The 91,665-nt window shown below is 67.1% G+C and carries 82 protein-coding genes, 3 tRNA genes and 1 pseudogene (1 of these 86 cut by a window edge); 40 read left to right on the top strand and 46 right to left on the bottom strand.

From position 1 onward, the window contains the following. Both A5688_RS02790 and A5688_RS02795 read left to right on the top strand, forming a co-directional pair. Nucleotides 1–59, top strand: partial view of an aldo/keto reductase gene (locus tag A5688_RS02790; RefSeq protein ID WP_067912422.1) — the final stretch only. It extends 868 nt beyond the left edge of the window; the window shows 59 of its 927 coding nt (coding positions 869–927); its start codon lies beyond the left edge, outside the window; the stop codon is at nucleotides 57–59. After that, the gene (locus tag A5688_RS02795) at nucleotides 56–1,759 is read left to right on the top strand and encodes an FAD-dependent oxidoreductase (RefSeq protein WP_067912357.1); all 1,704 of its coding nucleotides are present in this window, start codon (nucleotides 56–58) and stop codon (nucleotides 1,757–1,759) included. Before A5688_RS02790 ends, A5688_RS02795 begins: the two co-directional genes overlap by 4 nt. A 5-nt stretch (nucleotides 1,760–1,764) precedes the next feature. Here A5688_RS02795 and A5688_RS02800 read toward each other — a convergent pair whose 3' ends face one another. Further along, complete coding sequence (locus tag A5688_RS02800; protein ID WP_067834202.1) at nucleotides 1,765–2,808, bottom strand: glycosyltransferase family 4 protein; 1,044 nt, start codon at nucleotides 2,806–2,808, stop codon at nucleotides 1,765–1,767. Nucleotides 2,809–2,819: 11 nt separating this feature from the next. Continuing rightward, complete coding sequence (locus A5688_RS02805; RefSeq protein WP_067912358.1) at nucleotides 2,820–3,641, bottom strand: class I SAM-dependent methyltransferase; 822 nt, start codon at nucleotides 3,639–3,641, stop codon at nucleotides 2,820–2,822. A gap of 454 nt (nucleotides 3,642–4,095) precedes the next feature. Here A5688_RS02805 and A5688_RS02810 point away from each other — a divergent pair, with 454 nt between their 5' ends. After that, entirely contained in the window at nucleotides 4,096–4,845 is a 750-nt protein-coding gene (locus A5688_RS02810; RefSeq protein WP_242660330.1) for a hypothetical protein, read from the top strand. A gap of 35 nt (nucleotides 4,846–4,880) precedes the next feature. Here the strand turns inward: A5688_RS02810 and A5688_RS02815 are convergent, their stop codons facing one another. Genes A5688_RS02815 through A5688_RS02835 form a run of 5 tightly spaced genes read right to left on the bottom strand, consistent with a single transcriptional unit; the run spans nucleotide 4,881 to nucleotide 11,722 of the window. Continuing rightward, the gene (locus tag A5688_RS02815; RefSeq protein ID WP_067912364.1) at nucleotides 4,881–6,839 is read right to left on the bottom strand and encodes a glycosyltransferase; all 1,959 of its coding nucleotides are present in this window, start codon (nucleotides 6,837–6,839) and stop codon (nucleotides 4,881–4,883) included. Further along, a complete protein-coding gene (locus A5688_RS02820) occupies nucleotides 6,836–8,299 on the bottom strand; it encodes an oligosaccharide flippase family protein (protein WP_067912367.1) in 1,464 nt (487 codons plus the stop codon). The genes A5688_RS02815 and A5688_RS02820 overlap by 4 nt, the downstream gene beginning before the upstream one ends. An 11-nt stretch (nucleotides 8,300–8,310) precedes the next feature. After that, nucleotides 8,311–9,894 carry a sugar transferase gene (locus A5688_RS02825; protein WP_067834191.1) on the bottom strand — a complete coding sequence of 528 codons (1,584 nt, stop codon included), beginning with the start codon at nucleotides 9,892–9,894 and terminating at the stop codon, nucleotides 8,311–8,313. Then, nucleotides 9,879–10,451, bottom strand: coding sequence for a dTDP-4-dehydrorhamnose 3,5-epimerase family protein (locus A5688_RS02830; protein ID WP_067834190.1), 573 nt, complete (start codon nucleotides 10,449–10,451; stop codon nucleotides 9,879–9,881). The genes A5688_RS02825 and A5688_RS02830 overlap by 16 nt, the downstream gene beginning before the upstream one ends. Nucleotides 10,452–10,507: 56 nt before the next feature. Next, nucleotides 10,508–11,722: a PPE family protein gene (locus A5688_RS02835; protein ID WP_067834189.1), complete on the bottom strand. Its 1,215-nt coding sequence runs from the start codon at nucleotides 11,720–11,722 to the stop codon at nucleotides 10,508–10,510. A gap of 502 nt (nucleotides 11,723–12,224) precedes the next feature. Here A5688_RS02835 and A5688_RS02840 point away from each other — a divergent pair. From A5688_RS02840 to A5688_RS02855, 4 genes are all read left to right on the top strand, one after another. Then, a complete protein-coding gene (locus A5688_RS02840; protein ID WP_067834188.1) occupies nucleotides 12,225–12,896 on the top strand; it encodes a TetR/AcrR family transcriptional regulator in 672 nt (223 codons plus the stop codon). Between the two features lie 70 nt (nucleotides 12,897–12,966). Continuing rightward, complete coding sequence (locus tag A5688_RS02845) at nucleotides 12,967–13,677, top strand: TetR/AcrR family transcriptional regulator (protein ID WP_067834183.1); 711 nt, start codon at nucleotides 12,967–12,969, stop codon at nucleotides 13,675–13,677. A 151-nt stretch (nucleotides 13,678–13,828) separates the two neighbouring features. Then, on the top strand, nucleotides 13,829–15,865 hold the full coding sequence (locus tag A5688_RS02850) for a hypothetical protein (protein ID WP_067912369.1): 2,037 nt from the start codon (nucleotides 13,829–13,831) through the stop codon (nucleotides 15,863–15,865). A 13-nt stretch (nucleotides 15,866–15,878) separates the two neighbouring features. Continuing rightward, on the top strand, nucleotides 15,879–16,931 hold the full coding sequence (locus A5688_RS02855; RefSeq protein WP_067912373.1) for a polysaccharide deacetylase family protein: 1,053 nt from the start codon (nucleotides 15,879–15,881) through the stop codon (nucleotides 16,929–16,931). 15 nt (nucleotides 16,932–16,946) lie between these two features. Here the strand turns inward: A5688_RS02855 and A5688_RS02860 are convergent, their stop codons facing one another. Both A5688_RS02860 and metG read right to left on the bottom strand, forming a co-directional pair. After that, nucleotides 16,947–17,309 carry a PAS domain S-box protein gene (locus tag A5688_RS02860; RefSeq protein WP_067834179.1) on the bottom strand — a complete coding sequence of 121 codons (363 nt, stop codon included), beginning with the start codon at nucleotides 17,307–17,309 and terminating at the stop codon, nucleotides 16,947–16,949. Nucleotides 17,310–17,474: 165 nt separating this feature from the next. Then, entirely contained in the window at nucleotides 17,475–19,028 is a 1,554-nt protein-coding gene (metG, locus tag A5688_RS02865; protein ID WP_067834178.1) for a methionine--tRNA ligase, read from the bottom strand. A 32-nt stretch (nucleotides 19,029–19,060) separates the two neighbouring features. Here metG and A5688_RS02870 point away from each other — a divergent pair, with 32 nt between their 5' ends. From A5688_RS02870 to A5688_RS02890, 5 genes are all read left to right on the top strand, one after another. Next, the gene (locus A5688_RS02870; protein ID WP_068268043.1) at nucleotides 19,061–19,903 is read left to right on the top strand and encodes a TatD family hydrolase; all 843 of its coding nucleotides are present in this window, start codon (nucleotides 19,061–19,063) and stop codon (nucleotides 19,901–19,903) included. A 157-nt stretch (nucleotides 19,904–20,060) separates the two neighbouring features. After that, nucleotides 20,061–21,188, top strand: a complete 1,128-nt coding sequence (locus A5688_RS02875; protein ID WP_207546585.1) for a resuscitation-promoting factor — start codon at nucleotides 20,061–20,063, stop codon at nucleotides 21,186–21,188. Beyond that, a complete protein-coding gene (gene rsmA, locus A5688_RS02880; RefSeq protein ID WP_067912378.1) occupies nucleotides 21,152–22,105 on the top strand; it encodes a 16S rRNA (adenine(1518)-N(6)/adenine(1519)-N(6))-dimethyltransferase RsmA in 954 nt (317 codons plus the stop codon). The genes A5688_RS02875 and rsmA overlap by 37 nt, the downstream gene beginning before the upstream one ends. A gap of 60 nt (nucleotides 22,106–22,165) precedes the next feature. Next, a complete protein-coding gene (locus A5688_RS02885; protein WP_067834162.1) occupies nucleotides 22,166–23,122 on the top strand; it encodes a 4-(cytidine 5'-diphospho)-2-C-methyl-D-erythritol kinase in 957 nt (318 codons plus the stop codon). Between the two features lie 345 nt (nucleotides 23,123–23,467). After that, entirely contained in the window at nucleotides 23,468–25,102 is a 1,635-nt protein-coding gene (locus A5688_RS02890; protein ID WP_067834160.1) for a fatty acyl-AMP ligase, read from the top strand. A 6-nt stretch (nucleotides 25,103–25,108) separates the two neighbouring features. On the opposite strand, the gene pth is transcribed toward A5688_RS02890, so the two are convergent. The 8 genes from pth to A5688_RS02930 all read right to left on the bottom strand — a co-directional run bounded on the left by pth (nucleotide 25,109) and on the right by A5688_RS02930 (nucleotide 31,459). Continuing rightward, entirely contained in the window at nucleotides 25,109–25,684 is a 576-nt protein-coding gene (gene pth, locus A5688_RS02895; RefSeq protein WP_067834158.1) for an aminoacyl-tRNA hydrolase, read from the bottom strand. A 12-nt stretch (nucleotides 25,685–25,696) separates the two neighbouring features. Then, nucleotides 25,697–26,365: a 50S ribosomal protein L25/general stress protein Ctc gene (locus tag A5688_RS02900; protein ID WP_067834156.1), complete on the bottom strand. Its 669-nt coding sequence runs from the start codon at nucleotides 26,363–26,365 to the stop codon at nucleotides 25,697–25,699. Between the two features lie 375 nt (nucleotides 26,366–26,740). Further along, the gene (locus A5688_RS02905; RefSeq protein ID WP_067912380.1) at nucleotides 26,741–27,610 is read right to left on the bottom strand and encodes an oxidoreductase; all 870 of its coding nucleotides are present in this window, start codon (nucleotides 27,608–27,610) and stop codon (nucleotides 26,741–26,743) included. A 54-nt stretch (nucleotides 27,611–27,664) separates the two neighbouring features. Continuing rightward, the gene (locus A5688_RS02910; RefSeq protein WP_207546587.1) at nucleotides 27,665–28,288 is read right to left on the bottom strand and encodes an LpqN/LpqT family lipoprotein; all 624 of its coding nucleotides are present in this window, start codon (nucleotides 28,286–28,288) and stop codon (nucleotides 27,665–27,667) included. A gap of 38 nt (nucleotides 28,289–28,326) precedes the next feature. Then, nucleotides 28,327–28,683 carry an arsenate reductase (glutaredoxin) gene (gene arsC / locus A5688_RS02915; RefSeq protein ID WP_067912383.1) on the bottom strand — a complete coding sequence of 119 codons (357 nt, stop codon included), beginning with the start codon at nucleotides 28,681–28,683 and terminating at the stop codon, nucleotides 28,327–28,329. After that, nucleotides 28,684–29,664: a ribose-phosphate diphosphokinase gene (locus A5688_RS02920; RefSeq protein ID WP_067834148.1), complete on the bottom strand. Its 981-nt coding sequence runs from the start codon at nucleotides 29,662–29,664 to the stop codon at nucleotides 28,684–28,686. A 103-nt stretch (nucleotides 29,665–29,767) separates the two neighbouring features. Continuing rightward, nucleotides 29,768–31,264 (bottom strand): bifunctional UDP-N-acetylglucosamine diphosphorylase/glucosamine-1-phosphate N-acetyltransferase GlmU, encoded by a 1,497-nt coding sequence (glmU, locus tag A5688_RS02925; protein ID WP_067912387.1) that lies wholly within the window; start codon nucleotides 31,262–31,264, stop codon nucleotides 29,768–29,770. Between the two features lie 123 nt (nucleotides 31,265–31,387). After that, nucleotides 31,388–31,459, bottom strand: a tRNA-Gln gene (locus tag A5688_RS02930). Nucleotides 31,460–31,621: 162 nt separating this feature from the next. Between A5688_RS02930 and A5688_RS02935 the strand changes: the two genes are divergently transcribed. Further along, nucleotides 31,622–32,215, top strand: a complete 594-nt coding sequence (locus A5688_RS02935; protein WP_007776775.1) for a TetR/AcrR family transcriptional regulator — start codon at nucleotides 31,622–31,624, stop codon at nucleotides 32,213–32,215. Nucleotides 32,216–32,328: 113 nt separating this feature from the next. Here A5688_RS02935 and lysA read toward each other — a convergent pair whose 3' ends face one another. Further along, nucleotides 32,329–33,669, bottom strand: a complete 1,341-nt coding sequence (gene lysA, locus A5688_RS02940) for a diaminopimelate decarboxylase (protein ID WP_068268045.1) — start codon at nucleotides 33,667–33,669, stop codon at nucleotides 32,329–32,331. A 120-nt stretch (nucleotides 33,670–33,789) separates the two neighbouring features. Between lysA and mfd the strand changes: the two genes are divergently transcribed. The 8 genes from mfd (at nucleotide 33,790) to A5688_RS02980 (ending at nucleotide 43,438) form a co-directional block, all read left to right on the top strand. Next, nucleotides 33,790–37,452 carry a transcription-repair coupling factor gene (mfd, locus tag A5688_RS02945; RefSeq protein WP_165607445.1) on the top strand — a complete coding sequence of 1,221 codons (3,663 nt, stop codon included), beginning with the start codon at nucleotides 33,790–33,792 and terminating at the stop codon, nucleotides 37,450–37,452. Next, nucleotides 37,449–38,498 (top strand): nucleoside triphosphate pyrophosphohydrolase, encoded by a 1,050-nt coding sequence (locus tag A5688_RS02950; protein WP_067912400.1) that lies wholly within the window; start codon nucleotides 37,449–37,451, stop codon nucleotides 38,496–38,498. Before mfd ends, A5688_RS02950 begins: the two co-directional genes overlap by 4 nt. A gap of 319 nt (nucleotides 38,499–38,817) precedes the next feature. Next, nucleotides 38,818–39,546 carry a lytic transglycosylase domain-containing protein gene (locus tag A5688_RS02955; RefSeq protein ID WP_120312145.1) on the top strand — a complete coding sequence of 243 codons (729 nt, stop codon included), beginning with the start codon at nucleotides 38,818–38,820 and terminating at the stop codon, nucleotides 39,544–39,546. A 57-nt stretch (nucleotides 39,547–39,603) separates the two neighbouring features. Continuing rightward, nucleotides 39,604–40,893, top strand: coding sequence for a phosphopyruvate hydratase (gene eno / locus A5688_RS02960; protein WP_067834136.1), 1,290 nt, complete (start codon nucleotides 39,604–39,606; stop codon nucleotides 40,891–40,893). Nucleotides 40,894–40,913: 20 nt separating this feature from the next. Further along, the gene (locus tag A5688_RS02965; protein WP_067912403.1) at nucleotides 40,914–41,615 is read left to right on the top strand and encodes an FtsB family cell division protein; all 702 of its coding nucleotides are present in this window, start codon (nucleotides 40,914–40,916) and stop codon (nucleotides 41,613–41,615) included. Next, nucleotides 41,608–42,096, top strand: coding sequence for a DUF501 domain-containing protein (locus A5688_RS02970; protein WP_067834134.1), 489 nt, complete (start codon nucleotides 41,608–41,610; stop codon nucleotides 42,094–42,096). The genes A5688_RS02965 and A5688_RS02970 overlap by 8 nt, the downstream gene beginning before the upstream one ends. Next, on the top strand, nucleotides 42,090–43,049 hold the full coding sequence (locus A5688_RS02975) for a Ppx/GppA phosphatase family protein (RefSeq protein ID WP_067834132.1): 960 nt from the start codon (nucleotides 42,090–42,092) through the stop codon (nucleotides 43,047–43,049). The genes A5688_RS02970 and A5688_RS02975 overlap by 7 nt, the downstream gene beginning before the upstream one ends. 101 nt (nucleotides 43,050–43,150) lie before the next feature. Then, nucleotides 43,151–43,438 (top strand): hypothetical protein, encoded by a 288-nt coding sequence (locus A5688_RS02980; RefSeq protein ID WP_067834268.1) that lies wholly within the window; start codon nucleotides 43,151–43,153, stop codon nucleotides 43,436–43,438. Nucleotides 43,439–43,587: 149 nt separating this feature from the next. Here the strand turns inward: A5688_RS02980 and A5688_RS02985 are convergent, their stop codons facing one another. The 10 genes and pseudogenes from A5688_RS02985 to A5688_RS03020 form a co-directional block, all read right to left on the bottom strand. After that, nucleotides 43,588–44,268 carry a response regulator gene (locus A5688_RS02985; RefSeq protein ID WP_067834130.1) on the bottom strand — a complete coding sequence of 227 codons (681 nt, stop codon included), beginning with the start codon at nucleotides 44,266–44,268 and terminating at the stop codon, nucleotides 43,588–43,590. After that, nucleotides 44,216–44,326, bottom strand: a pseudogene (locus tag A5688_RS28490) (ferredoxin); the annotation flags it as partial. The pseudogene A5688_RS28490 and the gene A5688_RS02985, both read right to left, overlap by 53 nt. Nucleotides 44,327–44,341: 15 nt before the next feature. Beyond that, entirely contained in the window at nucleotides 44,342–46,918 is a 2,577-nt protein-coding gene (locus A5688_RS02990; RefSeq protein WP_067834128.1) for a sensor histidine kinase, read from the bottom strand. A 12-nt stretch (nucleotides 46,919–46,930) separates the two neighbouring features. Then, complete coding sequence (locus tag A5688_RS02995; RefSeq protein ID WP_067913976.1) at nucleotides 46,931–47,854, bottom strand: potassium-transporting ATPase subunit C; 924 nt, start codon at nucleotides 47,852–47,854, stop codon at nucleotides 46,931–46,933. Between the two features lies 1 nt (nucleotide 47,855). Then, on the bottom strand, nucleotides 47,856–50,021 hold the full coding sequence (gene kdpB, locus A5688_RS03000) for a potassium-transporting ATPase subunit KdpB (RefSeq protein ID WP_067834124.1): 2,166 nt from the start codon (nucleotides 50,019–50,021) through the stop codon (nucleotides 47,856–47,858). Then, complete coding sequence (gene kdpA / locus A5688_RS03005; protein ID WP_067913979.1) at nucleotides 50,021–51,691, bottom strand: potassium-transporting ATPase subunit KdpA; 1,671 nt, start codon at nucleotides 51,689–51,691, stop codon at nucleotides 50,021–50,023. The genes kdpB and kdpA overlap by 1 nt, the downstream gene beginning before the upstream one ends. Then, the gene (locus A5688_RS27210; protein WP_120312138.1) at nucleotides 51,691–51,780 is read right to left on the bottom strand and encodes a potassium-transporting ATPase subunit F; all 90 of its coding nucleotides are present in this window, start codon (nucleotides 51,778–51,780) and stop codon (nucleotides 51,691–51,693) included. Before A5688_RS27210 ends, kdpA begins: the two co-directional genes overlap by 1 nt. Next, nucleotides 51,777–51,860, bottom strand: a complete 84-nt coding sequence (locus A5688_RS27215) for a potassium ABC transporter ATPase (RefSeq protein WP_067128756.1) — start codon at nucleotides 51,858–51,860, stop codon at nucleotides 51,777–51,779. The genes A5688_RS27210 and A5688_RS27215 overlap by 4 nt, the downstream gene beginning before the upstream one ends. A gap of 267 nt (nucleotides 51,861–52,127) precedes the next feature. After that, complete coding sequence (locus A5688_RS03015; protein ID WP_067913982.1) at nucleotides 52,128–53,663, bottom strand: sensor histidine kinase; 1,536 nt, start codon at nucleotides 53,661–53,663, stop codon at nucleotides 52,128–52,130. After that, nucleotides 53,660–54,433, bottom strand: coding sequence for a response regulator transcription factor (locus A5688_RS03020; RefSeq protein ID WP_067834116.1), 774 nt, complete (start codon nucleotides 54,431–54,433; stop codon nucleotides 53,660–53,662). Before A5688_RS03020 ends, A5688_RS03015 begins: the two co-directional genes overlap by 4 nt. Before the next feature lie 704 nt (nucleotides 54,434–55,137). Between A5688_RS03020 and A5688_RS03030 the strand changes: the two genes are divergently transcribed. Further along, nucleotides 55,138–56,499, top strand: coding sequence for a PPE family protein (locus tag A5688_RS03030; protein WP_067913985.1), 1,362 nt, complete (start codon nucleotides 55,138–55,140; stop codon nucleotides 56,497–56,499). An 80-nt stretch (nucleotides 56,500–56,579) separates the two neighbouring features. Here A5688_RS03030 and A5688_RS03035 read toward each other — a convergent pair whose 3' ends face one another. The 5 genes from A5688_RS03035 to A5688_RS03055 form a co-directional block, all read right to left on the bottom strand. Beyond that, complete coding sequence (locus A5688_RS03035; RefSeq protein ID WP_007771417.1) at nucleotides 56,580–56,864, bottom strand: WXG100 family type VII secretion target; 285 nt, start codon at nucleotides 56,862–56,864, stop codon at nucleotides 56,580–56,582. 45 nt (nucleotides 56,865–56,909) lie between these two features. Continuing rightward, entirely contained in the window at nucleotides 56,910–57,206 is a 297-nt protein-coding gene (locus A5688_RS03040; RefSeq protein ID WP_007771418.1) for a WXG100 family type VII secretion target, read from the bottom strand. A gap of 158 nt (nucleotides 57,207–57,364) precedes the next feature. Beyond that, nucleotides 57,365–58,540 (bottom strand): PPE family protein, SVP subgroup, encoded by a 1,176-nt coding sequence (locus tag A5688_RS03045; protein WP_067834761.1) that lies wholly within the window; start codon nucleotides 58,538–58,540, stop codon nucleotides 57,365–57,367. A 58-nt stretch (nucleotides 58,541–58,598) separates the two neighbouring features. Beyond that, on the bottom strand, nucleotides 58,599–59,504 hold the full coding sequence (locus A5688_RS03050) for a PPE family protein, SVP subgroup (RefSeq protein ID WP_067834759.1): 906 nt from the start codon (nucleotides 59,502–59,504) through the stop codon (nucleotides 58,599–58,601). A gap of 735 nt (nucleotides 59,505–60,239) precedes the next feature. Beyond that, entirely contained in the window at nucleotides 60,240–60,527 is a 288-nt protein-coding gene (locus A5688_RS03055) for a DUF732 domain-containing protein (protein WP_165606940.1), read from the bottom strand. Between the two features lie 228 nt (nucleotides 60,528–60,755). On the opposite strand from A5688_RS03055, the gene A5688_RS03060 reads away from it, so the two are divergent. Together A5688_RS03060 and A5688_RS03065 are read left to right on the top strand one after the other, a co-directional pair. Further along, nucleotides 60,756–61,979: a methyltransferase gene (locus tag A5688_RS03060; RefSeq protein ID WP_067913988.1), complete on the top strand. Its 1,224-nt coding sequence runs from the start codon at nucleotides 60,756–60,758 to the stop codon at nucleotides 61,977–61,979. A gap of 31 nt (nucleotides 61,980–62,010) precedes the next feature. Next, nucleotides 62,011–62,084 (top strand) — tRNA-Leu (locus tag A5688_RS03065). A 48-nt stretch (nucleotides 62,085–62,132) separates the two neighbouring features. Here A5688_RS03065 and A5688_RS27990 read toward each other — a convergent pair. Next, nucleotides 62,133–62,258, bottom strand: coding sequence for a hypothetical protein (locus A5688_RS27990; protein WP_347503083.1), 126 nt, complete (start codon nucleotides 62,256–62,258; stop codon nucleotides 62,133–62,135). Nucleotides 62,259–62,310: 52 nt separating this feature from the next. Then, complete coding sequence (locus A5688_RS28495) at nucleotides 62,311–62,682, bottom strand: DUF4189 domain-containing protein (protein WP_082955184.1); 372 nt, start codon at nucleotides 62,680–62,682, stop codon at nucleotides 62,311–62,313. Nucleotides 62,683–62,951: 269 nt separating this feature from the next. Here A5688_RS28495 and A5688_RS27515 point away from each other — a divergent pair, with 269 nt between their 5' ends. Next, the gene (locus tag A5688_RS27515; RefSeq protein ID WP_131812161.1) at nucleotides 62,952–63,371 is read left to right on the top strand and encodes a hypothetical protein; all 420 of its coding nucleotides are present in this window, start codon (nucleotides 62,952–62,954) and stop codon (nucleotides 63,369–63,371) included. A 355-nt stretch (nucleotides 63,372–63,726) separates the two neighbouring features. Here A5688_RS27515 and A5688_RS03075 read toward each other — a convergent pair whose 3' ends face one another. The 3 genes from A5688_RS03075 to A5688_RS26610 form a co-directional block, all read right to left on the bottom strand. After that, nucleotides 63,727–64,746 carry a hypothetical protein gene (locus tag A5688_RS03075; RefSeq protein ID WP_067913993.1) on the bottom strand — a complete coding sequence of 340 codons (1,020 nt, stop codon included), beginning with the start codon at nucleotides 64,744–64,746 and terminating at the stop codon, nucleotides 63,727–63,729. Further along, nucleotides 64,746–65,231, bottom strand: coding sequence for a DUF6932 family protein (locus A5688_RS03080; protein WP_067913996.1), 486 nt, complete (start codon nucleotides 65,229–65,231; stop codon nucleotides 64,746–64,748). Before A5688_RS03080 ends, A5688_RS03075 begins: the two co-directional genes overlap by 1 nt. A 1,018-nt stretch (nucleotides 65,232–66,249) precedes the next feature. Next, entirely contained in the window at nucleotides 66,250–68,610 is a 2,361-nt protein-coding gene (locus A5688_RS26610) for an ATP-binding protein (RefSeq protein ID WP_082955185.1), read from the bottom strand. A gap of 447 nt (nucleotides 68,611–69,057) precedes the next feature. Between A5688_RS26610 and A5688_RS27625 the strand changes: the two genes are divergently transcribed. Beyond that, nucleotides 69,058–69,171: transfer RNA gene (locus A5688_RS27625), tRNA-Leu, on the top strand. A gap of 282 nt (nucleotides 69,172–69,453) precedes the next feature. Here the strand turns inward: A5688_RS27625 and A5688_RS03095 are convergent. Then, complete coding sequence (locus A5688_RS03095; protein ID WP_067834753.1) at nucleotides 69,454–70,632, bottom strand: serine/threonine-protein kinase; 1,179 nt, start codon at nucleotides 70,630–70,632, stop codon at nucleotides 69,454–69,456. 350 nt (nucleotides 70,633–70,982) lie between these two features. Here A5688_RS03095 and A5688_RS03100 point away from each other — a divergent pair, with 350 nt between their 5' ends. The 9 genes from A5688_RS03100 to A5688_RS03140 all read left to right on the top strand — a co-directional run bounded on the left by A5688_RS03100 (nucleotide 70,983) and on the right by A5688_RS03140 (nucleotide 79,426). Continuing rightward, on the top strand, nucleotides 70,983–71,789 hold the full coding sequence (locus A5688_RS03100; RefSeq protein WP_067834751.1) for a hypothetical protein: 807 nt from the start codon (nucleotides 70,983–70,985) through the stop codon (nucleotides 71,787–71,789). 121 nt (nucleotides 71,790–71,910) lie between these two features. Continuing rightward, nucleotides 71,911–72,666 carry a dienelactone hydrolase family protein gene (locus tag A5688_RS03105; protein ID WP_067914004.1) on the top strand — a complete coding sequence of 252 codons (756 nt, stop codon included), beginning with the start codon at nucleotides 71,911–71,913 and terminating at the stop codon, nucleotides 72,664–72,666. A gap of 9 nt (nucleotides 72,667–72,675) precedes the next feature. Then, the gene (locus A5688_RS03110) at nucleotides 72,676–72,948 is read left to right on the top strand and encodes a DUF6295 family protein (RefSeq protein WP_067834747.1); all 273 of its coding nucleotides are present in this window, start codon (nucleotides 72,676–72,678) and stop codon (nucleotides 72,946–72,948) included. 7 nt (nucleotides 72,949–72,955) lie between these two features. Beyond that, complete coding sequence (locus A5688_RS03115) at nucleotides 72,956–73,726, top strand: DUF427 domain-containing protein (protein ID WP_067914007.1); 771 nt, start codon at nucleotides 72,956–72,958, stop codon at nucleotides 73,724–73,726. Nucleotides 73,727–74,115: 389 nt separating this feature from the next. Further along, on the top strand, nucleotides 74,116–75,234 hold the full coding sequence (locus A5688_RS03120; protein ID WP_067914010.1) for a YncE family protein: 1,119 nt from the start codon (nucleotides 74,116–74,118) through the stop codon (nucleotides 75,232–75,234). 223 nt (nucleotides 75,235–75,457) lie between these two features. Next, complete coding sequence (locus A5688_RS03125) at nucleotides 75,458–77,089, top strand: long-chain fatty acid--CoA ligase (RefSeq protein ID WP_067914013.1); 1,632 nt, start codon at nucleotides 75,458–75,460, stop codon at nucleotides 77,087–77,089. 52 nt (nucleotides 77,090–77,141) lie between these two features. Continuing rightward, nucleotides 77,142–77,615, top strand: coding sequence for an SRPBCC family protein (locus A5688_RS03130; RefSeq protein WP_067834739.1), 474 nt, complete (start codon nucleotides 77,142–77,144; stop codon nucleotides 77,613–77,615). 26 nt (nucleotides 77,616–77,641) lie between these two features. Beyond that, nucleotides 77,642–78,532, top strand: a complete 891-nt coding sequence (locus A5688_RS03135; protein ID WP_067914016.1) for a class II glutamine amidotransferase — start codon at nucleotides 77,642–77,644, stop codon at nucleotides 78,530–78,532. Nucleotides 78,533–78,556: 24 nt separating this feature from the next. Beyond that, nucleotides 78,557–79,426, top strand: coding sequence for a patatin-like phospholipase family protein (locus tag A5688_RS03140; RefSeq protein WP_067914019.1), 870 nt, complete (start codon nucleotides 78,557–78,559; stop codon nucleotides 79,424–79,426). Between the two features lie 33 nt (nucleotides 79,427–79,459). On the opposite strand, the gene A5688_RS03145 is transcribed toward A5688_RS03140, so the two are convergent. Next, a complete protein-coding gene (locus tag A5688_RS03145) occupies nucleotides 79,460–80,524 on the bottom strand; it encodes a patatin-like phospholipase family protein (RefSeq protein ID WP_242660376.1) in 1,065 nt (354 codons plus the stop codon). Nucleotides 80,525–80,623: 99 nt separating this feature from the next. After that, the gene (locus A5688_RS03150) at nucleotides 80,624–81,067 is read right to left on the bottom strand and encodes a lipoprotein LpqV (protein ID WP_067834734.1); all 444 of its coding nucleotides are present in this window, start codon (nucleotides 81,065–81,067) and stop codon (nucleotides 80,624–80,626) included. Nucleotides 81,068–81,182: 115 nt separating this feature from the next. On the opposite strand from A5688_RS03150, the gene A5688_RS03155 reads away from it, so the two are divergent. Continuing rightward, nucleotides 81,183–81,797 carry a cysteine dioxygenase gene (locus A5688_RS03155; RefSeq protein WP_067914024.1) on the top strand — a complete coding sequence of 205 codons (615 nt, stop codon included), beginning with the start codon at nucleotides 81,183–81,185 and terminating at the stop codon, nucleotides 81,795–81,797. Then, the gene (locus A5688_RS03160) at nucleotides 81,794–82,231 is read left to right on the top strand and encodes a rhodanese-like domain-containing protein (RefSeq protein ID WP_067909349.1); all 438 of its coding nucleotides are present in this window, start codon (nucleotides 81,794–81,796) and stop codon (nucleotides 82,229–82,231) included. Before A5688_RS03155 ends, A5688_RS03160 begins: the two co-directional genes overlap by 4 nt. A gap of 4 nt (nucleotides 82,232–82,235) precedes the next feature. On the opposite strand, the gene A5688_RS03165 is transcribed toward A5688_RS03160, so the two are convergent. The 3 genes from A5688_RS03165 to A5688_RS03175 all read right to left on the bottom strand — a co-directional run bounded on the left by A5688_RS03165 (nucleotide 82,236) and on the right by A5688_RS03175 (nucleotide 85,896). Beyond that, nucleotides 82,236–83,888 (bottom strand): alpha/beta hydrolase, encoded by a 1,653-nt coding sequence (locus tag A5688_RS03165; RefSeq protein WP_431602649.1) that lies wholly within the window; start codon nucleotides 83,886–83,888, stop codon nucleotides 82,236–82,238. Between the two features lie 144 nt (nucleotides 83,889–84,032). Continuing rightward, nucleotides 84,033–84,824 carry an enoyl-CoA hydratase gene (locus tag A5688_RS03170; RefSeq protein ID WP_067834726.1) on the bottom strand — a complete coding sequence of 264 codons (792 nt, stop codon included), beginning with the start codon at nucleotides 84,822–84,824 and terminating at the stop codon, nucleotides 84,033–84,035. Between the two features lie 13 nt (nucleotides 84,825–84,837). Further along, the gene (locus tag A5688_RS03175) at nucleotides 84,838–85,896 is read right to left on the bottom strand and encodes an enoyl-CoA hydratase/isomerase family protein (protein ID WP_067909354.1); all 1,059 of its coding nucleotides are present in this window, start codon (nucleotides 85,894–85,896) and stop codon (nucleotides 84,838–84,840) included. 215 nt (nucleotides 85,897–86,111) lie between these two features. Here A5688_RS03175 and A5688_RS03180 point away from each other — a divergent pair, with 215 nt between their 5' ends. Next, a complete protein-coding gene (locus tag A5688_RS03180) occupies nucleotides 86,112–86,963 on the top strand; it encodes a Bax inhibitor-1/YccA family protein (protein ID WP_067834722.1) in 852 nt (283 codons plus the stop codon). A 179-nt stretch (nucleotides 86,964–87,142) separates the two neighbouring features. Here A5688_RS03180 and A5688_RS03185 read toward each other — a convergent pair whose 3' ends face one another. Together A5688_RS03185 and A5688_RS03190 are read right to left on the bottom strand one after the other, a co-directional pair. Then, nucleotides 87,143–88,360, bottom strand: a complete 1,218-nt coding sequence (locus A5688_RS03185; protein WP_067834770.1) for an acetyl-CoA C-acetyltransferase — start codon at nucleotides 88,358–88,360, stop codon at nucleotides 87,143–87,145. 74 nt (nucleotides 88,361–88,434) lie between these two features. Continuing rightward, nucleotides 88,435–89,397, bottom strand: a complete 963-nt coding sequence (locus A5688_RS03190) for an SGNH/GDSL hydrolase family protein (protein ID WP_120312452.1) — start codon at nucleotides 89,395–89,397, stop codon at nucleotides 88,435–88,437. Between the two features lie 242 nt (nucleotides 89,398–89,639). On the opposite strand from A5688_RS03190, the gene A5688_RS03195 reads away from it, so the two are divergent. Then, on the top strand, nucleotides 89,640–90,707 hold the full coding sequence (locus tag A5688_RS03195; protein ID WP_067834718.1) for an alpha/beta hydrolase: 1,068 nt from the start codon (nucleotides 89,640–89,642) through the stop codon (nucleotides 90,705–90,707). A gap of 72 nt (nucleotides 90,708–90,779) precedes the next feature. Continuing rightward, the coding region (locus A5688_RS03200; protein WP_120312449.1) for a pyridoxal-phosphate dependent enzyme at nucleotides 90,780–91,665 on the top strand (886 nt) is incomplete at its 3' end.

Here is a 91,665-nt window from a genome sequence, read left to right on the forward strand (position 1 = left end):
AGATCTCGACGCGATTTCTGGCTCTCGTCACGGAATTCCGGTCCGGTGGTGCCCGGTGATCCGCGCCCCGCAGGACTTCACCACGAACACGACGATCGACACCGATGTCGTGGTCGTCGGCGCCGGGGCGATCGGCATCGCGACCGCGCTGGAACTCGCTCGCTCCGGAGTCCGGGTGGCGCTGATCGAAAGCGGTTTGGAGCGCACCGACCAAGCGGCGCAAGAGCTGTCAACGCTGGACTCGCGCCAGAACGACTATTTCCACTCGCGTGGCGACCTGATGATTCGCCGGCAGGTCGGCGGAACCACCGCGCTGTGGGGTGGGCGCTGCGTCAACTTCGACCCGATCGACTTCGAGGACCGACCGCTGACCGCCCAGGCGCCCTGGCCGATCCGATATCGAGACGTCGAACCTTACCTGCAGCGCGCCTGCGACTGGGCGGCGTGCGGACGGGCGGTGTTCAACGCGCGCGATATCCCGGAGATCGCCGACAGAGACCTGGTCGCCGGGCTTCCCGACGGTGACGTGCGCACGACCGACCTCGAACGCTGGGCGTTGCCAACGCGTTTCGGCCGCCAGTACCGGAACGAGCTGCGCGACGCCCACTGCCTCACGCTGTGGACCGGGTTGACGTGCACCGAGATCGTCACCACGGAATCCGGCGACGCGGTCGACCACCTCGTGGTCAAGACACTCGACGGCAGCCAGGGCGCGGTGGTCGCCACCGACTACGTCATCGCGACCGGCGGGCTGGAGGCGACCCGGCTGCTGCTGGCCTCAGATCGTCATCATCCGGCGGGACTGGGCAATGCGGGCGGACACCTCGGGCGCTGGTACATGTCGCACGTCGAGGGCCGCGTCGCGCGCGTGCGGTTCACCAGCGACGACGTCATCCACGCCTACGAACGCGACAACGACGGGGTGTACGTTCGCCGCCGCTTCACCCTCGATCCGGCCCTGCAGCGCGAGGACGGAATGCTCAACGCCGCTGTCTGGCTGGTGAATCCGCCGATCAACGATCCCGGCCACGGAAGCGGCATCCTGTCGGGCGTGTATCTGACGCTGATCTCCCCGCTCGGCCGGTTCCTGCTCGCGGAGGCGATCCGCGCCAAGCACACACACACCGACGGGCCGCCGCAGATTCTCGCTCACCTGGTCAACATCGTGCGAGACCTGTTCGGCTCCATCCGATTTGCGCTGACGTTCTCCTACGCCCGGTTCATCCGCAGGGGTCGCAAGGCGCCGGGCTTCTTCGTCAAGAGCGCCGACAATCGGTATCTGCTGCACTACCACGGCGAGCATCTTCCGCACTGGGAGAGCCGCGTCGAGCTGGGCGACGACCGCGACGCGCTCGGCATGCGCAGGCTGCGCACCCACATCCAGTTCTCCGACGCCGACTACGACAGCGTGCGCCGCGCCATCGTCGCCATCGATGAACACCTGCGCCGCCACGACGTTGGCTACGTTGAGTGGCTGAGCGACGATGCCGAGGGTTTGGTCCGCGAGTTTTTGGCCGGGCACGCCGGATATCACCAGGCCGGAACGACGCGGATGTCCGGGACGCCCGAGGGCGGCGTCGTCGATGCGAACCTCGAGGTGCACGGGGTGCGCGGGCTGTACGTCGCGAGCACCTCGGTGCTCCCCACCTCGAGCCAGGCCAACCCGACGCTGCTCGGGATCGCGCTGGGGGTGCGGCTCGCCGACCGCCTGGCCAAGGCCCGAACCGCTTGCCGGCCTTCGGATTTCAGGTCCGCCTGAGTGAGTCAGCGTCGGCCGGCCAGCACCTGCGCGATGACCTCCAGAAAGCGGCGCGCGACGATGTCGACGTCGCAGCGCCGCGCGTAGTCTTGCGCCGCCTCGGCGCCGCACTGGGCCGCCACGACCGGGTCGGCCAGCATGTCGAACGCGGCGGCCAGGCCGGCGACGTCGTCGATGCCGATCGGCGGGCAACCCGACGGCTGGTATTCGGGCAGGCCGCCGGCGGTGGACACGATCGGCATCACCCCAAGCTGCATCGAGAGCACCTGCACGCCGCTTTGCGACGCGCGCCGGTAGTGCGAGATCGAGCCCTTCGCGGCGGCCAGCGTGGGGATGACGTCGGCGTAGCGGTAGCTGCCGGTGCGCCAACGCGTGTGCTTGGGCAGGGCGGCGGCATCCAGCGGCCCGTCCCCGATCAGCACCAGGTTGTCACCGCGCCAGCCGTCGCCGGCGATGTGGCGTTGCCAGGCTTCGAGCACGACGTCGACGTTCTTGTACGGATTGAGCCGGCCGAACATGACGAAGTCATGACGTCCGTCGGGCCCGACGAACGGTGGAACCCGCTGTGGGTCTATGTCACTGGCGAGCGGCACCACGTGCACGGGCGTGCCGGCAACGTCGCGGCGGGTGGCGACCCCGGCGGCGACGTACTCGCAGTAGGTGATGGTGGCCGCCGAGCGGGCGCCCCAGCGGTCGAACACCGCGCGTTCGTAGGACGGGACCTGTTCGCCGGGGTCGTGGGGACGGTCGTCGTGCACCACCTGGATGCGGGGCGCCAACCCGGCCAGCGCGATCCAGCGGGGGTCGCGGACGATCTCGGCGATCACCACGTCGGGCCGGTACTGGCGGATGCGGCGCCAGGCCTTCAAGGTGGGCGGCCAGGTGGCTGCGGTCTTGAACCGCGGGTCGAGCACCAACTCGTAGTCGCGGGCCGCGTCCGACTCCGGGTGCCGGTCGGACGTCACCAGCAGCACGTCGGCCCCCTGCCGGATCAGCGCCTCGGACTGGACGCGCACCGCCGGCCGCGTCCACGGCGAAAGCCACAGCACCCGAGGTGAATTCACGACCCTCCGTCGGCGTGTAGGAATAGGTCGGCGTCGGTCCACATCCGCGTCTGCAGCGATCGCCGCGGCAACCCCTGCAACAGGTTCGTCACCCGCGGCGAGGCGAGCAGCCGCCAAGCCAGCGGGTTGACCTTCTCCCGCGTCCAGATGTGCAGCCCCATGCCGCCGAGGAACCACCACCGGGTTTTCGAGGTGTGGAACTGCATGCCGAAGCGCTTCCCGATGAGTTCCAGCGTCCGTCGCTGATAGAAGGTGATGTGCTGGCCGGTGGCGAAGGCGTAGTACATCCATTCGTCCGGGGGCGGGGGACCGCCGTCGAAAAGCTCCGTCGTGAAGATGATCGTGTCGGTACCGGTGCTCTCCAGCAGCCCGGCCACGAAGCCGACCGGGTCGGTCAGGTGCTCCATCACCTCGAAGGCCGTGACCGCCGTGTACGGCGCTCCGGGACCGGCATCGGCCTCGAAGCCCTGCGCGGTGAGGTTGGGGGAGTATTTGTCGTTCCAGTAGTAGTCGAATCCGATGTCGCGCATCAGCCGGGTGAAAACGCCGTAACCGCCGGCCGCATCGAGAAACCGGCCGCGGTGATCGAACAGGAAATACAACAGCACCGATATCGCGCGGGAAAGGTACAGGTTGCGCCACAGCACGGTGGTGTCGGCGGCCGCCAACGGGCTCGCATACGCTTCATCGAGCCAATGCGGCTCCTGGGTCTGCAGGCCACCGCAGTTGTCGCAGAAGTAATACCTGCAGTCGTATTTGTTGAGCACCTGGCGCGTGAATGCCGGGCTGGTCTGAAAACTGCAGATGCGGCACAGCACGGCATCAAACCTTCCTGGGCATCTTCCGCGACGTCAGCGGACGCCGGAAGAAGAACAGTGAAAAACCTACGGCACGTTCCGCGCGATGGGCAAGGCAACCCGCCCGCAAATTCGCGGCATTCGGCCCCCGCGCCGACGCAGGGCGATGGGTTGTGCACCATGGCTATTCGATTGAAGCTGCGGGCACGGACGCGCGGATGGGGGAGTGCGATGTGGCGCCGCCCCGGCATTCGGAGAGGGAAATCGCAGGGGCTACAAGAACTTCGCACCGGCGTTGGCGTGGTAGCTTTAGTCTCCATTCGATGTTTGCTTGAAAGAGACCCCGGATGACCGCCTAATGGCCAGCAGCGCGCCACCGCCCGGAAAGAGGCTCAGGCAGAAGATTCGGCGCATCGCCGGAACTGAAACGCGGGACCAGCTCAAGGATCTGATCCTGTTCGACCATTCTCAAGCAATGAAGGCCAATCACCTCAACCCGCTGAATCGCGCCGGGAAGAGATGCTTCTCCGGAACCGACCAGGACGGCATAACGCTGGAGATCCTGCGCCGGATCGGCCGTCTCGAGGACGGGGTGTTCGCCGAATTCGGCGTCGGCGACGGAACGGAAAACAACACGCTGATCCTGGCGGCGCTGGGCTGGAAGGGCTTCTGGGTGGGGGGACAGGACCTGGCGGTCGCTTATACCGACGGCCCGCGGTTCACCTACCAGAAGGCCTGGATCACCGCGGAGAACATCCTGGCGCTCAGCCGATCCTGCCTGCAGCGGATCAGCGCGACGCAGCCGGACGTGATCTCTTTGGATTTGGACGGCAACGACATCTATCTCGTCGAGAAACTCTTGGCCGACGCCATCCGCCCGAAGCTCTTCGTCGTCGAGTACAACGGCAAGTTTCCGCCGCCGGTGAAGTTTCAGATCGCTTACGACCCCGAGCATGTCTGGCAGTCCGACGACTACTTCGGCGCATCGCTGGCCAGTTTCGCCGCGCTGTTCGCCCAATTCGACTACCGGTTGGTGTGCTGCAATTCCCACTCGGGTTCGGATGCATTCTTCATCGACGCCGCGCTCGCGGAGAATTTCACCGACGTGCCCACCGACATCAACGAGATCTATTGCGAGCCGCGCTACTTCCTCTACGGCGGGTTCGGGCAGCACAGGACCTCACCGCGGACGGTGGCAAGGATCCTGGGCGGCGACAAACCCTAGCGGGCCCGGCGAAAGTCGGACCTTACGAAGGGTTTTCACAATACGGCGTTGATCGCCTCCAGGTAGGCGTCCGTCATCGCCTCGACCGTGTAGTACCTGTGCATGCGCTCGAAGCCGCGCCGTCCCATCGCCGGCAGCGCGTCGGGATCGGCCAGAATGCGCTGCAGGCTGTCCCGCCACCCGGCGACCGATACGGGGTCGACGAGAAAACCCGCCTCTCCGAAATCCAACATCTCCGGCACGGCGCAAATCGCTGACGCCGCCACCGGCACCGAGCGGGCCATCGCCTCGAGAATCACCAGCGGGAACGCCTCGGAACGGCTCGGCACGCACAACAGGTCGGCGTCGGCGAGCGCGGTCCCGGGGCCGTCGACCCAGCCACGCCAGTTCACCCGGTTCAGCAGCCCGGCGGGCGTGCGGGCCTGCAGCCTCTCCCGATCCGGGCCGTCACCGAAAATCGAAAGCCGCCAAGGCAAATCGGGGAGCTCACCCAGCGCCTCGATCAGCACGTGCGGGTTCTTGTGCTCGAGGATGCGCGAAAGCATCACGAGGTGCAGCGGCTCGCCGGCGGTGCGGATCCGCGGGACCGGGTCACCCGCAGTGGTGACGCCGTTGGGTGCGATGAATCGCCGGCCCCGGAGCCGGTGCGTGGCGGCCAGCATGTCCCAATGGCGTTGCGCCAGAACGATGAAACCGTCGGCGCGGCTCATCGCGGCCGTCAGTGGCCGCGAATAGATCGGCCGGTCCTCTTCCGGCGGCACATGCGGAGCGACCAGCCAGCGGCGGCTTCGGCCGGCGGCGCGCCACAGGGTGGCGAATCCCGCTTCGGTGTTGGTGTCGGCGGTGATCAGCACCGCCGGGCCTTCGGGGATGTCGATAACCGGCGCCCACCAGGGCTGGCGCACCACCCGCACGGTCGGCGGGATCTCGGAGATCATCGGGCCGAAGCGTTGCACGCAGACGATGGTCACCGCATAGCCGCGGCGATCCAATTCGGTTGCCAGCAGGGCCTTTTGCCGCTCAGCGCCGCCGTGGACCAGGCGATTGGTGCTGATCACGATCGCCGGCAGGTCACGTCGCCGGCCGGTGGTCTGGCGCGCTTGGCGTTTCGACCGCCGCACCCGATCCACCAGCGTCGTGCCGGCCAGGTAGACGTCCGCGTGGTGAACGCTGTTGTGGTGTTCGAGGAGCAGGGCGGCGTTGGTGCGCGCCAGGTCACGGGCGCGTCGGTGTTCGGCACCCCGCTCGGTCGCCGGGTTGGTGAGCTCGGCGCCGAGTTCGTCGGCCAGGAGCATGCGCCACCCCGCGGCGCGGGCGCGGGCCTGCCAGTCCGCGGCCTCCCCGCAACCGAAGTACTCCTCGTCGAAGCCGCCGATGGTGTTCCAGGCCGCGCGGTTGATCGCCAGGCAGGCGGTGCTCAAATCGCCGTCGATGCCCCGTGATTCGGGAGGCTGGCGAGCATACAGCCGGGAGAAGGGCGTGCGGCGCAGCGCGTCGGAACGGCCGGCGGCCGCGCTGAGCTCACGGGCCACGGTGCGGCGACGGGCCGCGACGTCCCACGGCGCCCGGCCGGGTGCGGTGTCGTCACGCACGAGCGGCGACACCGCCGCCACCGTGGGCCGGCGAAGCAACTCGCGGGTGCGGGTGAGCGGCCCCAGCAGGCGGGCGCGGGCATCCAGCAACAGCAGGTCGGCGTCGGGGGGAGCACGCCCCACCAGTGCGTTGCAGGCCGCCGCGAAACCGGCGTTGCCCGTCCCGGAAACCCACTGCACGGCAGGGTAGTTCGCGGCGCCCGCGGGATCATCGTCACCGCCGTTCTGGTACACAAGCACCGGCAGCGCGGGCATATGCTCAGCGAGACTGCGAAGGCAGCTCTCCAGTGACTCGCGTCCGCCACGGTTGACGATCAGCACCGCCAGCGGGCGCGTGGCGGGCAGCTCGGGTGGGTCGCCGACCGGGCGCTTCAGATACGCCCGGTCCAATTCGTGCTTCATGCCGCCAGCTGATTCCGGCGCAGGGAGGTCAAGTCCGACCAGCCGATCGGGCCGACGAGCGCGCTGGTGGCCAGATAGACGACGGCGGCCGTGACCAGAGTCAGCACGACATGCTGACCCGAAAGCAGCAGCGCCACGGCCACACTCGCCGCCGTCGGTATCAGCAGCCGCATCAAGAACCTTACCGGCGTCCGGTAGCCGCAATGGCGGCGCAGCCACCACGTGCTGACCACCATGTTGAAGAACTCCGTGCACACCAGCGCGACGCCCGGACCGACCGCGCCGTACCGTCCGGCGAGGGCGAGATTGAGTGCGACGTTGAGCACCAGGGTGGCCATCGTCAACCAGAACAAGATCCGCTGATGATGACTGGCGACCAGACCCTGGCCCAGGGTGCCGCTGACGAATCGCAGCGCGGCCGCGACGAACAGCAACGCCAGGGTCGGCGTGCCGCGGGCGACGAACGCCTTGTCACCGAACAGCGCGATCAACGGTCCGGCCAGCAGCGCGCCGACCACCGCGACGGGGACCGCGACGAAGTACATCAGCTCCACGCTGCGCCGTAGAAACCCCGCGAAGGCGGCGACGTCCCGGGCGAACAACTCGGTGGCCGTCGACAGCGTCGACTTGAGAAAGATCAGCGACACCACGATGGTGTTGAACGCGATCGTGAAGGCCAGCCCATACACGCCGACCTCGGCATGAGTGCTCAGCAGGGACAGGATCACCCCGTCGGCGCGGCAGTACAGCAGCCCGACGACCAGGAACCCGATGAGCGGCAAGCTTTCCCGCAACAGGTCGGCGGCCTCCCGGGGCGCGAAGATGGGGCGCACCGAGATCTGCCGCATCGCGGCGGCACCCTGGATCAACAGCGCCACGGCCGGCGGGATGAGCTGCGCGACGGCGAACCAGATGACGTTCGCGTGCGCCGCGACCAGCCAGACCACCATGGCGAGGGCCGCCAGTCGGCCGGCAACGTCGGAGATGGCCACCGCGGAGAACCTCACCGTCGCAAGGAAAACCGGCTCGAACCGCGTCACCATCGTTTGCATCAGCAGCGCCCCGGAAAGCACGACGAGCATCACTCGCACGTCCGCGTCGCGGTAGATCAGCAATCCCGACAGCGCCGCCAGCGCGGCCAGCGGGACGCAGTAGATCAGGGCCAGGCCGCTGTTGATCCGCACCAAGCGCTCCAGGTCGCCGCGACCGGAGGTCACCCGGCGCACGATCACGGTGGCGATGCCGAGATCGGCCAGGCTGGTCCACATGGCGATGAACAGGACGGCGATGGAGAGCTGGCCGTAGCGTCCGGGTCCCAGATAGCGGGCGGTCATCGCGACCGAGACCACCGAGGCCAGCATGCCCAGGGCCCGGCAGATCAACTGGATCGAGAAGGCGTGAGCCATCCGCGTGAGCGGCACCGACGGCACCAGCGCATCGGGTGCCGTCGGCTCGGTCATGGCTCGCGAGCCTAGTAGGCTCCGTGGCTCGTGAGAACCGCTTTCACGGTCTTGGCGATAATCACCAGATCACCCGACATCGACCAGTTGTCGACGTACGACTGGTCCAGCCGCACCGACTCTTCCCAGGACAGGTCCGAACGGCCGCTCACTTGCCACAACCCGCTGACGCCCGGCTTGACCAGCAGCCGCCGCTTGACGTCGCTTTCGTAGTTGTCCACTTCCCGTCGCAACGGGGGCCGCGGCCCGACGACACTCATGTCGCCCTTGATGACGTTGATGAATTGGGGCAGCTCGTCGATGCTGTACCGGCGAAGAATCTTGCCGACGGGGGTGACCCGGGGGTCTTCGCGCATCTTGAACAGCATGCCGCCGGCGCCCTCGTTCAGTGACAGCAGCTGCTCGATCTGCGTGTCCGCACCGTCGGTCATGGTGCGGAACTTGAGCATTGTGAAGGGTTTTCCGTCGACACCGATCCGCTCGGACGGGTAGAAGACGGGTCCCTTGCTGGTCAGCTTGATGGCGACGGCGGCGGCGATGAGCAGTGGCGCGGTGGCGACCAGGGCCGCCAGCGAGAACACGAAGTCGAAGGCCTGCTTCTGGAAGCGGTGCGCCCCTTCGTATTGCGGCTTGTCGACGTGTAGCAGCGGCAGCCCGGCGGTGAGGCGCAGGGTCAATCGCGCCTCGGTCACGTCCATGACACCGGGCGACACCACCAGATCGACGTTCATGGTCTCGAGCTGCCACATCAGCTCCCTGATCCCGTGCATGCCAAAGTGATCCGTCTGGGTCAGGGCCACGGTGTCCGCACCGCAGCTGGCGATCGCCGTCGCCGCATGGGTCTGGTCGCCCAGGATCGGGATCTCGCGGCCCGCGATCGTCAGGGTGTTTCCGCGGGGTGGCCCGTAGCCGGGGATGCAGACACCGACCACGACGCAGCCGGCCAGCGGGCTACGTTCCAATTCATGCGCGAGGTGCGTAACCGCCTGGCGGTCTCCGATCGCCAAAACCCGCGTCTGGTACTGGCCTTCCGCGCGCTTGCGGTTGACGTGCTTGCGCCACCCGCTGCGGCTGCCCAGCAACGCCAACGTCCCGACGGGAAGCGCGATCGCGAGATAGCCGCGGGCCAAGTCGACCTTGGCGAGCAGCGTCACCATCGCGATGATGCCGAACGTCCAAAAGGATGCGGTGCCGATCCGGCGGTACTCCTCGATCCCGGCGCCGATGACTCGCGTTGAGCGCGTTTGGAATACCGCGAGGGCCGACAGCCACAGCGCCGCGAAGAGGGCGGAGAACAGCGTCATCATCGGGTCGGAGTAACCCGAGGTGTTGGCGATCTCGCCGAAGCGAACGTACTGCGCGAGCAGCACCGAGGCGCAGACGATCACCGAGTCGCTGATGCGCAGATTCTGCGAATAGTGGTCCTGCCAACGCCGTAAGGCGTTGCCACCGGCCGAAGGCAGCGGTTCCGCGGTCGCCGGCGAAGCACTGGTCTCGCCACGATGCGCCGCGGTCACGCTGGGGGACCAGGCTTTCAGCGGCCGCCGGCTGGGCATGACATCCACCGTGTTGCGAATCATTACCGACTGATGCATGTTGCCACCTGCTCCACTGGTACCAATCGGGGTTTGCGCGCGGGCCAGCTCGCGTCTTGTTCGGAGATGACCGTGACCGGGATAGGCCACGAGATGCCGAATTCGGGGTCGTCCCAGCGGATCCCCTGATCGTCGGGCACCGTGTGCTGACCGCTGACCTGGTAGCTGACCTCGGTGTCATCGACCTGCGTCTGAAAGCCGTGGGCGACATAGGGCGGCAAGTACAGGGTCCGGTGGTCATCGGCGTTCAGCTCGACCATCACGTGGTCGCCATAGGTCAGGGAGTCGGGACGGACGTCGACCGCGACGGCGGCGATGGCGCCGCGGGTGCAGCGGAGCAGCTTGGCCTCGGCGTGCGGCGGCACCTGACGGTACAGGCCGCGCACGGTGCCGCGGGTGTAGTTGAAGACGATATTCGTCTGCGTGACATCGAAATTCAGCCCGTGATTGGCGAAGTCCCGGGCACAGAACGAGCGTGAGGAAAACCCCCGATGGTCGCGGCTGAGTTCGAGATCGATGATGGTCACTCCGGCGACGTTGGTGGGCGTGTACTTCACTTACCGCTCCTTCTGTGACCGGGCTTGGGAGGAAACCTCGTCGCGCATGCGGTGGCTCACGCGTATCCGGCGGCGGGCGGACGCGTCATCACGGTCGGGATGACGCCGTAGCGGGGTCCAAGCGTCTTGCCGGACGCGGCCGCCAGGCGCGGCAGCGAGCCCATGACGCTCGGCGGCACGTTCGCGCCGGCGAGGTTGATGGCCGGCAGGGCCGACACGGCGCTGTTGGCCGCGGGGATCACGCTCGTCCAGCTCGCCGGCACGGCCAGCGGGCCCAGCGAGGCCGCGCTGCCCAGGCTGCCGAACACGCCGGATCCCAGCGACCCGAGCGCACCCGCGCCGCTGCTCGCCGCGCTCGCGACGCCCGACGCCGCGGTTCCCGCCACCGCCATGGCCCCGTCGCTGGCGGCCTTGGCCAGGCCCTGGGCGGTCTGGGCCATGCCGAGGATGGAGGACATCCCGTACAGGGGTGTGGCTCCGGCCATGAAGTAGGTGGCGGCGGTGTTGGGCAGCTGGGACACCAGGCTGGAAAGCGCCGAGGAGGTGGCCGAGTCGACCGCCGAACTGGCCGTGCCGGTCACGGTGCCTCCGGCGTCGGTGACCGTGTTGATCCCGGCGGTCATCGGCGAGGACAGCTGGTGCAGCGCGGTGGGCACCTTCGACACCACCTGCGCGAGGTTCGCTTGCTCGGTCTGCGAGGTGATCTGTCCGACCACCGCGGCCTGCCGGGCCATCCCGCTTTCGTTGGTCACGTGTGGTGCCGGGTTGAACTCGGTCACCGAGCAGGCCGCGGCCGAGCCGGCGGCGTACTCGTACATCGCCGCGGCGTCCTGCGCCCACATCTCGCCGTACTCGGCTTCGGTGGCCGCGATCGCCGCCGCGTTCTGGCCGAAGAAGTTGGTCGCGACCAGCATCGCGAGCTGGGCCCGGTTGGCGGCCACCGCCGGCGGGGGAACGGTCATGGCGAAGGCGGCTTCGTAAACCTCGACGGCGAGCCGGGCCTGACCGGCCGATTCCGCGGCCCGCGCGGCGGCCCCGGCCGTCCAGGCCATGTACGGGGCGAAGGCGGAGGCCATCGTGAGCGACGACGGGCCCAGCCAGCGCTGGGTGGTCAAACCCGCGATCACCGAGCGGTAGCAGCTCGCCGCGGCATGCAGTTCGGCGGCCAGACCGTCCCAGGCCACCGCGGCGGCGGTCAGCGAGAGCGGGCCGGGGCCGGCGTACATCCTCGTGGAGTTGATCTCCGGGGGAAGGGCTCCGAAATCGATCATCTCAGGCCCTGGCCGTCAGTCGGGCCGAGGCGCCGGCGGCGGTAGGAGAGGCGAATGCGACCGGTAATGCGTCGATAAACCGCAGGTCAGCCGTGGTCTGCCGGCCAGGTAAGGCCTGTGACCAGCGGTTCGCCGTAACGAACGACATGTGCTTCCCCTTATGCGGTGCAGACGCTCGAGACGGTCTCGGAGCCGTTTGCAAACTGACGATCTGACAATAGCGTATAAAACATACCAATAGTTTGACAAGAATGTGTGATCTAGACCTCAGGTATTTACGCACGCGTCAAACGGGACAGCCGTATGACTGCTAACCTCAGAAGTGGACTGGATATCTTGAGCGACGTGTTCGCACCAACCCCTGAAGAACCGAGGTAGTTGTGCCCTGCTGGAGCAAGGCGTTTGTCGACGTGACAGCGGGCGGCACGGCCCGCGGCGTCGGCTTCGGCCTGGGCATTCGGGACAAAACTCGCGCCACGGGGAAATCGAGTTTTCGACAGCGATGACGACCCATTCGACCGATGGACGAGCGGACGCGACCCGGCAGCAGATTCTGCGGGCCGCGTCCCATCAGTTCGCCCGGCGCCCCTACCACGACGTCGGCCTCGACGACATTCTCGCCGAGGCCGAACTGACCAAGGGCGCGATGTACTTCCACTTCAAGTCGAAGCACGCGTTGGCGGTCGCGATCATCGACTTTCAGACCGAGTCCGGCGCCGAAGCCGTGCGGGACCTGCTGTCGCGCGGGCTCTCGGGCCTCGAGACCCTGATCGACTTCTCCTACTTGATCGCCATCAAGGACATCAAGACCGATGTCGTCAGGTCGGGCCTGAACCTGATGGAATCGATCGGCCTGGCCGACGGGCTGCAGGAAAAGTTGTTCGACCAATGGATCAAAGCCCTGGCCAGCGTCGCTGAGCAAGCCAAAGCCGAGGGCGACATCAGTGCTGACTGCGACCCGCGGGACCTCGGCCGTTTGATGGTCTCGCTGCACATGGGGCTGCGGAAAACCAGCAACCTGGACGACCCGGAACGCTTCCTGCGCGACCTGGAGCAGTGCTGGTCCCTGCTGCTGACCGGGGTGCTGCAGCCGGACCGCGCCGAGTACTTTCACCAATTCCTCAGGCGGCGTGCGGCACTCGCCATCAACACCAGTTCCGCGGATACCGACTAGCAGGTGCGGGGCAACGTGAAACGCGACGAGCGATCCGCGCATCCGATGAGACTCCGGAGGTGCGTGCACAATGGCGCGCCAAGTTCGGTCTGAAGCCACCCGTCGAAAAATCCTCGATGCCGCGATCGAAGTGTTCGGTGACGTCGGGTATGCGGCCGCTGGATGGAGCACCATCATCGAGCGAACGGGAATGACCAAGGGCGCCCTCTATCACCACTTCGATTCGAAAGAATCGTTGGCCGCGAACATCATCGAGGAAGGCTCCGACACGCTGCTGAGCGCTTTCCGCAACGTCTGCGGTGCGTCGTCGCCGGGGCTGGAAAACCTGCTACACGGCACATTCACGATCGTCGAGGTGTTGAGTTCAGACAAAATGGCCCGCGCGGCCGCGCAATTGGCCACGGCGTTAAGCGGATTCAACGAAGCGGCCTCACGCTTCTTCGCGAACCTGATGCTGGAAACGGCGCAGGAGGCGCGGCGAGCGATCAAGGAGGGCGACCTTCGTGGCGAAATCGACCCCGACGTGCTCAGCGCGTCGATCATCGGCACCATCTTCGGGGCGCGGTTGGTGACCGGCGCCATATCGAGCCACGGCCGAATCGGCAACATCATCGGCGACCCCACCGCGCGCTTGCATCAGATGTGGAATCTGCTGCTCCCCGGCGTTGTCTCGGAAGCCTCGCTGCCCTACTTCCAGCAATTCCTGCGGCGCGAAGAAATGCGCCATGCGGCGGCCAGGGCCGCCCGCGACCAGGCCGCAGCGGAATCAAAAACCGAGTAGTTCCCGATGAGCGCCCTCGCCCGGGCGTCCCGTCTGACGATCTGTTCACCGATAGCCGGCAATGGCAGGATCTTCGAAGAGTTGGTGCGAGACGCCTTTTCGCGGTCGCCACGACGGCGATTCCGTTATTGGGGTTGAAGCGCTTTCAACAATGCATACTGTTCCGGTGATGTACCGGAAATCTCTCCGCCGAGTAATTGCGCTGGCCGGTGTCGTCGGATTTTTGGTGATGAGCGCTCCGGCATCGTGGGGCGCGCCCGCCGACCCGACCACGCCGTCGGACTCGACATCGACGTCGACCTCGGCGACGACAACCACGACGACGCTGTCGATGACGGACATTGGGGCCTCGGCGAATCTGGAGTTCTGGGGCCTGACGAGCAGCCAGCAGCTTTCCCTTCCGGTACTGCACGGGCTGACCCCGGCGGCGTTCAATGCCACCGTCGAATTACCGATCAATCTGCGGTCCGGGTTGCTCACCGTGTCGCAGGGCGAGCGCACCCTCGCGCGGCTGAATCTGCCCAACACCGATCAGGCCCCGATCGTCATTCCATTGGGCGGGGCAGAGGTGATCGACAATTGGTTGACGGTGACGTTGCGTGCCTATCTGGTGCCGAATGACGGAGCTTGCCTGTATCCGGAGAGCCCGCTGCGTCTGGCCAACGGGACGGTCAACTACACGGGCACCGAATTACCGCCCACTACGGTGTCGCACTTCTTGCCGCCGGTCCTACGGAAGCTGACCATCTATCTGCCGCAATCGCCGTCGACGGCCGAGTCCGACACCGCAATTCAACTCGCCACTTCCGCGGCCGCGCACTATGGCAAGCAGGCGCCCGACATCACGGTGATCCCGTTGCAGGAAGGGCAGGGCGCGCCGCCGGCGCCGCCGCAATCGCTGGAACGCCAGGTCGTCGTCAAAGAGGGCCCGGACAACGGGCTTTCGTTGCAAGGCTCCTCCGGTGTGCCGTGGCTGTTGATTTCGGGTCCACTGAATCGCACCGACGAGTCGGACACGGCCGTGCTGTTCAGCAACCTGTCGGATTTGGCCCTGTCGTCCAAGGCCTCGGTGGAATCACCCAAGCCCAAAGTGCAATTGCCGGGGGACACTGCCACGCTGCGCGAACTTGGCCAGTCCGTTGCCAACTCGACTTCACTACAGCCGCGGGTGTCGATCGGAGTGGACCAGACCCGGTTTGGCAGATCCGTTCACTCGGTGCGGGTGCATCTGCGCGGCTCATACACACCGACGCCGACCAACATCGGCGGGCAGATCGCGGTAACCGTCGGCCCGGACACCATCGACCACTGGCCGACCGACGGCCATGGCGACATCGACCGGTGGGTCGACGTCCCGGACCGACTGCTACAGCGATACACCAGCGTTGATTTGGTGCTCGACGTCGCGAGCAACATCGGCCATTGCGGAGACTTCTACACCGCCGGGCCCGGCAACCAGCTCCTGACGCTGAACATCAGCGGCGACAGCATCATTGCGAGCAGTTCCGCCGCGCCGCCGGTGCCGGACGGTTTTCAATCGGTGCCCCAAACGCTGATGCCGCGCGTTCAGGTGGGCGTCGCCGAGCACTCCTTCATCGACACCGTGCGCGCGCTCGACATCATGGTGGGCCTGCAGCGCATCAGCTCGATCCCGATCGACACCACCGTCACCAGCGTCAAGCAAGCGATCGATTCCTCCAATCCCGCGCTGCTGATCTCCGCCGACGGGTGGAACCAGTCCGACGTGGTGCTCCCGGTGGCCGCGGGGCCCAGCGGTCCGATCACCGTCAACGCCGTCGGATCCGGTGACAAGCCCGCCAAGCTCACGCTGGACCCGGTGCTGCGGTTCGCTTCTCTCCAAACGGTTTTCAACCGCGGCCGTTCCCTGCTGATCGCGACGTCCAACGGAGCGCCCGGACAACTCGACGAGTTGATCAGGTGGCTCAAGAGCGACAACAACAAGCACTGGCAGCGGCTCAAAGGCGTTGCGGTGGTGTCGGTACCGGGGCAAGACCCGGTGACCGTCGACCATCCGCCGCTGGCGCCCGGCGCGTCCGCCGGGGGATCCGGCGGCCATTCCGACCTCGACTGGCTGTGGTGGTTCGGGGCGGGTTGGGTCGCGGTGGCCATCGTGGGCGCAGGGGTGATCCTGTGGCGCGTGCGACGCGAATCCTGGCGGCGCCGATAGAGCCTGCAGCGTGATGGCACGAGTCGCAGGCATCCCGGCGCGCCCGACCATCAAGAACATCGCGGCCGGATTGCTCTGCGCCGCCGGGGTTCCGGCGCTGGCGCGGCGACGGCACCGCGACGTGCTCGCCATCCTGATGTTCCACGGCGTGGAAGACCGGCCGCTGTCGCCGCCCTGCTGGCATGTCAATGACGCGGCGCTGTATCGCCGCCAATTGGAGTACGTGCGTAGGCACTTCAACGTCCTGCCGCTCGAGGAGGCCCTCGCGGCACTGATCGCCGGGACATTGCCGCCGCGTGCCCTGGCGATCACGTTCGACGACGGCACCCACAACCTCGCGTCACACGCGCTGCCGGTGCTGCAAGAACTGAATCTGCCCGCGGCGGTGTTCCTCGCTACCGGCCCGATCGGCACCGGCGAAACCCTGTGGCCCGACCGGCTGTGGCTGGCGATCGCCCGCAGCACTGCCGCCGAAGTGGATTTGGCCGCACTGGGATTGGGGACGCATCAGCTCGATGGCAGCGCCCAACGGGGCGGTGTCTACGTGGCGGCCGTCGAGGCATTGAAGGACCTCGCCGACGCCGAACGCATCGAAGCGCTCGACACGATCCTGCGCGCACTCGGATACCGCGACGACCGCGACCCCGGCCCGTTCCGGATGCTCACCTGGGACGAAGCGCGTGACATGGCCAAAGACCCTCTGGTGACGCTGTATCCGCACACGGTGACCCACCCGATCCTCGCCCGGTGCGCCGACGGCAAGGTGGAGCAGGAGATTGCGGATTCCTGCGCGGCGCTCGAACGTGAGACCGGCCTGCCGTCAACCGTTTTCGCCTACCCGAATGGCCGGTTACAGGATTTCGACGCCCGGGCCAAGGAGGCGTTGCGCCGCCATGGCGTGCGCTGGGCGCTGTCCACCGCGCCGGGATTCGCCGATCGTCGCTGCGACCCGCTGGCATTGCCCCGGTTGGCGGTGGGTAGCAATTGCTCGTTCGACCATTTCCGCCTCACGGTCTCCGGCGGCCTGCCGCGCCGGCGCCGGCCCGCCGGTCCGGCGCGCCGCTGAACGGGGGCGGTGGCGCTAGCGCGCTTCTTCCCAGAGCTGCTCGGTCAGATCCTGGAACGCCGCGAGGGCGAACTGGTCGTCGACCCGCCGCACCGCGGACTTGCTCATCATCGCGCGCACGACCGAGCCGTCCTTGTGTGCCAGCTCGACGACCATGTTCGCGAGAGCGTGGACGGTCGCCAGCAGCGAGTCCGATGCCGGGGCCTGATGGAAGATCTGCTCGAATCGCAGCGTCAGAGCCTCGTCCGGCTCGTAGCCCATCATGTCGGCAAATGCGGTGTTGGCGAACAAGATACTGCCGTCGTCGCCGATGGCCAGCACGGGAACCGGGATCCGCTCCAGCACAACCAGCGCGGGCAGCTCCTTGAGGGTCGTCATCGGCGATTGGCTCTGTTGCCTGTTCTGGCGTCGTTCCACACCGAGAATTATGGTCTATACCAGAAGATATGTTGGACTCTTTTGTCCAAAGTGCCACACAAGTATTGGCCGCGTCGTCGAACTCGCTTGATCCTCAACCGAATTGTCGGGCCGTTTGACGACCGCTCACTCGACTTGGGAAACAGGCTGGTAGCGGGGGAACACACCGGTGGGAGCCGGCAGCTCCGTGCCGGGTGCCAGCCGGGCGCCGGCGGCGGCAAATGTCCGTTGGTCGTGGGGCTGTCCGAGCAGATCGAGCAGCTTGCCGGCCGATTCGGGCATGACGGGCTGGACCAGCAGTGCGGCGATGCGGACCGCCTCGCAGGTGACGTACAAGACGGTGCGGAAGCGGGCCTGATCGGCCACGGATTCGCTCTTGCGCAAGACCCAGGGCTGCTGCGCCGAAAAGTATTTGTTGGCGTCGCCGAGCATCAGCCAAATGGCTTCGAGGGCCAAGTGCATCGCCTGCGACTCGAAACCGGCCCGGACGCGGTCCAGCAACCCGTCGGCCGTCGTCAACAACTCGGTGTCGGCGGCGATCAGCTCACCGGGTTCCGGAACGACCCCATCGAGGTTCTTGGCGATCATCGACAACGACCGTTGGGCCAGGTTGCCCAGTTCGTTGGCCAGATCGGAGTTGATCCGGGTGACGATGGCGTCTTCGGTGTAGCTGCCGTCCTGACCGAACGGCACCTCCCGCAGCAGGAAGTAGCGGAGCTGGTCTACGCCGAACGTCTCGATCAGGGTTACCGGGTCGACGATGTTGCCCACCGACTTGCTCATCTTCTGCCCGCGGTTGAGCAGGAACCCGTGCGCGAAAACCCTGCGCGGCAATTCTATTCCGGCCGACATCAAAAACGCCGGCCAGTACACGGTGTGGAATCGGATGATGTCCTTGCCGATCATGTGCAGGTCGGCCGGCCAGTAGCGGCGGAACTGCTCGGATTCGGTGTCCGGGTAGCCGACGCCGGTCAGGTAGTTGGTCAGCGCGTCGACCCAGACGTACATGACATGGTCGGGATGCTCGGGCACCTGCACGCCCCAGTCGAACGAGGTGCGCGAGATCGACAGGTCGCGCAGCCCGCCGGAGACGAAGCTGACCACCTCGTTGCGCCGGACCTCGGGCCCGATGAAGTCCGGGTTGGCCTCGTAGTGGGCCAGCAGCTTGTCGGCATACGCCGAGAGCCGGAAGAAGTAGGTCTGCTCCTCGGTCCAGGTGACCGGGGCGCCGGTTTCGACGGCGATCCGGGTCCCGTCGACGAGCGCGGTCTCCGATTCGACGAAGAACCGCTCGTCGCGGACCGAATACCAGCCCGAGTAGGCGTCCAGATAGATGTCCCCGGCGGACTGCATCCGCCGCCAGATCGCCTTGGAGGCCTCGATGTGGTCGGCGTCGGTCGTGCGGATGAACCGGTCGAAGGAGATGTTCAGCTTCTCCTGCAGGCGCTGGAACACGTCGGAGTTGCGCCGCGCGAGTTCGGCGGTGGGAATGCCCTCGGCCGCTGCCGTCTCGACCATCTTGAGGCCGTGCTCGTCGGTGCCGGTCAGGAACCGGACATCGAACCCGTCGAGCCGCTTGAACCGGGCGATGGCGTCGGTGGCGATGTATTCGTAGGCATGCCCGACGTGCGGATCGCCGTTGGGATACGTGATCGCGGTGGTGACGTAATAGGGCCTCATCGCCCTCAACCTTATTGGGGCCACCTTATTGTGTGCGCGTGAGTTCCCAACGTCAGCCGCCCCCGGCCCCCGAGCCGTTGAGCCCGCTCGTCGACGCCCACACCCACCTGGACGCGTGCGGCGCCGAAGACCCCGAGGGGGTGCGGGCCATCGTGGACCGCGCCGCGGGCATCGGGGTGGGCGCGGTCGTCACGATCGCCGACGACCTGGACTCGGCGCGCTGGGTCACCCGCGCCGCCGACTGGGACCCGCGGGTTTATGCGGCGGTGGCGCTGCACCCGACCCGCGCCGGCGCGCTGGACGACGCCGCCCGCGCCGAAATCGAGCGACTGGTGGCCCATCCCAGGGTGGTGGCCGTCGGCGAGACCGGCCTGGACCTGTACTGGCCCGGACGCCTGGACGGTTGCGCCGAGCCGGCGGCGCAGCGGGAGGCGTTCGCCTGGCACATCGACCTGGCGAAGCGGTGCGGCAAACCGCTGATGATCCACAACCGGGAGGCCGACGCCGAGGTGCTCGACGTGCTGGCTGCCGAGGGCGCTCCGGACGCCGTGATCTTCCACTGCTTTTCGTCCGATGCCGCCATGGCCCGCCGCTGCGTGGACGCCGGGTGGCTGCTGAGTTTGTCCGGCACCGCGAGCTTCCGCAACGCGCGCGCCCTGCGCGAGGCCATCCCGTTGATACCGCCGGAGCAGCTGCTGGTGGAGACCGATGCACCCTATTTGACGCCGCATCCCTATCGGGGGACGGCGAACGAGCCCTATTGCCTTCCTTATACTGTTCGGGCGATCGCCGAACTGGTGGATCGTCGCCCGGAAGAGCTGGCCGAGACGACAACGGGCAATGCTCGGCGGGTGTATGGATTGGTCACAAGTTGAGGTGCACGACCAGGCGATTCTTATAACATCGCCGCGTCGGAGTTGCCCAACATTGACCGGTTCGTTACCGTCTTGTGATCGAACGGTGGGGCCTGCGGGCCCTTAATTTGTGACTTGCTGCTGAATGAGTGGGTTGTTGAGGGTTGGGTAGCGCGCGTTGACTGTATTGACAAAACTTCATCAGAATCCTTCGCCGATGTTGCGGCTCGTGGTCGGAGGGCTGCTGGTGGTCCTGGCATTCGCGGGCAGTTATGCGGTTTCGGTGTGCAAGACGGTGACGTTGACCGTCGACGGAGTCGCCATGCGGGTGACCACCATGAAGTCGCGGGTGATCGACGTCGTCGAGGAAAACGGGTTCGTCATCGACGAGCGCGACGACCTCTATCCCGCCGGTGATGTCCCGGTGCACGACGCCGGCAAGATCGTGCTGCGCCGCAGCCGCCCGTTGCAGATCTCGCTGGACGGCCGCGACACCAAGCAGGTGTGGACCACCGCATCCACGGTGGACGAGGCGCTGGCGCAGCTGGCCATGACCGACACGGCCCCGGCCGCTGCCAACCGCGGCAGCCGCGTGCCGCTGGCCGGGATGGCGCTGCCCGTCGTCAGCGCCAAGACGGTCCGCATCAACGACGCCGGTGCGATCCGCACGGTGCACCTGGCGGCGCCGAACGTCGCCGGCCTGCTGAGTGCCGCCGGCGCGCCGCTGGTCGAGAGCGACCAGGTGGTGCCCGCCGCGACGGCGCCGATCGTCGACGGGATGGAAGTCCAGGTCACCCGGAACCGGATCCAGCAGGTCACCGAGCGGATCCCGCTGCCGCCCACCGCCCGTCGGATCGAAGATCCGGGTATGAACATGAGCCGCCAGGTCGTCGAGGATCCGGGCAGCCCGGGCACCCAGGACGTCACCTTCTCGGTGGCCACGGTCAACGGCGTCGAGACCGGGCGGCTGCCGATCGCCAATGCGGTGGTCACGCCCGCCCGCGATTCGGTGGTCCGCATCGGCACCAAGCCAGGCACCGAAGTGCCCCCGGTCAGCGACGGCTCCATCTGGGATGCGATCGCCAGCTGTGAGGCCGGCGGAAACTGGGCAATCAACACCGGTAACGGGTATTACGGCGGTGTGCAGTTCGATCAGGGCACCTGGGAGCGCAACGGCGGGTTGCGGTTCGCCTCCCGTGCCGACCTCGCCAGCCGCGAGGAGCAGATCACCGTCGCCGAGGTGACCCGAGAGCGCCAGGGCTGGGGCGCGTGGCCGGTGTGCAGTGGAAGAGCTGGTGCACGCTGACCATCCGGCTACTCGGACGCACCGAGATCAGGCGGCTGGCCAAAGAACTTGAGTTTCGGCCACGGAAATCGCTCGGCCAGAACTTCGTGCACGACGCCAATACGGTGCGCCGGATAGTGTCGATCTCCGGGGTCAGCCGGTCTGACCACGTCCTGGAAGTCGGGCCCGGCCTGGGGTCGCTCACCCTGGCCCTGCTCGACCGCGGTGCCGCCGTCACCGCCGTCGAAATCGACCCGGTACTGGCCGAACGGCTGCCCCACACCGTCGCCGAGCATTCCAACAGCGAAATCCAGCGCCTCACGGTGGTCAACCGCGACGTCTTGACCATGCGCCGCGACGAGCTGGCCGAGACGCCGACCGCCGTTGTCGCAAACCTGCCGTACAACGTCGCGGTCCCGGCGCTGTTGCACCTGCTGGCCGAGTTCCCGTCCATTCGGGTCGTGACGGTCATGGTGCAGGCCGAGGTCGCCGAGCGCCTGGCCGCGGAGCCGGGCGGCAAGGAGTACGGCGTGCCCAGCGTCAAGGTTCGTTTCTTCGGCAAGGTTCGCCGGTGCGGCACGGTGTCGCCGACCGTCTTCTGGCCGATTCCCCGCGTCTACTCCGGGCTGGTCCGCATCGACCGGCACGCCACCTCGCCGTGGCCGACCGACGAAGCCTTCCGCCGACAGGTGTTCGAACTGGTCGACATCGCGTTCGGGCAGCGGCGCAAGACCTGCCGCAACGCGTTCGTGGAATGGGCCGGCTCGGGCAACGAGTCGGCGGACCGGCTGCTGGCCGCCAGCATCGACCCGGCCCGCCGCGGTGAGACCCTCTCGATCGACGACTTCGTGCGGTTGTTGCAGCGGTCCGCCGACCGGCCGGACAGCACCCTCGAGGCGACCGCACCGGCCGCGCAACAGGGGGCCTCGGCCGGCTGACGGCCGACCGCAGGGGCGCCGTTGCGTGTGGTTGGCCGGTGGCAGCGATAGTCTGCTGCGGTGTCCGCATCTGACGGCAATACCGCTGCGCAATGGGTGCCCACCGGGTCGGTCACCGTTCGGGTGCCCGGCAAAGTCAACCTCTACCTGGCGGTCGGTGACCGCCGCGAGGACGGCTACCACGAGCTGAACACCGTCTTCCAGGCGGTTTCCCTGCTCGACGAGGTGACGGTCCGCAATGCCGATGTGCTCTCGCTCGAGATCGTCGGCGAAGGCGCCGAGAAGCTACCCACCGACGAACGCAACCTCGCCTGGCAGGCCGCCGAGCTGATGGCCGAACACGTCGGCCGCGCGCCGGACGTGTCGATCATGATCGACAAGTCCATTCCGGTGGCCGGCGGCATGGCCGGTGGCAGCGCCGACGCGGCGGCCGTGCTGGTCGCGATGAACTCGCTGTGGGAACTCAACGTGCCCCGCCGCGACCTGCGCATGCTGGCCGCGCGGCTGGGCAGCGACGTGCCGTTCGCCCTGCACGGCGGGACCGCGCTGGGTACCGGCCGCGGCGAGGAGTTGGCTACGGTGTTGTCCCGCAACACCTTTCACTGGGTACTGGCATTCGCCGACAGCGAGCTGCTGACGCCGGCCGTCTTCGCCGAACTGGACCGACTGCGGGAGGCGGGGGATCCGCCCCGCCTGCCCGCGCCCGGCCCGGTGCTGGCCGCCCTGGCCGCGGGCGACGCCGAGCAGCTGGCGCCGCTGCTGGGCAACGAGATGCAGGCGGCCGCCGTGAGCCTGCACCCCGGACTGCGCCGGACGTTGCGCGCCGGCGTGCAGGCCGGGGCGCTGGCCGGCATCGTGTCCGGTTCGGGCCCGACATGTGCCTTCCTGTGCCCGTCGGCGGCCGCGGCGGTCGACGTCGGCACCGAGGTGTCCGGGGCGGGTGTCTGCCGCACGGTGCGGGTGGCCAGTGGACCGGTGGCGGGCGCGCGGGTGGTCCCCGCACCCACCGAGGTGTGACACCCCCTGAGGTGTGAAAAGAACCGCAATTCGCGCATTCGTTTGGCGCTTCCCTAAGAGGAGTTTAAGATAATGCGCGGTGACGGGAAGCGTTGAGCAAGATCACTTAATTTCATCGTCCGCCGGGCGTTCCGGCGGACGTTTAATGCATCGGGCCCGGCAAGGTTTCTCGGGCCCGTTTCGCGCTCATCGGCGCCGCTTTGGTGCGGCGGGCGCGGACGCATCATCGATCCGAGACCTAACCGCCACCCAACTGTGTTTGCGTGCTTGCGGCGAAGTGTTACCCAACGGGCGGAACATGAGATTCCGGGCGTTGGGACGACCGCTGGAACCGAGGAGGTTTTTGTGAGCAGGTTTACCGAGAAGATGTACCGCAATGCCCGGTCGGTGACGACGGGCATGGTCACCGGTGAACCCCACGAACCGGTCCGCCACACCTGGGGCGAGGTCCACGAGCGCGCACGCCGCATCGCGGGTGGCCTGGCCGCCGCGGGCATCGGGCCGGACGACGCCGTCGGTGTGCTCGCCGGCTACCCGGTGGAGATCGCGCCGACGGCACAGGGCCTGTGGATGCGCGGGGCCAGCCTTACCATGCTGCACCAGCCCACGCCGCGCACGGACCTGGCCGTGTGGGCCGAGGACACCATGAACGTCATCGGCATGATCGAGGCGCAGGCCGTCATCGTCTCGGAGCCGTTCCTGGTGGCCGTCCCGGTGCTCGAGGAGAAGGGCATCAAGGTCCTCACCGTGGCTGACCTGCTCGCGGCGGAACCCATCGAACCCGTCGAGGTCGGCGAGGACGCACTCGCGCTGATGCAGTTGACCAGCGGCTCGACCGGGTCCCCCAAGGCGGTGCAGATCACCCACCGCAACATCTACTCCAACGCCGAGGCGATGTTCATCGGCGCCCAGTACGACGTCGACAAGGACGTCATGGTCAGCTGGCTGCCCTGCTTCCACGACATGGGCATGGTCGGCTTCCTCACCATCCCGATGTACTTCGGTGCCGAGCTGGTCAAGGTCACCCCGATGGACTTCCTGCGCGACACCCTGCTGTGGGCCAAGCTCATCGACAAGTACAAGGGCACCATGACCGCGGCGCCCAACTTCGCCTACGCGCTGCTGGCCAAGCGGCTGCGCCGCAACGCCAAGCCCGGCGACTTCGACCTGTCGACCCTGCGCTTCGCCCTGTCCGGTGCCGAGCCCGTCGAGCCCGCCGACGTTGAGGACCTGCTCGACGCGGGCGCGCCGTTCGGCCTGAACCCGGCGGCGATCCTGCCGGCCTACGGCATGGCCGAGACCACGCTGGCCGTGTCGTTCTCGGAGTGCAACGCCGGCCTGGTGGTCGACGAGGTGGACGCCGACCTGCTGGCCGCGCTGCGCCGCGCCGTGCCGGCCGCCAAGGGCAACACCCGCCGGCTGGCCACGCTCGGTCCGCTGCTGCAGGACCTCGAGGCGCGCATCATCGACGAGAACGGCGACGTGATGCCGCCGCGCGGCGTCGGTGTCATCGAGCTGCGCGGCGAGTCGCTGACGCCCGGCTACCTCACCATGGGCGGCTTCATCTCGGCGCAGGACGAGAACGGCTGGTACGACACCGGTGACCTCGGCTACCTGACCGAGGACGGCCACGTGGTGGTGTGCGGCCGGGTCAAGGACGTCATCATCATGGCGGGCCGCAACATCTATCCCACCGACATCGAGCGCGCCGCGTGCCGCGTCGAGGGGGTGCGGCCCGGCTGCGCCGTGGCGGTGCGGCTGGACGCCGGCCACTCGCGGGAGACCTTCGCGGTGGCGGTGGAGTCCAACGCCTTCCAGGACCAGGCCGAGGTGCGTCGCATCGAGCACCAGGTCGCCCGCGAGGTGGTGGCCGAGGTCGACGTGCGGCCGCGCAACGTGGTGGTGTTGGGTCCGGGAACCATCCCGAAGACGCCGTCGGGCAAGCTGCGCCGATCCACCTCCGTCAGCCTGGTCACCTAGTCCGGCCTACCAGGCGTGGACGCGGTTCTGCGCGGTCTCTAAGCCCACTTCGATCAGCAGCTCGGTGGCGTCCGCGGCCTGCTCGCAGATGGTGGCCACCTCGGCGCGTTCGGCGGCGTTGAAATTTTCCAGTACAAACGCCGCTGGATCCTTGCGCCCCGGAGGGCGGCCGATGCCCAGGCGAACCCGCTGAAAGTCCTTGCTGCCCAAAGCATTAGCGACCGAACGCAGACCGTTGTGGCCGCCTTCGCCGCCGCCGATCTTGAGCCGGATGCGGCCGAAGTCCAGGTCGAGGTCGTCGTGGATGACGATGATGTCGCCCGGGGGCACCGAGTAGAACTTCGCCAACGGGCCGATTTGACGGCCGGATTCGTTCATGTAGCAGCGCGGTTTGGCCACGACCACCGAGTGCCCGGCGAGGCGGCCGCTGACAATCTCGGCGCCGGAACGCTTGTGCGCCTTGAACTTCGAACCTATCCGCGCCGCGAGCAGGTCGGCGACCATGAACCCGACGTTGTGTCGGGTCCGGGCGTAGTTGTCTCCGGGATTGCCCAGGCCGACGACCAGCAACGGCTCGGCCACGTCGCGATCCGCCTACTCGGACTCGGCTTCGGCGGCCTCTTCCTCGCCGGCCTCGCCCTCTTCTTCGCCTTCGGCCGCCGCGGCTTCCTCGGTGACCTCGCCCGCGCCCTCTTCGGCGAGTTCCTCGGCCGTCGGCGCGGTGACCACGTTGACCACCAGAGTCTCCGGGTCGGCAATCAGGTTGACGCCCTTGGGCAGGGTGATCTGTCCGGCGGTGAACTGGGTGCCGGGCTCGGCGCCCTCAACCGACACCGTCAACTGCTCGGGAATCGACAGGGCGTCGGCCTCGATCTCGATGGCGCTGGCGTCCTGGGTGACCAGGGTGCCGGGCACGGCCTCGCCCTCGATGACGACGCGGACCTCGACGACGACCTTCTCGCCGCGCCGCACGACCAGCAGGTCGGCGTGCTGAATGGTGCGGCGAATGGGGTGGATGTCGAGCGACTTGGTCAGCGCCAGCTGCTCCTTGCCGTCGATGTCCAGGGTCAGTACGGCGTTGGTGCCCGCGTGCCGCAGCACCGCGGCGAAGTCATGGCCGGGCAGTTCCAGGTGCTGGGGGTCGCTGCCGTGGCCGTAGAGGACGGCCGGGATCTTGCCGTCGCGGCGGGCTCGCCGGGACGCACCCTTGCCGGTCTCGGCGCGGACCGCGACCTTCAACTGGTTGAGTGCTTGCTTGGCCATCTTGTCGCTCCTGTGTGCTCGCCTGTGTTTCGGGGCACGGCCGGGGTCGCGACGATTCGTCGGTCTCCGTCGATAACGGTGCTGGCCAGCCAGCCACCCTCGCCGTGACGCCCGGTCAGGTTAGCGCATCCGCACCTCAGAGGGGAAATTCGGTGCCGGCCGCGGGGCGTGCGTCACGGTGCGTCACACCAGTCACACGCCCGAGCGGTGTGGTAAGTGCCCGCCTCTGAGCGACAATCGACGGCCGTTCGCGGGCGTCGCGGGCATACCGCGCCTTCCGCGTGCGCCCCCGGTTGTCGCTCAGAGGCGGGCAAAAGGTGCACCGGCTCGCCGAGGGGCTGGTGTGGCAGCCGTGGCCCACGTGACGGCAGGGCTTCAGAGCGGAAAACTGGTCTTGGTGAGCTGCTCGGACAGCGCCCACAGCGCCGCCGCGGTGGCCGTGTCCCGGGCACGCCGGCTGCGCCCGACCGGCTGGGTGCGGCCGACCTGGCCGAACCGCGGCCCGACGAACGTGTCGCCGGGCAGATCCTGCGACGCCGCATACAGGGTCTGCCGGGCGCCGAAATCGGCGTCGGTGGCGACCACCCGGGTGACGGCTGACATCAGCGTGTCACCAACCTTGCGGCCGGAGGCGCCCTGCAGGTTGGTATGCGAGTAGCCGGGGTGCGCCGCGAGCGCGCGCAGCGGGGAACCGGCCGCAGTCAGGCGACGCTGCAGCTCGCTGGTGAACAGCAGGTTGGCGAGCTTGGACTGGCTGTAGGCCAGCCACGGCGAGTACCGCCGTCCCTGCCAGTTCAGGTCGTCGAGGTTGATGCTTCCGGCCCAGTGCGCCATCGACGACACCGTCACCACCCGATCGGTCAGCTTGGGCAGCAGTAGGTTCGTCAGCGCGAAGTGGCCGAGGTGGTTGGTGCCGATCTGGGTCTCGAAGCCGTCGACCGTCAGCGCGAAGGGGGCGGCCATGATGCCGGCGTTGTTGATCAGCACGTCGGCCTTGCTCACCCCGTCGGCGAACCGGTGCACCGACGACAGGTCCTGCAGGTCGAGCTCGCGCACCTCGACCTGACCGGCCATCTTTCGGGCCGCGGTCTCACCCTTGCGGATGTCGCGGACGGCCATGATGATCGTGGCCCCCCGCCCGGCCAGCTCGCGGGCGGTCACGGCGCCCAACCCGCTGTTGGCACCGGTGATGACGACGGTTCGTTCAGCGAACGACGGTAGATCTGCGGCGGTCCAGCCAGTCATGGCTGACAACACTAGTGGCCACCACCCCCGGGCCGCCTGTTGCCCGACGTCCGTCTACTTTGCGGCGACGACGAACCCGTGAATGATCGCGTCGATGTCGGTCGACTGCGCGGCCGCCTGATTGGCGAAGCCCGTGATGGTCAGCTGCACCAGGTAACGCGGGTGCGCGGGCCCTGACCCGGTCGCGATGACGATGCGGTTCCAGCTGTGCAGCCGCATGCCGCCGTCGAGGTCGTAGCTGCCCTGAATCATCGACGAGGGAAATCCGTTATAGGGCGCGCCCGAGGCGTCCAGCTGCTTGAAGTTCTCGAACAGTTGCGCATCGTCGTTGCCGTGCTTGATCACCTGGGCCGGGTCGAAGTCACCGTTCAGCTTGAACACCACCAGCCGCGCCGTCGGGAACTTGCCGCCTTGGGAGATGATCAGCGTCTGCGGGCTGATGTTCGGGCTGGTGAACGGCGACCAGCCCGGGGGGGTCGGGATCGACACCGTCAGGTCGGGCAACGATCCCGGTGCCACCGGCTCTCCGGTCACCCCGATGCTCTGCAGATACTGCGACAGGGGGACCGGCTTCTCGGTCGGCTTCGTGGTTTCGGTCGTCGAGGTTTTCGACAGGATCGACTGGTAATCAGGCGGTTTCGGCGCACACCCGGCGATCGACACGGCCGCCGCAATCATCGCGGCGGCGGCAACGCCCGCGCGGCCGCCGAGCCGACTCACAGAATCTCGCGGACCGCGTCGATCGGGCGGGCCAGCCGAGTGCCCTTCGGCGTGACGACGAAGGGACGTTCGATGAGGATGGGGTGTTCGGCCATGGCGTCCAGCAACTGGTCATCGGTCGCGTCCGCGAGATTCAGCTCGTCAAATAGCGACTCGCGCTTGCGAGTTGCGGTGCGCACGTCGATGCCGGCGTCGCGGATCATCTTCGCCAGCTCGCTGCGCGATGGCGGGGTCTTCAGGTACTCGACGACGGTGGGGTCAAAGCCGCTGTCGCGCAACAGGTCCAGCGTTTTGCGGGAGGTGCTGCAGCGTGGATTGTGGTAGATGACGGCTTGGTCTGGCTTGGCAGCCATCTAGGCGTCTCCGTCGAATAGCCCTGTGACCGAGCCGTTTTCGAAGACGGCTCGGATGGTGCTGGCCAGCAGCGGCGCGATGGACAGGACCGTCAGCTGCGGGAAACGCTTCTCCTCGCCGATCGGCAGGGTGTTCGTCACGATCACTTCCCGGGCGCCGCAGGCGGCCAGCCGCTCGGCGGCCGGATCGGAGAGCACGCCGTGGGTGGCCGCGATGATCACGTCGCCGGCGCCCTCGTCGCGCAGCAGCTTCACCGCGCCGGCAATCGTGCCACCGGTGTCGATCATGTCGTCGATCAAGACACAGGTCCGCCCCTGCACCTCACCGACCACCCGGTTGGACACCACCTGGTTGGGCACCCGCGGGTCCCGGGTCTTGTGAATGAAGGCCAGAGGCACGCCGCCCAGCGCGTCGGCCCATTTCTCGGCGATGCGCACCCGGCCGGAGTCCGGCGAGACGACCACCATGTTGCCGTCGGGGTAGTTGTCGCGGATGTAGCCGGTCAGCAGGTTCTGCCCGCGCATGTGGTCGACGGGCCCGTCGAAGAAGCCCTGAATCTGGTCGGTGTGCAGGTCGACGGTCACGATGCGGTCCGCGCCGGCGGTCTTGAGCAGGTCGGCGACCAGCCGAGCCGAGATCGGTTCGCGCCCGCGGTGCTTCTTGTCCTGCCGGGCGTAGGGATAGAACGGCATGACGGCGGTGATCCGCTTGGCGCTGCCCCGCTTGAGGGCGTCGATCATGATCAGCTGTTCCATCAGCCAGTCGTTCACCGGCGCCGGCGCCGACTGCAGGACGAACGCGTCGCACCCGCGAACCGACTCGTTGAACCGCACGAAGATCTCACCGTTGGCGAACTCCCGCGCGGTCTGCGCGGTGACGTGGACGTCGAGCTCTTTGGCGACCTGCTCGGCCAGCTCCGGATGCGCACGGCCGGAGAAGAGCATCAAGTTTTTGCGGTTATCGGTCCAGTCGTGGCTCAACGCGCTGCCCTCGCCATATCGGGGTGGGGGATGGAAGGCCCCATCGTACGAAGCGAATCGTACGGAAATGTGGCCGGGTTGCCGACTAGCAAATTCACGGTGTCTATTCGGCTCCTGGTGTGGGGGTGTCGTTGGAGACCTGTGGGGCGCCCTGACCGGCGGCTTTCTCGGCGGCTTCGGCCGCCTGCGCGGCCGCGCTGCCCGGGCGCTTGCGGTGCACCCACCCTTCGATATTGCGTTGCGGACCCGCGGACACCGCCAGCGTTCCGGGCGGCACATCGTTGCGCACCACCGTGCCCGCCCCGGTGTAGGCGCCGTCGCCGACCGTCACCGGCGCCACGAACATGGTGTCCGAGCCGGTGCGTACGTGCGAGCCGATGGTGGTCCGCCGTTTGGTCTCGCCGTCGTAGTTGACGAACACACTGGACGCGCCGATGTTGCTGTGTTCGCCGATGTCGGCGTCCCCGACATAGGTCAGGTGCGGCACCTTCGACCCGGTCCCGATGGTGGCGTTCTTGGTCTCGACGAACGCGCCGAGCTTGCCGTCGTCGCCGAGCACGGTGCCCGGCCGCAGGTAGGTGAACGGGCCGACGGTCGCGCCGGCGCCGATCGACGACGCGGTGCCGTGGGTGCGCACCACCGAGGCGCCGTCACCGACGCTGACGTCGGTCAGGGTGGTGTCCGGGCCGATGACGCAGTGACCACCGACGTGGGTGCGGCCCAGCAGCTGCGTCCCCGGCTGGATGACGGTGTCGCGGCCGATGGCGACGTCGACGTCGATCCAGGTGGTGGCGGGGTCCACGATGGTGACGCCTGCCATCTGGTGGGCCGCGACGATGCGACGGTTGAGTTCGGCGCCCAGCTGCGCGAGTTGGACGCGGTTGTTGACGCCGGCCACCAGTGCACTGTCGTCGACGTGGCGGGCATGGATGGCCAGACCGTCGCCGCGCAGGATGGCGATGACGTCGGTCAGGTAGAGCTCGTGCTGGGCGTTGTTGGAACCCAACCTGTTCAGCGCCGAGCGCAGCGCCGCGGTGTCGAAGGCGTAGACGCCGGCGTTGACCTCACGGATCTCGCGCTGAGACGGCGTCGCGTCGGCGTGTTCCACGATCGCCATGACCTCGTTGTCCTGGGTCCGCAGGATGCGGCCGTAGCCGCTGGGGTCGCTCACCGTCGTGGTCAGCACCGTGACCGCCGCCGGGGCCGCGCTGTGGCTGGCGATGAGGTCGGCCAGGGTGTCGGCGTCCAGCAACGGGGTGTCGCCCGAGGTGACGACGACGACCCCGTCGTAGTCGGCGGGCAGCGCGGACAGGCCGCACAAGACAGCGTCACCGGTGCCGCGGGGCCGCTCCTGCAGGGCCACGTCGATGGGACGTCCCAGAGCGTCGGCCCAGTCGGCGACCAGCGGCGCGATGCGCTCGTGGTCGTGGCCCAAGACGACCGCCAGGTGTTGCGGAGCCACCTTGGTGATCGCGTGCAGCAGATGGGCCAGCATGCTGCGCCCGCCGAGGGTGTGCAGGACCTTCGGGGTGTCCGACCGCATCCGGGTGCCGGGCCCGGCCGCCAGCACCAGGACCGCGGTATCACCGGGAGACGACATCAACCCTCCTCGTTGGGTTTGTCCCGCGCGGGCTGCGCGCGGAAGCGCCGCACGCCGTCAAGCGTGTCACTTCAGCTGCGGTGAAGGCAAAAAACGATGGGATATCGCAACACGCAATTGAAGCTCCGTCGCCAGGACTCGAACCTGAACTATCTGAACCAAAATCAGAGGTGCTGCCGATTACACCACGACGGATCGCTAACCCATGGCGAGCGACGGGTTGAACCCCGACCGCGCCAACAAGACTTTAGTCTGACGACGATGCGCGCCGCTTGTCGGCTGTTGACCGATACGCTGATTGACGTGGCCGTGCTGGACAAGGAACCCGATAAAGAGGTGCGGGCGCCGCGCGCCCGGATGACCGGCACCGAGCGCCGGCAACAGCTCGTCGGCATCGCGCGCACGCTGTTCGCCGAGCGCGGGTACGAGGGCACCTCGATCGAGGAGATCGCGCTGCGCGCCAACGTGTCCAAGCCGGTCGTCTACGAGCATTTCGGCGGCAAGGAAGGTCTGTACGCCGTGGTCGTCGACCGGGAGATGTCGGCGCTGCTGGACGGCATCACCTCGTCGCTGACCAACAACCGGTCCCGGGTGCGCGTCGAGCGGGTCGCCCTGGCGCTGCTCACCTACGTCGAAGAGCGCACCGACGGCTTCCGGATCATGATCCGCGACTCGCCGGCCGCGATCAGCTCGGGCACCTACTCCAGCCTGCTCAACGACGCCGTCAACCAGGTGAGCTCGATCCTGGCCGGCGACTTCTCCCGTCGCGGCCTGGATCCCGGGCTGGCGCCGCTGTACGCCCAGGCGCTCGTCGGCTCGGTGTCGATGACCGCGCAGTGGTGGCTCGACACCCGGGAGCCCAAGAAAGAAGTGGTGGCCGCGCACCTGGTCAACCTGATGTGGAACGGGCTGACCCACCTGGAAGCCGACCCGCGGCTGCAGGACGAATAGCCGGTCGGCTTCCCCATGCTTCGCGAGCGTAAGCCCACTGCGATTTTCGGCGTGATTTGTCGCAGTGCGCTTACGCTCGGCGAGCGGGAAGGGTGCCCCCAGGGCGGCCCGACTTAGCCGCAGTCGCGGGCCAGCAGGTCGGCAACGGTCTCCCGGCGCACCAGTTCGCGCGCCCGCCCGTCCCTGACCGCCACCAGCGCGGGGCGGCCGACCATGTTGTAGTTCGACGCCATGCTGTGGTGGTAGGCGCCGGTGCAGGCCACGGCCAGCAGATCGCCGGGGTGCAGGTCCGCCGGAAGCTCGACGTCGCGGGCGATCTCGTCGCCCGCCTCGCAATGCCGGCCGACGACTGTGACCCGCTGCTTGAGCCCCAGCGAATGCCGGTTGGCCAGCGCGGCCGTGTACTGCGCGCCGTACAGCGACACCCGCGGGTTGTCGCTCATCCCGCCGTCGACCGCGACGAAGGTCCGTCCACCGGGCTGGGTCTTGATCGAACGCACCCGGTACAGCGTCACGCCGGCCCGGCCGCTGATGGCCCGACCCGGTTCCACCACGAGCTGTGGGCGAGGGAAATGCTCTGCGGCGCAGGCCTCGTCGAGAGCGTTCTCGATGACGTCGGCCAGCTGCTCGACATTCAACTCGCGATCACCGGGGACATAGGGGATGGCGTGCCCGCCGCCGATGTTCAATTCGGTGAGGATGACGCCGTGCCGGGCCCGGATATCGGCCATCGCGGCGATCATCCGGTGGATGGCCTCGCCGTACAGGGCGGGGTCGGTGACCTGTGAGCCGATGTGACAGTGCAGTCCGACGAGATCGAGGATGGGGTGCGACAGCAACCGCTGGGCAGCGACGTCGGCCCGGTCGCCGTGGAGCGTGAACCCGAATTTCTGGTCGGTGACGCCGGTGGTGACGGCGCGGTGCCCGTGGATGTCGATGTCGGGGGTGACCCGGATGAGCACGGGTTGGCGCCGTTGCGCGAGGCCGGCGAGGTAGGCGATCTCCATGCCGGAATCCAGCACGATGCGCCCCACGCCGACGCGCACCGCTTCGCGCAGTTCGTCGGGTGATTTCGCGTTGCCGTGCATGACGATGCGTGCGGGGTCGACGCCGCCGGCGAGGGCGACGGCCAGCTCGCCGCTGGAGCAGACGTCGATGCCGAGGCCCTCTTCGCGGGCCCAGCGGGCCACCGCGGTGCTCAGCAGCGACTTCCCGGCGTAGACGATCTCGGCGTCGCGCAGTGTTTTGCGGTAGCGGCGGGCGCGATGCCGGAAGTCGGTTTCGTCGATGACGTAGGCCGGGGTTCCAAACTCGTCGGCGATATCGGCCAGTGGTACACCGCCGACGCAGAGCCTTCCCTCCTCGTCGGGGTGGGTGGTCAGGGGCCAGATCGCGGGATCGAATCGCGGGGGGGCCGCGTGACCGAGCGACGGCAGGATGTCCAGCAATGTCATGAATCCAACGTGCGCCCGCGGGTATTCAGCTGGGGCTCTTCTTACGATCCCTTGACGGCAGCGAGCTCGATTTTGACGCGGTTCGGCGTGTCCGGCGGCGCCCCTAGAATGGAATTCATCATGACCGCACCGGGGGCTGCTCGCCCAGAAACCCCGATCGCGGGGCTCGTTGAATTGGCGCTCACCGCGCCGACCTTCCAGCAGCTGATCGACAGCGCGGCCGCGTCGCCGGCCGAATTACACCTGGTGGGTCCAGCCAGCGCACGACTGTTCGTCGCCAGTGCGCTGGCGCGGTTGGGGCCTCTACTGGTAGTCACCGCGACCGGGCGCGAAGCCGACGACCTGACCGCTGAACTGCGCGGCGTCTTCGGCGATGCCGTCGCGGTCTTTCCATCCTGGGAAACGCTGCCGCACGAGCGACTTTCGCCCGGCGTCGACACCGTCGGCGCCCGGTTGACGGTGCTGCGCAGACTGGCCCATCCCGACGACGCACGGTTGGGACCACCGCTTCAGGTGGTGGTGACCGCAGTGCGCTCGCTGCTGCAGCCGATGACGCCGCGGCTGGGGCTGGTGGAGCCGGTCACGTTGAGTGTGGGCGCGGAAATCGAATTCGAGGGCGTGATCAGCCGGCTCGCCGAGCTGGCCTACACCCGGGTCGACATGGTGGGCCGGCGCGGCGAATTCGCCGTGCGCGGCGGTATTCTCGACGTCTTCCCGCCGACCGCCGAGCACCCGGTGCGCATCGAGTTCTGGGGCGACGAGGTCAGCGAGATGCGGATGTTCTCGGTCGCCGATCAGCGCTCGATCCCGGAGATCGAGGTCGACACCCTGATCGCGGTGGCCTGCCGTGAACTGCTGCTGACCGATGACGTGCGCGAGCGCGCCGCCGAGCTGGCCGCCCGGCACCGCACCACCGAGCCCGCCATCACCGGCAGCGTCACCGACATGCTGGCCAAGATCGGCGAGGGCATCGCGGTCGACGGCATGGAGGCGCTGCTGCCGGTGTTGCGGCCCGGCGAACATGTGCTGCTGACCGATCAATTGGCGTCGCGCACACCGGTCTTGCTCTGCGACCCGGAGAAGGTCCGCACCCGGGCCGCCGATCTGATCAAGACCGGCAGCGAATTCCTCGAGGCGTCGTGGTCGGTCGCCGCGCTGGGTACCGACGCCCCGGTCGATGTGGCGCAGTTCGGCGGGTCGGGGTTCGCCGAACTCGACGACGTGCGGGCCGCCGCGGCCCGCGCCGGGCATCCGTGGTGGACGCTGAGCCAGCTTTCCGACGAGTCGGCCATGGAGCTCGATATCCGGGCGGCGCCGTCGGCTCGCGGGCATCAGCACGACATCGACGGCATCTTCGCGATGCTGCGCGCGCACGTCAGCACCGGCGGCTACGCCGTCGTCGTCGCGCCCGGCACCGGCACGGCGCACCGCGTGGTGGAACGACTGGCCGAATGCGACACCCCCGCCGCCATGCTCGAATCGGGCGCGGCACCCAAGGCCGGCGTGGTCGGCGTGCTCAAGGGGCCGCTGCACGACGGCGTCATCATTCCCGGCGCCACGTTGGTGGTGATCACCGAGACCGATCTGACCGGCAGCCGGGTGACGGCGGTCGAGGGCAAGCGCCTGGCGGCCAAGCGGCGCAACACCGTCGATCCGTTGGCGCTCACCGCCGGGGATCTGGTGGTGCACGATCAGCACGGCATCGGCCGGTTCGTGGAGATGGTCGAGCGCACCGTCGGGGGCGCGCGCCGCGAGTACCTGGTGCTCGAGTACGCCTCCAGCAAGAACCGTGGTGGTGCGGCCAAAAACACCGACAAGCTGTACGTGCCGATGGATTCGCTGGACCAGCTGTCGCGCTACGTCGGCGGGCAGGCGCCCGCGCTGAGCAAGCTGGGCGGCAGCGACTGGACCAACACCAAGACCAAGGCGCGCCGCGCGGTCCGCGAAATCGCGGGCGAGCTGGTGTCGCTGTACGCCAAGCGGCAGGCCAGCCCCGGGCACGCGTTCGGGCCGGACACCCCCTGGCAGGCCGAGATGGAGGACGCGTTCGGCTACACCGAGACGGTCGACCAGCTCACCGCGATCACCGAGGTCAAGGGGGACATGGAAAAGGCGATCCCGATGGACCGGGTGATCTGCGGCGACGTGGGCTACGGCAAGACCGAGATCGCGGTGCGGGCGGCGTTCAAGGCGGTCCAGGACGGCAAGCAGGTCGCCGTGCTGGTGCCCACCACGCTGCTGGCCGACCAGCATCTGCAGACCTTCACCGACCGGATGGCCGGGTTCCCGGTGACGGTCAAAGGTCTGTCCCGGTTCACCGACCCGGCGGAGTCCAAGGCCGTGATCGAGGGCCTGGCCGACGGATCGGTGGACGTGGTGATCGGCACGCACCGGCTGCTGCAGACCGGGGTGCGCTGGAAGGACCTCGGCCTGGTGGTGGTGGACGAGGAGCAGCGGTTCGGCGTCGAGCACAAGGAGCACATCAAGTCGCTGCGCACCCACGTCGACGTGCTGACCATGAGCGCCACCCCCATTCCGCGGACGCTGGAGATGAGCCTGGCCGGCATCCGGGAGATGTCGACGATCCTGACGCCGCCCGAGGAGCGGTATCCGGTGCTGACCTACGTCGGCCCGCACGATGACAAGCAGGTCGCGGCGGCCCTGCGGCGCGAGTTGCTGCGCGACGGGCAGGTCTTCTACGTGCACAACCGGGTCAGCTCGATCGACCGGACCGCGGCCCGGATCCGCGAGCTGGTGCCGGAGGCGCGGGTCGTCGTCGCTCACGGGCAGATGCCCGAGGAACGGCTGGAACGCACGGTGCAGGGGTTCTGGAACCGCGAATACGACATCCTGGTGTGCACCACGATCGTGGAGACCGGGCTGGACATCTCCAACGCCAACACCCTGATCGTCGAGCGCGCCGACACCTTCGGCCTGTCGCAGCTGCACCAGCTGCGCGGCCGGGTCGGCCGCAGCCGTGAGCGCGGCTACGCCTACTTCCTCTATCCGCCGCACGCGCCGCTGACCGAGACGGCCTACGACCGGCTGGCCACCATCGCGCAGAACAACGAGCTGGGCGCGGGCATGGCCGTCGCGATGAAGGACCTCGAGATCCGCGGCGCCGGCAACGTGTTGGGTGTCGAGCAGTCCGGGCACGTCGCCGGGGTCGGTTTCGACCTGTACGTCCGGTTGGTGGGCGAGGCGGTGGAGGCCTATCGGGCGGCCGCCGACGGCCAGACCGTGACGACGGCCGAGGAGCCCAAGGACGTGCGGATCGACCTGCCGGTCGACGCGCACCTGCCGCCGGACTACATCGCCAGCGATCGGCTTCGCCTGGAGGGCTATCGGCGGCTGGCCGCCGCGGCCTCCGACGGTGAGATCGACGCGGTCGTGGAGGAACTCATCGACCGGTACGGGGCGCTGCCCGAACCGGCCCTGCGGCTGGTGGCGGTGGCACGGCTGCGGCTGCTGTGCCGCACCGCCGGCATCACCGAGGTGTCCGCGGCGTCGGCGTCGACCGTGCGGCTGTCGCCGATGACGCTGCCGGATTCGGCGCAGGTGCGGCTCAAGCGGATGTACCCGGCCGCGAGCTACCGGGCCACGACGTCCACGGTGCAGGTCCCCATCCCGCGGGCCGGTGGGGTGGGCGCGCCGCGCCTGCGCGACGTCGAGCTGGTGCAGATGGTGGCCAACCTGGTGACGGCACTGCAGGGCAGACCGCAGGCGGACATTGGTATAACGGGTTCACCTGCAGCGACGACGGGGGAGGAGCGACGCGCATGATCGTCGTCTTGTTCGACCCGCGCCGTCCCTCGCTGGTGCCCATCGAAGCCATCGAGCACCTGGCCGGCGAGGTGCAATACACCGAAGAGATGCCCGTCGCGGTGCCCTGGTCGCTGTCCGCGGCGCGCCCGGTGCACTCCGGTGATGACGCCCCGGTGCTGCTGTCCTCGGACCGTGACCACCCCGCCGTCACCGCTCGGCTGGCGGCCGGGGCGCGGCTGATCTCGGCGCCCGAGACGCCGCGCGGCGAACGACTGGTCGACGCCGTGGCGATGATGGACAAACTGCGCACCGCCGGGCCGTGGGAAAGCGAGCAGACCCACGACTCGCTGCGCAGGTTCTTGCTGGAGGAGACATACGAACTGCTGGACGCGGTCGGCCGCGGCAACGCCGAGGAGTTGCGCGAAGAGCTCGGCGACGTGCTGCTGCAGGTCCTTTTTCACGCCCGCATCGCCGAGGACGCCGCGCAGCTCCCCTTCACCATCGACGACGTCGCCGTCACCCTGATGCGCAAACTGGGCAACCGGGTGCCGGGAGTCCTTGCCGGGCAACCTATTTCGCTCGAAGAGCAGTTGGCGCAGTGGGATGAGCGGAAGGCGGCCGAGAAGCCGCGGAAATCGGTGATGGACGACGTGCACACGGGGCAGCCCGCATTGGCGCTGGCCCAGAAGGTCATTGCGCGCGCCGGTAAAGCCGGGGTGCCCGCCGACCTGATCCCCGACGAGATCACCTCGGTCTCGGTGTCGGCCGATGTCGACGCCGAAAGTGCGTTGCGTACCGCCGTTCTGGAATTTGTCGGGACGGTCCACGCGGCCGAGCGGGCGATCGCGGCCGCGCGCCGCGGCACCGGCGTCCCCGTGGAGTTCGACGTGGCCCCGCTCGGCGAGATCACCGAAGACGAATGGCGCGAGCACTGGCCGGCCGGCGCACCGGCGGTCGACGATCGGGCGCAGGATCCGGCGTCGGATACCGACGGCGAGGCCGACCCGGCTGCCGACGCGGCGGAAGAGGAATCCGCCGCCGACGCCGTCACCGACGACGCCTGACGCGCCGGCAACGCCCGTACGGGGGCACCGCCGCGCGGAGATTTCCCGCTTTGGGCCCCGGATGAGAGCGATCACCGCGATGTTTGCCGAATTTGTCGTCGGCCGCTCGGTAATATCGCCGATGAGGTTGCGAATCCCCGTGGCCGGCGTTGGTCTGGCCGCGCTAGCCAAAGCGACCAGCAGCTAACCACGGATTAGCTGAAACCGGCGATACGCCGGTGCGCCACGGCCCGAGGCAACCGGGTAGTGCCCGAACACATGGGACGATGGTGTGGCGGAAGTTGGTGCAGGCGAGTTTAGGGGAGCTCAGGAACGCATGGTGTCGCCGAGGCGTTGGATGCGCGCGGCTGCCGTGATCGGCGCGACCGCGATCGTTCTGGCCTCCAGTTGCACGTGGCAGCTCAGCCTGTTCATTCCCGACGGCGTCCCGCCGCCGGCCGGCGATCCGGTGCCGGCGGTGGACACCCATGCCAGCGGCCGGCCGGCGGATCAGTTGCGGGACTGGGCCCAACAACGCTCGGCGGGGCTGGAGATCCCGGTGATCGCGCTCGAGGCGTACGCCTATGCTGCGCGGGTCGCCGAAGTCGAGAACCCGAAATGCCATATCGCGTGGACCACCCTGGCGGGCATCGGGCAGGTCGAGAGCCACCACGGCACCTATCGCGGCGCGCGGTTGTCGCCCAACGGCGATGTGAGCCCCCCGATTCGGGGTGTCCGCCTCGACGGCAGCGGCGGCACCCTGCGCATCGTCGACGCCGAGGAAAGCGTCACCGACGGAGACGGTGTGACACGCGCCATGGGCCCGATGCAGTTCATCCCGGAGACGTGGCGACTCTATGGTGTCGACGCCCACAACGACGGCCGCGTCAGCCCGGACAACATCGACGACGCCGCGCTCGCGGCGGCCGGGTATCTGTGTTGGCGCGGAAAGGATCTCGCAACGCCGCGGGGCTGGATCACCGCGCTGCGGGCCTATAACAACTCCGGTGTGTACGCCCGGGCGGTCCGCGATTGGGCGACCGCTTACGCGAAAGGCCACCCGCTGTAGGAGGATGTATCGCTGACCGGCGAAAGCACGCACCGGCGACGACGCAAGGAGAACTCAGTGCCGATTATCGAGCAGGTCGGGGCCCGCGAGATCCTCGATTCCCGCGGTAACCCGACAGTCGAGGTCGAAATAGCCCTGATCGACGGGACGTTTGCCCGCGCGGCGGTGCCGTCCGGCGCGTCGACGGGTGAGCACGAGGCCGTCGAACTGCGCGACGGCGGCGAGCGGTACGGCGGCAAGGGCGTGCAGAAAGCGGTGCAGGCCGTGCTGGACGAGATCGGTCCGGCGGTGATCGGCCTGAACGCGGACGATCAGCGGCTGGTGGACCAGGCGCTGCTGGATCTGGACGGCACCCCCGACAAGTCGAGGCTGGGCGGCAACGCGATCCTGGGCGTGTCGCTGGCCGTGGCCAAGGCCGCGGCCGATTCGGCCGAGCTGCCGCTGTTCCGCTACCTCGGCGGCCCGAACGCGCACATCCTGCCGGTGCCGATGATGAACATCCTCAACGGCGGCGCGCACGCCGACACCGCGGTGGACATCCAGGAGTTCATGGTGGCGCCGATCGGTGCGCCCAGTTTCGCCGAGGCGTTGCGCTGGGGCGCCGAGGTGTATCACGCGCTGAAGTCGGTGCTGAAGAAGGAGGGGTTGAGCACGGGCCTGGGCGACGAGGGCGGATTCGCCCCCGACGTGGCGGGCACCACCGCGGCCCTGGATCTGATCAGCCGGGCCATCGAGTCGGTCGGTTTCAAACTCGGCGCCGACGTGGCGCTGGCTCTCGACGCGGCGGCCACCGAGTTCTACACCGACGGGACCGGTTACAAGTTCGAGGGTGCCACCCGCACCGCGGAGCAGATGGCGGAATTCTATGCCGGGCTGCTCGGCTCGTACCCGTTGGTGTCCATCGAAGACCCGCTGTCGGAAGACGATTGGGACGGCTGGGTGACTTTGACCGCGTCGATCGGTGACCGGGTGCAACTGGTCGGCGACGACATCTTCGTCACCAATCCCGAACGCCTGGAAGAGGGCATCGAAAAGGGCGTGGCAAACGCGTTGCTGGTCAAGGTGAATCAGATCGGCACGCTGACCGAGACGCTGGACGCCGTCGCGCTCGCCCACCACAGCGGCTATCGCACGATGATGAGCCACCGCAGCGGGGAGACCGAGGACACCACGATCGCCGACCTGGCCGTGGCCGTCGGCAGCGGTCAGATCAAGACCGGTGCGCCGGCCCGCAGCGAGCGCGTCGCCAAGTACAACCAGCTGCTGCGGATCGAGGAGGCGCTCGGTGACGCCGCCCGCTACGCCGGTGACCTGGCCTTCCCGCGGTACGCCGTGGAGGCGAAATAGTTTGACGTTCAACGGCTGACATGGCTGACGCGAAACGGCCCGACTCGAAACGGCGCTCCCCGGCATCGCGCCCGGGGAAGGCCGGCGATTCGGCTCGGGGCCGCCGCACGGCCAAGCCGTCCTCCAAGCCGTCGTCGCGAACGTCGCCCACCGCCAACCAGGCCGGCCGCAACACCGCGCGGGCGCAGCAAGAGCATGTCGTCGAGCCCATCGTGCGCCAGGCCGCCGAATCGATCGAGCAGCGCTCCGAGCAACGGCTGGGTTTCACCGCGCGCCGGGCGGCCGTGCTGGCCGCAGTGATCTGCGTGCTGACGCTGACCATCGCCGGACCGGTGCGCACCTATTTTGCGCAACGCACCGAGATGAATCAGCTGGCCGCCACCGAAGCGACCCTGCGCCGTCAGGTCGCGGATCTGGAGCAGCGGAAGGCCAAACTCGGTGACCCGGCCTACATTGCGGCGCAGGCCCGTGAGCGGCTCGGCTTCGTCAAGCCCGGTGACATCCCCTTCCAGGTTCAGCTTCCGCCGTCGGCGGCCGAGCCCACCCAGCCCGGATCCCCGTCGGCGAAACCGGCCAACAGTGACCCGTGGTACACGTCGCTGTGGCATACCATCGCCGACGCACCGCACCTGCCGCCGGCCAATTCGCCTGCGCCCCAACCCCCGTCCCCTCCGGCCGAACCGGTACCGCTCGCACCGAATCCCCCGGGTCCCGGTGGCTGATCGTGGCGACCTGGAAGCGGTGGCGCGCCAGCTGGGCCGCGAGCCGCGCGGGGTACTCGAAATCGCCTACCGTTGTCCCAATGGTGAACCAGGCGTGGTGAAGACCGCGCCGAAACTGCCTGACGGCACGCCGTTTCCGACGCTGTACTATCTGACCCATCCGGCGCTGACGGCCGCCGCCAGCAGGCTGGAGACCACGGGGTTGATGCGTGAGATGACCGAGCGGCTCGGCCGGGACGCCGAATTGGCCGCCGCGTATCGGCGCGCCCACGAGTCGTATCTGGCCGAACGGGACGCCATCGAATCGCTGGGGACCACGTTCTCCGGCGGCGGGATGCCCGACCGGGTCAAGTGCCTGCACGTGCTGATCGCCCACTCGCTGGCCAAGGGCCCCGGCGTGAATCCGTTCGGCGACGAGGCGCTGGCGATCCTGGCCGGCGAGCCCGCGATGGCCGGGATATTGGTGGCCGGCCAGTGGTGAACGGCAGGCTCGCGGGAATCGACTGCGGCACCAACTCAATTCGGTTGCTGATCGCCGACTTCGACGGTGGGAAACTGCGCGATGTGCATCGGGAGACGCGGATCGTGCGGCTGGGTCAGGGCGTGGACGCCACCGGAGAGTTCGCCGCGGACGCGATAGCTCGTACCCGCGCGGCACTCACCGATTACGCGGCCTTGATCAAAGAGCATGGTGCGCAGCGGGTGCGGATGGTGGCGACATCGGCGGCCCGCGACGTCGCCAACCGTGACGACTTCTTTGCGATGACGGCCGACGTGTTGGGTGCGGTGCTGCCCGGCGCGATGGCGGAGGTGATCACCGGCGCCGAGGAGGCCGAGCTCTCGTTCCGTGGGGCAGTCGGCGAGTTGGACAGCGCGGCAGGCCCTTTCGTCGTCGTCGACCTGGGCGGCGGCTCCACCGAGATCGTAACCGGCGGCGGTGACGCCGAAGAGGGAGTAACGGCCAGCTACTCGGCCGACATCGGCTGCGTGCGGCTGACCGAACGCTGCCTGCATTCCGACCCGCCGACGCCCGAGGAAGTGGCGGCGGCGCGCCAGGTGGTGCGCGAACGGCTGGAGGTCGCACTGGGTGTGGTGCCCGTCGAGGGGGCCAAGACCTGGGTCGGACTGGCCGGGACGATGACGACGCTGTCCGCTCTGGCCCATGACTTGACGACGTATGACTCTGCGGCCATTCATCTTTCGCGCGTTCCCGGCGATGATCTGTTGTCGGTGTGCGAACGGCTGATCGGCATGACGCGGGCCGAGCGCGCGGCGCTGCCGCCGATGCACGAGGGCCGGGCCGACGTGATCGGCGGGGGCGCGATCGTGGTCGAGGAGTTGGCCCGCGAGTTGCGTGCCCGTGCGGGCATCGACGAGCTGACGGTCAGTGAGCACGACATCCTGGACGGCATCGTGTTGTCCATCGCCGACTAGGTCACATACGCCACACTGGTCTCTGCGGAAGTGTGCACACCTTTTGCCCGCCTTTGAGCGACAACGCGGTCGGTGTCGTACCGGTGTGCGACCGTCCGGAGATGACCCTACGCGGAATTGAGTTGCGTTACGTGCTCGCGATGCAGCTGGCGGTGCATGGGCCGGCGACCATCGCCGAATTGATCGATGCGTTGAAGTGGCACAGCTTTGGGGTGCGCGGCAGACCGTCGAAGGCGATCTCCGATGCGCTGCGGTGGGAGATCGAGCGCGGCAGGGTGCGACGGCTCGGGCGGGGCCGCTACGGGCCGGGGTACATGCCGCGCGGCACCGAGCATCGAATCCACCAACGTGTGCTGGCGTTGCGGGAGGCGGCCAAATTGTCGCTATGAGGCGGGCAAAAGCATGGTCCCCGGCCGGAGGGGCGCATGTTGCAGATGGGGCGCGGCCACCGGTGTTGCAGATGGGGCGCGGCCGGCGGTGTTGCAGATGGGGCGCGGCCGGCGGTGTCGCAGATGGGTGCGCCCTCGGATTGCGAGGCTCATGCCTCGAAGCGGTACCCCATGCCCGACTCGGTCAACAGGTGCTTGGGGTGCGACGGGTCATCCTCGAGTTTTCGGCGCAGCTGCGCGAGATACACACGCAGGTAATGCGTTTCGGTGGCATAGGCCGGGCCCCATACCTCTTTGAGGAGCTCCTCGCGGCCGACCAGTTTGCCGCGATTGCGGACCAGGACCTCGAGCATCCCCCACTCGGTCGGGGTGAGGTGGACTTCGCTGCCGTTCTTGGTGACCTTCTTGGCGGCCAGGTCGACGGTGAACGATTCGGTCTCGATCACCGGCTGCTCGAGTTCGGAGGCCGCGGTGTTGCGGCGCACCGCCGCGCGCAGTCGCGCCAGGAACTCGTCCATCCCAAAGGGTTTGGTCACATAGTCGTCGGCGCCGGCGTCCAGGGCCTCCACCTTGTCCGACGAATCGGTGCGGGCCGACAAGACGATCACCGGCGCGGTGAGCCAGCCCCGCAGGCCGGCCAGCACGTCGATGCCGGAGATGTCGGGCAGGCCGAGGTCGAGGACGACCACGTCGGGTTTGTGTTCGGCGGCCGCCCGCAGCGCGCCGGCACCGCTGGACGCGGTGACCACCTCATAGCCCCGCACGGTCAGGTTGATGCGCAATGCGCGCAGGATCTGCGGTTCGTCGTCGATCACCAGAACCCTGGTCATTTGCGCCGCTCTCCCCCGCAAGCGGGAGGTGCCCCCACCGCATCGCTGCGCTCTGCATTGTCGCCGGCGCGGGTCATTGGGCGCCCATCGGTTGCGGCGCAGCCATATCCACGATCACGGTCAGTCCGCCTCCCGGGGTGTCGGTGGCCGTAATTGTCCCGCCCATCGCCTCGACGAAGCCGCGCGCCACCGACATCCCCAGGCCGACGCCGGTGGTGGTGTCGTGATCGCCGAGCCGCTGAAACGCCTCGAATATCTGCTCCTCGGCCCCGTGCGGGATTCCGGGGCCCTCGTCGATGACGTTGATCAGCACGCGATCACCCACCTGCCCGGCGTTGACCCGCACCACGCAGTTGGGCGCGTAGCGCAGCGCGTTGTCGATCAGGTTGGCCAGCACCCGTTCCAGCAGTCCGGCGTCGGCCATCACCATGGCGTCGGCCACGTCGACCTTGACCCGGTCGATGGCGGAGCGGAAGAAACCGGTGGCACCCTTGCCGATGCTGACCAGAGCGCGCTGCACGGCCTCCTCCAGATACACCCGGCGCAGATCCGGGTGGATCACCCCGGCGGCCAATCGCGATGAGTCGAGCAGGTTTCCGACCAGCGCGGTCAGCTGGTCGATCGATTCCTCGATGGTGGCCAGCAATTCCGCGGTGTCGGCGGGGGAGAAGGCGACGTCTTCGGCGCGCAGGCTGGAGACCGCGACCTTGGCAGCCGCCAGGGGGGTGCGCAGGTCGTGGCTGACCGCTGACAGCAGGGAACGCCGCAGTTCGTCGGCGCGCACGATCGCCTCGGCGCGGCTGGCCTCCTCGGCGAGCTCGCGCTGTCGGATCAACCCCGCGGCCTGCCTGGCCACCGCGCCGAGTACGCGCCGGTCACGCGCGGAAAGATTCCTGCCCGCCAGCAGCATCCAGAACTCGTCGTCGCCGACTTCGATCGCGGTGTCGGCGGAATCCACAGTGACGCAGGGATCGCGGCCCACGCAGGCGACGACGTCGCTCTTCTTGCCGCCGGCGCGCGCCTCCTCGCCGGGCTCACGCAGCATGGTGACCGCCCGCTGCGCGTAGGTCTCGCGTACCCGCTCGAGCAGCGTCTCGAGATCGGCACCGCGCAGCACCGAACCCGCGAACAGGGTCAGCAGCTCGGCCTCCTGCGAGGCCCGGCGGGCTTCCCGGGTGCGTTTGGCCGCGAAGTCGACCAGCACCGCGACCGCGACCGCGATGAGCAGCAGCACCAATTCGGTGATGGCGCTGTTGGGTTCGGCGATGGTGAAACTGTGCCGCGGGGCGATCAGGAAGTAGTTCAGCAGCAACCCGGACAGCACCGCCGAAAGTGCCGCGGGCGCAATACCTCCCAGCAGCCCGACCAACAGCACGCCGATGAAGAACAAGGCGCTCTCGCCGCCGGTATCGAGGTACGGGTCCAGCGCCGTCACGGTGATCGCGCAGATGACCGACGGCACGACGAGGGCCGCCAGCCACGACGCCACCCGGCGCTCGCGGGGCGCGAGCGAGGACGCACGGAAGCCGCGTTTGGATTCCTCGTGGGTGACCAGGTGCACGTCGATTTTTCCGGACAGCTCGACGATCCGCGGGCCGATCCCCTCCTCGAAGAGCCGCGCCCAGCGCGACCGCCGCGAGGTGCCGATCACCAACTGGGTGGCGTTCATCTCGCGGGCGAACTCGAGTAGGGCCGTGGGCACCTCGTCACCGACCACGGTGTGCATCGACGCGTCCAGGCTGTTGGCCAATTCGCGGATCTTGGCCATCCGCGACTCCGAGAGGCCGGCCAGCCCGTCACCGCGGATGACATGCACCACCATGAGTTCTGCGGTCGACTTCGATGCGATCCGGGATGCCCGTCGCACCAGGGTCTCGGACTCGGGACCACCGGTGACGGCCACGACGACCCGCTCGCGGGCCTCCCACATGTCGGTGATCTTGTTCTCTGCACGGTATTTGGCCAGCGCGGTGTCGACCTGGTCGGCAAGCCAGAGCAGCGCCAATTCCCGTAGCGCGGTGAGATTTCCGCGGCGGAAGTAGTTGGACAGCGCGGCATCGATGCGGTCGGGAGCGTAGACATTGCCATGAGATAACCTGCGGCGCAGCGCCTCTGGCGTGATATCGATGAGTTCGACCTGGGACGCCTGCCGCACGATCGAGTCCGGTACGGTCTCCTTCTGTTCGATGCCGGTGATCTGCGCGACGACGTCGTTGAGGCTTTCCAGATGCTGCACGTTGACGGTGGAGATCACGGTGATCCCGGCGTCGAGCAGTTCCTCGACGTCTTGCCACCGCTTGGGGTTTTTGCTGCCCGGCGTATTGGTGTGCGCGAGTTCGTCGACCAGCACGACTTGGGGGCGGCGCGCCAGAACGGCCGGCACGTCGAGTTCGGGGAAGGTGCCGCCGCGATAGTCGATCTGGCGCGGCGGAATGACCTCGATGCCCTCAAGTAGTTCACGGGTTTTCGCCCGACCGTGGGTCTCCACCACGCCCGCCACCAGATCGGTCCCGCGTTCCAGCCGCCGATGTGCTTCGCCCAGCATCGAGTACGTCTTGCCCACGCCCGGAGCGGCACCGAGGTAGATGCGTAGCTCCCCGCGCTTGGGATGGTGGTCGCGGAGGCCGACGTCGCTCACGTCAACCATCATCCCCCTTCCGCGCTAGCTCGTGACCGGATACCGGTGGTCGAGTTGCAGATTTAGTTGCAGCACATTGACGCACGGTTCACCGAAAAACCCGAGGCCGCGGCCGCTCTTGTGCTGCGCGACCACCTCGCGTACCTGCTCGGGGCTGACGTGGCGCACTTTGGCCACCCGCGCCACCTGGAGTTCGGCATAGGCGGGCGAGATGTTCGGGTCCAGGCCGCTGCCGCCGGCGGTCACCGCGTCGGCCGGCACCGCCGGGTCGGCCGGTGCGGCGCCGCGGACGGGCACCATCTGCCCGATCGTGTAGTCCTCGCCGTATTTGGCGCATTCGACGCGCACGTTCTCGTAGAGGGTGAGGAACGGCGTGCTGGTCGACCCGCACGGCTCGTTGACGCTGACCACCCGGGTGGGATGGACGACGTTACCGCGGGTGTCGCGGGGTCCGATCACCGATAGCACCGCGCCCACACCGCCGCCCGTGCAGAACGGCCGGGACCCGTCGACGCCCTCCAGCTTGCCCACCGCGGCGCTACGTAAGCACACCGTCGTCAACAGGCTCGGCTTGAAGCCCGCGTCCGACGCGGACTTTCCGGCCGCCAGTTGGGACGGATCGGCGGGGATGTCCACGATGCTTTCCGGCCCGAGGTTGCTGCCGCCCGAGGAGGTCGGGTCATAGCCGTTGCCGGCCGCCGAGGGGCGGCTCTGGAAGTACTGCGGCAATGCGTTGCCGTCCTTGTCGGTGAATGACTGCCCGATCAGACTGCTGCCCAACGTCTTTCCGTTGGCGGTCAGAATCGACCCTTCGGCCTGGTCGCGCAATCCGGGGAACTGCGCAACCAGCCATATGAACAGGGGATAGGCCAGACCGGTGATCACGGTCAGCACCAGCAGCGTGCGCAATGCCGCCCAATGCAGGCGAGCGAAATTTGAGAACGTCATGTCAGGAAATCCCCGGGATGAATTGGACGATCAGGTCGATCAGCTTGATTCCGATGAACGGGGCGACGATGCCGCCGAGGCCGTAGACGTAGAGGTTGCGGCTCAATAGTTTTGACGCGCTGCTCGGTGTGTAGCGCACGCCGCGCAGCGAAAGCGGGATCAGCGCTACGATGACGACCGCGTTGAAGATGACCGCGGACAGGATCGCCGATTCCGGGCTGTGCAGCCGCATCACGTTGATCAGATCCAGGCCCGGGAACAGCGCCACGAACATCGCCGGAATGATCGCGAAGTACTTTGCGATGTCGTTGGCGATCGAGAAGGTGGTCAGCGCGCCGCGGGTGATCAGCAGCTGCTTGCCGATCTCGACGATCTCGATGAGTTTGGTGGGATCGGAGTCCAGGTCGACCATGTTGCCGGCCTCTTTGGCGGCCGACGTGCCGGTGTTCATCGCCACACCCACGTCGGCTTGAGCCAGGGCGGGTGCGTCGTTGGTGCCGTCGCCGGTCATCGCGACCAGCTTGCCGCCCTCCTGCTCGCGCTTGATCAATTCGAGCTTGTCCTCGGGCGTGGCCTCTGCCAGAAAGTCGTCCACGCCCGCTTCGTCGGCAATTGCCTTGGCGGTCAACGGGTTATCGCCAGTGATCATCACCGTCCGGATGCCCATCCGCCGCATCTCGTCGAACCGCTCGCGCATGCCCTGTTTGACGACGTCCTTGAGATGGATGACACCAAGCACGCTGGCTTTTTGCCCGGCCGTGCCGTCGAGGCTTTCCCCGACGACCAGCGGTGTGCCGCCGCCGGCGGAGATGCCGTCGACGACCTGGCCGAGCTGTTGCGGGACGTTGCCGCCTTGGCTGCGTACCCATTCCGCGACCGAGCTGGCCGCGCCCTTGCGCAGCCGGTGCCCGTCCAGGTCGACCCCCGACATCCGGGTGGCGGCCGAGAACTCCACCCAGTGGGCCTGGGAGAGCTCACCCGGTGTCCGCGCGCGCAGCCCGAAGTGCTGTTTGGCGAACACGACAACCGAACGGCCCTCGGGTGTTTCGTCGGCGAGACTGGACAACTGCGCGGCGTCGGCCAGCTTTTCGGCGGAGACGCCGTCGAGGGGGATGAAGTCGGCGGCCTGCCGGTTGCCCAGCGTGATGGTGCCCGTCTTGTCCAGCAGCAGGGTGTTGACGTCGCCCGCGGCCTCAACCGCGCGCCCGGACATGGCGAGCACATTGCGCTGCACCAACCGGTCCATGCCGGCTATGCCGATGGCCGACAGCAGCGCGCCGATCGTCGTCGGGATCAGGCATACCAGCAATGACACCATCACGATTCCGGTGACACCACTTGCGTTGAGCGCCTGGCTATCCGGAACACCGGGATTGTTGATCTTGGAGTAGATGGCCAGCGGCTGCAGGGTCGCGACCGCGAAGACGAAGATGATCGTCAACGCGGCCAGCAGGATGTTCAGCGCGATCTCGTTGGGCGTTTTCTGCCGGTTGGCGCCCTCGACGAGCGCGATCATCCGGTCGATGAAGCTTTCGCCCGGCTTTTGGGTGATCTTCACGACGATGCGGTCGCTGAGCACGGTGGTGCCGCCGGTGACCGCCGAACGGTCGCCGCCGGACTCACGGATCACCGGCGCCGATTCGCCCGTGATCGCCGATTCATCCACCGACGCAATGCCTTCCACGACGTCGCCATCGCCGGGGATCACCTGGCCGGCCTCGACCACGACGATGTCGCCCTGCTGCAGCTGCGGCGCGGCGACCGCCTCCTCAATCCCGGAGGAGCCGGGTGCCCAGTCCTTGAGTCGCCGGGCCATGGTTTGGGTCTTGGCCCGGCGCAGCGTCTCGGCCTGCGCCTTGCCCCGGCCTTCGGCCACCGCTTCGGCGAGATTGGCGAACAATACCGTCAGCCACAGCCAGATCACGGTCAGCCAGGCGAACCAGGTCGGGTCGATGATCGCCAACGCGGTACCCCACGCGGCCCCGATCTCGACGATGAACATCACCGGGTTGCGCCACAGGGTGCGCGGGTTGAGTTTGCGCAGCGCGGCCGGTGTCGACTTGCCCAACATCTTCGGGTCGAGCAGACCGCCCTGCACTCGTTTCCTGCTTGCGGGAGTTGCGCCCGGCTGGGTCTGCTCGGCCGGGTCGAGCGCGGTCGCGGTCATCAGTGGATTCCTTCAGCGAGAGGGCCGAGCGCGAGCATGGGCAGGAAGGTGAGGGCAACGACAATCAACGTGACGCCGGCGACCATGCCGACGAACTGCGGCCGATGCGTGGGCAACGTGCCCGCCGAATCCGGCGTGCTGCCCTGCTTGGCCAGCGACCCGGCCAACGCCAGCACGAGCACGATCGGCAGGAACCGGCCGAACACCATGGACAGACCGAGGGCGGTGTTGTACCAGTCGGTATTCACGCTGATTCCGGCGAAGGCCGACCCGTTGTTGTTGGCGGCGGAAGTGAAGGCGTACAAGACTTCTGACAGGCCGTGCGGCCCGGTGTTGAGCATCGCGGCGCGTTCGCCGGGCAGCGCCATCGCGATCGCGGTGCCGGTCAGCACGATCAGCGGTGTGACCAGGAAATAGCTTGCGGCAAGCTTGATCTCGCGCGGGTTGATCTTCTTGCCGAGATACTCCGGGGTGCGCCCGACCATCAGCCCGGCGACGAAGACGGTGATCACCGCCAGCACCAGCATGCCGTACAGGCCGGAACCGGTGCCGCCGGGAGCGACCTCGCCCAGCTGCATGTTGAACATCGTGATCATGCCGCCGAGGCTGGTGAGGGAGTCGTGGGTGGAGTCGACGGCACCGGTCGAGGTGAGCGTCGTCGAGTCGGCGAACACCGCCGAGTTCGCGATGCCGAATCGCTGCTCGACCCCCTCCATCGCCGAGCCGACCGAGGTCGGGACCGTTCCGTGATGCTGCAATTGGAACCACAACATGAACGTCACGCTCGTCGCATACAGCGTCGCCATGATCGACGCGATCGCGAAGCCCTGCTTGGTGTTGCCCACCATGCGTCCGAAGGTGCGTGGCAGCGAGAAGCTGATCACCAGCAGCAGGAAGATCTCCAGCCAGTTGGTCCAGGCCGCCGGGTTCTCGAAGGGATGCGCGGAGTTGGCGTTGTAGAAGCCGCCGCCGTTGGTGCCGAGCTCCTTGATGGCCTCCTGGCTGGCCACCGGGCCGCCGGTGATGGTCTGCCGGGTGCCGTTGACGGTGGTGGCGATCTGGTCGTGCAGGTGGAAGTTCTGGATCGCCCCGCCCGCGACGAGCAGGATCGCGCCGATGATCGCGATGGGCAGCAAGATGCGCAGCGTTCCGCGCACCAGGTCGACCCAGAAGTTGCCCAGCTCGCCGGTGCGCCTGCGGGCGAACCCGCGTACCAGCGCGACCGCGACCGCCATGCCGACGGCGGCCGAGACGAAGTTCTGCACCGCCAGCCCGGCCATCTGCACGAGATGGCCTTGGGTGGTTTCGCCCGAATACGCCTGCCAGTTCGTGTTGGTGACGAAGCTGACCGCGGTGTTCCACGCCAGCGACGGCGTCACCTTGGTCGCCGGATCATGCAGGTGCAACGGCAACTTGCCCTGCACGAGCTGGAACACGAACAAGAACAGGATGCTGACCGACGAGAACGCCAGCACGCTTCGGGCATAGGCGCCCCACGTCTGCTCCGCACGGGCATCGACGCCGATCAGCCGATAGATCGCCCGCTCGACGCCAACGTGCTTTTCCGACGTGTACACGCGAAACATGTAGTCGCCCAGGGGAACATGGACAATCGCCAACGCCGCCACGAGAACGACGAGGAAGACGATCCCGGCTGTCGTAGTGCTCACTAGAATTTCTCCGGGAACAGCAGGGCACCCCCGAGATACAACGCGATGAGGATGGAAAGCACCAAGCCGAAAATGTTCTGGTAGTTCACAGCCGCTCGACCAGCTTCTGTGCCAGGCCGAGTGCGGCGAATACCGCCACGGTCAGCACGAGGTACACCACCACGCCCATCTTGTCTCCGCTCCGCGCCAATGACGTGCATACGAAAGGACCTCATCGAGTCCGCTACGGTGCAGCACCCGGAGGCAAGGTCAGTCTGAAATTAACGGGGCATACGCCGCTAGGGCCTTTGGTTGACGGTTTCCTAACGGGCGCACGGTGCACATTTACGCTTTCTTAACGCCCCCTGACGGCGGCCACCGGCCGTCCTGGCGTCGGTGTGGCGCAACCATGTCGCACGGTGCTGAATCACCAGTTTTTGCAACGATATACAGCGCGCTAACGCGACGGGCGGTCGGCGGTCGATGTACCGATCAGCGGCAGCCGCACCCGGAAAACCGTGCTGCCCTCGGTGGATTCGACGGTGACCGATCCGTGATGGGCCTTGACGATCGAATTGACGATGGCCAGACCCAGTCCGTTGCCTGAGCCGTTGGATCTCGACTTGTCCGCCCGAACGAACCGCTCGAACAGTATGGGGAGAAGCTCCGCGTCGATGCCCGGACCGTCGTCGGCGACGGTCAATTCCACGTAAGGCGCCTCGGGACCGCCACGGCGACAGGTGATTCCGGTCGTCACGGTGACCCCCGGCGGGGTGTGCACGCGGGCATTGTTGAGCAGATTGCTGACCAGTTGATGCAGCCGGGCGTGGTCGCCGCGCACCCATACCGGTCCGTCGGGCAGGTCTTTGACCCAGTGGTGCGTCGATGCGGCCACCGTCGCGTCATTCACCGCATTGCTGACCACCTCGGCCAGGTCGACGTCCTCGGACTGCAGGTCCTGGCCCTCGCCCAGGCGGGACAGCAGGAGCAACTCGTCGACGAGCGAGGCCATCCGCCGGGCCTCGGACTCGATGCGGGCCAGCGCGTATTCGGTGGTCGGCGGCAGCGCCGAACTGTCCTGGCGGGTGAGCTCGGCGTAGCCCTGAATCGCCGCCAGCGGTGTGCGCAGCTCGTGGCTGGCATCGGTGATGAACTGGCGCATCCGCAGATCGGACTCGACCCGATGCGCCAGCGCGCTATCGACGTTGTCCAGCAAGCGGTTCAACGCGTGCCCGACGATCCCGACCTCGTTCTGCGTGTTGGTGTCCTGCGGCGGTACCCGGACACTGATCCGGTGGTCGTCGTCGGTCAGCGGCATCGCGGCGACGTCGGCGGCGATGGCCGCCAGCCGCCGCAGCGGGCGAAGCGTGTACCCGACCACCCACACGGTGAGCCCGGCGGTGAGCACCAGCGCCGCCGCGGTGAGCACGATGGTGGTCAGCTGTTTGCGGGCGATGATCCGGTCGGCGAGATTCTGCGACACCCCGACCACGAGGACGTCGGATCCGTTGACGGTGCTGTCGACGCGGTAGGGCCCCAGCCGGCCGAGTATTTCGGTGCGCGGCGGTCCGTCCCGCCACGATTGCGCCTGCAGGTCGCGGACGACGTCGGCCGGCGCGGGTTTCGGTTCGTCTTCGGAGAACACCGCCGACCCGATCACGGTGCCGTTGTGCAGCACGGCGATCAGGTTTCCCGGCGTCTGCCCGGTGAACTCCAGCATTGCCTGAGCGATCGGCGGGGTGCCGGGGCGGGGCGAGACATGTTCGCCGTTGAGGTATTTGGTGTACTGGTGGCTGAACGCGTCCAGGGACTCGGCCACATCGGCGTCGCTCATGGCGTTGACGTAGCCGCGCAGGCTCAGCACCAACACGATTCCGACCGTCACCAGTACGCCGCTGACCACGGCCAGCACGCCCAACAACAGCTGGCGGCGCAGCGAGCGCGGAAACCACCGGGGAAAGGTCGCCGCCGAGGCGTCGCGGTCTCGCGTCATTCCGCCGGCCGCAGCATGTACCCCACCCCGCGGACGGTTTGAATCATCGGTTCCCGCCCGGAGTCGATCTTCTTTCGCAGGTACGAGATGTAGAGATCCACGATGCTGGTGCGTCCGGCGAAGTCGTAGTTCCAGACACGGTCCAGGATCTCGGTGCGGCTGAGCGCGCGACGGGGATTGCGCATGAGGAAGCGCAGCAATTCGAATTCGGTGGAGGACAGCGATATCGGGTCGCCGGCGCGGGTGACCTCGCGGCTGGCGTTGTCGACCTTGAGGTCGCCGACTTTGAGGGTTTCGTTGGTCGGCGTGGGCTGCTGGCCGGAGCGGCGCAACAACCCGCGCAGCCGGGCGACCAGTTCCTCGAGGCTGAACGGCTTGGTCATGTAGTCGTCGGCGCCCGCGGTCAGACCGGTCACCCGGTCCATGACCGAGTCCCGCGCGGTGAGGAAAAGCGTGGGGGTGTACGCCTCGGATTGGCGGACCCGTTCCAGGATTCGCAGCCCGTCCACGTCGGGAAGCATGATGTCGAGGACCAGGACGTCGGGGTTGGCCCGCTCGAACTTGGCCATGGCCTCGCGCCCGTTGTGGGCGATGTCGACGACCCAGCCCTCATAGTGCAGCGCCATTTTCACCAGATTGGTCAGCGCCGGCTCGTCGTCGACCAGCAAAACCCTGATGGGTGATCCGTCGGCACGGTAGATCCTGGGCAGCTGTCCCAGGATGGCTTGGCGTGGGCGCTGCGCGCCTGAGTATCCCGACATCGCGGTCATGTTCCTACATTCTGGCAAACCACATACCGGATTGTCACAGAGTTCATAGAATTCTCAAATGTAGGCGTGTTCGCCAGATCACATCCGATGCGATTCAAATATGAGTTTCATATGTGCCGGGCGGGTCGATTTGAGGCGAGTCGAAATATGAAAAATACTGGTATGCAGTGTCGTTGGTTGGAAAGCCGTTAGTCATTCAGAGACTAGGTTCTCCAAATCTGCGGCGCAAGAACAGAATTCGTTGAATTCGCAGACGCTTCATTGCGGCGAACGCCATCGGTGCTCCATACGTACGCACGGCGGCGGGGGACGACGAGGTCCCAATTTCCATTACTTCCAAGTTACGTATTGTTACGAATAGTGGTTGATTGACATGATTTTCGTATTACAGCCCGTGGGCGCAAGGCCCGAAGGGCTGACCGCAACGTCTGACCGGATGCGCGGCGACATCCCGGAGCTTACGACGGCAGGCCCTGCGCACGCCGCGAATCGTGATCTCCGCGGGATGCCGGTGTTCGCGGCCGCCGAACGGACGTCGGCCGGTGCCGCGATTTTTTGGCCCGGACCGTCCGGTTCCGATTACACAGCCCACGATGCGGGGCCGCACGACCTTCCGGACGCCAGCCGTTCGCCGGGGCCGCGCCGGCCGCCGCCGGCCGCCCTATCCCGCCGCGCCAGCAAACTCCGGTAGAGGCAGGCAAGCCATGGATTTCGGCGCGTTGCCCCCGGAGGTCAATTCCGGTCGGATGTACCTGGGGCCGGGGCCCGGCTCGCTACTGGCCGCCGCGGCGGCCTGGGATGCCCTGGCCGCCGAGCTGAGCGCCGCCGCTGGCGGCTACGAATCGGTGATCACGACCCTGACAAACGAGTGGGTGGGCCCGACATCGATGTCGATGGCGGCCGCGGTCGCGCCGTATGTGGTGTGGCTGCGGGCCATCGCCGAGCAATGCGAGCAGGCGGGCGCCCAGGCCGCGGCCGCCACGGCCGCCTACGAAACCGCGTACGCGATGACGGTGCCGCCGCCGGTGATCGCGGCCAACCGTGCTCAGCTCATGGCGTTGATCGCGACGAACTTCGTCGGGCAGAACACGCCCGCGATCATGGCCACCGAGGCTCAATACGGCGAGATGTGGGCACAGGATGCCGCCGCCATGTACGGCTACGCCGCCGCCTCGGCCACCGCCTCGACCTTCAGCGCGTTCACGCCGCCACCGCAGACGACGAACCCCGGTGGCGCGACGGGTCAGGCCGGCGCCGTCGCGCAGGCGACCGCGGCCCAGGCGGGCGGCCACGCCCAGACGGCCTCGTCGCAGGCGATGTCATCGGTGCCGCAAACGCTGCAAAGCCTGTCGACTCCGGGCTCGTCGTCGACCGGCACCGGTCTGTCGTCGGCGGCGGTGGGCACCGGGGCGTCGCTGGGATCGTCGGGAGCCTCCACGCCACTGGGTGCGCTGTCGAACCTGTCCGGCACGACCAAAGGTGCCACCAAGGGCGCGAGCACCGGGCTGGGCGCCGCCCAGGGCGTCAGCTCTGCCCTCGGCACTTCCGGGTCCGCCGACGCGGCCGGACTGGCGTCCGATGTGGTTGGCCTGGGTTCCGATGTCGCCGGCCTGGGCGCCGACGGTGCCGGGTTGGGCGGCGACGGTGCCGGAGTCGGCATGGACGTGTACGGCCTGGGACTCGACATGCAGGGCGCGGGTTCGATCATCGGCGCCGAGGGCGGCGCGGCCCCGGGCTTGGGAAACCTGGGTGACATGGGTGCGCTGGGAAACCTGGGGCCGGTCGGCGGCCTCGGCACAGCCACGTCGGCGAGTGTGGGCCAAGCGTCTTCGCTGGGAACGCTGTCGGTGCCGCCGACGTGGGCGGAGACGGTGTCGTCGGTGACGCCGCTGCCGGCCTTCGATGCCCCGGTGCCGGGTTCGGTGGGCGCGGTGCCGTCGCCGGCGGCCGCGACGGGTATGTCAAAGCTGCCGCTGGGCGCGATGGTCGGCCGCGAGGCCGACGGTGGGGTTCACCGAATCGGCTTGCGCCCGTCGCTGTTTCCGCGTTCACCGGTGGCCGGTTAGCGGGCGCCTGAGAACATTCGTCTATCGAAAAACGGGGCCGCACACCGATCGGTGTGCGGCCCCGGTATCGAGACGCGGTGTCAGGCCCAGCTGGACCCGACGGCGCTGTCGGTGCTGGCCATGTTGCTGCCCGCGGACTGCACCTTCTGTCCGTGGGAGTTGGCCTGCTCGTAGATGACCTGGAAGTTGCGACCCAACTGGGTGATGAACTCCTGGCAGGCCACCGAACCCGCACCGCCCCAGAAGTCGCCGGCAGCAAGCACATCGCGAACGATGGCCTGGTGCTCAGCCTCCAAGGACGCGGCCTGGGCGCGGATCAACGCACCGTGGGCGTCTACATCGCCGAACTGGTAGTTAATGCTCATAACGGTGTTCTCCTAATGTCTTGAGATACGCAGCAGCGTTTGCTGTTAGCTGCCGAGGATCTGCTGCGAGGCCTGCTCTTGCTGCTCGTAGTTGTTCGCGTCGCGAATCAGTCCGTCGCGCACTCCGTGGAGCATGTTGACGATGTTGCGGAAGGCCTGGTTGACCTGACCCATGGTGTCGTACGAGGTGGCCTGGGCCTGACCGCTCCAGCCCGAGCCGGCGATGTTCATCGACGACGCCCACATCTTGCGAGCCTCGTCCTCAACGGTCTGGGCGTGCACCTCGAAGCGGCCCGCCATCGCCCGCATCTCGTGCGGGTCGGTCATAAAACGTGTTGCCATGTCGACTGTCTCCTATCTTGAAGCTTCAGTTCGCCGAAGTCTTAACAGTTGTAATTGATGCGGTGGTGGCCGCGTTGTAAAGAGATTACGGCCTACCGGTTAATTGCTCGCCTCAAATGGGTGACATGCACCCCCTTTTTCCCATATCAGCGGACCTCCTAGACGACAACCTGCTTGGGCATGACGATCGGCTTGAAGCCGTACCGCGGGCCGGAGCCGTAGGCGCCGGCACCCTTTGCCGCCGCCGCCATTCCGGGCATGCCGGGCATCGCGGTGACGGGCTCGGCGGCCTCGGAGGCGACGGTCCATCCCGAGCCCTCGAGCGGGGCGGTGGCCGAGGCCAACTGCGTCGCCGGCGCGGCCGCGGACCAACCGGGGGGCACCGACAGACGGCCGACCATGTTCGCCTCCCCGGCGGCCGCCGTTGTCGCCGCGCCCAGGCCGCTTCCCGGGGCCACCGAGCTCACCATGGTGCCTTCGGTGATGCCCGCGACGCCGTCGGGTGCCACGTCGCCGACGGCGATCGCCGGCACGGCGCCCAGGGTGTGGCCCAGCGACACCGCCGTGGGGATGGTGTTCATGGTGAACCAGGCCGCGGTGTTGACGGCGCCGTTGATGCCGTTGAACACGGCCGGCGTGCCGAGGAAATTGTCGATCGAACTCAGCAACCCATCGGTCGTGAAGGGCAGTGTCGGGGCTGCCAAGGTCACCGCGTTCGAGACGGGAGCGGCGAGCGCCTGAGCGGTGCCGCTGGTCGCGCCACCGGCGAGGGCGGCGTTGTCCACGGTCGCGGCGGCCGCCGGGTCGGTGGTCGACGTCAGCGGCGTCACCGGGGTCAGCGTCCCGGCCGCCGCCGAGGCAGCCTGATACGCGGCCATGGCGGCGGCGTCCTGGGCCCAATACTCGGCGTACAGGGTGTCCAGCGCCACGATCGCGGGCGTGTTCTGGCCCAGCACATTGGACGCCACGAGCGCCGCCTGCGTGGCCCTGTTCGTGGCGATCACCGGCGGCGGCACCACCGCCGCGAACACCGCCTCGAAGGCGGCCGCCGACGCCGTGGCCTGCGCACTCGCCTGCTCGAGCGTCGCCGCCGTCTCGGTCAGATAGGTGACGATCGGCTGGGCCGCCGCGGCCGCCGCCGCCGACCCGCCGCCCGTCCACTGCGAGCTGGTCAGCAACGAGATGATCGACTCCCACTGGGTGGCCGTCGTGCTCACCTCGGCGGCCAGGTTGGCGTACGCCGTCGCGGCCGCCATCAGGGGCGCGGCGCCCGCACCGGAGTAGATGAGCGAGGAGGTGATCTCCGGGGGTATTGCCGCAAAACTTAGAACCATTTTTGTCCCGCTCCTTATTTGTCTGTTCGGATTCGAAGTCTGTGACCGTGACCGCTGCTTAGACGGCGGTCGGTTTCGGCATGACGATCGGCTTGACGCCGTAGCGCGGAGCGCCGAAGCCGGCGCTGCTGCGGCCGGCCGAGGCCATCCCGGGCATGCCGGGGACGACCGAGCCCGCACCGGCCTGCGGCGCGGCGGCGGTCCAGCCCGCCGTTTGGATCGCGCTGACGGGCGTGACGGCGGCCGGGGCGGGCGCGCCGGCCCAGCTCGGCGGTACCGCCAGGTTGCTGACCATGGTCGCGGAGCCCATCGAGGCCACCGGCACTGCGCTGATGCCGCCCATGCCGGTCATGCCGCCGGCAGCGGCGGTGGCGCCGAGCCCGGGTGAGGCGGCGACATCCGCGGCCAATCCCGCGCCGGCGGCGTCGCCGGACGTGTCGAGCAGACCACCACCGGCGAGCCCGATCAGGTCGGAACCGGCCGATGCCCAGTTGCCGCCGCCGATGTTCAGGATGTTGGCACCGTTGCTGGAGAGGCCGAAGATGCCGCCGAGCATGTTCGGGTTGGTGCCGTTGCCGGTGCTACCGAGGAGCCAGGAAAGGTAGTCGAGGGGAGTGTTCGACGGAGTGGCCGCGGCGGTAGCGAGGGGAGACGCGGCATTCGACAGCACGGCCTGGCTCGCGTTGATGGCCTCGGTGTTGCCGTAGGCGTTGGAGCTGATGCCCAGGGTTTGTGCGTACTGTTCCAGCTGCGCCTGCGCCTGGGCGGCGACGGCCTGGTACTGGGTGCCGTAGGTCGAGAAGATTGCCGCCTGCTGTGCCGAGACCGGATCGGCCGCCGCGGGAGCGATCACGGTGGTAGCCGACGCGGCGCCCGCGTTCTGCGCCGCCAGGTTGGTGTTTATCCCGCTGAGCAACTGCTCTGCGGCTAACATCTCTTCGGTTTGTGTTGTCAGAAATGACATCCGTTGCTCCTAGTGTTGGAACGGACCGACCCCCTGCGGTGAGCCGGCCTGTGTGTTCACGCCACGTCCCCTGTGCGTTGGAAAGAGGCTAGCTATCCACCGACTCCACATTCCCGCCGAAAAGGCACACGTGACAGCCGTTTACGGCTTCTTAACGCCGAGTGTCGTAGTTTTAACAAGCTCCTGTCGGGCGATACCGCGACGTCATCTGAAATCGGGTGGCGCAGCAGGAGATCGCGCGTGGCGCGCGGATACTAGTCGACGCGCGTTCGCATCGCACGTTAGACATCTGGCTAATTGTGGGCGGGTGGCCGCGCCGGCGGGCGGCCGTCGTGCGCCAGGCCCCGATGACCCGCCCGCCGATGGCGAGACGGAGCCAAATCCCCAAGCGCCGGTTGATGTTCGAGCTTCGGCGGGAAGTCGCGGGTGCGTCTGATCGGCGCGGTTGCGATTCCGGCGGATGCCCGGCGAGGGCCGGTGTCGCGCAAACTGGTCTGAGCTTTTGGCGGCTGCCCGGGTAGCGTGCCGTGCGGCCTGCTGTGACGCACACCACGGGATGGCCGTCGCGGACCGCCGGTATTTGCTCCCGGCGATTAGGTGGCATTGCTCCAGAGGTCAGGTAGCAAACTTGCGAGCGGCTGGGAGGGATGAGGGGATCGTGCTCCCGAACTCCGCGCAGTTAAGTGGGTGTCGTTAGCACCCCGGCGATGGTGCCGCTCCCGCAGGCGGCGGCTCCTACAGTTTGCTGCGGTTTTGCGGGCAGTACGCCGCAACCGCCGCGCCCACGATGATGTTGGCGCCGCCGCTGCTCAACCCGACCGACTTCTTCACATCGCTGATGGTCTGGGCCGCCGTGTCCCCGCCATCGAAGTCCGTACACACGGCATGCCCCACGTTGATCATCGTTTGATCGGCGCCATCCGCCCAGCTGAGGCCGCGCAAATGCAGCGTTTGCAGGTACTGGTCATCGGCGGGGTCGGCACTCGCGATCGGCGCGGCGACGATGGCGACGACACCGGCCACGACGACAGCGACAGGGCCGGCCAAACGTGCCGTGGTTTTCACTCGTCGACTCCTCCGTGGCGGTTCGGGCGCCAGGAACCGAATCCTAATTGCGTCCGGCAAATCTGTCTCGACAAGCTAACCAGCGGTTTCTCGACGCTCGGATATCGGCGGAGGCTTGTAAGTTTGTCGCGACCACCCAAGACATGCCGGGAAGGCCCCGCCCGTCGCGAAGGAGTCAGCGCCGAAGTGACCGAGGATCCGCGCGGTGACGGTGTCTCCCGCCAATACGATCGGTGGGAATATCCGCCCCCGGTGGCCGACCTCGCGGCCTGGAGCGAAACCCATTGGGATTGGTTTGACCCGTTCTGGGCCCACCGGGTGTTGTGGCCGGACCGGGAGTACAAGCCGGACCTCGACATCCTGATCGCGGGTTGCGGCACCTTTCAGGCCGCCCTGTTCGCCTTCAAGAACCGCGGCGCCCAGGTGGTGGGGATCGACGTCAGCGGCAATGCCCTGAATCACCAAAGGCAGCTGAAGGACAAGCACGGGCTGGAGAATTTGGAGCTGCACCTGCTGCCGATCGAAGAGGTGTCGGCGCTCGGGCGCGACTTCGACCTCATCGTCTCCAGCGGTGTTCTGCACCACATGGCCGATCCGCTGGCCGGGCTGACGGCGCTGGGCCAATGCCTGCGCAGCGACGGGGTCCTGGCGGTCATGCTCTACGCGAAGTACGGCCGGATCGGCGTCGAGATGCTCGAGTCGGTGTTTCGCGACCTCAAGCTGTCGCAGGACGAGGCCTCGGTTCAGTTGGTCAAAGAGGCGGTCGCGGTGCTGCCGGGCGACCATCCGGTGCGCAGTTATCTGAAAGCGGCGCGCGACCTCGTCTCCGACGGTGCCCTGGTCGACACGTTCCTGCACAATCGGGCGCGAAGCTACACCGTCGCGGAATGCCTCGACCTGGTCGGCGCGGCCGGACTCGCGTTTCAGGGCTGGTTTCACAAGACGCCCTACTACTCGCATGACATGCTCACGCCGGTGAGCGGGTTCCAATCGGCGTTGAACCAATTGCCCGACGCCGAACTGTGGTCGGTGATGGAACGTCTGCAGCCGGCCAACGCCACCCATTTCTTTCTGGCCTGTCGCCCGGAACGTCCCAAGGAGCAGTACACGATCGATTTCGCGTCGCCGGCCTCATTCGATTACGTACCGCTGCTGCGCACGGCGTGCCTGTTGTCCGGCGACGAGATCCATTGGCCGGGAGGCAAGCAGAAGCTCAACCCGGCCCAGCTGCCCTTCGTCCAGCATGTCGACGGCCGTCGCACCATCGCGGAGATCATCGAATGTGTGGCAAGCGCCGGTGACGTCCCCGACGAGCACAGGGCCCTGCTGCAGGATTTCGGACACAAGCTATTCAGGGGCCTGTGGCGACTCGACTTCTTGGCGATGGCGCTCAAAGGGCCCACCGGGTAGCCGGCCCGCCGTCGGCTACATTCGCGACCGGGCCCCCATAGCCCAATTGGCAGAGGCAGCGGACTTAAAATCCGTCAAGTGTCGGTTCGAGTCCGACTGGGGGCACCCGCATCCTGAGGCTATATCCGCTGGTCACAGCGTTAGTTTTGGCCGTCAGCGCGACGGGATGGCCGCATTTGGCCACATTCTGGCCACACTTTCCGCCACCGAGGTCAGATCGCTGTCCCAAAACGAGGGGTAGATGTCCAGCGTCATCGCCGCCGACGCGTGCCCGAGCATCCGCTGCACCACCTTCGGGTTCGGAAACTGTAGATTTGTTGCCAGCGGGCCGTCACTCCCAGTAGCAATGGACGCCTGTCAGGTGGGCGCTTACTGGGTCAACAAGCATTAGCGCATTGGCGATCGCCTCGTCTCTTGAGGCTCCGACCGCCCAGTGGGCATGTTCAAAGTCATCCAGCACGGCAATACATGGTGTGCCCGAGGCGAGGACATGGCATGCAGGACCGCCTGTTATCCGACAGTCACTCACCGCAGAAGCATCCATATCAGCCTTGGTTGCATACCCCCACCGGAAGTGGACATGGTCCTCGACATTCGACCAGGCGGCAGACACCCATCCTGTTGCTGCTATTACATGGGGCACCGTGGATAGTCCGAGGGCGACCATGAGTGCGCCTACGACTGCGGCCAACTTTGTCTTCATTGCTCTACCCCGTTTCTCACCCTGGCTTGAAATGCATGCGATGAGCGTCGTTCGAACGGCTCTGTAGAAACAGGGTCCTTAGCGGCGTCGTAATAGAGTCTTTAGCCACAACATCTACGAGCGTCTCGGCAGGGAGAACGCTTGCGGGTTCCAGCGCGGTCATCTCGGCACTCGGTCATGCCCAGCAGGGCCATAGGACCCTTGCGCGATGACGGCAGTGGCGGACCCTTAATCCTCATATCCGGCAAATAGCTCCCGAGGGGGCGACAATGAAGATCACCGCGAAACTTGCTGGCGCAGTTCACCGCCATACACGCACGCACATCAGAAGGCTGTGGCTGGCCGCCGCTGGTCTGTGGATGGTGGGCGCTTCCCTGCTATTCACCCTGCTGGGCTTTGGCCTGCTGGCGGCACCGTCAACGCGTGCCATCGGCCTCGTCGAGAATATCTACGTCTGCGATGGACATTCGGCAGTTGCCACCACGGTGACGACCTGCGATTTTGCTCACAATGTCGCGGTTACCTACATCCTTGAAGGTGGACCGTCGATTCTTCGGGCATATTCGCCAGCGACTGGCGAGACTTACACCATGCAATGCCAACCTGGTGACTCAGTTCGGATTGGTGGCGTGATCCTGCCCGCTGCACGGTGCGTCGGTGGCAATAACGCTGTGGTGTGGGTGTTCTGAGTGAGGCCGCTGCTCCTGCATTTCGGGTAATGCCTGTTAAAGAAGTTTCCGCACGCACTCCACAATACTAAATCCCTTGTAGGAAAAGGGCTTTGACAAATCGGTTTGCTCAGTGATGCGAAGGTGGCGAAGTCTTACGGCCCCTGGCCGAAACCCTCAGTGAGATCCGCACCGGGTGAAAACCATATGAATGTCTACCGCGTCCTTTGGGGCGACCACCAGATCCGTTGTGCCGTACCGAATCCTACGAAGATCGATCTAGTGAACCATCCGGTTTTGAAGAATGCGGCAATCATCCGGTCGCCACTCGATTCCCGAGTATCTGCGCCGGCGCAGAGGCGGGTAGCGACGGGGCTCAGCCGCGCCCCGGCGGCAATTCTTTGGGCGGACCCGGCAGCCCTGCCGAGGGCCCAACGACCGGAAGTGCGGCCTGTTCGCCCAGCGGCCGAATGCCTGTGAGCACGCGACTCACTCGGGAGCGTGTCTGATCGCCTGGGAGGTACGATTCCACGACGTCGAAGTCTGCTGCCACCCGTAGCTCGGGGTCGTTCATCAGGCGGGTAACTTCTTGCGCGATGCGGCTTTCCATAACCCCTGCTGCGAACGCCGGCGCATCAACCGGATTGAAGTAAAGCGTGCCGAGTGACCACCGGAAGCCGTCGATGGTGCCGGTGCGAGTCTCCCGGACGCGCTTCTCCTGCGCGACCTCAAGCTCGATGCGCAATCGGGTCGCGCCTTCATTGGTCAGCTCTAGGTCGGCCGCCCCCACCCGGCGCTGCCGGATCATGCCGCGCACCGCCCACCCGCCGTGCTGCGAAGCATTTGCCACCCGCTTGAGGGCGGTCCTTGCCTTGATCGGAAGCTCCGCGATCTCGGCAGCCAGCGGTGTGTCGAAATCAGGGTCACTCGCGTGAGCGAGGATCGACGCGACAGTGCGCAACGCGTCCGAATCCACGCTCGACGCCACCGTCTCCTCATCCACGGTCTGTTCGGCGGGCACCTCGGGTGCCGCCACCCGGAGCACCACCCTGACGGAGCCCGGTGTTGCACCCTCGACCAGCAGATTGTCCCGGTAACGCCGACGGCCTACCCGGGCCTTTGCGGTCTCCTTCACTGCATCGCTGATCCCGCTGACGAACAACGAGAACTGCCGCGCATTTGCCGCATTGCGCTCGATGCCGGGACCGACTAGGTGGAGGTCCACCTCAGCTTGTTCCGGCCCGACCTCGCGCTCGTAGATGTTAAGGAGATCGGCATCGTCGCGGACGATCCCGGCGCGGATCGATTCACGCAACACGCGGTCGGAGGCGGGGTCACCCGACGAGTACCGGAGAGCATCGATCAGCGACGCCTCCAATTCGTGATCGGTCGCCACTACGTACTCACCTCCACGAAGCCCTTGTTGACGCCTGGAACAACATTGTGCTGCTCATCCCGCACCGATGACCATGTGAGTTCCCACGTCGAGAGCGCCACCGGGTGGTCCATCGCTACAAAGCCGTCGATCAGACCGCCCATGGGGTGTACCTTCCCCGCGTTGCTCTCCAGCGTCAGCAGCGGCATGAAATCGGGGTGCGTGACCTTTGCATGCTCCTCTGGGGGTACGACAACAACCACGTCGGCATCCTCCGGCTCCGCCCAGGGTTTGTGGGTCACAAACCCGCCATTGATCCAGTATCTGCACGTCGTGAATTGCGGCGATACGAGGTCGATGTAGAGCGTCAGGGCGCGAAAGATCAGCTCACGGCGAGGACGGAACGGTGCATTCACCACGAAAGTCTTGTAGACCTCATCGAGCGTCGCCTGGTGCCGACCGATAGGCAGCGTCGCGTACGGCCCACTCGTTGGTGGTATCGCCAATGATGTCCCCCACGCTCACCTGCACACGCCCGAAGTCGTTTGAGGAATCCTAAGGGGGCTGAACATAAGGTGCGGTCACTTCCGGAAGACTCTTCCGTCACGCCACGCAGACCTAAACCTCGTGCGCCACCACCCCGAAAGACTCGTTATCGTGTGGATTCATTGGATCGACCGGCTGGTTTGATCTAGCTCCACATCGTTCGCCCACGCCGTGGCCCACGGCGAAGTTTTCGCTGGATACACATTGGACTCTGGGACCCAGGGGATGAGCCAAGCAGACCCCCTCGGCCCCAAGGATGCCCTACCGCGAAAGCTGTGGCCACGTCTTGGCCACACTTCCCCGCTATTGGGGGCTATCCGCCGGTATGCCGATACAGCCATGCGCGCAGGTAAAGCCCGATGCAGGGGGATGAATAGGACCACCGCAGTCGGTTCGAGTCCGACTGGGGGCACCGATAGAAGACCTGGTGAAAGGCGGTTAAAGTTAGGCTGGCCGGTTTCTGTGGCGCGCCCGTCGCGGCGCGTGGAGAGTTCACGGCGGCGGGGCCGGAGCGGCAGCTAACTTGCATCACAGTTCTGATGCGTAATGGTTCCGCGCGGCCGTGCTGCGCTTCGTCGGCACCTAGCAGAGACGTCTACGGTGACTACATACCGGAGGGCGCTGGCGGCGAACGGTCCTGCGCCCGAGCCGCCGTCCATGAAAGCGGCTTCCGCTTGCGGTCGCGCGCAAGCAACGTTGTCATGTTGTTTGGATTGACACCTGGCTAGCCGGATTCGGAGGCACGGATGTTTCGATCATCACGCCGCGTTTTTCCCGCTGTCGGATGTCGACGACTCGCCGCGCCGTGGTTCGCTCCGTTGCGTGGCTCGATCGGCTCGTCCGCTGTTCCACTAGGCCCTGGCGCCTAGCCTCAACTATGGAGTATTGCCCGGCTCGGACGACCTTCGGCAGGCGGCATACAGCGCGGCAACGCGCCACGCGGTCCTGCCGTACTCGCACTACCGGCCATACCCATCACTAACGCATCGCCGCTACTCGAGGAGCCTGAGCCGCGACATGGAATTGTTCTCCGCCTTTTTTGCATAGCGCAAGGTGACCCGCTAACTCCGCTCTTAACTCCCGATCAGAAGGACGCCAATTTTGCCAAAACTTGAGACGGGCGCACACCGCTCCCTCGCGCTTCTGCTGACGAGCGAGTCTAACCCAATCGCGATAGAGAAGATTGATGTCCAATGTTCGAAGCCCAAGAGACTTTGCTTCCTTGATCGCTTCCTCGAGTAGTCTATCGGCCGCAGCGAACGACTCCCTAGCCTTGCCCTCGTGGAATGCCGATCGAAAAGCGCGAGCCATGCCGAGGTGAGCGCGCGCCTCCGCCTGCATCAGCATCGGGTCCTTTCTGGACCTGTTCCGCAATCCCGCCTCAGCGGCGTTAATGGCGTTTTGCCAATTGCCTTGTTCGTACTCGATGCGACTCCATGCGAGAAACATCGCCTTATCATCGTGCCGGAGCTGAGCCGCTCTGTCGAAGACGTGTCTAGCATCGGCATTCCGTCGAGGTTGCCAATCGATATAAGCAAATCCGAGCAACGCGAGAAAGTGTGCGCTCTCGGGATGGTCTTCAATAGCTCGTTGAAGGAGCCTTTCTGCCTCGGCAAGCCTGTTTCCATTGATTAACAAACGTGCTTGTCGAGTTATATCCCTAACATGTGTGGCTTGGGCGAGCTCTGGACCTCTACCCTCGAGTGCCTCCAGCGCCGCAGCCAATTTCTTCTCTCGAGGCGTGTCCGCCAGTTCGCTACGAACCAGGATCGCCAGGTTGCCATTAAGGTGATACCGCGGTGTCTCTTCTTCCAACGCGGGTGCATTCAGAAGATATAGCTGGCGAAGCTCGTCTATAGCGCCGAGCACGACGCGGGTGGAGAATGCGGTCAGAACTGAAATCTCCTCTATAGTTACCGGCCGGCCGGCGATACCCATCGCTTCTAGTATCCGTCGTGCATTATCAGTAAGCATATCCATTTCACGTTGAAGGGCATAACGCCGGACGGTATCACCCTTTTGGCCCATCCAATCCCTGATCACGGGTGCTGGTTCAAACTTTCCAGCGCGATTAGCACATGACGCGATTAACCTTAGGAGATCTCCCATGAAGAGTGGGGATCCTTCACACGCCTTGATGATCGCGCGCTGGTCCGCTGAGGTCAGTTTTTCCTGGTTGAACCCTTCACATTCGCACCATTTTCGGACGAATTCTAAAGCTTCATCTTCTGGAAGACCGCTGACATCCGTGCGGGTCTCACCCATGCCCGCGAACTTCCGGCGGCTGGTGAACAAGACCTTGCTGCTAGTTCGTGGCACGTCGAGAGTCAGAAACTCTACGGCGTCCTCGTTGTCTTCGTCTACAGAATCGAGGTCGTCAACCACTAGGAGTATCGGAACCTCATCAAGTAGCCGCAAAAGCTCATCTTTTCGGTCTTCCGGTGTGAATCCCAACGCTTCATGGTGACCATACGATATTAGAAGCCGCTCGACACACTCATCGAGAGTCGAGAAATCCGGATTGGGAATATCCTCGACTCGATCGATCTGATATTTTCTTCTTTTAGCACTGAGCCAGAAGACGGCACACAAACCAGTCGGCGAAGCCTCAATTATCTCTCGGGCGAATGTGTACGCAATAGCCGTCTTACCTTTGCCGCCATCTCCAACAAGGAGCCATCGGTTCTTCTTGGGATGCCCGAGGAACGCTCTCAGTTGTCGTAATTCGTTGGCTCGGCCCACGAAATCGTCAACTATCGTTTCTTGCCGTGGCAAGGAATCATCGAGGGGAGCTGCTGAGCCGATCTCATGGGGACGAGTAATGCGCTCAAGAAGCTCGGCTTCAATGCGCTCCAATTCTTCCTGGCTTTCGCTACTGCCCAAGCGGGCAAGCACGCGCCGAGCGGTGTCTACAGCTCGGATTGCATCACGAAGGTCAACGAAGTCAGATCCGGGATGAGCGGTAGGATCACGTACGCTTTTAAGTTCCCGGATCCAGCCGATTAAGGACTTCTTGCTGCTAACAGCTATCTGCCCGTTCCAGCGCTCGTCAACGAGATATTCGTGAAAATGATCAATCAATCTCTCGAAATACGCAATGTCTAAGTAATCGAAGTCATCGCGACGCGTCCGCGCAACGGAGCCTGCCGATTCTGACCGGCGTACCCGCTGAACGATTTCGTCCCACTCTGTACCAAAAATATCACGCAAATGGCTTTCGGCCGCACTTCCGAATTCGGTCACTAAGCAATGTCGAACGTGGGTTACGAAGGCATTTCGGTAATGTCTGAAAATTGCATCGTAAAGCAGGCCATCGTTGGTTATATATGTGAAATTCATTCAACTTGTCCGTGCGTCGCGGAGCCGACGCTTGATGCGAAACGGCTTATACCTGGGGCCCGGGTTAGGCAGCCAGCGGAGCAAGAGCACGTCAATCGCGACGGCCGATGCGACGCGACGTTTACCGTTCGGCGCTTCGAGACACCTCTGCGCGCCCCGTCGATGTTGTTCACCCCATTCCCTCCTGTCAGGCTATGTTGCACCATCGATAGTGACATTTGGGATGATTTGAGTATCTGACTGGAGCCTTGGAACTGTCCGTACCTCCGAGCATGTCACTTTTGGAAGCTCGAGCTTTCGCGGGTCGCACGTACACATCTAGAAATGTTCGTCGAAACCTAGCTAACATCGGTGAGCCGAACGCATCGGGGCACCAGCGCGGTGCCCAGGGGCGTTTCTCGGTCGTACCGAGCCCGTACGGCAGCCGTACTGCCAGAGGCTAAAGCGGCTCCCCAGAGGCGTTTTGGGCGATCAGCAAATCGTTTCAGCTGGCCACCGGCAACCCGCTCTGTCGGACTTAAAATCCGTCAAGTGTCGGTTCGAGTCCGACTGGGGGCACCAGGTCGGCCCGGTTCGGGCCGCATCCACCGCACGCCGCTGCTGGTGAAACATCACGCTGGATCTTGAACGCAGCAGGTACGCCGGAGACGGCCCGCGGACCGGCTCCCGGTGCGCCGCCAACCCCGAAGTAGCGGCACCGCACTGGGGTTGTCGAGCATGGTGGGCTGCTGGAAAAGCCTGGAAAGCAAGGGGATTGGATGATTATGCCGTCTCATGGGCCATCGACACCCTAGGCGGGCGGACGCACGCAGCTCGTGCCAGGCCTGTTGTGCGAGCCCGGGCTTAGTCTCCCCGCCCACCGCCGTTGCCCTTGCCGTGTCCCTTACCTGGACCGTGCCCTGGTGGGGCCGGAGGCTGTTGTGCCGGCGGGGGTGGCGGCGGTGGGGCATTGCTGACCGGAACCGGCGACGGCGTGCTGGTGGTCGCCGGCTCAACGGGTGCGTGGGAGGACGACGCATCAAGCGCGAGTGCCAACGGGATGAGAATCAGTACCGCCAAGACCGCCAAAACGCCCAGCAACTTTCGCCTGCGGCTCGTCGGAGGGACCAGTGCCGGGACGAAAGTGTTTGTGGGCGAGCCGGGCACCGGCACCGTAAGCGGCTTTGTCGCCGGGTGCACCGGCGGGGCGACTTGCACGCCTGCGACCACGTCACGTCGGCCGTGCATCGCGGCGCGCATCTCGTCGGCGCTGGCAAACCGCTGCCCTTGGTCGTGCGCCATCGCCCGTTCGATGACCATGATCAGCCGGGGATCGACGTCGGGCCTCAGCCCGGCGAGTGGCGGCGGCCGCCCGTGCAGGATGGCGCCGGCGAGCGCGGCCACGTTCTCCTGCGGGAACGGGCGGTGCCCGGCGAGCGCTTCATAACCCACGACGCCGACCGCATAGAGATCATCGGCGACACAAGCAGGCGCACCGGCGATCCGCTCGGGGCTCAGATAAGCGATGGTGCCGAGGATCTGACCGGTCAGCGTGTTGGTCGCCTCCGGAAGCTTGGCAATCCCGAAGTCCGCAACCTTGAGGCTCTCGCCCCCCGCGGAAATCAGGATGTTCCCCGGCTTGATGTCGCGATGCAGGATAGCGGCGCGATGCGCGGCGCTCAGCGCGGCGAGGACATTGTCGAGCAGGGCCTGGACCCGCGCTTGCGACAGCGGACCACGGGCCATCTCCTGAGCCAGGGTTTCCCCGGGCAACCGTTCCATCACGATGAACGGTCTGCCGTCCTGCTCGCCCCTGTCGTAGATCGCGACGATGTTCGGATGGTTGAGTGCGGCTGCGGCGTGCGCTTCGGCGTCAAATCGATTCCGCATGCCGCTTTGGGCGCACACTGCCGGGTGTAGCAGCTTGATCGCGATCGGCCGGCGAAGTCGGGTGTCCCACCCGTCGCGAACCTCGGCCATGCCGCCACTGCCCAGCCTGCCGCGCACCTCATAGCGCCCGGCGAGCAACACCCGGGTGTCCATTCGCCCTGCTAACTCCGTGTCACTGCGGTCACGATCGTGCCGAGGTCGGTTACCCGAACAGCGACCGCTCAAAACTCGCACCCGCCCGACGTGGAGCGCGACGACGCCAGACCGGGGGACGGGCGGCATGCGCAGGGCTTCGGGCTGACGCTGTTCCGGTCGGTGCGGCGTCTGGATTTTCTGGCGATGGCGCTAACACCGCGCCGTCCGTCTAGTGCGCGGAATCGGTTGCGAATTAACATTTTTGACAAACGTGATGCGCCGCCGGCCGCGACCATCGCTCGCGTGGACCAATACTTTGGCCCTGCCGCCGACGGGCCCGAAAATCGTCATCCATACACTCACCCAGCATGGGCATGCTGTTCGGCCTCGCGCCGTGGATCGTGTATTGGGTACTCGTCGGTAACGTTCCGTTCCCCGCGGCCGTCCTGGTCGCGCTGGCGATCGCCGCCGCCAGCCTGGGCGTGGGGGGCGTGGTGGGCCGCAAGTGGCAGTTCTTTGACTTTGCCTCCGTCGCAGTGCTTTTGGTCCTCGGCGTGCTGGCCTTCACGCTCAGTGAAGCGTTCCTCGAGCGGTGGATACTGCCGCTGAGCAACGCGGGGGTCTTCCTGGTGACGCTGATCGGGATGCTGGTCGGAAAGCCCTTCGTGGCCGAGTTCGCCGCGGCCGAACAAGCCCCCGACGTCGTCAAGACCGATCTGTTCCGCCGGGTCGTCACGATCCTGAGCTGGCTGTGGGTCGCGACGTTCGCCGGGATGACGGTGTCGTCGGCGATCCCGCCGATCCTGGCCGGCCCCGCGGGTGCCGCCGGGACGACCGCCGCCCTGATGCTGGACACGAAGACCCCGCTGTCGTTCCTCTGCTACTGGATCATCCCCTTCGGCCTGCTGGGGCTCGCGGCTGTGGCGTCGCGACTGCTGCCCGACCGGATGCTGGTCGGCATCGACGACGTCGCGCGGGAAACCTCGTTCGTCGCCTACGACGAAGCCACCATCGATGAGCTCTACTTCTTGGCCCAGGAGCACGCCAACCGCGAGGTCGGTCCCGGCAAGGAGGCCTACGCCGTCAAGGTCGGCGGGATGGGAACTCCGTTGACCGGAGACGAATCCCGAAAGTCGTGGCCCTCGACCTACAAGGTGCGCGACAAGCGGCGCTGAACCCGCACCGCGGTTCGGCTACGTTGGTTCTCGGCGGAGCGGCCCCGGACCTGCCGCAGGCGCTCCGCATCCGGTTGCGCACAACGGAAAGCGCCCGCCGGAGCGGAGAAAAGGAGTCGCGATGAACGCCCCCAGCGCAGACGCCATACGCGCGGAAACCATCACCATCGCCGGCCACGGCGGCGACGAGATCGAGGCCTACCAGGCCGTGCCGCTCGCACAGGGCTCGCGGGGCGGCGTCGTGTGGATCCACCACATGCCCGGATACGACCGGGAGACCAAGGAATTCGTCCGCCGGCTCGCCGTCAGCGGCTACAACGCCGTGGCGCCCAACCTGTACTCGCGCGAAGCACCGGGCGCGGCGCCCGACGATGCGGCCGCCGCGGCGCGGGCGGCCGGCGGGGTGCCCGACGAGCGATTGGTCGGTGATGTCGCGGGCGCGGTGGAGTACCTGCGCACGGTGGCCGGCGCCAACGGCAAGTTCGGCGTCATCGGGCACTGCTCGGGCGGACGGCACGCCTACCTGGCGGCCTGCTCGCTGCCGTTCGACGCGGCGGTGGACTGCTACGGCGCCTTCATCGTCGAGGACCCACCCGAGGGCATGCCCAAGTCCATGAAGCCGATTCTGGAGCTGGCTGCAAATCTGAGCTGCCCGCTGCTGGGCCTGTTCGGTCTCGACGACCGGTTTCCGTCGCCGCCCGCGGTGGCCACCCTGGACGCGGAGCTCACCAAGCTGAACAAGCCGCACGAGTTCCACTCCTACGAGGGCGCGGGCCATTCGTTCTTCTCCGTCGACCGGCCGGCGTACCGGCCGGAGGCCGCGGTGGACGGCTGGCAGCGCATCGACGAGTTCTTCGCCACTTACCTGAAAGGCTAGGCATCGGCCATGTGCACCTATCTCACCGAACACGTCGAGATCGACGGCAGCGGCAAGGGCGCCACGGGATGGTTCGGCGCCAACCGCGCGACGGTGTACGTCGACCATCCCGTCCATGCTCCCTACGGCCACACGGTCAATATCGACGTGATCAACCCGCAGCTCGGCCCGTCGGCACGGGTGGCTCTGGAATTGACCGAAGAGAGCGCGCTCGCGCTCGCCGACGCCATCCGCAGGGCGATCGGTCACGCACCGGCCGGGCTGGCCTCCAGGGACCAGTAGGTTAGCGATGACCGCCAAAACCGATTATCCGCAGATGGCCGCCGCGCGCGGCAGGATCGAGCCCGCCCCGCGGCGGGTCCGTGGTTATCTCGGCGATGCGCTGGTCTTCGACACCACCACCGCCCGGTACGTGTGGGAAGTCCCCTACTACCCCCAGTACTACATCCCGCTGGCCGACGTTCGTTCCGAGTTCCTGGACGACGAAAACCACGCCCAGAAGGTGCAATTCGGCCCGTCGCGACTGTACTCCCTGGTGGGTGCCGGTCAGACGCATGTGTCGGCCGCGCGGGTATTCGACACCGACGGTGGCGGACCGCTGGCCGGGACGGTGCGGTTCGAGTGGAATGCGTTGCGCTGGTTCGAAGAAGACGAGCCGATATACGGTCACCCGCGCAACCCGTATTCCCGCGTCGATGCCCTGCGCTCGCACCGGCACATCAGGGTCGAATTCGACGGAATTGTCTTGGCCGACACAGTGTCTCCCGTGCTGCTGTTCGAAACAGGTTTGCCGACAAGGTATTACATCGATCCGACCGATGTCGCGTTCGAGCACCTGGAACCCAGCGCGACGCAGACATTGTGTCCGTACAAGGGAATAACGTCGGGCTATTGGTCGGTGCGGGTGGGTGACACCGTCCACGAGGACTTGGCGTGGACCTACCACTATCCGCTTCCGGCCGTCGGCCAGATCGCCGGTCTGATCGCGTTCTACAACGAGAAACTCGACATCATCGTCGACGGGGTCGGGTTGGGGCGGCCACAGACGCAATTCAGCTAGCCCAGCGGCCGGTGTGATTTATCCCTCGTCGACGCCCCAAACCTGAGAATTCTTAACTTAACTGGCGTTAGGGCGTTTACATGGGCTGTTAGCGGCGCAGATGAAATCCGCCGGAAGCGGGTTTGCCTGTCTTTCGCTACGGGTAGGCGACTGCAGTACAGCGTGATTGGAAGTCTGAGCAGAACCTAAGTGCGCGGAGTGACGTAGCTAACGTCTGGCATTTCGAACTGCTGTCGGGTGATTTTTGGCCAGTAGACTACCGAAAACCAGTCTCGCCAGCGCCTTTCGGTGCTGGAGCCGGTGGAGCCGGAGGCCAATCGCCGTGTATGTATCGGCGGCCTCGCCACTTCGCCCACCAGAGCCGACAACACAGTAAAGGCGGTGCCAGCGTGAACGATGTGACCGGCCCTACGGCCGCGCACGACGATCAAGACGGCGAAGTCTTCGAGCTTGACGCCACCTCGGTGATTCGAGTCCCGATGCACAACGGTCCGATCAGCGACATCGACATCAGCCCCGATGGGCGCCGGCTGGTCGTCACTAACTACGGCAGCAACGCGGTCTCGGTCATCGACGCCAACGCGTGCCGCGTCTCGAGCACCGTCACCGGGCTGGTCGAACCCTTCGCGGTGGCCATGAGCAGTGCGGACGCCAACTATGCCTACGTCAGCACCGCGACCCCCGGCTACGACGCCATCGAAGTCATCGACGTCGTCACGAACTGGCGTATCGCCACACATCGGCTCGCGAACAGCGTGAGCGACCTGACGGTCAGCCCGGACGGAAAAAACGTTTACGCCAGCCGAAACGCGGCTCGCGGGGCCGATGTGACGGTCCTGGACACCACCACCGGTGAACTCGAGGTCATCGACCTGGCGACCGCGCCGGGAGTCACCACCGCATGCGTGCGGATCAGCGCCGACGGGCGTCGTCTGTACGTCGGCCTGAACGCGCCGACCGGCGGCAGCCTCGCCGTGATCGAGACCCGGACGCGGTCCGACGATCGTCGTGTCGGCGGCCGGTCGCGCATAGTCGGTGTCGTCGACATCGGTCTGCCCGTCCGCGACGTGGCGCCGAGCCGCGACGGCGGCACGGTGTACGTGGCGAGCTGCGATCCGGTCGCGGGCGCAGTGCTCGACGTCGTCGACACCCGGGCCAACAAGATCGTCGTCACGCACAAGATCCCCGAGATCACCGGTTCGCTCACCCGGATGACGCTCAGCCGCGACGGCGAGCGGGCCTACTTGGTCAGCGACGACCGCATCACGGTGCTGAGCACCGGCACGCAGGAAGTCGTCGGTGAGGTCATGGTCTCCAAGCATCCGTCCTGCGTGGTGGAAAGCCCCGACGGCACCCACCTCTACATCGCCGACTACTCCGGTGTGGTCACCGCGGCGCGGATCGGCTCGACCGCACAACCGCAGATCTCCCTCGGCGCGACCGACCGGGCCATGTCGGTGGCCGGCTGGCTGCCCGAGCTCCCGGAGTGGGAGCTGGCCCTGGCCTAGTTGTAGGGCCGAGGCCCGCGTTCGGCTGGCTGACCAAAGCGGCGCCGGCGGAACGGGATCCACGCCGTCAATCCCCGGCCCGGCCGGGCGCTGTCCCTCTCGCCGAATTCGGGCTTAGGGTGGAGGCGGCCTACGGCGTTGACCCGGTCGGCCGGAATGCGGGGGCGCCGCATTTCGCGGATTGGCACAGGCGGTCCTGTGTCGAGATTGAGGCGGTACATCAATGGACGGCACGATGCAGGACTTTCCATTGACGATCACCGCGATCATGCGGCACGGCTGCACCGTGCACGGCGAACGCACCGTCACGACCGCCACTGGGGATGGCTACCGCCACACGACCTATCGGGAATTGGGACAGCAGGCCGCGCAACTGGCCCACGGGCTGCGCCGGCTCGGCATCACCGGTGACCAGCGGGTGGGCACGTTCATGTGGAACAACGCCGAACACCTCGTCGCCTACCTCGCCCTGCCGTCGATGGGCGCCGTGCTGCATACCCTCAACATCCGGCTGTTCCCCGAGCAGATCGCCTTCGTCGCCAACGAAGCCGAAGACCAGGTGGTGCTGGTCGACGCGTCACTGGTCAAACTGCTCGCACCCGTGCTGCCCGACCTGGAGACCGTGCACACGGTGATCGTGGTCGGCGACGACGAAGACGCCCGGGTTCTGCAGGAATCGGGCAAGACCGTGCTGCGCTACGCCGACGTCCTCGAGGGCGAGTCCACAGAGTTCGACTGGCCGCACATCGACGAGAACTCCGCGGCCGCGATGTGCTACACCAGCGGCACCACCGGGAACCCGAAAGGCGTGGTCTACAGTCACCGTTCGAGCTTCCTGCACACCATGGGCGCGTGTACCACCAACGGCATCGGCGTGGGCGCCACCGACCGTGTGCTGCCCATCGTGCCGATGTTTCACGCCAACGCCTGGGGTTTGCCGTACGCGGCGCTGATGGCCGGCGCCGACCTGGTGCTGCCCGACTGTCACCTCGACCCCAAGTCGCTGGTTCGGTTGGTCGAGGACCTGCGGCCCACCGTGACCGGGGCGGTGCCGACCATCTGGAATGGTGTCCTGCATTACCTCGAGGACGACCCCGACCACGACATGTCGTCGCTGCGGCTGGTGGTCTGCGGCGGCTCGGCCGTGCCGGTATCGCTGATGCGCACCTTCGAGGAAAAACACGACGTCCAGATCCGCCAACTGTGGGGCATGACGGAGACGTCGCCGCTGGCCACCATGGCGTGGCCCCCGCCGGGCACCCCGGAGGACCAGCATTGGGCCTTCCGCGGCACGCAGGGGCAGCCGGTCTGCGGGGTCGAGATGCGCATCGTCGACGACGAGGGTCAGGTACTGCCCAACGACGCCAACGCCGTCGGTGAGGTGGAGGTGCGCGGACCGTGGATCGCCGGCTCCTACTACCTGGGCCGCGACGAATCGAAGTTCGACTCCGGCTGGCTGCGCACCGGGGACGTGGGCCGCATCGACGAGCGGGGATTCGTCACCCTGACCGACCGCGCCAAGGACGTCATCAAATCCGGTGGGGAATGGATCTCCTCGGTCGAGCTGGAGAACTTCCTGATCGGCCACCCCGAGGTGCTCGAGGCCGCCGTCGTCGGCGTTCCCGACGAGCGATGGGAGGAACGACCGCTGGCGGTCATCGTACCCAAGCATTCGTCGGTGAGCGCCGAGAACCTGCGAAAGTTCCTCGCGGACAAGGTGGTTCGCTGGTGGCTACCCGAACGATGGACCTTCGTCGACGAGATTCCGCGGACCAGCGTGGGCAAGTACGACAAGAAGGCCATCCGGGCGCGGTACGCCGAGCACGGTTATTGGGTGGTCGAAGCCCGCGACTGACCTAGGCAATTGGCGCGCAAATTGGCGCGCAGAGCTGAGAGGCTTTATCCCCGTGGCACATTCGCTAGTCGTCGATCAATCCGTCGTCGCCCCGGTTGCCGTGCAGGACGCGTTCGGCCGCACGCTGCCGATTCCGCTTCCGACGCTGTTTCACCGCTGGTACGGACCGTTCCCGCCGATCACGGAAGTCCGCGAGCAGACCGGTGCCTGGGACGCGGCGGGCCAAACCCGCATCGTGCACCTGGCCGGTGGGGCCAGCATGCGCGAGGAACTGACCAGCGTCGAGGAGCCCCGGTCATTCGGCTACCGGCTCTCCGAAATCACCGGCCCGATGGCGCTGCTGGTCGACCACATCATCGGCGAATGGATCTTCACGCCGGCCGCGGCCGGCACCGAAATCACCTGGCGCTGGGACATCCACCCGAAGTCGCCGCTGACGGCCTGGGCCCTGCCGCTGCTGGGCAGGATGTGGAAGGGCTACGCGCGGCGGGCGCTGCATAACCTGTCGGCCTTGCTGACGGGCTGACGACGCGACCACTACCGTGGGAAGGCATGTGCCGACTCTTTGGCCTGCATGCCGGGACGCACGCTTGCACCGCGACCTTCTGGCTGCTGGACGCGCCAGAAAGCCTGTCCGAACAGAGCAGAAGAAACCCGGACGGCACCGGCCTGGGTGTTTTCGACCAACACGGCCAACCGCACCTTTACAAGGAGCCGATCGCGGCCTGGCAGGACGCCAAATTCGCGACCGAGGCGCATCAGTTGACCGGCACGACCGTCATCGCCCATGTCCGCTACGCGACCACCGGATCGCTCGACATCCGCAACACCCACCCATTCATGCAGGACGGCCGGATCTTCGCGCACAACGGCGTCCTTGAAGGATTGGACATCCTCGACGAGCGGCTGCGTGAGGTCGGCGCCGACGATTTGGTATTGGGCGACACCGACTCCGAGCGGGTCTTCGCGTTGATCACCGCCTCGATCCGGGCGGCCGACGGCGACATCACGGCGGGCCTCGTCGACGCCATGCAATGGCTCGCCGAGCATGCTCTGATCTATGCGGTCAACGTGCTGTTGAGCACGGCCACCGACGTGTGGGCCCTGCGATATCCGGAAACTCATCAGCTCTATATTTTGGACCGATCCGGCGATGCGGCTTGGCGCGACCCCGAATTCGACTTGTGCACCAAGCGGATTCACGCCCGGTCGGAGCATCTGTGTGAGCGGCCGTCGGTGGTGTTCGCCACCGAGGTGATGGACGACGAGCCGCGCTGGCGGCTGCTGCCCGCGGGTGAACTCTTCCATGTCGATGCCGGTCTGCAAATCCACCGCAACATGATCCTGCCGGACCCGCCCAAACATCTGCTGCGTCGCGAGGACCTGAGCTCGCCGGTGGAGGAGTCGCAGCACGCCCTGCCGAACACCCGGCAGCTGGCCTGACGCCGTTTGGCAGAGTTGGTGGGCGTGACAAACAAACGCGCCCTGGTGCTGGCTGGTGGAGGGATAGCGGGAATCGCCTGGGAGACAGGTGTTCTGCGCGGCATCGCCGACGAGTCGCCGGCGGCGGCCCGGCTGTTGACGGAGTCGGACGTGCTGGTCGGGACCTCGGCAGGCTCGGCGGTCGCCGCGCAGCTCAGCAGCGGCCACTCCCTGGACGAGCTGTTCGACCGGCAGGTCGCCGCGTCATCCGCCGAGATCGATTCCGGAGTCGACATCGAGACCATCACCGAATTGTTTCTGACCGCCCTGGCGGAGCCGTACGAGGAGTCGCTGGACAGGACCCGGCAGCAGATGCAGCGCATCGGTGCCGTGGCGCTCGCGACCAAAACCGTTCCCGCGCCGGTGCGCCGCGACGTCATCGCGCGGCGATTGCCGTCCCACGACTGGCCGGACCGGGAGCTGCGGCTCACCGCGATCGACGTCGCCACCGGCGAATTGGCCATTTTCGACCGAGACTCCGGCGTCGAGCTCGTCGACGCCGTGGCCGCCAGTTGCGCGGTACCCGGGGCGTGGCCACCGGTGACGATCGCGGGCCGCCACTACATGGACGGCGGCGTCGCCAGCTCGGTCAACCTCGTGGTAGCCGCCGACTGCGATACGGCCGTGGTGCTGGTGCCCTCGGGCGTGGACACTCCGTCGCCGTTCGGCGCCGGGCCGGCCGCCGAGATCTCGGCGTTCGCCGGCGCGGCGCTCGCCGTGTTCGCCGACGGCGCTTCGTTGGCCGCCTTCGGGCCCAATGCGCTGGATCCGGGCTGCCGCATCCCGTCGGCGATGGCCGGCCGCGAGCAGGGCCGTCGCGAAGCCGCGGCCGTCGCCCGCTTCCTGGGCGTGTGACGGCGCTTGGCGCGCAACTGATTTGACTGCCGCTCAGCGCTCGATCGCGGGCGGGTCATCCTGGCCGCCCTCGACTTCCAGCGCCTCCAACGCCTCGTCCGCCAGCGCCCGGCCGGCGGTGATCACCTCCGCCGCCCGGTGGAATTCCAGGGCCCGGCACGTCGAACGTGGGACCTCGATGAGCAGGTCGGGCGGGTAGACGGCCAGGGTGTGGCGCGCGAGCGCGGCCTGGGCGATGTCGATGGTCCGGTTCATCACCTCGAAGCTGCCGAGTCTGGGCACCTCGGCTCCCGCACCGGGCAGTTCGCCGGCGTCGTCACCGGTCGCGGGCTGCTCGTCGTCCTGGGCGTCCGACCAGCTGTCCGACTCGCCGGCCGGGCCGCCCAATCTGCTCAGCAACGCCCGCGCGGTCGGCCGGTCGAGCAACGACCGGGCGGCGGCGGTGTCGAGCAGCGCGGAGGTGCTCCGCAGCATGCGGGTCAACCACTCGACGGTGGCGCCCGGCTCGGGTTCGCGGGTGGTGATCGCCTCGCTGCCGGACAGGCTCACCGCGATGATCAGGTCGGCGTTGACCGCGGCGAGCGGGGCCATCGGCAGCGGGTCGAGGATCCCGCCGTCGGCGAGCAGCCGCCCCTCCACCGCGTGGGGGGCGATCACGCCGGGGATGGCGATGGAGGCGCGGATCGCCTCGTCGAGGGGGCCGCGCTGAAACCACACCGACTTGCCCGCCAGCAGGTCGGTGGCCACCGCGGTGTAGGGGATCGGCAGTTCGTCGATGGCGACCGGGCCCAGGATGTCGCGCACGGCGTCCAGGATCTTGCCGGCCCGCATCACGCCGGCCGCGCTGATCGACGGGTCGAGCAGCCGCAGGATGGTGCGCTGGGTCAGGGACTTCGCCCAATCGGTGAACTCGTCGAGCCGTCCGGCCGCCTGCAGACCGCCGACCAGCGCGCCCATCGACGACCCGGAGATGCCGACGATCTCGTAGCCGCGCGCCGCCAGGGCCTCGATCACCCCGATGTGGGCGTAGCCGCGGGCGCCCCCGCTGCCGAGCGCGAGTGCCACCCGAGTCGGTTCTGATCGACGTTCGTCAGGCACCCATCCATTTTGCGCGGCAGCGACCCCTTGATGGACGGCGCGGGGACTTTTTTCAGCCGTGATCCCAATTACGCGGCGGCCGAAATCGCGGGCGCGGAGTTACCCGCATTCGTTGCCGGCGGCCGCGCGCGCGGCGACGATCACGGCCGCCTGCCGGGCCGGGGTCAGCTTCGACCAGGGGGCGTTCCAGCTGCCCGCGGTGCCCGACGGCGACGCCTGAATCATCGACAAATAGGGCTCGAACAGCGACGCACCGCTCTTGGGCTGGGCGTCCATCCACTCTTTCGCGGCGTGACAGGCCTGGTAGTACTCCTCTTCGGTCGAATTCGCGGGGACATCGACCCTGGTTGTCACGCCGGCGGGGGACAGGCCGACGGAGCCCGCCGGCGCCGACCCCGGGCCGTTCGGAATGCCGGACTGCCGCGCCGGCGGGGACGCGGGCGCACCGCCGTGGGCGCCCTGCGAGCACGCGGTGACCGCCGTCACCACGACCGCGACAACAACCGCGTCCCATCGCCGGGACCGATCACCGCACCAGCGCACGTTCTCAATCTATGCAACACTGGCGGCCGTGATGGAGCGCTTCGGATTTTGCGAGTGTTGTCGGCCGTAACACGCCGCCGCTTGCCCTGTCCGTTTTCGCGTGAAAGTTCCCCCGATGTCTGTGTCTGTCGCCACCGTGGATTCTGTGGCTGCCCCGCGCCCGCGAACCCTTTCCGCCCCGTCCGCCGGCCCCACCCGGCTGCGAGTGCCCGATCTGCTCCACGCCACCGACCGGGCCGCCGACGATGTGCTCAGCGGACGCTGCGACCACCTGCTGCCCGAGGGCGGCATACCCGAGTCGCGGCGCTGGTTCACCCGCATCCACGGCGACGAGGAGCTCGACGTCTGGCTGATCAGCTGGGTGCCCGGCCAGCCGACCGAATTGCACGACCACGGCGGGTCGCTGGGCGCGTTGACCGTCATCTCCGGATCGCTGAATGAATACCGTTGGGACGGCAGGGCTTTACGACGCCGTCGGCTCGACGCCGGCGATCAGGCCGGGTTTCCGCTGGGCTGGGTGCACGACGTGGTGTGGGCGCCGCGGCCCGTCACCGTGCCCGTGACACTGCCCGCCGCGGCGAGCGCCAGCCCGGGGCCGGTGCGGCCGACGCTGAGCGTGCATGCCTACTCGCCGCCCCTGACAGCGATGTCGTACTACGACATCACCGACCGCAAGACGTTGCGCCGTAACCGAACCGAACTGACCGACCAGCCGGAAGGATCGCTATGAGCCGCATCGACGTCGTCGTGAGATCCGCCCGGCGCCGGTATCGCCGCCTGCCCGCCGCCGAAGTGCCCGACGCGCTGCGGCGCGGCGCGGTGCTGGTCGACATCCGGCCACAGGCCCAGCGCTTTCGCGAGGGCGAGGTGCCGTCAGCGCTGGTGATCGAACGCAACGTGTTGGAGTGGCGCTGCGATCCCACCAGCGAGGCCAGGCTGCCGCAGGCCGTCGGCGACGACGTCGAATGGGTGATCCTGTGTTCCGAGGGCTACACGTCCAGCCTGGCCGCGGCCGCCCTGCTGGACATCGGCCTGCACCGCGCCACCGACGTCATCGGCGGCTACCACGCGCTGGCCGGCGCCGGCGTGCTGAGCGAACTGGCTGGGGCGCGGGTCGATCCGGTGTTCGCGGACACCGGCGGCACCGCGCGCCGCTGGCTCTGACTCTCTAACTCGTCTCGTTGGAGTGCAGCAGCGGACGCAGTTTCGCCGTTTTCTCCGGTGTCCAGCCCGGCGGTGGCAGCACCGCCGCCCAGCCGTCGGCGACGGCGGCGACGTAGTGGTGACCGTGCCCGTCGGGGACGTCGACCGCCACGGCCATGTCGGCCGACACCTGTAGGAACGTGACGACCGGAATCCAGCGCGTCTGCGGCAGTACGTCATAGCCGCGCGGTTCGTTCAGCCAGTCGGGCTTGCTGAACAACAGGTCCGGCGTCCACCACGCGATCGGATCCGAAGCGTGCTGCAGGTACACCACGCGAGGGTGATCCCATGGCGCGTTGGGCCGCGCCAAATCCCTTGCGCGAGCGACGAATCGGACATACTTGCCGTCCTGGTAGATCGGTAACCACTCCGGTGACCGGGCGTCCCGCGTGGACGTCAGGTCGGTCCAGATGGTGTTTTTGAAAGTGGGCCCGCTGAACAACGCCCCGTCGGTGCGCGCCAGCACGTTGTTCAGGCTCAAAAACGGCGCCTCGCCCCCGAACGATCCCAAACTCTCGCCGAACACGACGAGCTTGGGCCGCTGGGCCTCGGGCATCTGGCGGATCAGCCTGTCGACGGCCTCGAAGAGCGCCTGTCCGGCGTGGCGGGCGTTCTCCTTATCCACCAGGAACGACAGCCAGCTCGGCAGGAACGAATACTGCATGCTCACGATCGCCGTGTTGCCGTTGTACATGTACTCCAGCGCCGAGGCCTCCGCCTCATTGATCCAGCCGGTCCCGGTGGTGGTGCCCACCGCGACGACGGGGCGCCGCAGCCCGCCGGTGCGCTGCAACTCCTGGGCCGCCAGCTCCGCGGCCGCCGTGATGCCCTTCGACGAGTCCAGCCCGGCGTAGGCCCGGATCGGCTCGGCGGCCGGTGCCCCGTTGAACGCGGTGAGTTGCTCGACGGTCGGACCGCCCTCCACGAAGATGCGGCCCTCGCGGCCCAGCGACTCCCACGACACCAGCGACTCCGGGCCACCCGACCGCAGTGGCGTTTTCGGGGGAGCCGTATCGGGGTTCAGCTCTTCGTTGGCCGTGGCGAAGGTGTGGTTCATGGTGCGCATGGCGAACTTGAGCACGACGCCGTTGAGCAGGGTGATGGTCAGGGTTACCAGCGCCACCACCACGATCGTTGCGGACAGGCGGAATGGGGCGACGCGGTCCAGTTCTCCGACAAGGAATCTGACCAGCCAGCGGATGAATTGCCCGAACTCGACCACCGTGAACAACACCACCACCGACAGCACCGCGGCCAGGGGATAGTCGTACCACTTCAGATGTTCCACGCCCATCAGGTTGCGCACGTCGTCCTGCCAAACGTGGAACCAGATCGCCATCAGCACCATGCCGATCAGGCCGACCGGGACCAGCACCAGCCACGCCCATCCCGGCGGCGGTGGGCTGGATTGCCTGCCGGCCATGTAGCGGACCAGCCAGACCGCGAAGACGCCCAAGCCGTAGCCGATGGCGCCGGACAATCCGCTGACCAGTCCCTGGAACAAGGCGCCGCGCGGCAGGAGCGACGGGGTCAGCGAAAGCCAGATGAAGACCACGCCGACCGCGGTGCCGGTGAACGTGTAATGCCGCACCCACCACGGCTTTTCGGTCCATGGCAGGGTGGGAGCCGCGCGCCCGGCTCGCGGCGCGGGTACCGGTGGTGCCGCGCCCGGCTCGGCCGCCGCGGACTCCTCGACGTCGTCCGCCGGCTTGTGGCCCGTCTCGGTGTTTGTCGCGGAAACCGGTTCGCTCACAGGCGCGTCCTAGCGGTGGGTGAAGTTCGGCGCGCGCTTCTCGACGAAGGCCGCCATCCCTTCGGATTGATCCTCGGTTGCGAAGGTTGAGTGAAACAGCCTGCGCTCGTAGAGAAGTCCCTCGGCCAAGGTGGATTCGAACGCGCGGTTGACGGCCTCTTTGGCCATCCTGGCCGCCGAGCGTGACATCTGCGAGATGGTAGTTGCGACGGCCTTGGCCTCGGTCAGCAGGTCGTCGGCCGGCACCACTCGCGACACCAGACCGCTTCGTTCGGCTTCCTCCGCGCCGATGGTGCGGCCGGTCAGGATGAGGTCCATGGCCTTGGCCTTGCCGATGGCGCGGGTCAGCCGCTGCGAGCCGCCCATGCCGGGCAGCACGCCGAGCTTGATCTCGGGCTGGCCGAATTTCGCTGTGTCGGCGGCGATCAGCACATCGCACATCATGGCGAGCTCACAGCCACCTCCCAGCGCGTGCCCGGCCACCGCCGCGATCGTCGGGGTGCGAACCGCGGCCAGCTTGCTCCAGGGGGCGAAGAAGTCGGCGCCGAAGGCGTCGGCGAACGTCAGCTCGGACATCTCTTTGATGTCGGCGCCGGCGGCAAACGCCTTGGCCGAGCCGGTGATGATGATCGCGCCGATACCGGGATCGTCGTCGAAATCGGCTGCCGCGCTGGTCACTTCGTTCATCACCTGAGTGTTCAGCGCGTTGAGGGCCTTCGGCCGGTTCAGGGTGATGATGCCGACACGCTCCTCGCGCTCGACGAGGATGGTCTCGTAGTTCTTGGGGGCCGTGTCTGTCATCCAAACCGCCTTTCTAGAAACTCAAGTCGTCGTCGACCGGGGCGAAATACGCCTCGACGTCGGCCGCGGTGACCGCGGACAGCTGCGCCGGCGACCACTTCGGATTGCGATCTTTGTCGATCAACTGTGCGCGGATGCCCTCCACCAGATCGTGTGAGCGCAGCGACGCCGATGACACCCGATAGTCTTGCACCAGAACGTCTTTGAGTGTCTCGAGTTTGGCGGCGCGGCGCACCGCCTCCAGGGTCACCGACAGCGCGATCGGGGACCGGGTGGCGATCAGATCGGCGGCGTCTTGAGCAGGTTCAGCGCCCGGACCCGCCCCTTTGTTCTGGTGCTCGCGCAGCGCGGCGACGATGTCCTCGACGGTGTCACCGGCGAAGCATTCGTCGATCCAGTTGCGTTGCGCGGCAAGCTCGCTGGGTGGCGGTTCGACGGCGTACTTGGCCAGCGCCTGCTCGACGCCGTCGGTGATGACCGCTCGGCGGAACGCCTCGACGTCCTCGTGCGGGACATAGTGGTCGGCGAAGCCCATGGCGATGGCGTCGGCCCCGGAGAACGGCGCCCCGGTCAGGGCGGCGTGCAGGCCCAGCCCGCCGGGCGCGCGAGACAGCAGATAAACGCCGCCGACGTCCGGAATGAAGCCGATGCCGACCTCGGGCATGGCGATCTTGGAGGTGTCGGTCACCACCCGGGTGTTCGCGTGCGCGCTGACGCCGACGCCACCGCCCATCACGATGCCGTCCATCAGCGCCACGTACGGCTTGGGGAACTCGGCGATCTGCGCGTTGAGCAGATACTCGTCGCGCCAGAAGCGTCGCGCCTCGACCCCGTCCTTGCGCGCGCTGTGATAGATGGAGACCACGTCGCCGCCGGCGCACAGTCCGCGTTCACCGGCGCCGGAGAGCACCACCGCGCGCACCGCATCGTCGTCGGCCCAGCCGGTCAGGATGGTGCTCAGGGCGTCGACCATCCGCTGATTCAGCGAGTTGATCGCCTTGGGCCGGTTGAGCGTGATCAGGCCGACGCTTCCCTCGACTTCGGCCAGAACCTCATCGGATTCGTCGGTCACACCCTCGCCTCCCTTATGCCGGTCCAGCCTCGAGGAAGAAATCTAGATCGTCGCGACCGCCGCGGTACCCGCGGGTAAGGGTTATCTTTAACGCGACGACAACGGCGGAGGCCATATCCACCGGAAAACGCCCAGGTCCGCTGGGAACCAGGGTGCAACGCCGATCGTTGAGATTGTGTTCGCACAGCTCGAAGCCAATCAGAGAGGATCCGACGGTGCGGGAGACAAGCAACCCGGTATTTCGTTCGCTGCCTAAGCAGAGGGGCGGATACGCGCAATTCGGCACTGGCGCGCCCCCGATGCAGGGCTACGGCGCCGACCCCTACGCGGCTCCTTACCCGGCCCCGTACCAGGAGGCCAGGGCCTCCCGTCCGCTGACCATCGACGACGTCGTCACCAAGACCGGCATCACGCTGGCCGTGCTGACGCTCTCCGCCGTGGTCTCCTACTTCCTGGTCGCCCGCGACGTGGCGCTGGCCATGCCGCTGGCTTTGGTCGGCGGGCTGGGCGGCCTGGCCCTGGTGCTGGTGGCCACCTTCGGGCGCAAGCAGGACAACCCGGCCATCGTGCTGAGCTACGCGGTGCTCGAGGGCCTGGTGCTGGGCGCCATCTCGTTCGTCTTCGCCAACTTCTCGGTGTCGAACGCCAACGCCGGCGCGCTGATCGGTGAGGCGGTCCTGGGCACCTTCGGGGTGTTCTTCGGCATGCTCGTCGTCTACAAGACCGGGGCCATCCGGGTGACGCCCAAGTTCACCCGCATGCTGGTCGCCGCGATGTTCGGTGTGCTGGCCCTGATGCTCGGCAACTTCGTGCTGGCGATGTTCCACGTCAACGGCGGCACCGGCCTGGGTTTGCGCAGCGGCGGCACGGTGGCGATCATCTTCTCGCTGGTGTGCATCGGGATCGCGGCGTTCAGCTTCCTGATCGACTTCGATGCGGCCGACCAGATGGTGCGCGCGGGCGCGCCGGACAAGGCGGCCTGGGGCATCGCGCTGGGCCTGACCGTGACGCTGGTCTGGCTGTACATCGAGATCCTGCGTCTGCTCAGTTATCTGCAGAACGACTAGCTCCGCCACAGAAAAAACCGGCACGCCCGTTGGCGTGCCGGTTTTTTCGTGAGCTGAGGGCGTCGAGTGCTGCGTGACGGCGGCGTCGCACGGCGTGTCGCCGCCAGGTTTCACACTCGACGCCCGGGGGCCCGGTAATAGCGCCCGGACGCCCGACTAGAGGCACCCGGACGAGACGGCTAGCTCAGCCGCTCGATCACCATTGCCATACCCTGGCCGCCGCCGACGCACATGGTCTCCAGACCGAACGTCTTGTCGTGCGTCTGCAGGTTGTTGAGCAGCGTGGTGGCGATGCGAGCGCCGGTCATGCCGAACGGGTGGCCCAGCGCGATCGCCCCACCGGACACGTTCAGCTTGTCCTCGTCGATGCCCAGCTCGCGCGCCGAACCCAGCACCTGGACGGCGAACGCCTCGTTGATCTCGAACAGGTCGATGTCGCTGACCGACATCTTCGCGCGCGCCAGCGCCTTCTTGGTCGCCTCGATCGGGCCCAGGCCCATGATCTCCGGGGAGAGGCCGCTGACCCCGGTGGACACGATGCGCGCCAGCGGTGTCAGGCCCAGTTCCTTGGCCTTCGTGTCGCTGGTGATCACCACCGCGGCCGCGCCGTCGTTGAGCGGGCACGCGTTGCCCGCGGTCACCGTGCCGTTGGGCCGGAACACCGGCTTGAGCTGGCTGATCTTCTCGTAGGTGGTGCCGGGGCGCGGGCCGTCGTCGGTGCTCACGGTGGTGCCGTCGGGCAGGGTCACCGGGGTGATCTCCCGCTCGAAGAACCCGCTCTTGATCGCTTCCTCGGCGCGGTTCTGGCTGCGCACTCCCCAGTGGTCCTGGTCTTCGCGGCTGATGCCGGTCAGCAGCGCAACGTTCTCGGCCGTCTGCCCCATCGCGATGTAGACGTCGGGAATGTTGCCGTCGGCGCGGGGATCGTGCCACTCGTCGGCACCCTCGGCCGCGGCGGCCGAGCGCTCCTGCGCCTCACCGAACAGCGAGTTCTTGGTGTCCGGCCACGAGTCGGCGCTGCCCTTGGCGAAGCGGGACACGGTCTCCACACCCGCGGAGATGAATGCGTCGCCCTCGCCGGCCTTGATCGCGTGGAAGGCCATCCGGGAGGTCTGCAGCGACGACGAGCAGTACCGGTTGACGGTGGTGCCCGGCAGGAAGTCGAAACCAAGTTCGACGGCGATGACCCGCGCCAGGTTGTAGCCCGACTCGCCGGCGGGCTGGCCGCAGCCCAGGATCAGGTCGTCGATCTGGTGCGGGTTCAGGGCGGGCACCTTGTCGAGCGCGGCGCGCACGATCTGCACGGTCAGGTCGTCGGGGCGCATGTTGACCAGCGACCCCTTCATCGCGCGGCCGATCGGCGAGCGAGCGGTTGAGACAATGACGGCTTCAGGCATGGTTGTTCCCTTCAGATCCCACAGACGGGGGTTGGCTCGCTGCACCATCGGGCGGTCGACGGGCGAGACCAAATCTAGTCGCTGCCCACCTCGGGGCACGAAGACGGGGCAGGTCCGGGTACCGGCCGCCGCCACAGCCGCGACATCACGCTGCTGCGGGTGTGCCGCTGACCGAGCACCGGCGTCGCCGCCGGCACCGGCAGGCTCAGCGGTGCACGCTCCACCTCCTCGCCCAGCGCTTCGCAGAGGGCGAGCAGCAGGGCATCGGCCGCGAGCGCATAGGCGGGCGCCGAGGGGTGATAGCCGTCGGCGGAGAACATGACGTCCGGGGTGGCGCGGAATTGCGGCGCCATCAGCTGCGCCAACGGCACCGGCACCCCGCCGGCCGAGCGGACCGCCGCGGTCTGGGCGCGGGCGAGTTGCAGGCAACGCTCGTGCGCGAGCTGCCGCAGTGGCTGCGGAATGGCGCTGATGAATCCGAGGTCCGGGCAGGTGCCGACGATCACGACGGCGCCGCGGGCGCGCAACTTGCGGACGGACAGCGCCAGCCGTTGCGCCGACTGGCTGATGCCGTTGAGGGCCGTCACATCGTTGGCGCCGACCATGATCACCGCGACGTCCGGCGGGGGGCCGGCCACGAACATCGCGTCGACCTGACCGCACACACCCTTGGAGGTGGCGCCCACGATGGCCTTGGTGCTCAGCCGGATTCGGTTGCCGGTCTGCTCGGCCAGGCCCCGCGTGACCCGTACCCCGGGCACTTCATCGGCGCTCAGGCAGCCGTATCCGGCGGCGGTCGAGTCGCCGAAGATCATCAGGTGCAGGTCTACCGCCATGCCGCGGTACCACCGTTCCACCGGCCCGCCACCGCGGACGTACACGCCGTCCGCCCGGGGCGGGATGTCCCATGACTTGGGGATGATCGTGCGCGCGTGAGTGGCCTGGCCGACCAACAGACTGCGTGCCCCCAGGTAGGCGGTTCCTGTTGAGGCCAGCGCGCCCGCTGTGGCCAGGGCGATCGCCGAACGACGTGGCAGCCGCATGGTCACGCAACCAAGTTTAGAGCGGCTTCGCGGTTTGCGCGGGCGGCTGGAAAACGAACTGATCACGGAGCGAAGCAAAACTGGTATCGAATCAGCTATTTCATACGTTGCACTAAGCATCGCCTGTCAAGCTGAAGTCGAGGGGTTGGCTGAGCGCCATGGCAAACAACTGAACCAGACGCTTGGTCGCCTCGTCACATGCTGTATCGCACTACAAAGGCGTAGGAGTGTTGAGCATGACCGCACCTAGTAAGGAATCGGGGACGTCGGCAAATACCCTTCGGGCCCATGACGTCCTGAAAGCTCGTCGGGCCCAGACGCGCAAGTTTGCGATCAGCGACGGCGCGCCGGTCGAGGTACTGGAATCGGGGCCCAGCGTCGCCGCGCGACTGGCCAACCTCACCTCACGGATGACCATCCGGCCGATCCTGTCGGTCGGCAGCCACGTCCCCAACCTGCCCTGGCCGTGGGGTCTCATCGACCTCACCGCCCGGGTGCTGATCCCGGCGTCGGCCACCGTCCGCGAGACCATCAAGCTGCCCAACGCGTCGGCGCAGCTGGTTCGCGCGCCCGGGGTGCTGCCCGCCGACGGCACCCGCCGCGTGATCGTCTACCTCCACGGCGGCGCCTTTCTGACCTGTGGGGCGAACTCCCACGGCAGGCTCGTCGAAGCCCTGTCCAAGTTCGCGGACTCACCCATCTTGGTGGTCAATTACCGTCTGCTGCCGAAGAATTCGGTTGGGATGGCGCTCGAGGACTGCCACGACGCCTATCAATGGCTGCGGCAGCGCGGATACCAGCCCGACCAGATCGTGCTGGCCGGCGACTCCGCCGGCGGCTACCTGGCGCTCACGCTCGCCCAACGGCTGCAGGACGAAGGGGAGGATCCGGCCGCGCTGGTGGCGATCTCGCCCCTGCTGCAGTTGGCCAAGGAACCCAAGCAGGCCCATCCCAACATCGAGACCGACGCGATGTTCACGGCCGGGGCGTTCGATGCGCTCGCCGTCCTGGTGGCCAACGCCGCGGCGAAGAACATCGTCGACGGGAAGCCCGAAGAGCTTTACGAGCCGCTGGAGCACATCAAGCCGGGCCTGCCCCGCACGCTGATTCACGTGTCGGGCTCCGAGGTGCTGTTGCACGACGCGCGGCTGGCGGCCGGCAGGCTGGCCGCGGTCGGCGTGCCGGCCGAGGTCCGGGTGTGGCCCGGGCAGATTCACGACTTCCAGCTGGCCGCGCCGATGGTGCCCGAGGCCGTGCGCTCGCTGCGTCAGATCGGCGACTACATCCGCGAGGCCACCGAGTAAGACGCGGGCCGACGCCGCAAACCCGCGGAGCGCAGTTGTGCGCCGCGCGAAACCGCCTGAGACGATGAACGCATGCGGATCGCGCAGCACATCAGTGACCTCATCGGCGGCACACCGTTGGTGCGGCTGAATTCCGTCGTTCCCGACGGCGCCGGCATCGTGGCGGCCAAGGTCGAATACCTCAACCCCGGTGGCAGCTCGAAGGACCGGATCGCGGTCAAGATGATCGACGCCGCCGAAGCCAACGGACAGCTGCGGCCCGGCGGCACCATCGTCGAACCCACCTCGGGCAACACCGGCGTCGGGCTGGCCCTCGTCGCCCAGCACCGCGGCTACAAGTGCGTGTTCGTCTGCCCGGACAAGGTCAGCGAGGACAAGCGCAACGTGCTGATGGCCTACGGCGCCGAGGTCGTCGTGTGCCCGACCGCCGTGCCGCCCGAGCACCCGGACAGCTACTACAGCGTCTCCGATCGGTTGGTCACCGAGATCGACGGCGCGTGGAAACCCGACCAGTACGCCAACCCGGAAGGGCCGGCCAGCCACTACGAAACCACCGGCCCGGAGATCTGGGCCGATACCGACGGCAAAGTCACCCATTTCGTCGCCGGCATCGGCACCGGCGGAACGATCACCGGCGCGGGCCGCTACCTCAAAGAGGTGTCCAACGGTGCGGTGCGCATCATCGGCGCGGACCCCGAGGGGTCGGTGTATTCGGGCGGCACCGGCCGGCCCTATCTGGTGGAGGGCGTCGGCGAGGACTTCTGGCCGCAGGCATACGACCGCACGGTGCCCGACGAGATCATCGCGGTTTCCGATTCCGACTCGTTCGACATGACCCGGCGGCTGGCGCGCGAGGAAGCGATGCTGGTCGGCGGGTCGTGCGGGATGGCGGTGGTCGCCGCGCTCAAGGTCGCCGAGCAGGCCGGGCCGGAGTCGCTCGTGGTGGTGCTGCTGCCCG

Origin of the sequence: Mycobacterium mantenii, from assembly GCF_001667865.1 — a bacterium.
Classification (GTDB): Bacteria; Actinomycetota; Actinomycetes; order Mycobacteriales; family Mycobacteriaceae; genus Mycobacterium; species Mycobacterium mantenii_A.

Excerpts from the sequence above, each read along its gene's own strand:
- A5688_RS02810 (WP_242660330.1), top strand. The coding sequence starts at position 4,096 with ATGAAGGCCAATCACCTCAACCCGCTGAATCGCGCCGGGAAGAGATGC.
- A5688_RS02815 (WP_067912364.1), bottom strand. The coding sequence starts at position 6,839 with ATGAAGCACGAATTGGACCGGGCGTATCTGAAGCGCCCGGTCGGCGAC.
- A5688_RS02820 (WP_067912367.1), bottom strand. The coding sequence starts at position 8,299 with ATGACCGAGCCGACGGCACCCGATGCGCTGGTGCCGTCGGTGCCGCTC.
- A5688_RS02825 (WP_067834191.1), bottom strand. The coding sequence starts at position 9,894 with ATGCATCAGTCGGTAATGATTCGCAACACGGTGGATGTCATGCCCAGC.
- A5688_RS02835 (WP_067834189.1), bottom strand. The coding sequence starts at position 11,722 with ATGATCGATTTCGGAGCCCTTCCCCCGGAGATCAACTCCACGAGGATG.
- A5688_RS02840 (WP_067834188.1), top strand. The coding sequence starts at position 12,225 with ATGACGACCCATTCGACCGATGGACGAGCGGACGCGACCCGGCAGCAG.
- A5688_RS02845 (WP_067834183.1), top strand. The coding sequence starts at position 12,967 with ATGGCGCGCCAAGTTCGGTCTGAAGCCACCCGTCGAAAAATCCTCGAT.
- A5688_RS02850 (WP_067912369.1), top strand. The coding sequence starts at position 13,829 with ATGCATACTGTTCCGGTGATGTACCGGAAATCTCTCCGCCGAGTAATT.
- A5688_RS02855 (WP_067912373.1), top strand. The coding sequence starts at position 15,879 with ATGGCACGAGTCGCAGGCATCCCGGCGCGCCCGACCATCAAGAACATC.
- A5688_RS02860 (WP_067834179.1), bottom strand. The coding sequence starts at position 17,309 with ATGACGACCCTCAAGGAGCTGCCCGCGCTGGTTGTGCTGGAGCGGATC.
- metG (WP_067834178.1), bottom strand. The coding sequence starts at position 19,028 with ATGAGGCCCTATTACGTCACCACCGCGATCACGTATCCCAACGGCGAT.
- A5688_RS02900 (WP_067834156.1), bottom strand. The coding sequence starts at position 26,365 with ATGGCCAAGCAAGCACTCAACCAGTTGAAGGTCGCGGTCCGCGCCGAG.
- A5688_RS02905 (WP_067912380.1), bottom strand. The coding sequence starts at position 27,610 with ATGACTGGCTGGACCGCCGCAGATCTACCGTCGTTCGCTGAACGAACC.
- A5688_RS02910 (WP_207546587.1), bottom strand. The coding sequence starts at position 28,288 with ATGATTGCGGCGGCCGTGTCGATCGCCGGGTGTGCGCCGAAACCGCCT.
- arsC (WP_067912383.1), bottom strand. The coding sequence starts at position 28,683 with ATGGCTGCCAAGCCAGACCAAGCCGTCATCTACCACAATCCACGCTGC.
- glmU (WP_067912387.1), bottom strand. The coding sequence starts at position 31,264 with ATGTCGTCTCCCGGTGATACCGCGGTCCTGGTGCTGGCGGCCGGGCCC.
- A5688_RS02935 (WP_007776775.1), top strand. The coding sequence starts at position 31,622 with ATGACCGGCACCGAGCGCCGGCAACAGCTCGTCGGCATCGCGCGCACG.
- lysA (WP_068268045.1), bottom strand. The coding sequence starts at position 33,669 with ATGACATTGCTGGACATCCTGCCGTCGCTCGGTCACGCGGCCCCCCCG.
- mfd (WP_165607445.1), top strand. The coding sequence starts at position 33,790 with ATGACCGCACCGGGGGCTGCTCGCCCAGAAACCCCGATCGCGGGGCTC.
- A5688_RS02950 (WP_067912400.1), top strand. The coding sequence starts at position 37,449 with ATGATCGTCGTCTTGTTCGACCCGCGCCGTCCCTCGCTGGTGCCCATC.
- A5688_RS02965 (WP_067912403.1), top strand. The coding sequence starts at position 40,914 with ATGGCTGACGCGAAACGGCCCGACTCGAAACGGCGCTCCCCGGCATCG.
- A5688_RS02980 (WP_067834268.1), top strand. The coding sequence starts at position 43,151 with ATGACCCTACGCGGAATTGAGTTGCGTTACGTGCTCGCGATGCAGCTG.
- A5688_RS02985 (WP_067834130.1), bottom strand. The coding sequence starts at position 44,268 with ATGACCAGGGTTCTGGTGATCGACGACGAACCGCAGATCCTGCGCGCA.
- A5688_RS02990 (WP_067834128.1), bottom strand. The coding sequence starts at position 46,918 with ATGATGGTTGACGTGAGCGACGTCGGCCTCCGCGACCACCATCCCAAG.
- A5688_RS02995 (WP_067913976.1), bottom strand. The coding sequence starts at position 47,854 with ATGACGTTCTCAAATTTCGCTCGCCTGCATTGGGCGGCATTGCGCACG.
- kdpB (WP_067834124.1), bottom strand. The coding sequence starts at position 50,021 with ATGACCGCGACCGCGCTCGACCCGGCCGAGCAGACCCAGCCGGGCGCA.
- A5688_RS27215 (WP_067128756.1), bottom strand. The coding sequence starts at position 51,860 with ATGGGCGTGGTGGTGTACCTCGTGCTGACCGTGGCGGTATTCGCCGCA.
- A5688_RS03015 (WP_067913982.1), bottom strand. The coding sequence starts at position 53,663 with ATGACGCGAGACCGCGACGCCTCGGCGGCGACCTTTCCCCGGTGGTTT.
- A5688_RS03020 (WP_067834116.1), bottom strand. The coding sequence starts at position 54,433 with ATGACCGCGATGTCGGGATACTCAGGCGCGCAGCGCCCACGCCAAGCC.
- A5688_RS03030 (WP_067913985.1), top strand. The coding sequence starts at position 55,138 with ATGGATTTCGGCGCGTTGCCCCCGGAGGTCAATTCCGGTCGGATGTAC.
- A5688_RS03035 (WP_007771417.1), bottom strand. The coding sequence starts at position 56,864 with ATGAGCATTAACTACCAGTTCGGCGATGTAGACGCCCACGGTGCGTTG.
- A5688_RS03040 (WP_007771418.1), bottom strand. The coding sequence starts at position 57,206 with ATGGCAACACGTTTTATGACCGACCCGCACGAGATGCGGGCGATGGCG.
- A5688_RS03045 (WP_067834761.1), bottom strand. The coding sequence starts at position 58,540 with ATGGTTCTAAGTTTTGCGGCAATACCCCCGGAGATCACCTCCTCGCTC.
- A5688_RS03050 (WP_067834759.1), bottom strand. The coding sequence starts at position 59,504 with ATGTCATTTCTGACAACACAAACCGAAGAGATGTTAGCCGCAGAGCAG.
- A5688_RS27990 (WP_347503083.1), bottom strand. The coding sequence starts at position 62,258 with ATGCTCGGGCACGCGTCGGCGGCGATGACGCTGGACATCTACCCCTCG.
- A5688_RS28495 (WP_082955184.1), bottom strand. The coding sequence starts at position 62,682 with ATGAAGACAAAGTTGGCCGCAGTCGTAGGCGCACTCATGGTCGCCCTC.
- A5688_RS27515 (WP_131812161.1), top strand. The coding sequence starts at position 62,952 with ATGAAGATCACCGCGAAACTTGCTGGCGCAGTTCACCGCCATACACGC.
- A5688_RS26610 (WP_082955185.1), bottom strand. The coding sequence starts at position 68,610 with ATGAATTTCACATATATAACCAACGATGGCCTGCTTTACGATGCAATT.
- A5688_RS03095 (WP_067834753.1), bottom strand. The coding sequence starts at position 70,632 with ATGGACACCCGGGTGTTGCTCGCCGGGCGCTATGAGGTGCGCGGCAGG.
- A5688_RS03100 (WP_067834751.1), top strand. The coding sequence starts at position 70,983 with ATGGGCATGCTGTTCGGCCTCGCGCCGTGGATCGTGTATTGGGTACTC.
- A5688_RS03105 (WP_067914004.1), top strand. The coding sequence starts at position 71,911 with ATGAACGCCCCCAGCGCAGACGCCATACGCGCGGAAACCATCACCATC.
- A5688_RS03110 (WP_067834747.1), top strand. The coding sequence starts at position 72,676 with ATGTGCACCTATCTCACCGAACACGTCGAGATCGACGGCAGCGGCAAG.
- A5688_RS03115 (WP_067914007.1), top strand. The coding sequence starts at position 72,956 with ATGACCGCCAAAACCGATTATCCGCAGATGGCCGCCGCGCGCGGCAGG.
- A5688_RS03125 (WP_067914013.1), top strand. The coding sequence starts at position 75,458 with ATGGACGGCACGATGCAGGACTTTCCATTGACGATCACCGCGATCATG.
- A5688_RS03135 (WP_067914016.1), top strand. The coding sequence starts at position 77,642 with ATGTGCCGACTCTTTGGCCTGCATGCCGGGACGCACGCTTGCACCGCG.
- A5688_RS03155 (WP_067914024.1), top strand. The coding sequence starts at position 81,183 with ATGTCTGTGTCTGTCGCCACCGTGGATTCTGTGGCTGCCCCGCGCCCG.
- A5688_RS03160 (WP_067909349.1), top strand. The coding sequence starts at position 81,794 with ATGAGCCGCATCGACGTCGTCGTGAGATCCGCCCGGCGCCGGTATCGC.
- A5688_RS03170 (WP_067834726.1), bottom strand. The coding sequence starts at position 84,824 with ATGACAGACACGGCCCCCAAGAACTACGAGACCATCCTCGTCGAGCGC.
- A5688_RS03185 (WP_067834770.1), bottom strand. The coding sequence starts at position 88,360 with ATGCCTGAAGCCGTCATTGTCTCAACCGCTCGCTCGCCGATCGGCCGC.
- A5688_RS03195 (WP_067834718.1), top strand. The coding sequence starts at position 89,640 with ATGACCGCACCTAGTAAGGAATCGGGGACGTCGGCAAATACCCTTCGG.